Below are 108,796 nucleotides of genomic sequence, written 5' to 3' on the forward strand. Positions count from 1 at the left end.
TGTTCTCCTTGTTGCTTCGAACATTAAGAGAACAAACTCTCCTTTTGAATGGCCCAGTTTCTTGGGGGCAGGTCACCCAAGACTGCCCGCGTCCTGCGGGACGGGAGTGCAGTGGAAGTGCCGCTCGAGGAGGTGACCGTCGGAGATCTGGTTTTGGTCCGGCCGGGGGAGAAGGTCGCTGTCGATGGCGAATTGACCGAGGGTTCCTCCTTCGTCGACGAATCCATGATCACCGGCGAACCCATGCCGGTTTCCAAAGCTGCGGGCGATGCGGTTGTCGGCGGCACGATTAACAAGACGGGATCATTCACCTTCCGCACTACAAAGGTCGGTTCGGATACCGTCCTTGCCCAGATCGTTCAGATGGTGGAGCGCGCACAGGCGGCAAAACTGCCGATCCAGGCTCTGGTCGACAAGGTCACGGCTTGGTTCGTACCTGCCGTCATGGGCATCGCCCTCGCCACCTTTCTCGTGTGGCTCGGCTTCGGTCCGGCGCCGGCCCTCACCTTTGCACTTGTCAACGCCGTCGCCGTCTTGATCATCGCTTGCCCGTGCGCCATGGGGCTGGCGACCCCGACTTCGATTATGGTCGGTACGGGGCGTGGAGCGGAGATGGGTGTTCTGTTCCGCAAGGGCGAGGCCTTGCAGACCTTGCGCGATTCGCAAGTGATCGCGCTCGACAAAACCGGCACGTTGACCAAGGGCCGGCCGGAACTGACCGACTTCGTGACCATGGACGGTTTCGAGCGCGATAAGGTCCTCGCCTTGGTGGCCGCAGTCGAGGCTCATTCAGAGCATCCGATCGCCGAGGCCATTGTCGAAGCGGCGCAGCGCGCGGGACCGGAGATTCCAAAGGCCGAGGGATTCGAGGCCATCCCGGGGTTCGGCGTGAGAGCGAAGGTCGGAGGAGAGGCGGTCGAAGTGGGCGCGGACCGACACATGACGAAGCTGGGGATCGACACAGCACCTGTTGCTGAAACCGCCGTTCGCCTTGGTGATGAAGGCAAGTCGCCGCTCTATGCCGCCGTCAACGGAAAGCTCGCGGCGATCATCGCGGTCGCCGACCCGATCAAGCAGTCGACGCCCGAAGCTATCGAGGCGCTGCATCGGCTTGGTCTGAAGATCACAATGATCACCGGCGACAATGTGCGGACGGCAGGCGCCATTGCAAAGATGCTCGGGATCGACGAAGTCGTGGCCGAGGTTCTGCCGGACGGCAAAGTGGACGCCTTGCACCAGCTACGGCAGGGGGGCCTCAAGGTCGCGTTTGTGGGCGACGGCATCAACGATGCGCCGGCGCTCGCCGAGGCGGACGTAGGCATCGCCATCGGCACTGGGACGGACGTAGCGATTGAAAGCGCGGATGTGGTGCTGATGTCCGGCGAACTGACCGGCGTCCCCAACGCCATCGCGCTGAGCCGTTCCACGCTGCGCAACATCAAGCAGAACCTGTTCTGGGCCTTCGCTTACAATACGGCACTAATCCCGGTGGCCGCAGGCGTTTTGTTCCCTGCTTTTGGGCTATTGCTGTCCCCCATGCTTGCTGCCGCCGCGATGGCACTTTCGAGCGTCTTCGTGGTCACAAATGCCCTTCGCCTCAAGACCTTCCGTCCTCCGGTGGCGATAGGATCTTACACCGCATCAAGCAATGCGACAGAGCCGTTGCAGGCAATTTCGTAATGGGGATCATGATGAATATCGGACAGGCCGCACAAGCTTCCGGCATCCCGGCAAAGACCATCCGCTATTATGAGGAAACCGGCCTTATTCCCGCCGCCGGACGCACCGAGGCAGGCTATCGCGTCTACACCAATAAGGACGTCAACACACTGCGCTTCATCCATCGTGCCCGACAACTGGGGTTTTCGATTGAGGATATCCGCCGGCTCTTGGGGTTGTGGCAGGACGACAGCCGCACGAGTATGGAAGTCAAGGCGCTCGCCCGGGCCCACATCGGTGTTCTCGATGAGAAGCTGGCAAAACTCAAGGCTATGAAGCGGACACTAAAGCACCTCATCGACCATTGTGAGGGTGATGAACGCCCGGACTGCCCGATCCTGGACGATTTGGCGGGAGAAGACACCGAGCTTCCACGCGGCCGTGTCGGGCCACGGTTCAATTAATGGTCTCCCGCTCTCTGTCCTCTTGGATTCGCCGGCTCGTTGCGCGTAAAGATCAGGATCATTCCAAGCGCACCGGACAGGATAATCGGCGTGGAATACATATGCAGCATGACCAGGCCGCTATGTTCGGAAAGGTAGCACGCGACTGACAGCAGAAGGTACATCCCGAAGAACGAGGCAAGAACAGCAAGGAGGATTTTGGACGCCAGTATCAACATTGAGGGGAAGGTGCATCATTTGAGGTCCAGATCAAGAATGCTGTATCAGAGTGCCGAACGAAAACCGTTCAAGTTTACGTTACATCGGCTTGTTTGAAATTTGAGCTGCCCTTTCGTTCCGCACGTTGGACAAGCCCCCAATTTGGTGGTCGAGACTGGACCAACTTGGAACCCGGTTTTTTCAGAGCAGTCGCGCCTGTTTTGCGACTGAACGGGAAGTCGGTCTACTTGTGGGACTGACCACCAGCGCCGTCGCCGTTGAGTTGAAGGTCTGGCAGTTCTTGGTCCTGCCGAAGAAGGGCGTAATAGAGCGAGACGGCTTCGATGTTTTCTTCGTCCAGGTTGCGCGCCGCCGCCGCCATGATGCGTGAAGACACCGTATCCCCCCGTGCGCCCTGCTTCCACAGCCGCAACTGCTGGGCAATATAGCTGGCATACTGCCCCGCAAGCAGGGGATAGCGAGGATTCCTCGGTGCAGTCGTGGGGCCGTGACAGCTCGCACAAGCAGGGATTCCATGAACGGAGATGCCTTCGGTGGCAATCGTTTCGCCTCTCCGCAACACATCGGGATCAATACGCATCCGCAGGCCCACGGAAGGAGCGTCCTCGATCCCGGCGTAATAGGCTGCGAGCTTCCGAATTTCCTCATCCGTCAGCTCGGCCGCGATCGGCTGCATGATGCCGCTCGGACGTAAGCCAAGTGCATAATCCTGCAGTGCGGAGTAGAGGTACTCCACGCTTTGCCCAGCCAGCCGTGGAAACGCCCCGGTTTCGCGGCCGGTGCCATCCGAGCCATGGCAGCGGATGCACTGTCCGAGAGCATCCGGGCTCCTGGCGTCCAGGGAAAAGGGCTGCAGCTGCCCGGCAGTTGTCCCCCTGGCACCTGCCTGTTCACCTTGTGCTAGCCCTCGGTATTCTTCTGGGCTCATCTCGGGCAAACGCGCCAAGAACGCCACCACCGACCAGACTTCGTCGTCACGCTCCTGTGCAGCCCAGGCAGGCATTCCGGTGTATTTGAGCCCGTGCTTGACGATCCAGAAGAGCTCGTCCGGGCTCCACTCTTCGACCTTTTCGGGCAGATATGGCGGCGCCGGCAGCATTTGCAGGGCGATCAGACTGCGGCTGCTGCCAGGCGCACCGTGGCAGCTCATGCACCCTCCGAAATAGTGGCTTGCGCCACGCTGGACCATAGCCAAGTCGTCGAGCGGTGGCACCTTCACGCCCACCGACTGGGTTTCCACCGAGTTTTCCATGCCGAACGTGAGGAACCATCTGGTGATCGCCCAGTGGCCCGCACTCGCCGCGACGTTATACAGCCCCGACCAGGCAAACAGGAAACCGCCGGTGCCAATAACCAAGCAAAGAACGGCGATGGTCTTCAGTCTCCGATCCATCAGCTAAGCCCAATCAGAGTGAAATGCGTACCTGCTTTTTCTCCGCTGGCACTGGCGTTTGCACGACGGCTTTAACCGGTTGCCTGCCGCGCGCATGCTAACGAAACTCTGCAGGCCGGGATTCGAAAGCCGGTCTGTTACTTGCTTGCTGGGCTATTCGCCCAAGCCAGGCGATTGCCAGGACCGTCGCCGCAATCAGGTATACCGCGCCTGCTGAGGGCATCATCACAAGCCCGGCAAGCTGCTGGTCTTCAACAGCCGATATCCCCCAGGGCTCACTGCGGTCGGCATAGGCCGGATAAAGGGGCTGAGGCGCGAAAATCATGAGGACTCCCAGAAATCCGCACAACTTTGCAGTGACAAGCAAGGCCAGGATCGACCATCCGTAGCCCAGATCTCGGGGGTAGCTCACTGCAATCCAGAAAAGGAAAGCAACAGCAAGAAGGGAGCCGTGCATCAGCACGTGGACGAAATCGTCATGCAAAGCCGCCGCAATCGCGCCGGGCGTATGCCAAATCCACAGGGCCACCTGCTGCAGCATTGTTGCGATGAACACACCAGCCAGGAAGCGCCACGTCGTCCGTACGGGACGCCACGCGACTGCCATCGCGAGCCGACGGCGCCAGCTGCGCGGGAGAGCATAGACGATCGTCGGCCCGGGGTTGCTCACCGCCAACAGGGGTGCAGCAAGGTTCATGAGCACCACGTGCTGCGCCATATGAGCGGCAAGAAGGCTCTCTCCCATCGCGTCGAGCGGCCACACCAGCGCCGCAACCAACGCAAGGACGCCTCCTGCGAAGGCCGCGGCGCGCCGCTTGGGGACGCCGCGGCCCAGCCCTGAGCCGCTCCATCGCCGGACGAGCCCCAGTGAATAGAGAGCCGCCGCCACGATCAGTGGAAGGACCACCAGCGGATCCAAGCTCCACATGGTCCAGAAGTCGTGCGGTCCAGGCGGCGTACCATCCACATGCGCGGCGGCGGGAACGGTCGCGAGAACGGCCGCCAGCGTGGCGTTCCCGAACACGAACACCACCCTACGCACCACCCTTTCCGTTCGTTTCGATCCCGCAATCCGTGTTGCTCCTGAAGGATATGTCCGGCGTGAAGTGCCCGGAGCATGCGTATGAACACGTCGAGCGGGATGCCAACGGAAAGCCGGTCTGGACATGGCGTTCAACCTCCCGCACCCGCGCACACCGGGACGACCAGCACCGGCAGGCCCTGCCAGAGGACAGCGACGGCGGAAAGGCCGGCCAGAGTGGCGGTGATCGGACCCATGAAGCGATATTGTTCCTGTCCGCCGAAGCCCATCGCGCCAAGACCGGCGACGGCGAAGGAAAGGACGAGAAGTTCGGCTCCCAGTGCAATTAAGGTCGCGACTCCGATCGTAAGTGTAGTGAGAGCCATTCCGAACAGTTCAAGTCGTGCGAAATCGAAGGTGCAGGCAAGCGCGTTCAAGCCATAGACAAAGCCTAGATGAGCGGCCCATATAATCAGGCCGGCCGTCATGAGGAGGATTTGGGTCACAAAGCGCTCTCTCATCGGCTTCATCCTATCAGCCTTGGGAAGAAATGGATGATTGCGAGCCCGACGAGTCCTTGAGCTGTCATATAGTGCCAGAAGAGCATGGTGTTATCGAAGGTCACACGGTGCACGCCGTCCAGCATGCCGGCGAGAGAGCGTGCAACGGTGTAGAACGCCATCAGCGTCAGGGTCGCGACATAGACGCCCTGAACGCTCATGACCGTATAGACGACGGCGCCATAGCTGTGTTCCTCTGGCCTTAGTCCTGTCTGCCAGTGGCCGTTAAAATCGACGGCCAAGCCTCCGGCCATGAGCGGAACCGCTGCCATGAGAAGGAGTCGCAGCCCCCACCAGGGCCCCTTCCGCTCACGCCTCTTCAGTAGAGCACTGGCCAGCCATATGACGCCGCTCGAGGAAGCATAAAGCCCGGCCGCTAAAGCGGACCAACCCAGCGAGGGAAGCTCGACGCCGTCCGGTGGCCAGGCTCCAGGATTCACCGTCCACAAGAAGAAATAGGAAAAAATGAGAGTGGTGAAGAGGGTGCCGCCGACCAGGATCAACACCACCATCGCCCACCAGGAGTGTGACATCGGCCCCGTCACATAGGTTGGCAGTCGGATTCCGCCGCCGATATCGATTTCCTCAGCCGTGGGACCAGGATCCGTCTCCCAAAGCCACCAGATCACCATGACGATGGCAATCAGTCCGCTGATGATTGCAGGTACGACAAGCTTGACCGTCAAACCCAGAAAGCAGCCGGCGGTAAAAACGGCGGCGAGCACCGTTGGCCAGCTCGGACCCGGCATCTGCACCACATATTGCGGCCTTGCGTCGACGGGGCTGGTGACAATGGTCTCGCGTCCGCCGGTCGGGGCACCGGGGAGAAAGTAGCGTCCCGCCTCAACGTCCTCCGGCAGGTTTGGCTGATCCCAGAGCGGCTCGCGGCTGGTGACGATCGGGATGCTGCGGGTCTGGTAATTGCCGCTCGGCAGCCATTCCAGCGTGCCGGCGTTCCAGACATTGCCTGGGCTCTTGTTCGTGAAGGGGCGGAAGTTCCTGATCAGATCAACCACGAACAGAAGCACACCGGACGCGATCATGAACGCGCCGGCGGTGGAGATCATGTTGAGCGTGTCCCAGCCAAGTTCGGCAGGATAGGTGTAGACCCGACGCGGCATGCCGACCAGTCCGGTTATGTGCATCGGAAAGAAGGCAGTGTTGAAGCCGATGAAGATGAGGCCGAAAACCCACCGCCCAAGCCGTTCGGAAAGCGGTCGCGCGCTTGCTGTTGGGATCCAATAATAGAAGGCTGCAAACAGCGGAAAAACCATGCCGCCAAACAAGACATAGTGGAAATGCGCAACAACAAAGTAGGTGTCGTGCACCTGCCAGTCGAAGGGCACCATCGCCACCATGACCCCGGTAAGTCCACCGAGAACGAAGGTAAACATAAAGCCCAGGACGAAAAGGGCCGGCGTGTTGAGCTGAATGCGGCCAGCGGCAAGGGTCGCGATCCAGGCGAAGACCTGAATCCCGCTGGGGATCGACACGGCCATGCTGGCAGCGGAAAAAAACGATAGCGACAGCTGCGGGAGCCCGGTCGTGAACATGTGGTGGACCCACAGGCCAAAGCTGAAGAAGCCCGTCGCGAGCAAAGCAACCACGACCAGCCGGTATGCGACCAATGGCGTCTGCGCGACCGTGGGAATGATCATCGAGACAAACCCGGCCGCAGGCAGGAAAATGATATAGACCTCCGGATGGCCAAAAAACCAGAACAGATGCTGCCACAGGAGCGGGCTGCCGCCCTTCTCGGCCACAAAAAACGGCCAGTGGAACGCCCGCTCAAGCTCGAGCAGGGCGGTCGCCAGGATGACGGCGGGAAAGGCAAAGACGATCATGCCGGCAAAGATGAGCATCGTCCAGGCGTAGATCGGCAGCTTGTCGAGGCTCTGGCCGGGTGCCCGGGTTCTCAGGACTCCGACGATGATTTCTATGGCGCCCGCTATGGCAGAGATCTCGATGAAGCCGATGCCCAGCAGCCAGAAATCGGCGTTGATGCCGGGGGAAAACTCATAGCTCGTCAGCGGCGGATACATGAACCAGCCGCCTTTTGGCGATAGCCCGAAGAAAATGCTGGAGAAGAAAACCAGGCCTCCGACGAAATAGGCCCAAAAAGCATATGCGGACAGGCGTGGAAACGGCAGATCGCGGGCGGCCTGCATGTTGGGCAGGAGATAGACGCCCATGGCCTCAACGGCTGGCACAGCAAAGAGAAACATCATGATTGTGCCGTGCATCGTGAAGAGCTGATTGTAGAGGTCCTGGCCAATCAGATCATTCTCTGGGACCGCCAGTTGGGTCCTCATCACCAACGCCAAAATCCCGGCCAAGATGAAGAACAGGAAGGCGGCCCCGACATAGAAAACGCCGATATAGGTATTGTTGACGACGGTGATGTAATTCCAGCCCGAGGGTGGCCGCCAGACGCGCTCGAGCTCTTTCAGCTCGCCCTCGGGTCGTGGGGTGGAATTTGGCAGGTGTTCTTCCAGCCGATTCCCTTTTGTGCGGCTCTCGGTCTGCGTCATTCGAGGCTTTCCAAATAGGCGGCTATGGCTCGCAGTTCTTTGCCTTCGAGATTTCCGAACGAGGGCATGAAGACTTCGGGTTTCAGGTGCTGGGTCGATGCGACCCATCCGGCAAGTGTCCCCTTGTTGGTCGGAAGGGTTCCTGCGCCGATAGACAGCCGCCCGCCGACATGCGTCAGATCAGGGCCAATCTCCCCCCTCGCCGAGGTCCCGCGGACGGTATGGCAGGCACCGCAGCCGTTTGCGATGAACAACTCCTGGCCAGACCGTAACTCATCTGTAACGGGCTGTTCGGACGGCGCAGTTTGATGCGAAGCCCATGTTTCGAACGCCTCCGGTTCCATCGCGACGACATAGAAGGCCATCAGGGCATGCTGTGCGCCGCAGTATTCGGCACACTGGCCCCTATAGACCCCTGGCTTGTCGGCAGAAAACGTGTAGCTGTTTACCTTGCCGGGAATCATATCGAGCTTGCCGGCAAGACTGGGCGCCCAGAAAGAGTGGATTACATCTGCGCTCGTGAGCAGGAACTCGATCGGCTGATCGATTGGTATGCGGATCTCGTTGGCTGTGACGAATCGCACCCCTCCAGAGCCGTCGAGGTAGCGTACGCGCCACCACCACTGCTCACCGACAACCTCGATCCTTAATGCCGGCTCACCAGGATTCAGCTGTCCGCGGGCCACGAAAAGCCCGTATCCGAGGAGCGCCGAAAGGACGAGAACCGGTAGAGCAATTCCTCCCGCCATGACGATACGACCGTCCGCCAGCCACCGACGCCGTTCCTGCGGTACGACGATGGCAACTGCCGTAAGGGCAACAACCAGAACGAAGATCAAGGCGCCGCCCGTGAACATGGTCCAGCCAAGAAGGCCGATCTCGCGAGCCTGCGGGCCACCTGGCGCAAGCGCCGACTGCGATCGGCTGCACGCCGAAAGCATCGGCAAAAAGCCAGCGAGGCAGCAGCGAGCAACGAGACGCTTGCACCTATCGAAGCGTGTAAAGGTAGGCGGCAACGTCACGGGCCTGATCCGCCGTAATCGGCATCTGTGGCATTCCCGTTTCCGGATCGATCGATGGCGCATCTCTCACCCACTGAGAGAGGATGTCTGGTGTGTTGGGAGCAATTCCCGCAATCAGCTGACGGTTCCCAAACCCGGTCAGCGGCGGCCCGACAATTCCATTGGCTCCTCGAACGCCTGGAATAGTGTGACAGGCGCCGCACTCAACCGCCGCAATTACTGAGCGTCCCGCCTTTGGGTCCGCGCCCGCGACCCGCTGAGCTTTGAGAAGCTCTGTCGAATCGCAAGCGGCCAACGCAAGAGACGCAAGGGCAACAACAACCGTTCTGGCTCGCGCGTTCATAGTCCACTTCCACGGTTGACCAGTGCGGACTTCAACGGAGACGAACCCGGCGCATCGCCGACGCTTGGAATTGCAGCAGCATAGGGCTTCCAGTTGGTGGAAGGTCAAGTGTAGAGGACGAATTCGCTCTGCGAAGACCCTCCCTCGATCACTCGATTCTGTCCGAACCGTCGCACCAGCGTGAATCTGTCGACGCTTCTTTCAACCATTCTACTGCTAAGTGTAGCCGGCGGGCATGTGCGAAACGAATCTGGTTTGGGTATCTCGCAATGACCGTACCGGCAGGTTTGCCGTCAACACGGTGACGGCGCGGGCGCGCAGCTTCAGTTGCGATGCACACGAGAATTTGTTCCAGAAATGAATTTGCTGCAGTGAAATCGAGATTACTATGGAAACGCTCGCCACTCAGGGGAGCGTGCGGATCATTTGGGAAGATCAGTCGATGTTCATTCGCAAGTCAGCGGCCGTACGATCTTCGGAAATCACGCCGCAGGAGGTCTTTCTTGAACGGCGCCGCTTGATCATGGCAGCGGCCGCAGTGGGGATTTCGGCGGCCATCCCGAAGGGTGGGGCAGTGGCGGCGGCACTTCAAGCCGTCGAAAGCCGGTACTCGACCGACGAGGCACCGACCGCGCTCAAGCACATTACCAACTACAACAACTATTACGAGTTCGGCGTCGGGAAGGAGGATCCTGCAGCGAACGCCCACACGCTGACCACAAAACCGTGGACGCTCGCGGTCGATGGCCTCGCCGCCCGCCCCACCGATTTCCATGTGGAGGACCTGCTCAGCTCGGTGGCGCTCGAGGAACGGATTTACCGGCTGCGGTGCGTCGAGGGCTGGTCCATGGTTATTCCATGGGTCGGGTTTCCGCTTTCTGAGGTGCTTGGCCGCGTGGAGCCGTTGGGCAGCGCAAGGTATGTCGCCTTCGAGACCGTGTTGAGGCCGGATGAAATGCCGGGCCAACGTGCCTTTCTGCCAGCCTTGGAGTGGCCGTATGTGGAGGGCCTGAGGCTCGACGAAGCCATGCATCCGCTGACCATCCTGGCCGTGGGACTCTATGGCGAGACGCTTCCCAATCAGAACGGTGCGCCGATCCGCCTGGTCGTTCCCTGGAAATACGGCTTCAAGAGCATCAAGTCGATCGTCAAGATCACGTTGACCGAAGAGCAGCCCGTGACCTCGTGGAACCGGCAGAACCCGCGCGAATACGGCTTCTATTCGAACGTGAATCCTGAGGTGGATCACCCACGCTGGAGCCAGGCAACCGAGATGCCGATCGGCAAAGGTCTCTTCGCAAAACGAAAGCCGACCCTGCTCTTCAACGGCTACGCCGATGAAGTCGCCGGGCTTTATGCCGGCATGGACCTGCGCAAGTTCTTTTGATGCTCCGCATGGCCGCCCTTATCAGCGAAAAGCCGCGAATATCCGCAGCGGTGCGGTTTCGTGTGATCCGCGCCACACTTTATTGGATCGGGCTGGGCCCGGCCGTGTGGACCTTTTTCCTCGGCCTCACGGATCAGCTGGGGGCAAACCCGATGAGGACCCTCGAGCAGACCTTGGGTCTTTGGGCACTGCGCTTTCTCATCGCCACCCTTGCCGTGACACCTTTTCGCGACCTCACGGGAATCAGCTTACTGCGCTATCGGCGCGCGCTCGGTCTGCTGGCCTTCTATTACGCCCTGTTGCACTTTACGACCTACATCGTGCTGGATCAGGGCCTCAACCTTTCGGCGATCGCGGCGGATATCGTCAAGCGGCCCTACATCACGATCGGGATGCTAGCGTTCGCAGTTCTGGTGCCACTTGCCGCCACGTCCAACGATACAATGGTACGACGGATGGGGCGTGCCTGGAGTCGCCTCCACCGGTGGGTCTATCTGGCCGCGGCGGCCGCAGCGGTGCACTTCCTGCTTGTAGTGAAGTCCTGGACGATGGAGCCTGTGGTCTATTTCGCCATCGTGGCTATACTCCTCGGCTACCGCCTCTATAAGCGTCTTCGCGGCAGCAGGGGCAACCGGCGTAGGAAACCGGTTCCTACGCGCTGATCGGTTGTCCATATCCGCAGGACAGATTTGGAATGGCATAATCCTAAACGGCCGCTTCCTGCGATCGCTGTCGTGCCGGCTGACCCGTCTTGGTCAGGTTCAGGGCGGTATCGGCCAATGCCACATGACTGAAGACATGAGGAAAATTGCCGAGATGCCGGCGTGCCCGCGGATCATATTCCTCCGCGAGCAGGCCGACATCGTTGCGCAAGTCGAGCAGCCGCTCGAAAAGCGCGCGGGCCTCTTTCTGCCGGCCAAGCAGGACAAGGTTGTCGGCAAGCCAAAAGCTGCAGGCGAGGAACGCTCCTTCCCCTGGCGGCAGTCCGTCCTGTGTGACCGCGGAATCATACCTGAGAACCAATCCGTCGACCATGAGACGCTTCTGGATGGCTTCCACAGTACCCCGTACCCGGTCATCATCCGCCGGAAGAAAGCCGACAATCGGCAGAAGCAGAAGACTGGCATCCAGGGTCTTGCCTCCGTAGCACTGCACGAATGCGCCTAAGTCGGTATTGTATCCACGTCGGCAAACCTCCTCATGGACCCGCGCGCGCAATGCTCTCCAACGCTCAAGCGGTCCCCCGAGCCGGAACTGCTCGGCACTACGGATCGCGCGGTCAAGCGCCACCCAGGCCATCACCTTGGAATGGGTAAAATGGCGTCGCCTGGCGCGAATCTCCCAGATGCCCTCATCGGGCTTGGCCCAGATCGTCTCGAGATGCTCAATAAGCGCCCGCTGCAATTCCCATGCTTCGTGACTTGGCTCAAGGCCGCCGCGCCGTGCCTGGTGCATTGCGTCCATGATTTCGCCGAACACATCTATCTGGAGTTGGCCGTGGGCAGCATTGCCGATCCGGACCGGCCGGGACTCTTCATATCCGGGCAGCCATGGCAGTTCCCATTCGGTAAGGCGACGTTCTCCGGCGACGCCGTGCATCGGCTGCAAGTGCGTGGGCGTACCGGCGGCCGCACGCAGGAGCCAGTCGCGCCATGCCTTCGCCTCATTGTAGTAGCCGGCATTCATCAGCGAGAGCAGCGTGAACGTCGCGTCGCGCAGCCAGCAGAAGCGGTAGTCCCAGTTTCGTTGGCCGCCGATCAGTTCCGGAAGCGACGTCGTCGGAGAAGCCACGATTCCGCCGGTGGGGCCATAAGTCAGCGCCTTCAGGACAACGTGCGAGTGGACGACCGCGTCTTCCCAAGGCCCTTTGTAGCGGCAGCGCCCTCCCCAGTTCCGCCAAAAGGCTTCAGTCTCGTCGAGCAGTTCCTGGGCATCGACTGGAGCCGGCGGTGGCAGATGGGACGGCGAGTAGCTCAAAACGAAGGCTACGATCTCGCCGGCAGTAATCGTGAATCGAGAGGCGGTCCTCTGGTCCTCGTAAAGGGAAGGGCGCCCGCCCTGGACCGTGACCATATCGGGCCCAGCGATCGCACGCAGCCTGCCATCTTCCAGGTGCGTGATCCAAGGCACAACGGCACCGTAGCCAAAGCGGATCACAAGTTCAGACATCATTGCGACGCGCCCGCGGCTGCCCTTCACAATTCGGACCAGCCTGGGATGGTCCCGACCGATCGCCAAGAAGTCGATGAGAGTGGCGGCTCCCTCGTCCGTCTCGAATTGCGTCTCCAGGACAAGCGTCAGGCCTCGGTAGCGGCGCGTGACGCGCGCGGTCTCTGTCGCCGGTCGAACAAGCCATCGTCCGTGCGCGGGGCTGCCCAAAAGCGCGGCAAAGCAAGCGTCGGAATCAAAACGGGGCCAGCAAAGCCAGTCGACCGACCCCTCACAGCTCACCAGCGCGGCGCTCCGGCAGTCGCCGATCAGTGCATAATCTTCTATGCGCGCCGCCACCGCCCCGTCCTCACCCAGCGTCACGGAATTCCGGATAGAGCGCCATGCCACCATCTACAAAGAGTGTGGCGCCGGTGACATAATCCGAAAGGTCTGACGCAAGCCAAAGTGCGGCTTCGGCGACATCCTCGGGCTCGCCGATGCGCCCGTAGGGGATGAGCTTCAGCAGATCTGCTTCCGCCTCAGGTGTCTTCCAGGCCGCGCGGTTGATCGGGGTCCTGATCGCGCCCGGAGCAATTCCATTCACGCGAATGCGCTTTTGCGCTGTTTCCTGCGCCAGCGTCTTCATCATCAACATCAGTCCGCCTTTGGAGGCTGCATAGTTGACGTGCCCTGCCCAGGGAATGAGTTGGTGCACGGAGCTCATGCAGATGATTTTGCCTGCCGCTTTTGAACGGGGGCTGGGTTTCTGCTGGTCGAAGCAGCGAATGGCTTCCCGGGCGCAGAGGAACTGACCCGTGAGATTAACGTCGAGCACACGCCGCCACTGCTCCACCGCCATTTCGGCTGCAGGCGCGTCCATCTGGATTCCGGCGTTGGCCACGAGAATATCGATCCTGCCGAACGCCTCCATGAAGGTGGCAAACAGCGAATGCACCTTTTCTTCGGCGGAGACATCCGCCTGGAGTGCGACCGCCTTGCCGCCATTCCTCTTGATTCCCTCTACGATCTTAGTGGCCGCTTCGGAATGCGAGTGGTAGTTTACGCCGACAGCCGCGCCTGCGGTTGCAAATCGGCGGGCGACGACCTCCCCCATCCCGGAACTTGCGCCGGTGATCAGGGCGGTCTGGCCCTGTAAGGGATGCTCGCGATCGACTTTGCTCATAGCCTCACAGGATGTAACGGTCCCAGTTGCCATAATGCTCCTTGCTGCGGGTGCCGCGCGGTAGGCTAAGGGCGATAAGGATGAGACCCGCTATCACGCCGTGCACGGCCGCCACCGTGCCTCCGCCGGCCAGAAGCCAGGGCGCGGCGATAAGCCAGAGGCCGAAGGCGACGTTGATGAAGCGCAATGGGCGCGCCACTTCGGCCATGGCTATGACGGCGACGGTGATGACAAGCGCGCCGACCAGGTGGTCGCTGTCGGCCATCGGCGGCTCAGTACCGAAAACCAGGCGACTGAACATTAGCCAGGCACCGAGCAGGGAGCTCCCAACCAGCGTCCACGGCACAGTCACGCCGCGCGCCGCCGAAAGGACCAGTTCCCAAAGCGGCATATCAAAGCCGGGCCTTTGCACGTCCTTACCGCTTCCCGGCAGTGCATCGCCCCTGAAGAAGGAGCGCCAGAACGGCCGGCCGCGGCGGGTGTTGAGAACGAGGAACTGGCCCATCGCCACGAGCTCGTCGAGCGCGTAGGGGATCATGATGAGCATGGCGAGCGCCGCCAGCAGGCACAGCGTGCAGTAAGTGCCGATCATGATCGGCTGGATGATGATGAAATAGATCGACACGACGCCGAGCGGCACCACGACGATGCCGAACAGAAGCACCATCCAGGGCATGGTGCGCCAGCGCGCTCGTCCGCCCATGATCCCCATTAGGATCTCGAACATATAGCTGGTCGCGCCCAGCCCGCCGTCGGCGATCGGCCAGGCCCTGGAAACGTCGGAGGTGATGATAAACTCGGTGCCGTTCCGGCCGCCCTCGCCCGCGAAGAACGGCTCCCAAACGCTCTCGATATGGCCGAGCTGGTACGCCGCAAGAACGCGCGCAATAACGAAGCCGATTGCGCCGAGCGCGATGATCGGCAGGCGCTGCAGATATGTGGAGGGGCAATAGCTCCAGCCGGGTGGCATGTCGGAGTCGTCCATCATGCCCTCGTGGCTCATGCCGGGCATCATCGGCACGAGGATGGCGAAGGTGATGACAAGCGCGCCGACAAATGTGTCATTTGCATAGACGGCGGCACTCGGTGCCCAAAAGACGAGCGGCGCGAAAAGAAGCCATATGCCCACCGCCGTGTTCGCCCACTGCGCCCAACTGAAGCGCGGCGAAAGCGAGAGCGCCGAGAACGCCATAATCAGCAACCCGCTGGTGAGATCGCTCCAGGCGGTGAGAGAATTGCGCAATGACGGGTCCCAGAGCCCACGCTCTTCCGTGACGCGCATTACGGCGTCACTGAAGGTGTCTGCGCCGAACGTACCGAAGACGAACGGGCTCGTTGCCAGCCACAGGCCCAGCAGCATGTTGAGGAAGTGCACCCAGAGCATGTCGAAATGCATCATGCGCATGTGCTGCATGTGTTTTCGCATCATGGCACGAAATTGCTCGGGCTCCTGCTCTGCCTCGTTCTGTTCGTTTTCTACCTGCTCCGCCGCTACCGCGGCCGAGTTCAGCTTGTTCGCCTTGTACCATCCGACTGGGTCCGCCTTCAGTGCGGCGATCATTTTGGGCAGTGTCTCGCGCAGGGAATGTTTCGGTTCCCAGCCGAGAAGCTCCTTGGCGCGCGAGATGTTGATTTCGTAGTGGTCGTCCGAGATGTCGACCATCCAGGACCGGATGAAGGGGTCCTGATCCAGCACCTCGCCCTGCACCCAGGCGCCCGTCCGGGCGAGGCCTTTCGGAATGCGCCGCGTCTTCCAGTCCTCGTCATGGATCAAGCGGCCAATCTCGCGCTGCAATTCGTCGAATGTGGGCGTATCCGTTTCGCCCAGGAGCAGCGCCAGATCCGGCGGCAACTCCTTCCGGCGCTCAATTATCGTGATCAGGGCCGCGGTGAGGTCATCGAGATGGAGGAACGGTTGCCCTGTATCGAGATCGCCTGGGTAGAAGTGGCTGACATATTGACGTTCGTAGATGCGTGCGATCTGGTGCGAGAGGAAGGTTGCGCGGCCAATATCATCATAGACGCCGGCCGGGCGCACCGTGACCACCGGAATTTTTCCCCTCTGCTCCCGGATCAGCTTTTCCGTGCGTATCTTGGACTCGCGATACGGCAGCTTCGCATCGAGCGGCCAATCCTCATTGATCGGCTCTCCCTTCCTGCCCGGAGCATGAACCAGCATTGTGCTCGAGAAGACGAACTGCTCGACCTCGAATTCCTGGAGCCCGCGCAGTAGCCGCTCCGTCCCGCGCACGGTAACCTCTTCGTATAGCGGATTGGGTTCGCCGGTCAGATCGAAATAGGCGGCGAGATGAACCACCGAGGCGATGCGCTCGCCATAGCCGAGCCGCACCCGCTCCAACGCGGCTTCGATGCTGCTGTCTGACGTGAGATCGATACAGATGCACTCTGCTTCCGCCGGAGGATGTGGCGGCATGTCGCGGTCAAATCCGACCGGTGTAAAGTGTCCTGCCAGCTTCTTTATCAGTGCCGATCCGATAAAGCCGCTGCTTCCTGTGACGACCACCACGTCCTTCTCGGAATTCACCTTCCCCTCCGAAAGCACAAACAATAAGCCTCAGCTTCTCACATATTTCACGAGCGCAACCATCGCGAGTACGATCAGCGCCAGGAGCAAAATCCAGAACACGCCTACGCCGGCCATGATCCAGCCCGCGCCCTCGATACCCATGCACTCCATCATCATGGTTGCGCTCTCCGTCTGATCTCCAGCCGTTCCAGATCACCAACCCGCATGCCGGCGCTGATCTGTGCCCGGATTCCCGGACTCGACCTCCGAAACTCTCTACTTCGCCGCGACGGTTCCGCGGCTAAATTCTAAATGAAACCGACGCGTTCCGACATGGTTCCAATTCCGGATGGGCACGACCGCCGACTGCTCCCGTCTCTCGGCGGATCCTTGCGAACGCGCTAGCGGTAGAAAACAAGTCCGGGGAACGGCATAGCATCCCGCACGTTGGGTGAGGAACCCGGCGACTGCTACCTCTCAGGAAGCACTATGATCGAGCAGATCGGCACATCACTTTATGTCAGCGCTGGCCTTTTCTGGAAAGCGTTCTGGGCGCTGGCGTTCGGCTATGCCTTTTCGTCGCTCATCCAGGTGCTGGTGCCACGTGAAATGGTCGCCAGACACCTCGGGCGCCCTGGCCTTAAGGAGACCTCCCTCGCGATGGTTTTAGGGCCAGCATCTTCATCCTGTTCTTTCGCGGCGCTCTCGGCCGGACGTGCTCTCCTGGCAAAGGGAGCAGCACTGATCCCGATGATGGCCTTTCTGTTCGGCGCCACCAACCTGTCGCCCCAGGTGGCAGCGCTCGCCTGGATCTTCCTTGGCTGGCAGTTTGCGCTGGCCGTGGTTGTTGGCTCCATCGCGCACGTTTTGGTGATGGCGGCCGCAGTGCGCCTTACCTATCCAAAAGAGATGGTGGAGCGTGCCCGGCAAGACGCTTCCAAGTCGTCGATGGAGGGAATGGGTGACCCCTCGGAGGGACTGCCGCGCCCTTGGCGCGAGAAGCTGGCAAGCGGCAAGGCTTGGCGCCGCATTGGCACGACCTATGTGCGCGAATGGAACATGGTCTGGAAAGACCTTTTGTTCGGGTTCCTCGTTGCCGGCGCAGTTGCCGTGCTCGTCCCCGACGCGGTCTTTCAGGCGATTTTCCCGCAGGGGCTGACGCCCGTCTTGCTTGTTGTCGTCCACGCGTTCCTCGGACCGGTGTTGGCGCTGCTGACGATCATCGGCTCTATGGGAAACGGTCCGCTCGCCGCGGTGCTGTGGGAAAACGGGGTTCTGTTCGCCGGTATCATCGCCTTCTTGTATGCCGACTTTGTCGTGATCCCGTCGCTACGGATCAACACGACCTACTACGGCTGGCGCTTCGCGGCCTATCTGGGCGCGATCTTCACCGCTTCGGCTATCGGCGCAGGTATCATAATGCACACGCTGTTCTGGCTTCTTGGTCTCATTCCCGAGCCACAGGCCGGCGCCGTGCAGCAGCTCGCGCAGTTCCGCATCGACTATGTCTTCTTCCTGAATCTGGCGGCAATCGCAGTGTCAGGCGCGCTGCTATGGGAATGGTGGCGCAATCGTCGGCACCCTGACCTGTGAGCAGGATCACAAAAGTTCATCTGCGCGATCAGCTGCGATTCCGTCGTTCGGTCGTTCCGAGCTTGCGCCACTGTATTCGTGAACGAGGCCTCAGCAGCAGCCTGACCGTGAAGGTTCGGAACTCGGCTTCGAGACATCTCGGACAAGCTGGGCCGTCTCATGCTCCGAACCATGCAGCGCTATATCGGCCTGCGAGACCATGCCGCAGCAGGCACCTTTCTCGTCCACCACCGGTACACGCCTGATCTGATTTTCCTCAAGAGTGCTGCAGCAATCATCGAGATCCATGTCGGGCGTGGCTGTCACGGCCGGAGATGACATCACCTCGCGTACCGGCGTCGAAGGATTCTTGTCTTCGGCGACACCGCGACAAGCCATGTCTCGATCCGTTACCACACCGATGGGTCGACCCTCGTCGTCGACCACGGGAAGTTCGCCGCAATCATGCTCTGCCATGAGCTTGGCTGCCTCTTTCATCGATGTATCCGGGCCACAGCAGGCCGGATTGCTTGTCATTACGTCTTGCACTTGCATCGCGCTTTTCCTGTTGCTCGTCGAAAATGCTCCGCCTGAATGGCAGACGTTGTCATCGAAACCCATCTCCGAACCCAAGGTTCCAATCCGACACCAACACTCTCACTTGTCACCGGACCGGGCAGTGATCGAAGGTCTTCCGCAGAGAGCCCGAAGTCGGATCGACCAGCTAAGCGGACCAGAATGCTTCCGCTACGGGCCGGGCGCGAGTTTGTCGCGACAGGCCGCCTGGAGAAGTGGTCGCGATCACTCCTAAGCCATCATGCATCGGCGGCTATAAAGACGTCATATGTGACCTCGGTATTTGCCAATTTGTAGCTAAGTGTATGAGCAAATTGGAGCATCCGCCCCCGCTCACTGCTGATGCGCTCCGCAAGATCGAGCGGGGCCGCAACTCGTTCGAAAAGCACGCCTGGGCGAGGTCTACAGGTCGCTGGCATCCGCCGATCAAGCGCTTCAACTTGGCGCTGAAAATCTCGAACTGCTGGCGGTATCGGCGTATCTGAGTTGCAGTCCAAAACAGCGGAAGGATGGCGTTGGCTTCCTCGCCGCGGTGAAAGCACAGACTGCTCATTTGTGCACGCCGTCAGGATCGCTCCCGAGAGCAAGCCCGCGGAGGCGCCAGCTGCCTTTCTCGTGACCGGCCATCGACAGATCATGGTGTCGCTTTCCATTCAATTGTGCGAATCGGACTCCAACGATTTCAGTAGTTTGCCCGAGCACTTAATTTGAGAATGGGCATTTAATTTGATAATCTGGCTTGGATGTTGGCACTTGATGTGAGAATCAGGTTCTCGATGTTTTTCTGTTCGTGAGCTTCTATGAGCCATCTTTTCCCCGACGAGATCGATGATGCGCTTTGGGATGAAGCGTGCCGACGGGCGGATGCGATACGCGGCTTCCTGAGACGCCATCCCAGCCGCACAGGTGCCGGAGCCGTTGCGGAACTCGCAACGGAACTCGGCCTAAGCCAGGCAACGGCCTCGCCTCATAAGACTGTTTCGCAGCGGTGGAACCGTGCTGTCCCTGGTGGATCGCAAGCGAGGAAGGCCGGAGGGGTATCGTACGCTGGACGGGAAACGGGAGGGGATCATCCGTGCGACGATCAAGGCACACTATCTGAACCGGAACCGCCCGACTGTTTCGCAGCTGGTTCGCGACGTGCACACGAACTGCATTTCGGCAGGGCTCAAACCCCCTCATCGCCGAACGATCATGACGCGCGTCAGGGACATCGACCTCCAGAAGCGGGCAAAGCGACGCGGCGAACAGAAGACCGTCAAGGCGACAACGCCCGTTCCCGGATCGTTTGACGTCGCGCGTCCCCTGGACGTCGTCCAGATCGACCATACGAAGGCCGACGTCTTCGTCGTCGACGAGGATGGGTGCTCTACCCGCGCGCCAAGCAGGCCCTCGACCGGCTGAGCCGGCTCCTCGACCATCCTCGTGGCACGCGCATGCCGTCGATCGCGATCTATGGCGACAGCGGCATGGGCAAGACCATGATCATGAGCCGGTTCCGAGACGAGCATCCGCCGAGCTTCAATCCTCTGACGGGCACGTTGAAGACACCGGTCCTCGCTATGGAAATGACCAGCCCGCCGGGCGAGCGGCGCTTCTATGCCGAACTGCTCACCCTACTTGGTGCCCCACAGCGGCCACGCGCTGACATCGCCCAAATGGAGCAGGCCGCATTGCGGATCATGGAAGCGATCGGCGTGCAGGTGCTGGTCATCGACGAAGTGCACAACATCCTCGCCGGGACCTATCGCGAGCAGCGCATCGTTCTGAACACTCTGCGCTTCCTCAGCAATCGTCTGCAGATCTCGCTCGTCTGCTTCGGCGTCAACGAGGCACGGGAGGCGATAGCGGCGATGTCCAACTCGCCCGACGGTTCGAACAGTTGACCTTGAGCCGGTGGGCCGCCAACGATCAGTTCGAGACGTTGGTGGCCTCGATCCTGCGCAATACGCCGCTGCGTCGGCCCTCGGTGCTCACCCCGAAATCGCTGCGCCGGATCCTGCAGATCACCGAGGGGATCACCGCCAACATCTTCCACATGATCAACAGCCTTGCGGTCGACGCTGTCGAGAGCGGCCGCGAGCACATCACTGACGAGATGGTTGAGAATTGCGAGCCGGAATTCGATGCCGAGGCTGCGTCCGCATGATGAAGGAGACCGTTCCACGGCGGTTGCCGGTAGTCTTGCCGCACCACTCAGACGAACTTCTGTCATCCTGGATCGGTCGACATGCCGCCTTCTATGGCGTCCCGCCACTCGTCATGCTGCAGCATTGCTTGTCGGAAGTCAGCTCGCTGCGCGCCGCCGACCTCCACATGAGCTATGATCAGGAGTTCCGCCTGGCCAACATGTTCGCTACCGAACGGGACGTGGTGCGGCGCATGACCTTCACCAATGTCGCGCAATCAGCGCACCGGTTCATCTCCGCCCGGCCGACGCAGGTCTGTGCGAGTTGCAGTCCGGGACATAGGAAGCCGGAGCCGATCCTGCGCAGCCAGCTTCTGGGGTGGCGCATTACGTGCCCCTTGTGCGGAGGCCAGTTCCGGCAGGCCGTCGGGCAAAAACTCCCCTCCCCTTTCCGGCAAAATCGCGTTGCTGCTCTTCATGGCGAAAAGCTGCTGGATGACGAAGCCGAACGTGGTGTCGCAACCTGGACATCCCCGGCCGAGATTGCCCGGCTCCTCCTGATGCGGCGCGTGCCGAGACCCTTTCCGCGCGAGCACGATCTTTGGCGCTTCAGGGTGCTCGGCGCGATCATTCCGGATTTCGACCATGTCGTCGCCCAGCAACAGGAGAATCTGCCCTCCCCCGCAAAGCCAATCTTGCCGCTTCACCTACGGCCGGCACTGCTCGCCGGCGTTGCCATCGTCGAGCGTGCCGGACCGGAGATGCTCCGAATGCTGCGCGGTCACATGATGGGACAGAACAGGGTCCGTTTCATTGACGCCGCCGAGAACATGATAGCCCGCGCATCCGGACCGCCGGTATCTCCGCAGATGCACTTAATTTGAGAATGGGCTCGTCGAAATTCTCAAATTAAGTGCTCAGCTCGACCCGAGCCGGCGCATTCTTGCGTTTAAGTGGCAAGCGACAGCTCTTGCGCGGCGGGGTTCCGCATTAGCATGAGGAGCGCGCACTATCGCTCATTGGTCGCCCAAGCAGTGACACATCGAGGAGCGCCATTCTCAATGCCCCGCGCGCCCCTACCGCTTCTGAACGGAACTCATCGACCTCACCGGCCAAAAGGAGCCTGCGATCAGCAAGACGACGCCGATCGTTATCATCGTGTCCGCCATGTTGAAGGCCGGCCAGTGCCAGCTGCCGACGTGGAAATCGAGGAAATCAGTCACGGCACCTTGGCGCATCCGGTCCAACACATTGCCGCTAGCGCCGCCGGCAATCAGGCTAAGACTAATGGTCTCCGTTTGCTTTGGCGTTCTCATCGCCCAGACCAGAAGTCCGGCCACGATCACCACCTTGATTCCGGCGAGCACCATTGGGCGATCGAGGAAGAGCTCACGGAACATCCCGAAGCTGACACCTGTATTGAAGCCGAGTGTCAGGTTGAAAAATGGCGCGATCGCGATCGTGCGCGGCGGCACCATCACAACATTGAGGATCAGCCATTTCGTGAGAAAATCGACAGCAAGCGCGGCAGCTAGAACACCAGCTGCCAATATAGCTCGTCGAATCAGGCTCGGGTACACCACGCTTAATCGGTCCTTCTCTTGTCGGCGATTTTTCTGCGGGCAGTCCATTTATGCTCGCTCGCACCGATGCGGTCTTGAGCTACGCCGGGACCGTCGCGGTGATGCTCGGGCCCTGCTGCTGGTGCGCCGAAACGCCGATGCCGCTGGATGGGCCACCCTTTTGAGTGCTGGTTTGATCACGGTTGAGCAGGCGCAGGCCGTTGAGAACAACCAGCAGAGACGCACCGACGTCCGCCGCGATAGCACCCCAAAGCGATGCGAGACCAACCACCGTCAGCGCTGTGAACAGGAGCTTCACGGCGATCGAGAAGGCAACATTCTGCCGGATAACGGCGAGTGTTGCGCGCGAATGGCGCACTAACCAAGAAAGTTTCGACAAGTCATCCGACATGAGGGCCACATCGGCCGTTTCAATGGCGGCGTCGCTGCCCATGGCGCCCATGGCGATGCCAAGATTGGCACGCCCCATAGCGGGAGCATCGTTGACTCCGTCGCCGACCATAGCTACCGATCCATAGCGCCGCACCAAATCTTCGACCGCCGCCACCTTGTCGCCCGGCAGAAGTTCCGCCCGAACCTCATCAATGCCCGTCTGCTTCGCAATCGCCTCCGCGGTCGCGCGATTGTCTCCCGTGAGCATCACAACGTGTTCAATGCCGGCGCGGTGAAGCGCCGTGACAATGTCCTTCGCTTCCGGCCTGACAGCATCGGCAACGGCGACGAGCCCGCAGACTTCTTGACCATCGCCGACCGCAACGATGGTGCGACCGGCGCTCGAAAGCTCATCTGCCAGTTGCAGAACTTCAGTAGAGTTTATGCCACGCTCCTCAATGTAGCGGCGCGAGCCGAGCCACATCTCGCGGCCGGCCACTCGCCCGATGACGCCTCGGCCAGTGATGGCTTGAACAGCCTCGGCAGGCTCGGAGGCGATCTTCAGTTCGGCGGCTTTCGCGAGGATGGCGCGAGCGATCGGATGCCCGCTGCGCGCCTCCAGGGCCGCAGCCAAGCCGAGGAGCTCCATTTCGCTGCGGTCTCCAAGCGGCACTATCTCGACGACCTGCGGCCGCCCTTCGGTGAGCGTGCCCGTTTTGTCCATAGCAATCGCCTTGAGGTGCGCAGGCGTTTCGAGATGGGTGCCGCCCTTGACCAGAACGCCCTGCTTGGCCGCGCCGGCGAGGGCCGCGACGATCGTCACCGGCGTGGAAATAACGAGCGCACAGGGGCAAGCGATGACGAGGAGCACGAGAGCCCGATAGAACCAGACGTCCCAGGCGCCGCCCAAAAGCAAGGGCGGAGCGAGAAAAATCGCAACGGCGAGTACCATTACGATGGGCGTGTAAACACGCGCGAATTTCTCCACCCATTGCTCACTTGGCGCGCGCCGGCTCTGCGCCGAACCGACCATGCGGATGATTTGGGCGAGCGTCGTGTCATTCGCCGCTTTGGTGGTCACGACCTCAATTGCGCCCTCGCCGTTGATGGTCCCGGCAAAGACTTCGTCGCCCTCTGCCTTGAATACGGGGACGCTTTCACCGGTGATCGGTGCTTGGTTGACCTCACTCTCGCCAGCGGCAACCCGGCCGTCGAGCGGCACCTTGTCTCCTGGCCGGACTATGATATGCGCGCCGACCCGAACCTCTGCCGGAGGGACGTCGCGCTCGGAGCCATCCTCGAGCTTAACGCGTGCTGTCGGCGGCGCGAGTTCCATGAGGGCGGCAACCGCCCGGCGCGCGCGACCAAGACTCCAAGCCTCGAGCGCCAGCGCTAGTGCAAAAAAGAACGAAACAGTAGCAGCCTCGAACCAGGCGCCGATGCCGATCGCGCCCGCGACCGCAACCATCATCAGCAGGTTCATGTCGGGGCGAAGCCGCTTGGCCGCGAGCCAGGCCTTGGGAGCCACATAGCGCGCCGCACAGAGCACCGCAACCGCATAAAGAACCATGCTCGGCAATGGGGTCGAGCCCAAACCGTGTTCGCCAGCCTCGAACGCCGCGATGACACCGCCCCCAAGCCAGGCGTGGACCCCAAACGCCAGCGCCGTGAGCACGCCGCTTGCGGTTGTCAGCCACGACTGCACCTGCTTGCGGCGCTCTTCGGCCTGAGCGGCATCGCTAGAAGCGCCTTCAGTCCAGGGCTCGGCGCGGAGACCGGCACGAGCCACGGCCTTTTCGACACGAGCTTCGAGTACGGGATCCGGCGTCACATCAATCGACATGCGGCCGTTGAGAAGATCGAAGGCGAGCTTGTCTTCCCCAACCAGCGGACCGACCTCGCGCTTCAGGGCCGCGATCTCGTCGGCGCAATCCATGCCGTGAATGCGAAACACGACCTGGCCGGGCAAGTGGGTCGGGATCGGCGGACTTAACGCCTCCTGCACCTCGGCACCGCAGCCGCATGCCGAGTCTGGCACTGTAGCGGATTCGAGTGAAGCGGACGATACTGTTGGCGGCGTCCACGGTTCTGCGCGCATGCCCGTCCGAGCCACGGCTTGCTCAATCGAGTCAGCTCGCGCCCGGCCCTGGGGGGCAACCGTCATCATGCCTTGCATGGTGTCGAAGGCGAGCTTGTCCTCGCCAACGAGCGGGCCCAGTTCCCGCGTGAGGGCCGCCACCTCGTTCTTGCAATCAAGCCCGTGGACGCGGAACAGCAGCGCGTCGGCCGTATCGTGCTCTACGAGAGAAGCACGCATGCCAGTCGCGGCAACGCGGCCGGCGATTTCCTCAACTGTCGTTTGCCGTTGGGGCGCGACCGTCATCAGCCCCTTCGCCGTGTCGAACGACAGCCAGGCGTCGCTCCCGACCAGCGGACCAACCTCACGCTTGAGCACGGCCACTTCGTTCTTGCAATCGAGCCCCTCGACCCGGAACAGCAGCGTCGGCAGTGGCTGCTGCGCCCGCTGCCGTAGGAGATGTGCCTGCATGCCGGTCGTCGCGACCGCCTGCTGGATGACGTCGATCGACGAAGCATTTTCGGATGTCACCACCATGACACCCGCTTGAGTATTGAATGACAGCTTGTCGTCACCGCCGACAAGTGGGCCCACCGCCGCACGAAGCGCACGCACCTCATTCTGGCAATCGAGGCCATCGACTTTGAAGCGCAGCGAGCTGGGACTGCTCATCGTTGCGGCATCAACATTCATCAGTATCTCCTGCTGTCCAAATCGAGCTCGGCTCCCGAGCGTTCACGTCACTCTTGTGAACCATACATCCTGTAGCCACTACAGAATCAAGGCTGCGTCGCGGCGAAGATTGATCCATAGACGTCTTGCGTGGCAGACGGCGCCTTTACGCACGCGCCAGCCAAGTATCGCCCGGCAAGTTGGAGGGATAATTGATGCGCTCGTGGCAGCGCACGATCTCGGCGTCTAATCTCGGGCGCGGGATTCGCCGGACCAGCCCTCGCGTATTGGCTCCAGTGCTACGGCTTCGTTCCCACCGTAGATTCAGCTCAAGGATTATATGACTCTTTGTGAGCAAGCCGCGTCAAGGAAGGGTGCGGAGGAAGGCGCACACACCGAGAAAACTACAAGGCTCGGCTAATCTAAACCTTTTTTGCTGCTCTTAGCTTTCCCTGACATTCCTGATCACAAAACTGCTACGCGGCAGTGCGGGCAGCCGCGACCAGTCAATCCGCAGGTCTTGCTGCGGCACCTCGTAGCTCATGCGTCGCGTGAGGAAATCCGCCGCCAGCTTCATCAGTTCAATCGCGATCCATTCGCCGGGACAGCGATGATTGATGTGGTGGTCCCCTCCACCCTGCGGAACGAAATTGAATGGGCTCTCATCCCACCGGCGGAAACGCTCGGGCTCGAATTCCTCCGGCCTCTCCCACGTTCGCGCGTCCTGATTGGTCCCGTATAGGTCAAGGATCACGCGTCGACCTTCGGGGATCTGGTATCCGTTCCACTCGAAGGTTTGGCGCGTCTGTGCAGCGACTGCCGGGAAGAAGGGATAGTAGCGGCGAACCTCCTGGACGAAGCGATAGGCGTAGCCGTCATTATCGGCCTGAAGCCCCTTTCGGACTTTGGGATGTGCATGCAGAGCATGGGCAACGAAGACGATATAGACGGAAACAGCGACCGTCGGCCTAATCACATTGATCAGTTCGACCGCTGCAAGGTTCGGGACCAAAAGTTCGCCGTTCAAATCCTGGTGCCACGCAATGACGTGGGCGGCGGATTGCTCCGGTGGGTGGATACGGCCGCTACGGATCTGTTCGACGATACCCGCCGCCCAGCGGTCGGCCCGTTTTCGGGCCCACCGCGACAACAAATGCCGAAGTCCGACCGAACCCGCATGGTCGAACAGGGCGGCAAGGTCTCGGGTTCGCGCCTCGACATCAGAATCTGCCAGCGGCACGCCGGCCCAGGCGCAGGCCGCACAGGTCAGAAGCGCGTGGAGCTCTGGATAGAGCACCACTTCGTCCATTGATCCCCACCGGCGCACTCGGGTCTGCCATTCCGTCGCGGTCAGCTGCACGAGTCGTTCAATGCGCTCGGCTGTCATCAGCGACATGAACATCTGCTTGCGGTGTCGGTGGGCTTCGTCGTCGAGGCCCTGCACGCCACCGACCCCGAGCAACGTCTTCTGGACCGCCTTAGGCATCGCACCGCGGCGTACGAAGCGGCCCGGATCGTAGAACAGCCGGGCCGCTTCCGGGCCAGTCATACAGAGGGTCTTTCGCAGCAGAAGCCGCGCTTCAAACAGGTCCGATCGGTAGCTCCGACACCGATTTGAGATAAATCTATAGGGATCACCCGTCAGGGCGATTGTCGAGTCCAGGCTTCTGTCACGGGGAATCCGGGGCATTGCGGCTCTCCAAATCCCGTTCGGCGAGATCCTCCGGCCTCCTAGAGGCAAACGCGTGGCCACAGGTCCACGGGAGACCTTGGGTCATCCCCTGTCTCCCTGTGCAGAATCGCGGGCTTCGCGCGCCTCCTTGAGAATCTCCCACCCCCCTTTGAGGACGATTCCGACGATCACAACCCCGATCACGAGATCGGGGACGGGAGACTTCAGGAACATCACCAAGAGACCGGAAAGGACGATGCCAGCGTTGGCCAGCATGTCGTTCGTCGTAAAAATCCACGACGCCTTGAAGTGCACACCATGTGCACGATGAGCTCGCAAGAGGCGAAGGCAGACCACGTTGGTCGCCGCGTTCGCAAGCGCCGTGATAATCATGGCGACCCCGATTGGCTCGGCTCCCGCGAAAAAACGACGTAAGACTTCTATAAGCAATCCGAAGGCAAGGAGGATCAGAAGAATGCCGGACAGTTTTGCGGCATGCGCCTTGGCAACGACCGTGCGGCCGACTGCATAGAGACTGACTGCATAGACGGCGGCATCCCCCAGATTGTCGAGGGCGGCGCCTAGCAGGCCCGTGGAATCCGCCAGGATGCCAACGGCCCCAGCTACCAAAACCTGTGTAAAATTAATCCCTAGTACCCAGCGCAGCGTGCGTCGTTCCGCGACATTTTGAGCATCGAGGCGGATCTCAGTCTCTTCGTCACCTGGCATGGTTCATGTCCGGCTCTCTGAGGGGGCGTCGTACTCAGTCGTGCTCGTCATCTTTTGACCCAGGCGTAGTATACGAGCAGCAGAAGAATGATCGCCCAAACGACAACAGCGCTCGTGTTAAGCCGCTGGTCATAGGTGATCCCAAACAGACTGAACTGAATGCCCGCAGTGGCTAAGGCTCCATGAGTGAGCACCTGGTTGGCGGCAAAGCCGGCGAAAAATTTGGTTACTTCCTTTCCCTTCATCGACAGTCTCCCTGAAACCGATTCACGTGCGGGTGCCCGAGAGCGGAATGACTTGCCTAACCTTACCGCCCTTGGACTGTTCCGGCGGCTCCTCGGCACGCTCGATCGACACCTGGTGGAGTTCGTTGCTGTCGAGCAAATGCTTTAATTCGCCGTGTACCCTTTGCCAAACCTGGCTGGGGTCAGCGCCCGACTCAAAGCGCAGGCGTACGCGCAGGTTCGTCGGCGGGTCTGCACGACCTGGGACAGATCGACTCCCGGCACGTGATCGATCTCGAACGCGAGTGGCGGAATCGAGACCTCCTCGCCGGCTTGGGTCGGAAACCGGAGGACCTCTGCGGAGCGTCCCTGGATGCGGATCGCGGGCAAGGGATTGCCGCAGGGGCAAGGATCCGGCCTTTGCAGGACGCGGTCGCCGAGATCGTAACGGAGGATCGGCTGCACCCGGTTTGCGAGATTGGTCACCAGCACGGTATGCGACTGCTCGCCCTGAGAGACGGGACGGAAATCGGCATTCATCGGTTCGAGGATAATCCAGTCTCCAACGACGTGAAGCCATCCCTCGGTGCAGCTGTAGGTCGGGCCACCGATCTCGGTTGAGCCCTATGTGTTGCCGACCTTTGCGCCGAAGGCCTTGGCGATCCGCCCGTACTCTTCTTCCGCAAGGTCCCTCGGCCGTAACCACCAACAACACCGGCTTGATGCGCAGCCGTCCAAGTTCCTGCTCGCGAGTCAGCAGAGAGGCGGTAGAGGCGTAGCCTAGGACAACAGCTGGGCGGAACTCATTGAGGCCGTTGACGAGTTCCCTTATCGGCGCGTCCACCGAGAAATCGCGAGTGAGTTTCGCCAAAACCCGGCTGGAGCGCCGCGCCCGAGTGAAACCCGTAACCGAAACGAAATGACCGCCGGTGGCGTGCAGGGCCGCAAATCGCGCGCCGCGCAGAACAATCCGTACAACGTCCCCGAGCGACAGCCAGGTTCTGAACGCTTCTCGGAGGCCGGATGTCCCGCCTCGCATGTGATTGTCATCCAATATGAAGATGCCCGGTTTGCCCGTCGTGCCGGCGGTCGTGGCGACCAAATATTTCCCGAGGAGCATTTCGCCGACGAGGCTCGGATCTTCGATAAACTTACGCACGCGCTCAATCGTGACCTTGCGATCCGTCACCCAGCTATCGAAGTTTGCCATGAGCGTCTTCTTGTCAGTGACAGGCAACAGGCTGGGGTCCTCGACCCTCGCGGGCACGTTCTTGTACAGATCGCGATAATAGGGAGAGTTGCCTCGCGCAAAGGCTACGATATCGGCAAGCCTCTCCTTCACCTTCTCCGGCTTCCGGGAAGCAGATTCCCACAGGGGACGCTGGCTCATGAGCCTTCTCCTTGTTTTCCGGGCTAGGCCGCACCCATTTCAGGGCTATCTGGTCGGACAACGGATCAATAAATCGAAGCGACCCCACCACATTCTGATTCTGGGCAACCATACTCGAACCCTTCTTCAATCGGTCGTCGAATGACGGAAGCGGTCGCGTTCACTAGTTCGATCATCCTCTTAGCGGAACCACCTCCCGGAATTTCCCGCCGCGACCCTGTTCCGGCGGTTCGTCGCCGCGCTCGAGCGTGACGTGTTTGAGCCCATGCTCGGCAAGCACCTTCCGCAGGCCTTCTTCGGCCTCGCGCCAGACGGTGTCTGCATTCGCCGTCGGCGCAATTTGCAGACGCATCTCAAGTGTCACGGGGGCCGTCTGCGCGAGCTGAAAGAGCGTGATGCCGCGAACGGCCTCGATGCGCTGGGTGAGCGCCAGCGGAGGAAGCCTGACCTCGCCCGTCGAAACGCGAAAAGTGAGGACGTCTGCGGAGCGGCCCTGTACGCGGATCGCGGGCAAGGGATTGCCGCAGGGGCATGGATCGGGCCGCTGCAGAACGCTGTCGCCGAGATCGTATCGCAGGATCGGCTGCACGCGATTGGCGAGATTGCTGATCAGGACCGTGTGCGACTGTTCGCCTGGAGGGACCGGGCGATAGTCGGCGTCGACTGGCTCGAACGCCACCCAGTCGGCGTTGACGTGCAGCCAGCCTTGGTCGCACATGGCGCTCATAAACATACATTCCGAGGCGGCGTAGCTGTTGCCGACCTTGGCATTGAATACGCGCGCAATTCGGCCGTATTCCTCCTGTGGCAGACCTTCGGCCGAGAGGGCCAGCAGCACGGGATTGATGTGGAGCCGGCCGGCTTCCTGCTCGTCCGCGAGCATCGCGGCCATGCTGGCATAAGGGGCAAGCAGCGCAGGCTGAAACCGGTTCAGCCGCGCGACAAGTTCCGCCATTGGCATATGTGCCGATAGCACTTCGACGCGGCTGCCGCGCCGCTTCTTCAGGCGCGTGGCGGCAACCGCTGACGCGAAGTGGCCGCCGGTTGCCATCACCATTGCCATCCGCCCGCGGCGGGCGACGATTTTGGCGAAGTCGCTCGGTCCGAGCCAGTAGCCCACCCAGCGGAGCATCATGGCAGTCACGACCGCCATCGTGCGATCATCGACGAGAAAGATGCCGCGACGACCGGTCGTGCCGGAAGTGGTCATCACGGTGTATTTTCCGAGGAACCACTCTCCAATCCGGCTGCGATCATCGACGAGCGCCTCTACAGCCTCGAGCGTGACGGCGCGGTCGGTGCACCATTCGTCGAAGCGCCCCATGAGCATCTTCTTGTCGGTGACCGGCAATTGGCGCGGATTCTCGATGCGATCCGGCAGATCGCGATAAAGCCCACCGTAGAATGGCGAGCGAGCCCGCGCATAGGCTACCATGTCGACGAGACGCCTCGTCTGCCGAGCCGCGAGCGCCTCGCGCCCCTGGCGCTTAGCGCGCCAGGCGTCCCAGATTAGGCCCACGACATGCTTGGTCATAATCGTTCTCGGTTCACACACCTCCGGTTAATTGCTATATCTACTTCCTGTAGCCACTACAGAATCAACCCCGGATGATCACTATCGGAGCCTTGTCCAAACGCACGGGCGTCAATATCGAGACGATCCGCTATTACGAGCGGATCAGACTCATACCCCCGCCGCCCCGAACCGACAGTGGGCGACGCCTCTACGGAGCGGAGGATGTTCGACGGCTGACGTTCATTCGCCATGCCCGGGATCTCGGCTTCGACATCTCCGCCATCAAGACGATGCTCGCTCTGCAGGGGGTACCCGAAGCTTCCTGCGAGCAGGTAAGCCAGATCGCGACCGATCAGCTTGAGGCCGTCGAGAGCCGAATCCGCCGTCTACTGGGGCTTAGAACCGAGCTCACCAGGATGATTAAGGAGTGCGACAACGGGAGAGTCGCGACTTGCAGGATTATCGAAGTTCTCTCCGACGCTCCCGGCGATCCGGACGCCCAATCAGATCGGCCAGAACGAAAATTGCGACGCCGCGGCATAAGCTAGATTGAAGGCTGGCGAATGGCGGCCCATTCAGTGCTCCTTGTCCTTGTTTGCACACGGCATCTGACAGCTTCGACCCCGTGACAACTTGTTGTGGCAGTCGGTGGCGCCGCGGAGTAAGGCGTTCCTATGAAGGGGCATTTGGCCCCGGGCCAGCAGGACAGCGATGGGGTACACGAGGGGGGGGGCGATTTGGCCGCGCCTTGGCCTCGTAGGAGTAGCAATCACGACGGCGATCGGCTCGCCGCAGCGACGGTTCAGCAGTTGCTCGACCGATGCGTAGAAGGCATCGAGATCAGCATGGAGGATTGTGGCGGGTCATATCCATTCTTCCTACCGGAAATCCCGTGTCTTCACCTTGATACGGTCGATATGCTCGTAGGGATCGACGATATCGCGTGCTTTCGTCATGCCGCGCGGATCGATGCCCGAACCGCCATGTTGGGCCTCGTCACCGCGGCCGTGCGGCAATGGAAACGGCGCTTCGCGGTTTCCGACGCTTGCCAGCTCGGCCGACAAATCGGTCAGCTCATGGGCGACGAGATGCACGACCTCGCCCTCGCGCTGGATGCGTCCGCGCACGCCGAGCATGGCCGACGAAAGCAGAACGCGCCGGAATTTCTCGAACACCTTGACCCAGACGACGACGTTTGCGGCTCCCGTCTCATCCTCCATGGTGAGGAACATCACGCCCTTGGCCGAGCCCGGCCGTTGCCGGACCAGCACCAGGCCTGCAGCCTCGAGCCAGCTTCTGTCTCGCGCCTGCATGGCTTCCTGACAGGTCACGATGCGGCGCCGGCGAAGATCGGCGCGGAGGAAGGAGACGGGGTGGCTACGTAGGGTCAGCCCGACATGGCCATAATCCTCAACCACCTCGCGGCCGGCCGTCACGGGCCTGAGTGCGATGGGAGGCTCATGTATCTCCGGCACGGTTTTCTGCTCACGAGAAGTAGCGGCCGCAAACAGGGGCAACGGTTCATCGCGTAGAGCCTTGATGGCCCAGAGCGCTTCACGGCGGGCAAGGTTGAGATCCGGCAGAAAAGTGTCGGCTTCGGCGAGTTGCACAAGCGACGCCGCCGGCACCCCGGCGCGGCGCCAGATATCGTCGACCGAGGCGAAGGGCTCGTCGGCCGGCGCCGCGACGATCGCGGCCGCGTCATCATTGGCGAGGCCTTTCACCATGCGCAGGCCGAGGCGGACAGCGAAGCGATCTTCGGCATCGGTCTGCTCGAGCGTGCAATCCCAGCAGCTGGCATTGACGCAGACGGGGCGCACCTCGACGCCATGATCGCGTGCGTCACGCACGATCTGGGCCGGCAGATAAAAGCCCATCGGCTGCGAGTTTAAGAGCGCCGCACAGAACACATCCGGATGCCAGCATTTCATCCAGGAGGACGCGTAGGCGATCAAGGCGAAGGAGGCGGCGTGGCTTTCGGGAAAGCCGTAGCTGCCAAAGCCTTCGAGTTGCGAAAAGGTCTTTTCGGCAAACTCAGGGGTGTAGCCGTTGGCGATCATGCCGTTGATCAGCTTGTCACGGAATTTTGAGACACCGCCGGTGTGCTTGAAGGTGGCCATGGCGCGCCGCAACTGGTCGGCCTCGCCGGCGGAAAAGCCGGCGCAGACCATGGAGACTTGCATTGCCTGCTCCTGAAACAGCGGCACGCCGAGCGTCTTGCCGAGAACGCGCTCCAGCTCCGGTGTCGGAAACGTCACCTCTTCCTTCCCGTCGCGCCGGCGAAGATAGGGATGGACCATGTCGCCCTGGATCGGTCCCGGACGGACGATCGCGACCTCGATGACCAGGTCGTAGAAGGTACGCGGCTTCATGCGCGGCAGCATCGACATCTGCGCGCGGGATTCAATCTGGAACACGCCGAGCGTGTCGGCCTTCCTGATCATGGCGTAGGTGCGCGGATCCTCGGCCGGGATCGTAGCCAGGTCGAGTGCGATGCCCTTATGCTTGGACAGGAGAGCGAATGACTTCTTCATGCAGGTAAGCATGCCCAGGGCCAGGACATCCACCTTCATGAATTTGAGGGCGTCGATGTCGTCCTTGTCCCATTCCACCACCTGGCGGTCCTTCATCGCCGCCGGCTCGATCGGCACGAAGTCGTCAAGCCGATCGTGAGTTCTGCGAGGACAGCAGCTTTGTCATGTCCTCGGGCAGGCCGAGCGCCTTGCCGACATCGCGGACGGCACCCTTGGTCCGGTAACGGATGACGGTGGAGCAAAGTGCTGTGTGATTGCGGCCGTAGGTTTCATAAACCCACCGCATGACGATCTCGCGCCGTTCATGCTCGAAATCGACATCGATGTCGGGCGGCTCGCGCCGCTCCTGCGAAACGAACCTCTCGAACAGAAGGTTGTTGCGTTCGGGGATCGACGGAGGTGATGCCGAGCACGTAGCAGACGGCAGAATTGGCGGCCGAACCGCGGCCCTGGCAAAGGATGTCCTGGCTGCGGGCGAAGCGAACGATCGAGTTAACAGTGAGAAAGTACGGTGCGTATTGAAGCGTCTCGATCAGCCGCGGCTCGTGCTTCAGGATGCCGACCACCTTGTCCGGCACGCCCTCGGGATAGCGGCGGGCGGCGCCTTCCCAGGTAAGCTTTTCCAGCGCCTGCTGGGCGGTGAGGCCCGGCATCGTCTTTTCCTCCGGGTATTGGTAGGCGAGTTCGTCGAGCGAGAAACGGCAGCGGTCGGCGATTTCGACCGTGCGCGCCAGGGCCTCAGGATAGCGGCTGAACAGCCGCGCCATTTCATCGCCCGGTTTGAGGTAGCGATCGGCATGACGTTCGCGCCGGAAGCCGGCGTCATCGATGGTGACGTTGTGGCGAATGCAAGTGACCACGTCCTGCATCATGCGGCGGGCCGGCTCGTGGAAGAGCACATCATTGGTGACGACGCCCGGCACGCCCATCGCAGCCGTCAGGTTTGCCAGCTCGTAAAGCCGGAGCTGGTCATTCGGGCGCCTGCGCAAGGTGAGCGCCATATAGGCCCGATCGGAAAAGGCGTCGCCCAGCCGCCGCAGGCGAATGGCGCAAAGGCCATCGGCTTCGTCCGGCACCAGGACCGCGATCAGTCCCTCGCCATAGGCGACGACATCATCCCATTCGAGATGGCATTTTGCTTTGCCGGTCCTGCCTTGCCGAGTGACAGCAGCCGGCAGAGGCGCGAATAGGCCTGCCGGTCCATGGGATAGGCCAGGATCGACATGCCGTCGGCGAGATAGAGACGGCAGCCGACGATCAGCCGGATGCCTGTCGTCTTCGCCGCCTCGTGGGCGCGTACAATCCCGGCAAGCGAATTGCGGTCGACGATGGCGAGCGCTTCGATGCCCAGCAGTGCCGCCTGGCGACCACCGGGCCAGCCGCGCTTCGGCGGCCATATCGAGCGTCTGATCGGCACACAGATGGGGAGGCTGCATCTGCTGCCTGGAACGACATTCAGCAACGAGCAGGATATCGGTGACTACAATTCGAAGCGGCACGCGGCACTGACACTGCGGGAGCTTGCCGGTAGTCTTGCCGCACCACTCAGACGAACTTCTGTCATCCTGGATCGGTCGACATGCCGCCTTCTATGGCGTCCCGCCACTCGTCATGCTGCAGCATTGCTTGTCGGAAGTCAGCTCGCTGCGCGCCGCCGACCTCCACATGAGCTATGATCAGGAGTTCCGCCTGGCCAACATGTTCGCTACCGAACGGGACGTGGTGCGGCGCATGACCTTCACCAATGTCGCGCAATCAGCGCACCGGTTCATCTCCGCCCGGCCGACGCAGGTCTGTGCGAGTTGCAGTCCGGGACATAGGAAGCCGGAGCCGATCCTGCGCAGCCAGCTTCTGGGGTGGCGCATTACGTGCCCCTTGTGCGGAGGCCAGTTCCGGCAGGCCGTCGGGCAAAAACTCCCCTCCCCTTTCCGGCAAAATCGCGTTGCTGCTCTTCATGGCGAAAAGCTGCTGGATGACGAAGCCGAACGTGGTGTCGCAACCTGGACATCCCCGGCCGAGATTGCCCGGCTCCTCCTGATGCGGCGCGTGCCGAGACCCTTTCCGCGCGAGCACGATCTTTGGCGCTTCAGGGTGCTCGGCGCGATCATTCCGGATTTCGACCATGTCGTCGCCCAGCAACAGGAGAATCTGCCCTCCCCCGCAAAGCCAATCTTGCCGCTTCACCTACGGCCGGCACTGCTCGCCGGCGTTGCCATCGTCGAGCGTGCCGGACCGGAGATGCTCCGAATGCTGCGCGGTCACATGATGGGACAGAACAGGGTCCGTTTCATTGACGCCGCCGAGAACATGATAGGCCGCGCGGATGGGCCTAGGTGAGCCGTGATGGACCTCGTCGCCGCGCCCATGCGGCACCGGGAATCCCGCCTCCCGCGAACCGACGCTGGCAAGCTCGGCAGAAAGATCGGTGAGCTCCTGCGCCACGACGTGCACCACGTCCCCTTCGCGCTGGATGCGGCCCTTGACGCCGAGCATGGCGGACCCGAGCACGATGCGCCGGTACTTTTCAAAGACCTTGGTCCAGACCACGAGATTGGCGACCGCGGTCTCGTCCTCGAGCGTGATGAACATGACGCCCTTGCGCGCCATGTGGCGATAGGAGAGGATCGCAGTTCAATCTTTGTCATCTCATGACGTCGCGCGACGATGTGATGGAGTTCACCAATCGGGCGCGGGCTATTCGGCGCTGGGCCTCGTAGCAGGCAATGACCGCGTCGGCTGCGTCTCCTTCCGCGTCAGAGATGGATGCCCGCAAGGGCGAAGACCCGATCCCCGGGACTTCGGCTCTGTCGACAGCCCGGCTCCACCAGAAGGACGCCCCCCTCCTCGCCAGAACGTCGAGGTGAGGCTATCATCGCCTCATGTGCAATGCCTACGAACAGCATGTGAAGTGGGTGGAATACACCCGAATGATGCAGGAGCTCGAGCTGGGCATACCGACCCAGCAGACGGAGCTCGACTTACCGCAGTCTGACATGGTGCGGATCAACGACATGGCGCCGGTGATGCGGCCCGCCGGCAATGGCGTTGAACTGGTGCAGATGAATTTCAGCTTTCCGCCTGGCCGGCCGAAGGGCGGACCGGTGTTCAACTTCCGGTCGGAGGGTCGGGATTTTTCCAAGAGCCTGCGCTGCCTGATACCGGCATCGGGCTTCTTCGAATATGTCGGCACGAAATATCCCAAGACACAGTACCGGTTCAACCTGACCGGCGCGCCGTTTCTGGCGATCGCAGGACTCTGGCGCGAGGCGGAGGGCAATTATCCGGTCAGTTTCACCATGCTGACCACGTCGCCGGGCCCCGACATCGCCCCGTATCATGATCGACAGGTGGTGGTGCTGAGGCCCCAAGACTGGGCTGCCTGGCTCTATCTGACCAAGCCGCAGGCAGAACTGCTGCAGCCGCTGCCGGAGGGTTCGCTCAAGGTCGATATGGTGCGCGAGGGCCGGGCATGAGGTCGAGGCCAAGGGTATCCGCTGAAGGGTGTTTCGGTCTCTTTTCCCAGCGAAGGCTGAGGCATTGTTGTGGGCACGAAAGGAGACCTCTTCCATGAATGCCCAGGAACTTCTCGACAAGATCAAGGAACTCCCGAACAAGCCGGTCGACGTGCCCACGGCGCCGCCGGTCGAACTCGTCGCAATGGTGGTGCGCTGGGGGCGTCATCTCAAGCAGTGGAAGGCGACGACGCTGGCCGACTTCGCACGCGTTTCGCTCTCCACCATCGAGCGCGTCGAACGCGGCGAAAAGGTCAGCGAGAAGGCGCTTGACCGCATCGCACAAGCGCTCGGTTACGAGTCCGGCGCCTTCACGAAGCCGCGCCTGCCGATCGGACCGGAGAGAGCCGCCGAGCAACTGGCGGAAACCTACGGTTATCTCGAACCGGTGACCGTGGCGCCGATGAAGACGCACAAGGCCATTCGCGAGGCCGCAAAATGCGATGCCTATCTCATCCATCGTCCCGATGTGCCGGAGACCTATGACAACGACATCGCCAATCTCGGCGAATGGCTCGACCTGGCCTCGTTCATCCTCTCGGACATTGTAGAAGATCCGTCGCCGACCGAGCGCGGACGCCGCGATCTCTATAACGACATTCTGAAGTGTGTGGCCGAACTCGAGCGCCGGGGGCTGACCGTCTTGTCGGGCGTGATGCAGGCGCCGCAGCCGGGCCTTCCCGATTGGAAAGTCGCGATCGTCTCGGTGACGCCGCGGCTGACCGATCCCGGCGCGGCCAAGCGCCGCCATGTCATGGTCGACCGCCGCTGCGTTGCGTTGCCGGGCAAACGGTCGCCTACGTGACGCGGCGCCCGCGCCGGCCGGCGACGATTGCCAGCATGTTCACCACGGACCATGTTCCTTCGGCGCAAAGGGCTGCCGTTCGAAAGTCAGCGAGACGTTTGTGCTGCAGCGCCAGGGCGAGCCGCACGGCGGCTTTCGCGTGCGCACGGGCCTCCTCGTTGCTCCAACCCCTGAATTCCTCCTCGAAGATCGCCTCGAGCATGCGCTTGGCATCAGTGTCGTTTGCCCCCGCGGTGATCAGCGCAATCGCATGCCGTCGATGTAGATGTTCCTGGTGATCCGAACCCAGCCGGGATTCATGCGCACGCCGCTGCGCGGTCGTGACCGCAGGAAGTCGGCAACATCGTCCAAGCTTGCGAGGCGGGTTGGAGCAACATTCGAACCAAACTCGTGGCAGGCGAAAAGGCCATCTGAACCGCGCTCCACGCGTCCCGTCACGATGCCCCCGTCAATGCGCTCAATTCTTGCTACAGGCACCGTTTATGCCTCCTTTGGCTTTGCCGGATGCGCTTCCGACTCCAGGCCGAGGCGGAGCACGATTTTGTTGATCTGGGTGTGGGTGCGAATTTCCGCAGCGACGAGCTCGTTGGCAACGATGATGGTGGGCCGGGTAAATGGCTTCTCGCGCATCGTCACTTCCCGAAGTGTCGCCTAGCTATAGCTATTGATGGTGGTTCCTTCAGGCGATGCTAACCAGCAAATCGCGCAGAACAGCCGCAAGGCCCGGTGCGCCGATGAGAGGGATCACGCGACGCGGCGTCAGTTTTGCAATTGCCCGATCATAGACAGCCAAGTTCGCGTGTCCGTTGAGTCGTGAGGGATAGACAATGCCATCGGGAGCGGACTTATGCTCATAGAAAGCCAGTGACCAAGCCCGGGCAAGTCCATGGCGCGAAGACTTCGCGACGTCGGAAGGCACGCCCATCCTCACGGCATGATCATCCCGCAGATCGACCAGTCGCAGTTCCTCCATCGCTTCGATCTCGGCGAAACGGCGGGCGGAGATTTCCTTCTCCTCAATGGGGAGATCGCCGATGTGGCCATCGCGCCGATCGCGAAGCAGAGCTTCGAGAAAGCAAACCTTGAGCGTTTCGCCGAGGTAGAGCACGCCGAAGCGGTTCTCCGCAATTCGACGTCTGGGATCGCTGAAGCGGCTGGGACTCTTTCCGAATCCAAGCGGGTCGGGATAGGCATCCATGTAGATGCGTCCGAACCGGCTCCCCGCAGGCACGGTATCTATGTCGAGTTCGGCGTTTTTGAAGCCATGAGGCGGCTTTGTGGCCGGCATTACCGGAAGTCGCCGCGTGCTACACTTTCGGCGGCGGCGATCACGTCGTCCGTTTGCCCACGCCTCAGCGCCTCGAGGCCGGTCTGCCCATTGAGGCCGCCCTGCGGTGTGACGAGAAATCGGTAAACCGCCCAGGCGCTGTTTCCCAATGTTTCCTGAAGCGTGGCCAATGCGGCAAACGGCCGGCCATCCTCGTCGAGCTGCCAGGCGGGAAACCGGTACCCCCGCTTGGCCCCGTCTAGGCCGAGAACCTGGCCTGTTTGCCGCCTGGAATTGACCGTCACCCGGGATACGCCGAGCAATTCTGCGAATGCCTCGGCCGTGAGCATGTCGTCGTCGGCCAGGATCTCAGCTACTCGCTTTTTCCCTCGCTCCCGAGCCTCATTCAGCGCAGCTCGAAGATCTTCGTCGGGCTCTCCAGTCTGTTCGACTGGAAAGGGGGCCTCGCGGGCGCTTGGCTGATCTTCGACCAGTGTTATCGTTTGCGCGTCCGCTTGCGGGTCTACGTCGACACGAAAGCTAACACGATGCCCAGCCTTTTTGCTGAGGCGAACAGCCTTGGCATACTGTCTGATCAGCGCCTTCTCGAAGTCTGCCTGTCGGGGAAGTTTCGTTGAAAACGCAATCCTGGATGAACCGGGTCCGGTTTGCTCAGCGGTCTTAACGGTTGCCATGATCATAGAACTCCATTTCCCGAAGAAAATGGGGTGAACGTGTCAATTCGTCAAGTTTGATAAATTCGTAAAGCACCCTTTTCGATCTCCCACAGTGGTTCAACGCCAGGCAACGTCACCCACAGTCAATACGCGCACGCTGGGCTCCTCGCCTTGCGCGAGTTGGGAATCGCCACAATCCAGGGCAAAACTCCAGCTTGGCAGCCGCTTTGGACAATGTCGGTGTTCCGTCGAGAAGATTCCGCTACTACCTTCCGACCATGGAAAGTGCACCTCTAGACAGGCGAGTCGCGGTTCAATCGAAGGGCGAAACAGTGGTTCAGCCTCTGAGCCATTTGCGCGACAAGCCGTATGGCACCGGTACATTATTGGGACACGGATATACGGTACGGCATGGCGTCATGCTTGATTGTTGCGCAGGGGCAGATAACCGTCGGTGTCGAGCGGCAAGGTTTCCGACCAGATGTAATCGCCGGTGATGTTGATGTGGTCCCAGCCCAACGGGGAGAGGCGGGCCGTGATCGTGTCTTCAATCTTCGTGCCGCGTACCCTCGTTTCCGTCAGTATTCTCCCGAGGTAGCGGCAGTTGAACAGGATTATGGCGGCCGTGACGAGGTTGAGGGCAGCGGCTCTGCTTGACTGGTTTTCGTGTCCACGATCCCGGAAACGCCCCAGACGATGGAAAGCGACCGCCCTGGAGAGGGAGTTCCGCGCCTCCCCCTTGTTGAGTTCCGTCGTGACGAGCCTACGCAGGCCGGGATCTTCGAACCAGCGCAAGGTGAACAGCGTGCGCTCGATCCGGCCGATTTCGCGCAACGCGGCGGCGAGACTGTTCTGTTGCCGGTACGCCGAGAGCTTCCTCATGATCAATGACGGCGTGACGACCTTGTGCCGCAGCGCATGGATCACTCTCTGGATTTCGTCCCAGTGCGCGCGGATCAGCTGCGGGTTCAGCCGATTGCCGAACAATGGCGCGAGAGGGCCGTATTTTGCCTTGGGTTCGAACGCATAGAGCTTGCGGTCCGACAGGCGCGGAATGCGGGGCTCGAACGACAGGCCGAGCAAATGCATGACGGCGAAGACAATATCCGAGACGCCACCGCCATCGACATGGAAGGCGGCAATATCGACGCCGCTCTCATGACCCAGGATTCCGTCCAGGGAATGCACAGCCTCGCTTGCAGTGCCGGCGATCACCTTCTGATGGAGCGGGGCATACCTGTCAGTGATCGTGGTGTAGATCTTGACGATCGGGTCCCGCCCGTAGTGGGCGTTGACGGCGCCACCTGCCTCGCCCGGTCCGCCGAGATAGAATGCTTGTCCATCTGCCGATGCGCGCCAGCCTTCGCCGAACCAGGCGGCGATCGGCTCCGCGTGAATGGCGTCCGTCAGGTTGGCAAGAGCCGCGCGGAAGGTTTCTTCGCGCATGTGCCACATCTGCATACGCAAGAGAGCACGCCGTGATCCCGCGCCGCTGACTTCAGCCATTCGGGAGAGGCCGAGATTCGTCGCTTCCGCGATCAGGGTCGCCATGAACGCTCGCATGTCGGCTGGCGGCAGGCCCGTCGAGACATGCGTAAAATGCTCCGCAAAGCCCGTCCACAGATTGACCTGGTCGAGAAGATCGGTGATGCGGACATGGGGCATCATGCGGTTAAGGGCGCCGATGACGGCCGCGCTATCGTCCTGCACACTGTCTTCCTGCTCCTTTGGAAAGCGCAGGCGCCCGCCAGCGAACAGCGTCGGCTCCCTTGCCGCCAATCCCTCAGCCACGGACAGCAATGCGGTATCCAGTGTCGAAGCCCGCCCGTGCAGGTATGTGTCCGCGTCGACGTCCGGATGTGCCGGCAACGCGTTGCCGTCCGCCTTGTCATTCGCCAGCAGGTCATCCAGAGACCGGTGGATACGGGAGGTTGGAACCCATACGCTCCCGCTCGCCAATGCGTTCGCCAAGCCGAAGTATGTCGCAAGCTCGTAGCAGGTCCGGTCAATCGAACCGTTTGTGAAGACATGGCGCCGCCAGCGTCGCTCGATATGGGCAAGTGGCAGCGTGTCAGGCAGTCGCCGGCGTTTGTCTCCGCCGATTTCCGCGAGAATGGCGGCGGCATCCAGCAACGGTTTGGCGGCGCGGCTGCCTTCGAACATAAAAGACGACAAAAAGCGGGAACCGGTCTGCCTGAAGACGTGGTATTCGCGCGGGAGCTCGCCAATGATGTCCGGACGTCCCGGCCGGAGCGACCGGCGGATTGTAGCCGCATCGTCTTCGATGGTGTCGAGGGTCGCGATTTCGGTCACGGCGGAAGCGACGTCGCCTCCCTCCCTTGCGGAGATGACGAGTGCTTCCAGTACATCGGCGATGCGCGCCAATCGGGTGCGGCCCTGCTCAGCGGTGAGGGCAACTGTCTCTTCGAGCCGCTTTCTGGCGCGCAGATTCGCCCGCGCCACCAATGACTGGAACATCGAAAGAGCGCCGTCGGTCAATGTGGCCTCGAGTTCGCGCAGCGTGGCGATCATGACGGCGTGGCGCCGGTCCGCGCCCATCTGCAGGAAAGCCTGAGAGGTGTAGAGCAGTCCTTCCTTCGCCATCTGTGCCAGGCGAGAGCCAAAGGCAGGCGGCTGGCTGCCTATCCCCACAAGAGTGGAGCGGACGATGACGATCTTGTCGAGGATCTCGATCAACGGGCGCGCTCCGACCCGGGAAGGCGGCTCGCGGAGCCAGGATAGCCTTGTCTGACGGGCATGCGCCTTGGCGACGAGCAGCGTATCCAGTTGGTGACGATGACCTTCGTCGAGCATTGAGCAGACCCTGGTCACCATCATGCCGTCGGCCGCATGCATTGCCGAAGCCGCCAGACGCTCGACAACCGTCACACCGGGAATGACGATCTTCTCCTCCCGCATTTTCTCGATCAATCGTCCGAGAAGGATGCGTCCATCCGTCAGGCCCACAGCTTCTTGCTCGGCCCAATCGCTCAGCATCGAACGAGCCGGTCTCGTGAAGTCGCGATAACCATGATGCTGCTTGATCGCAGCCAGTTGCTCGTACCGTGTCGCGCCACGCCGAGCGAAGCGGGCGATCGCTTCCGTGTCGGCGCCGATCTGCTCGGCAATATAATCCAGCATGACCGGGGGCAGGAACTCCCCGCGTCGCAAATGCCTGCCGGGATAACGCAGGCAGCACAATTGGAGGGCATGGCTCAGGCGGGTTTCCGGTGTGCGGCTACTGGCTATAGCGGTGAGATCTTTAGCGTCCAGCGTATAGTGGCGAACAACCTCGTTTTCAGTCTCCGGCAACGCCAGCAGTACGTCGCGCTGCTTCTTCGTCATGGATATGCGGGCGGGCATGTTGTCTCCTTACAAAAACCCCTTGCCTTTCGATCTCTCATTGAAAGAGGATTGTGAAAGGATTTTCATCCTGATTCGTCAGCAGGACTGCCGCAGTTCCGCAAACGACCGTTATTGAAAGGGCGCCCATGCTGATCGGCTACGCCCGCGTGAGCAAAGGTGACGACCAGTCGAACAGGGCTCAGGCCAGGGCACTGGCCGAGGCCGGGTGCAAGCGCGTGTTCGAAGAGAAAGCATCGGGCGGACGCTGGGAACGTCCCGAGCTTCACCGCATGCTCGATCAGTTGCGTGATGGCGACACCGTCGTCGTCTGGAAGCTCGATCGCCTGTCGCGCTCGCTGAAGGATGTTCTCCACCTGATGGACAGGATCACCAGTGCCGGCGCGGGGTTTCGTTCATTGACCGAGGCGATCGACACGACGACGGCAGCCGGCCGCATGATGATGCAGATGGTGGGATCCTTTGCAGAGTTCGAGCGCGCCATGATCCGGGAGCGGACCACGGCCGGACTTGCCCAGGCCCGCGCCGAAGGCAGGATCGGCGGACGCCGCAGAAAGCTTGATCCGAAGAAACGGCGCGAAATCGCCGAAAGCGTCCTGTCGGGCCGCAAGAGCGGCGCCGAGATGGCGAGGCTGTATGACGTCAGCGAGCCGACAGTCTCGCGCATCATCGCCGAATATCGCGAGAAACTGGAGACAGACAGTGCCAGCCAGCCATGATCTCAAGGGGTTGATGAAGTTCCTGGCCCGCGAAGAATGGCGTGGGTGTTTTGAGCAGGTGTTCGATGATCACTTCGGCCCCGTGCTCGAAGCCGGAGACATGGAGTTCGATGATCTTGCCGAAATTCTCAGCGACGACTGGGCCATGACGCTCTGGGGATGCGTGTTCGAGGATTTCCTGACGCAAGAGTTCGACGTCCAGGGCGGCAATATCGTCGACGAATATCTCAAACGTCGCGGCTGGAAGGAGGGCACACAGACGAAAGCCTATATGAAGGCGCTTAGGATATCGGTCATGAGCCTCTATGAGGTGAGCGACATCGTGCCCGGCAAATCGCTCATGGCGCGCGATCTCATCCGCGGCGGCGAGCCGATCGCCGTGAGCGAGGGGACCGCAACGCTGACCCTGAAGCAGTGGGACAGGATCGCCGCCCGTATCGTGCCGGTCCTGGGCAAGAACATATTCGCCGGCGGGCTGCTGCCTTACACGCCGCAAGCCATCGATGCGCTGTTCGACGGTCTGCGACAGGTGTTCGGAAAGAAGGGCACAAAGAAACTCCCTGCCGTTGCGGACCAGGACCTGCAGTCGGTCGCTTCCATGTTCACGCTCTCATGGCTGTTCGATACGCTCGATCGAGCCATGGGGCTGCCACCGATGCAGAACTCGGACGGCGACGACCTCATGTTCCACGATGTCAGGTTTCCGCTGGCGAATGGCGTGACGCAGAAGGATATCGCCACGCGGGTGAACGCCATTTCGGCGATGGCGCAGGAGAACGCAAAGTTCTGGAACTGGCTCGAGGACAAGCCGAAGGGCGGAAAGAAGGTGAAACAGGCCGACGGGCTTTCCTTCGACGCCACCATGGATAACGGTCAGCGCGTGTTGGGTAATGTGGAGCTGAAGGGGCGGTTTCTACATCTGTCAACCAACTCCGCCGCGCGGGCGCAGAAGGGAACAGTCCTGATCCGTAAGGAACTCGGCGATCTCGTCCGCACGCCCCTGACAGACATCCGAACCATTGAGCAGATGATGGCCGAGCGGCCGCCACGCGAACATGGAGAAGCGGCTTCCGAAGTCCCGCCCGAAATTGCCGAGCAGGTTGTCCACCAGTTCATGGACCGGCAATATCGTGAAACGCTTGATCAGCCGGTCGGCATGCTCGGCAACAAAACGCCACGACAGGCGGCAAAATCAGCCGCCGGCCGACAGAAGGTCGCTGAATGGCTCAAATATCTCGAAAACCAGTCTGCAAACCAGCCGGATCCCGCCGATCCCATGGCAACCTACAGTTTTGAGTGGATGAGGAAGGAACTCGGCGTCCACGATCTGCGTCGATAAAGCCCGCTACCGTATATCCGTGTCCCAATAATGTACCGGGGCCGTTAGAGTTTTGATCGCTCCGGTGAATCCGGTCTTGGTGGTGGTGAAGGTGCCGATGTTTGCCATTGTCGTGTTCCTTTCAAAGTCCGAGCCGCGCCCATCGCGGTCTCGATGGCTGTCGAAAAGATCGGGAACGACCGGCACGCACCTGGAGGGCCGCAATGAAATGGAGGACGGCCGGGAGGAACTTTCTTGGTTCGCGAGGAATGCGAACGTCAGTTCGCAGGGGAAGAAAGTTCCGGACGGGCGTTGCGCAATGCCGGGCGAGGCGGAGCCGGTTCCCGGTCAGACATGCCCCATCGAGACCGCGCCGGGCGAGCTCCAAGACATCGAGGCGAAGGAAACACGACCACGGCGTCCTAGCCCGGAGCCATTGCTATTCCGCGACACCGGTCGGTGGGATCAATCGCGCGCTCGACGCTGGCGACCTTCACGGCAGCCGCCACGCCTGCAAACCGGATCTATTCGCTCGTTCTCGCGCGCACGACGAGCGGTGCCGTGAGCAGTCGGCCGAAGCACATAACCATCGCTCTGACCGTCCTCCGCTGGTCAGCCGGCTTCGGCAGAGTTACGCTTCTGGCATCCGCTGGAAGCCCGATGCCCGATGCCCACGATACCCCGCGACCTGACGGCATTCGAAAAGATCGAAGGCTGGCTAGACACCACACATGCCCTCGCACTCGTTCGGCCACAGGTCGAGTTGCCCATGGTCGGACAGCGTCGACAGATCGGCTTCGTCAAGGGGAACGGCGGACCGATGGAGAAAGACCCTTGCCGTCATGGATCACGATGATGATCTCGCTGGCGCGGCGATACTTCATCGCCTTTCGGCTGCTCTCCTTGAGATCGAGCGCGAACCCCGCGTCCTCCAGCACGGCGCTGCAGGGCACCTTTCCTCTCAGCTCTTCCAGGTCTGTTTTTTCCATCATCTCGCCTGCGCCTTCGCGCGCTCCTCTTATCCGATTCCCGCTCCCGGTCTTTCCGGGACAAGTATCGGCAGGCCGCGAAGAGCAAGCCGGTCAAGGGCGCGGCGGGCAACCCGGCAGATTTGCGGGGACGGACCGGTGTGTCAGCCGCGGCGAAGCCTCCCTTGCCGGGCGCAGCGCGCAAGCGGCACGCGCACCCGCACGTCAACCGCTTCGGCGCTCTTCCTCGGCGACGATCCCGGTTACCTTCTCGATATCCATTTCCGCCTGCGGGGAGATGCGGGCGATTTCGGTGGCGACCTTGGCCCAGTGATAGAGTTTCGCCCGATTGCCTCGGACGCGGGCGCTCATAGCCACCCGTGCCGTTCATAGCCGATGACATCGATCGGTCACTATCCGTGAATTGACGGTTCAGCAAGTTGGAGCGGGCAAGAAGCTAGGTCGTGTGGACGGTATTAGGACGATGCTAACCATGATTCAGTCACCGCTGGGTCTCCAACGAGGAGACGGGGCTGATGCTGACACGGCCGAGCGAAAAGGATTGGGACGTTCTTCTGGCGGTGTTCCGGGCGTGCTTGCCGCGCCGCGGCGACAAGGGGCAGGACGACCGCACGTTTCTGGGTAATCAGTATGAGGCGCCGAGGCGACAATCAGTTGAACAGACTGCCATACGAGGCGGCTGCGGTCATGGTAAACAGGTTGACGGATTCCAGCACCCTGCGACTTTGGGCGTGGAGCTGAAAGAACGGTCGGCCTCGAGTGCGCAGCTGTGACCGCCCCATCAGCGAATTTGCAATACTAACGGCACACTACCCAGGACGCCCGATGAGGCGAGAATGCAACGGGCAGGTTTTCTCGGTTTCCTGTTCGATACGGTTGAATTTGCCATAGTACCGTTGCGAACGAAAAGGCAGCTTACAGAGCATGAAGTCTGGGATGAAAAACAAATCAGAAGTATTATCCGGTCTGGAGGAACTCAGAGATTCCAGTTCTGACTCCGCGCCCTCGTGGGAGATCCGGCTCGCTTGGGTGCTGCGCTTCCTAATATTGGCGACGGCGGCATTTCACCTCTACCAGGGCGCGTTCCTGTACACGCTCCTATGCATGGCAGCGCTAATGATGATGGTCGCGCCGCCTCTTCTCGCTCACACGAGCCGGCTGAACATCCCCGTCGAGATCGAGCTGTTTGTCCTGTGGTGGCTGGTTACAGACATGACGCTCGGCCGCATGCTAGACCTCTACGAGGCCATTTTGTTCTATGACAAGTTCCTCCACTTCGGCAATTCGGGCCTGCTCGCTATCCTGTCGTTTCTCGCCATCTACACCCTCAGGATGACTTGCAGACTCCAGACCGGCTTCTTTCTGAACCTGTCGGGCATCTTTCTGTTGACGCTTGGTGCCGGTGCGCTCTGGGAGATCCTCGAATTCGCATCCGACGCCTTCTTCGCGCAGGGCGCACAGGGCTCGCCGGACATGGATCCCCTCGAGGACACGATGTGGGACCTGATCGTAGACGGGCTTGGCGGCCTTCTCGGTGGCCTGCTCGGCGCATGGTACATGCGGGTGTCAAGACGCAGCGCCGCGCGTTGGAAGAGCTTCATGGCGCTGGTGTCTTGATTGGAAGCCGCATCCGGGTCGCTCGCGACAGCGCGAACTGGTGTTGGTCATAATAGCGACGCAGCGGACCAGGCTATGAGACCGGCGGCCACGCAATAAGCCAGCATCGGCCAAATCGTGAACCGAATGATGGAGCCTTCGCGCCCGACCATTTCGACGACCGCGGCGGCTGCAACAACGTTCAGCACGGATATCATGTTGCCCGCGTTCGAGCCCAGCATCTGCGCGGCGAGAACGATTTCGGCCGGAGTTTCGGTGCGATCGGCAACCGCGAACTGGAAGAGCGCGAACATCAGGTTGCTGAAGGTCGCGCTGCCTGAGAGAAATGCGCCGAAAGCGCCGACGAACGGTGCCAGCAGGGGCCAGGCAGGCCCGGCACTGTCCGCCGCCAGCATGGCAAGTTCGAGCGGCATGCTTTCGCGCCCGCTGGCGTTTACGCTTGAGTGAACGAAGATTCGTACCATGGCGACGGCAGCGATGAGCGGCAACGCGGCACGTGCCGTGGCGAGGAACGCCTCGCCTAGCGCGCCGCCCATGTTTGCAGCCGTGAGCCTATGCAGCGGAATCGTTATCAGTACGACCAAAACGAAGGCCGTCCCTGGAAGGTAGAGAGGGACGAGAGTGGCATCTATTTCGGTGCCGAGGATGCTTTCCCAAGTGAACTGAACGCTCTGGAGCCAAGCTCTTAGCGGCAATACCGGAATCCGGGTCACGACAAGAATGCCAGCGAGCAGGATATAAGGCATCCACGCGAGGCCCAGCCCGACCCCCGCGACAGGCTGTGCCTCCCGCAGTTCCCCGACCGAGGTTCGGTTCATCGGTCGCGGTGCGATGTAGCTGCTGCGAAGTGCTGCCACCGTGATGAGAAAGCCCGCCAGGCCGCCGACGAGCGAGGGGAACTCCGGCCCGAGCAGGTGCGCTACGGTAAGGGCGGTCAAGGTGAAGCTGAAGCCAGCCACGAGAGCAAGCCGCCACATGTGCAGCCCTGATCGCCATGTCCTCGCTTCGCCGAAGAACCGCGTATAGATCGCCACCAGAACGAGCGGCACGAAGCTGCCGATGAAAACGTCCATGGCAATTGCAGTCACCGCGACCTCGGCTACAAACCCGTCGCGGTACGTGCCAGCGAGCCCCTGCCCAAGTGCTACCGATGCGCCCACCTGCAGGCCCTCGGTAAGGCCGACCAGGACGGGCGTGCCAATCGCGCCGAAGCTGACGGCGCTGCTGTCGGCGACGAGCGGCAATACGACCGAAGCGAGTGGCGGAAAGCCCAACGTAACCAGCAGGGGCGCCGCGACGGCGGCGGGTGTACCGAATCCGGCCGCGCCTTCGAGGAACGAGACGAACAGCCATCCGACGAGTATGATCTGGACGCGGGGATCGGGGCTTACGCTCGCAAAACCGGCTCGGATGCGGGCGAGCGCGCCGCTTCTCGTCAGCGTCTTCAGGAGTAGAATCGCCCCGAAGACAATCCAGAGAATGGAGGTCGCGACGACCGCACCCTCGATGCCCGCGGCGGCGACATGCCGGACCGGCACCTGCCAGATTGCGATGCTGACGCCGGCAGTGGCTGCCAGGCTGAGCGGCATGGCCACGCTTGCTGGCCAACGCAGGACGACGAGAAGCAGCAGAACCGCGATCAGCGGCGTCAGCGCCGCCAGCGTTACCATCGGTCCGCACTTTCCGGGCGAGCACCGGCCAATCCACGGAGCTGCACGAGCAGGATCGCAAAGATCACCAGCACCGCACCGGCAACCTGGGGCCAGCCAAGCCGCTCTCCGAAGGCTACTGCGCCGATGAACAGCCCGAAGATCGGCACCAGAAAGGTGAATGCGTTCGCGCGGTTGAGTGCGATCTGACTGAGCGCCGAGAACCAGAGCCAGAACGCCAGCGAGGTGCCGAAAACCGCAAGAGCGACCAGAACGAGAACGAAGGACGGAGAAGACCACGTCACCCGACCCCAGTCCTCGGTGGCGGCGGACAGGAGGGCCAGTGGCACCGCCCCGAGCAGGAGCTGGATACCCATCACCGCAAGGGCATCCATCCGCGCAGGCAACAGCTTCATGCCGATATTGCCGACCGAGACGCCGGCAGCGGCGAGTGTGATGTAGGCAATGCCGACCCAGTAGCTCGTTGCAATTCCGGTACCGAGTCCGGGCGCTGCGATGCTGACGATCCCGGCAAAGCCAAGGACGAGTCCGGCCCATCCCCTTCCGGTCAGTCTCTCTTTCAAAAAGGAATGCGCGAGGACGGCCGCGAGCAAAGGCTGTGCATTCGCGACCACGGTCGCAAGACCCGGCGAGACGAACTCTGCAGCGTGGAACATGCCGAGGAATCCGAAACCTGTCGATCCCAGGCCGACCAGCGAAAGCACGGCCCAGCTCCTTGCATCGCGAGGCAACGGACGGTGCAGGATGACTGCGATGGCGAGAAGTACGATTCCCGCGATCCCGGCGCGCATCGTCGCGAAGGCGAGATGAGGAGCGAGATCGAGGCCGATCGTGATCAGCGGGTAACACAAGGCCCATAGCAACATTACGGTGACGAGACGGAAGGCGAGGACAACGCTCACAACAGCGGCTCCTCAGCGGCGGCGTTCATGCCGGCAGGTCGGATCAGGCTCTTGCAGCGGGGATCAGTGATCATGGCGTCCCCGGTCCCCACTGGTCCACCCCGTGAGGTAGACGCGCTCGAAGCCGAGGACGGCCAGAATGCAGATGATCGAGATCGCCACGATCCACGGATCGGAGCGCAGCTTGACGAGGGTGAACGCGCCAAGCACCAGCGCATCCAGCGCGATGGCCGCTAGCAGCACCCAGCCTCGGGCCCCAATCTCGTTGCGCAGGCGGCGCCAAACGCCCCAGTGTATCAGCATGTCCATGACGAGGTAGAAGAAGGCTCCAAGTGCCGCGATCCGTCCCAGATCGAACAGCACCGTCAGCACGGATGCGGTCACGACAGTGTAGACCAGCGTGTGAGCCTGGATCGGACCGGGCATGCCGAAGTGCCTGTGCGGGACCAACCCCATCTCCGTCAGCATCGCCAGCATCCGCGAGACGGCAAAGATGCTCGCGAGCACGCCGGAGGCGGTCGCGACGATGGCAATCGCCACAGTGAAGTAGACTCCATAGGAGCCGAACGCAGGTTCGGCCGCGCGGGCAAGCGAATAGTCCCGGGCAGCCACGATCTCCTCCATTGAGAGGCTGGCCCCCACGGCTAACGCCACCAGAAGATAGAGAACCGTGCAGACCGCGATCGAGAGCACGATGGCTCGTCCCACATTCCTGTGCGGGTCCACGATCTCAGCGCCGCTGTTTGTGATCGTTGTGAAGCCCTTGAAGGCGAGGATCGAAAGAGCGACGGAAGCCATGAAGCCTGCGACCGGGACTTCTGTAGATCCGGCTCTAGGCTGAAAGTCGAAGCCGCCAGCCCAGAGAGCCGCGAGCCCGAAGAGTGCGATCCCTCCGACCTTGATCATCGCCATCAGGAACGAGAAGAACCCGACCGAGCGGTTCCCTGAGACGTTGACCGCATAGGCGGTCAAGATCAGCGTCACCCCCAATGTCGGCACGAGAAAGCTATCATCTCCAGCCCCGAAGAGTCTTAGCAAATAGCTCGCGAAGGTGCGCGCGACGAGGCTCTCGCTGATCACCATCGAAAATGCCATCAGAAGCGACAGCGCAGCGGCGATCGCACCGGGTCCGTAGGCCTTTTGCAGGATCATCGCAATTCCGCCTGCCGACGGATAAGCGTTGGACATCTTGACGTAGGTGTACGCGCTGAAGCCCGTGACGACGGCCCCGGCGAGGAAAGAAAGCGGGAACCATGGCCCGGCAAGCTGGGCGATCTGACCGGTGAGCGCAAAGATGCCCGCTCCGATCATCACGCCCGTCCCCATGGAAATGCCGCCGATCAGACTGATGCTGTTCGGCTGATACTGTCCTTTCATGCCCGGCGCCTCCCAAAGCTCCGACGGGAAATGAGGTTCCCGAAGCGTGTCATCGTGACGGTCCTCGCTCCTTGGCGGTTGGCCGTAGCACTGCGCGCAGGGCCATTGGCATTAGCATCGTGGTGAGAACCGCGGTGATCACCAGGGCAGAAAAGAGACTGCCGACGAGGATGTCTGGCTGGGCGAACAGCCCGGCCTCGAGTGCAATACTGGCAACAACCAGCTCGACGGCGCCGCGACCGCTCATACCGACTCCGACGGCCGTCGCCTCCCGGGCCGACAGTCCCGCCAGCCGCGCCGGCACGCCGGCTCCGACCAACTTGCCAAGGAAGGCGACCACCAGAAGGAGCGTCAGGAACAGCGGCACCGCCGTTACCGCTCCGAGATCCAGGCGAACGCCGATCGAGGCGAAGAAGAGCGGCGCAAGGAGTCCATTCGTCAGGTCCGCCATGCTCGCCTTGACGGAAGCATACCCCTCATCGCCGACGGCGTCGGGATCGAAGAACAGGCCAGCCATAAACGGACCGAGAATGAAGTCCATGCCGAGAGCCTCCGCCAGCAAGGCATAGGCCAGCGCGATCACTACCAGGGCACTGAAAAGCGGCGCCGGAACAGGCAGGCGCGCGGCCCATCTGTAGAAGGCCGGCTCGAGGAGCATGCCCGCGCCAACGGTCAGGGCGAAGAAAAGGCCCACCTGTCCGATGAGCTTCAGCATCGTGCTGGCATTCGGCACGCTGCCCGTTTCCATAACGCTCAACACCACCGCAAGCAGGACAAGACCGATTACATCGTCGAGCACTGCCGCCGAGACGATCATCTCCCCGACTCGCCGATGCAAAAGCCGCAGTTCCATGAGGATCTTCACCGCGACCGGAACGGCGGAGATGCAAAGCGCCACGCCGACCAGGAGGGCCTGCGCAAGCTTGAGCGGCGTGTCGGGGAGAAACGCCCATGCGAGGGCGAAACCGCCTGCCAAGGGCACGATCACGCCGCCGAACGCTACTCCCAGCGCGGCGCCGGATTGGGCTGCAATTTCCCGTGGCCGCATTTCGATACCAGCGAGCAGCAGCACGGCGAAGATCCCGAACTCGGCCGCGATCTCGAGGAAGGGGCTGTCCGGCAGTGCAACGAGAAGCGGCGGCGCGAAAGGCAGGACCGCGAGCGGCAGCAGGACGATGCCGGCAGCGATCTCGCCCATCGAGGCCGGCTGTCCGACCTTCTCGAACAGCGCACCACCAAGTCTTGTGAGCATGAGAAGCAGAATGAGGTGCAGTGCATGTTCCATTCCGGGGACCAGGTTGCTCGCGTTGTCGTGTCGCCGATGCCTTCACCGAAGGTAGGCCTCGCAGGCATAGCGGCGCATCATGCGCTGACTGTTGAACCGCGGAGCGATCTTGCTGATCGCCTGCTTCATCATCCAGGTCCAGCGAACGGGATCGTCGTACCAGAGCGGCAGGACCGCGCGCTCCAGCTTGTCGTAGAGCTCCTGCGCGTCGTCCTCGTGCCGGAGGTCGTTGCCGCCGACAGCCCACCCGGTGACGCCCTCGATGCAGGCCTCGATCCACCACCCGTCGAGAACGCTCAGGTTGAGCCCTCCGTTCACAGCCGCCTTCATACCGCTCGTCCCTGAGGCCTCCATCGGCGGCAGTGGCGTGTTGAGCCAGACGTCGGCGCCGGCGACCATGACCTTGGCTAGCGTCATGTCGTAGCCTGGCAGGAACGCTAGCGGCACCTCCCCTTGCATGTCGGCAGTCACGCGATGGATGTGTTGGATCAGCGCCTTGCCGCTTTCGTCCCTCGGGTGTGCCTTGCCCGCCATGACGAGTTGGAACGGCCGAGCACCGTGGATCGCCCGCAGCCGCGCGAGGTCGGCGAAGATGAGATCGGGTCGCTTGTAGCCCGTCATCCGGCGGGCGAAGGCAACAACCGGCAGGTCGGCGCGGAGCTCGACCCCGGTGCGGGCACGTACCTCGGCGACGAGATCCGCCTTCGCCGCGTCATGTGCGGCACGGATCTCGGCGTCGTCGAGCGTGTCGGCGATGGCAAGCTGCTCGGGGTCGTGACCCCAAGCCGGTGCGATCCGCTGGAACAGCGCCGCCATCGCCGGGTGCGTCCAGGTCGGAACATGGACGCCGTTCGTCACCGCCCGGATCGTGTAGCCCGGGAACATCTGCCGCGTCGTCTCGGCGTGGCGCAGCGCCACGCCATTGACGAAACCGCTGAGGTTGAGCGCGAGACGCGTCATATTGAGCCGGTCCTCGCCGCCAAGCAGGCGCAGCTGGCTGACCGGGATCAGCCGATCGAGCTGCCGCTCGACGAGGTCGTAGGCGAAGTGGTCGTGCCCTGCCTCGACCGGGGTGTGGGTAGTGAAGACGCAGACCTCGCGCACCCGGTCGTCATCGTAGTCGAGCACATCGCCCGTCGCAACGCGCCGCGTCCGGGGGTGCCGGCGCAGAAGCGCAGCAGTCAGCAGCGCCGCGTGGCCCTCGTTCATGTGATAGGTCTCGATCTCGAAGCCGAGCGCCTGCAGCAACATCTCCCCGCCGATGCCGAGCACGATCTCCTGCCTGAGCCGCCATGCATTGTCGCCGCCGTAGAGCCGGTCGGTGATGCCGCGGTCTTCGGGCGCGTTCTGCTCAAGCCGAGTGTCGAGCAGCAGCACCGGCACCGAATGGCCGACCGGACATGTCAGCACGTAGAGCCACGGCCTGATCCAGACCTGCCGGCCCTCGATCGGCACTGCGACCATCGCTCCGAGCGGCGTCGCCCATTCCGCCGGATCCCATGGATCGGAATGGTCGACCTGCCGACCCTCGGCATCGATCTCCTGGCGCAGGTAACCCTCGCGGCTGACGAGCGTCACGAACACCACCGGCACGTCGAGGTCGGCCGCCGAGCGTGCAGTGTCGCCGGCGAGGACGCCGAGGCCGCCTGAGTAGGTGTGGATATCGGGGCGCAGCGCTATCTCCATCGAAAAATAGGCGATGCGGGACCGCGCCAGGAACGGGTCGATGGCCGCCATGCTCAGCCCCGCCCCAGCGCTTTGGCCACCGTGCCGATTCCTAGGGAGCGGTTTGTCGCGGCGATCGAGCGTGCGGCGTCGCGTTCCCGCCCGGTCAGGGCGCGGATCGCATCGATGGTCTCGGGGATTACAATCGCTTGGTTGTCGACCATGTAAGCGTAAAAGAGCTCGTCACCCTCGACCTTCAGCATGTCGGCCCAAAGCGCCACCTCGTAGAGGTTGTCGTGCGGACGCCCGAGATCAGCCATCATCTCCTTGACCGCGTTGATCGCCGAAAGGCCATCGCCGATCTCGATCAGCGCGATCCGCGACGAGGCGCGGAAGGCCTCGAGCACTTCCTCCTTGCTCGCCTCGCGGGTCAGCTGGACCGTCCAGTAGTGCAGGTGCGCCAGCGTCTCGGGAACCTTGACCGCCATCGTGACGACGTCGAGCTCGGGGTCGACACTCTGCGCGTCGGGGCCTTGGTGGCTCGGAATCTCGGGCTCGGGGACTAGCGTGTTCATGATGCCGCCGAGATGGCTCTCCCACGGGTCTGTCGCCCGCCTGAGCAGTGTGCCGCGGGCGCGGCGCAGGAGGCCCGCCTGCTTCAGCGCCGACAGCGTGCGGACCGTCGATGTCGTGTTGCACGAGACGACGCGGGTGCAGTCCCGCCCGACGGCGCTTTGGTAGTTCGACTCGGCGACGAAGGAGTGGCCGGTCACTTCATGCTTTTCGCCACCCTGCAGGATGAACTTCGTCCCCCTTTGCCGATAGATCTCGACGTTTCTCGCGGCGACCTTCTTCGGCGTGCAGTCGACGATCACGTCAGCGGTCCCGAGCAGGTCGTCGAGGGTGCCGGAGAGATCGAGCCCTGCCTCCCTCATCGAAGCGCCCCGGTCCTCGGCGGAAGCGTAGAGGAGAAAGCCCTTGCGCGCCGCCATCCTGAGGCGCCAGTCGGCTGTGATGTCGGCGACACCGGCGATCTCCATGTCCTCCTGTGCCGCGACCGCATCGGCAACGCGCTTGCCGATGACGCCGTAGCCGTTCACCGCAACTCGGATCCTCGATTGTTCGGCCATGATGTTCACTCCTTGCTGTTCGGGTTGCTCACGACCGGCGCCACCACCAGGTTCTGCGGCCGGCCCTCGGCGAAGGCGCGGATGTTCTCGACCGTGGTCTCGGCGATCCGCTGGACCGCCTCGCGCGTGTTGAATGCGCTGTGCGGCGTGATGACCACGTTCCGCATGCGCAGAAGCACGTGGTTCGCGACGAGATTGCGGAGGTCGTGCTGCTCGCAGTAGATCGAGCAGATCAGCTCCGCCTCCTCGCGGATGAGCGGCTCGTCGGGTAATACGTCGAGACCGGCCGCCGCCACCTTGCCGCTGTTCAGCGCCTGGATCAGAGCCCGCGTGTCGATGAGGTCGCCCCGCGCGGTGTTGATCACGACGACACCGTCCTTCATCTTCGCGAAAGTGCGCGCCGACAGCATGTGCCGGGTCTCGGGCAGCGACGGCACGTTGAGGCTGATGACGTCGGCCTCGGCGTAGAGCGTGGGCAGGTCGGTGTAGTGGAACCCAAGCTCGGCCGCCAGCCGTGGCTCCGCGCGGACGTCGTGGGCGAGCACCCGCATCTGAAAGCCGCGTGCGATGCGGATGACGTGCTGGCCGATCCTTCCCGTGCCGATCACGCCCAGCGTCTTGCCGGCGAGGTCGAAGCCCTGCAGTCCCTCGGGCGAGAAGTGGCCGCGCTGCGCCCGCTCCATCGCCTCGGGCATGCGGTGGCTGATGGCGAGGAGCAAGGCGAACACGTGCTCGGCCACTGTGTTCTCGCCGTAGCTTGGGACGTTCGCCACCGCGATCCCGTGCAATGCACAGTAATCGATGTCGATGTGGTCGAATCCGGTCGAGCGGGTGGCGATCAGCCGCAGCAGCGGCATCTGCTCCAGCACGGTCCGATCGAGGCGAGAGAAGATGAAGGTCGAGACGATCTCGGCGTCCGCATGCGCTTGCGCAGTCTCGTGGTCGAGCGCACGCTCGACGTGAACGATCTGTTGGCCGTCCGTCAGGGGCTCAAAGGTAGCAATTTCGCGCGGCTCCGCCTCAAACAGAACGATCTTCATCGCAAGTCTCCCACGGCGTCGTTCTCCGCGTCGCTGGTGCGGCGCGGCTCTTCTTTCTTCGGGCGCCAGCCGTCTTCTGCCCGCTCGCAGCCGAAGCTCAGAGTCTCGCCAGCCCTGAACTGGTGCAGCTGGTCACGCACCCCGATGCGCTCGAAACCCGCCCAGCCGTACGGTGCCGAGACGGTGATCTCCTCGCAGCCCACATGCAGATGCAGCCAACTTCCGTGATGCAGGATCTTGAGGCGCAGCCCTTGCAGCTCGTTCGGCAGGCAAGGCGTGAGCCAGAGGACGCCGTCCCGCAGCTCAAGTCCGGTCTGTGCGCGCTGCACCAGATCGACCGTCCCCGCCATGGCGCCGAGATGGATGCCCTCGGCGGTGGTGCCGCCCTGGATGTCGGAGACGTCGCTCTCGAGCGCATCGTGCAGGAGTTGCCACGATCGCGCTCGGTTGCGCCGCGCCAGAACCCAAGAATGGACGACCCGGCTCAGCGTCGAGCCGTGCGACGTGCGCGCGAGGTAGTAGTCAACTGTTGCGGGAATCACCTCGGGGCTGAAGTCGTAGCTAAGCGACCCAAGGAGCTCGCGGAGCTCGTCCGAGGAGAATAGGTAGAAAAGCATTAGCACGTCGGCCTGCTTCGAGGCTTTGTAGCGGTTCACGCTGTCGCCCTCGGCCTCGAGGATCCGGTCGAGGCGCTGGATGTCGCCGTACTTCTCGCGGTAGGCATCCCAGTCGAGTTCGGCGAGCTCGTCGTAGCCGTCGAACTGCGCGATGATCCCGTTATCGAGGAACGGGACGTGCAGGCGCCGGCTAATCTCGTCCCAGCGCGCCCGCTCGTCGTCGCCGATCTCTAGCATCCGCTCGAGTTCGCGGCGTCGCTCTGGTTGGACGAGGTCCAGCACCTCTGCGGCGCGGCGCAGGACCCACGCGGCCATGACATTGGTGTAAGCGTTATTGTCGAGGCCCGGCTCGTCGCGCCAGGGATAGGCGTCGTGGAACTCGTCGGGGCCCATCACGCCGGCGATCCCGTAGCGCCCGAGCGGCTCGTCCCAGGTGGCGACGCTGGCCCAGAAGCGAGCGATCTCGATCAGCATCTCGGCGCCGTGCCGGTCCAGGAAGGTTCGGTCGCCAGTCGCCTGCCAATGGCGCCATACATTGAGCGCAATCGCGGCACTGACATGGCGCTGACGGTTCGAGTTGTCGGGCGTCCAGCGCCCCGAGCGGGGATTGAGGTGCAGCACCTGGCTCTCCTCCCGGCCGCTCGACCCGCTCTGCCAAGGGAACATGGCGCCTTCGTGCCCGGCCTCCCGGGCGAGCCGCCGCGCCTCGGGCAGGCGGCGGTAGCGGTAGAGTAGGAGCGCCCGCGAGATGCTGGGAAAATGCGCGTCGAGATAAGGCAGGATGAAGAGCTCGTCCCAGAAGATGTGTCCGCGATAGGCCTCGCCGTGCAGCCCGCGAGCCGGCACCCCGGCGTCGAGATCCACGGTATTCGGCGATACTGTCTGCAGCAGGTGAAAGATGTGCAAGCGCAAGAGCACCTGCGTGCGCGGGTGCCGCTCGACCACGATGTCGCCGCGGTCCCAGAGCGCCTTCCAAGCGAGCGCGTGCGAGGCGAGAAGCCCGGCGAAGTCTTCGGCCATGACGACCGCCTGCACCGCCGCCTCGGTCGGCTCGGAGATCGCCCGGTCGCGGCTGGTGTAGAGTGCGACGATCTTTTCCACCGTCAAACTCTGCCCCCGCCCAATGGGGCAGGCGAGCGTGTGCGTCGCGCGGCCCTTCTCGTGAGCGGACTCCCGCGCCACCTCGACTGGTGATCCGTCGCGGAAGACGCGGGTGCGGCCCGCCTCGGCAATCCGAATGTGCGACTGGTTCGTCTCGGCGACCAGCAGCATTGCGTCCTCGCCCAGGTCGCAGACCTCGAGCGGTGCCAGGTGGTTGCTGCTGAGCTGCCGGTAGCGCTCTACGCCGGCGTTGATAACGCGGCCATTGATCGCCGAGCGGACTTCGACGGCGCCGGACCAGTTCTCAGCCGTGAGCGTCATCTCAATCGCGGCGAGGTTCTGGTGACGCATGTGTACGAGGCGTCGCGAGGTGACCGAGGTCTCGCGTCCCAATTCGTCACGCACCCGCATGCGCCGCTGCAGCAAGCCTAGGCGGATGTCGAGCTCCTGTGTGTAGGACAGGACTTCCATACGCGACAGGTTCAGCCACTCGCCGCCCTGGGCCCGGAAGCTCAACGGCAGCCAGTTCGGTAGGTTGACGAGATCCTCATTTTCGATGCGGCGCCCGGCAAGCTCCGTCACGCGGCGGTTGTAGCCGCAAGTGAGATAGGTGCCTGGGTAGTGGACGCCATCGGCCTCCGTCTCTTCGGCCGCGCCACGCGTCGCGAAGTAGCCGTTTCCGAGCGTACACAGTGCCTCGCGCACCCCCTCCTGCGCCGGATCGAAGCCTTCGTAGACGAGCTTCCAGCCGCTGTCAGACATGGCCGCGCTCCTTCAGGACAGTAGTGAGATCTTCCAAAAAGCGCTGGACGTCGGCGGGGCGGTCGAGCACGTAACGGGCGGCGGTTTCACGTGCCGGGCACCCGACCAGGATGCCGACGCCGCGCTGGGTCAGCACCGCGAAGGCGTCCTCGTCGGTCGTGTCGTCGCCGACATAGAACGGCACGACGTCAGCTTCATCGAGCTCGAGCGCCTCCAGCACCCACAGCACGGCCTTCCCCTTGTCCCAGTCGAAGCGGGGACGGAGCTCGAAGACCTTCTTACCGAAGGTCTTGCGCAAGTCGGCAAATTCGGCGAGGACCCGGTCAACGGCGTCCTCGACCGTCGGCACCTCATCTTCAGCGACCTGCCGATAGTGGACGGCGATGGCGAACCGCTTGGGCTCGACGAGCGCACCCTCGACCCCCGCAAGGACCTTGCCGAGGCGCTCGGCCGCCTCGCGGACCGCCGCCGCAAAGCCCGCGCCTTCCTCGTGTTGCACCTTGAGGCCGCGCGGACCGGAGATGTCGAAGCCGTGGCTGCCGGCATAGACGAGCTCATTGAGCCCGACCAGCCTCTCCACGTCGGCGCGGTCACGGCCCGAGATGATTCCGACCATGCAGCGCCGGGCGAGCGCCTTGACGGCGGCGCGCGTGCCCTCGGACAGGATCGCCTCGTCCGGCCGCGCGACGATCGGCGTGAGGGTGCCGTCGTAGTCGAGAAAAACGGCTGCGCGCTTTCCATCCAGAAGCCGGCCGATCTCGCCGGGCCGATCAAGGATCCGGGGAACGGCATGCACGGACTGGCACGGGGCCGTCGGTCGTGTTCGGATGTGCAGCCCGGCGAGGTCCGACACCACGAGGTCGGCGCCACTCCTCCGGAGCTCCGCCGCCTGGCTGGAGCGGTCGACGCCGACGACCAAGGCGAACCCGCCGGCTCGGCCGGCCTGGACGCCACTGATCGCATCCTCAATGACCATAGCCCTGTCCGGTTCAGCGCCGAGACGCTCGGCGGCGACGAGGAAGAGGTCGGGTCGCGGCTTGCCTTTCAGGCCAAGCCGCGCAGCGTCGTTGCCGTCGATGCAGACGTCGAACAGGTCGGCGAGGCCGCCCGCGTCCAGCACGGCGCGGGCGTTCCGGCTCGAGGACACGAGCGCCGTCTTGACGCCGCGGTCGCGAAGCCGCCGGATCAGCGCCACTGTGCTCTCGAAGACTTCGACGCCGTCCTGTTTCAAGCTGTCGCGGAAGTACCGGTTCTTCCTGTTGCCGAGCCCGCAGACGGTCTCCTGGTCGGGCGGGTCGGACGGATCGCCGCGGGGCAGCGCGATGCCGCGCGACTCCAGGAAGCTCGCCACGCCGTCGTAGCGCGGCTTGCCGTCGACGTATCGCCGATAGTCCTTGTCGATGTCGAAAGGTTGGAACGGCTCTCCGGTTTCATCGGCCCGCCGTCCCAGGTACTCGTCGAAGAGCCGCTTCCACGAAGCGGCGTGCACCCGGGCGGTCCGGGTCACAACGCCGTCGAGATCGAAGACCGCGGCGTCGAAGTCCTGGATGCGCAGCCCGGCATCGTCACAATAGGAACATTCCGTGTCGCTCATCGTGCCGTTCTCCTTTCATCTGCGGGACGCACCGCAAACACCCGCCCTCCGCGCTCACCCCGCCTGCGCCTTGCGTCCTCCGCTTTCCGCCGCCGCGACCTCGCGCTGCGCGATTGAGGGGGACCATCTCGCCGAGCGAGGCGTTCTTACCGCCGACGCGCGCGACGTCGTTCAGCGTAAGCTCATCAAACCAAGCGACCTGCTTTCCGTCGCTTCTCATCGCCGCCTCCTTGTTGGGTTCATCAGTGATGGTCATTTCTCGATGCAGAACCTATGGCCAATGGTGGCCCCACATGCGAAGTCGACACGAGCGGAGCGGTCACCTGCCTTCGTTGGTGAACCGCCGCTCATCGCGGCACCTCACCCGCTTGACCGGTCAAACGGGGCACGAATGCCGGCACGCGACGGGCATACTGCTCGTAGGCGTTAGCAAACTGGGCGAGCGCCTCGCGCTCCTCTTGGCGGGCCAGGTGGACATACATCCATACCAGCACCGGGAACATCGCGAGAGTGAGCAGCGTCGGCCACTGGAAGAGGAAGCCGAGCATAACCAGCACGAAGCCCACATACTGCGGATGGCGGATACGGGCGTAGGGACCCGTGGTGGCGAGCTCATTGCGTTGTTGCGCAACGTAAAGCACACGCCAGGCTGTCGAGATCAGGATGAAGCCGCCGCCAATTAGCAAAAAGCTCAACAGATGAAACGGCCCGAAATGCGGGTTGGCCTTCCAACCGAAGAGCATCTCAAGCAAATGCCCGGCATCATGCGAGAACCAGTCGATGCTCGGAAACCGGCTCTGGAGCCATCCGGAGAGGAAATAGAGCGTCAGCGGAAAGCCGTACATCTCAGTGAAAAGCGCAACGATGAAGGCGCTGAAGGCGCCAAAGGAGCGCCAGTCGTGTGCCGTCTTCGGCTTGAAGAAGCTGAAGGCGAACAGGATGAAGACCGCAGAGTTGACGATCACCAGGACCCAGAGGCCGTAAGCCGAGGCGGTCTCGTTCATTTGCTGCCTCCATTCCCATGGCCGCCATGCCCACCGTGCATGAAGAGGTGCACGAGGACACATGCTGCCAGCAAAAGCCCAATGCCCAGATTGCCTGCGAACAGATGGACGCGGTGCTCGTATGCAAGTAGCAGCGCAGCGACGGCGAGGAACACAAGAAGGGTGATGCCCGTCCGCGATTTCCAGAAGCTGCCGCCCTGCGGCTCATGATTGTGGTGTTCGGTCATTCTGATCCCTCCAACGATCAGCTTTCGGCGAGGCCGAGGGCGGCGATGTCCTTTCGGCGGCGCTCGAGAAGCTTGGCGTTGATCGCGACGACGACAGTGCTCGCCGACATCAGCGCGGCGCCGACGGCCGGGGTCAGAACGATGCCCCAGGCATAGGCGACACCGGCAGCGAGCGGGATCGCCACCACGTTGTAGCCGGCCCCAAGCACGAAGTTCTCGATCATCTTGCGGTAGGTCGCGCGCGACAGCGCCAGGATGGCGGTCACGTCGCGCGGATCATTGCGGACGAGCACGATGTCGGCCGACTGTACCGCCACGTCGGTCCCTGCACCGATGGCGATACCGCAATCCGCCTGCACCAGCGCCGGGGCGTCGTTGACGCCGTCACCGACCATAGCCACGGACTTGCCGCGGCTTTGCACCTCGCGCACCTTCTCCGCCTTCTGGTCGGGCAGGACCTCGGCGAAGTAATCGTCGAGGCCGAGCTCGGCGGCGACGCTCTTTGCCACCGCCCGGGCATCGCCGGTCAGCATCATGCACTCGATGCCCATCTCCTTGAGCTTCCTCACCGCTTCGCGCGACTCCTTGCGGACGATGTCGGCCAGCGCGATAGCGCCGACCAGTGCGTCATCGACGAGGACATAGACCACCGTCTTGCCTTGCTCGTTGGCGCGCTCGACATCGGTGCTCTCAACGCCGATGTCACGGCGGCGCAGGTAGCCAGGGCTGACCACCTTGACGTCCCGTCCGTCGACGACAGCCTCGGTGCCTTCGCCGGTCAGGTTGCGAAAATCCCGAACTGGCTTGGGCCGGATGCCCTTCTCCTCGGCTGAACGAATCACACCACGGGCAATCGGGTGCTCGGACTGGCTCTCAATCGCAGCAGCCCAGGCCAGCACCTCGTCGGCCCCCATGTCGCCGAGAGGAATAACGTCTGCGACGCCGAACCGGCCCTCAGTCAACGTTCCTGTCTTGTCGAATATTACCGCGTCGAGGTTGCGCGCCCGTTCGAAGCTCGCCCGCTCCCGGATCAGCAGGCCACTCGTGGCGCTGAGTCGGGTGCTGACCGCGACGACCAGCGGCACTGCCAGGCCGAGAGCATGCGGGCAGGCGATGACCAGCACTGTAACGGCGCGCGCGATCGCAAACTCGATGGGAGCGCCGAGGGAGAGCCAGACGACAAGCGTGACCGTCCCGATCACGATTGCCGTGTAGGTCAGGATATTTGCCCCGGTGTCGGCCAGGTTCTGGCTGCGCGAGCGGGACTCCTGCGCACGACGCACCATTTCGATGACCTGCGCGAGGTAGGTCTCGCTCCCTGTCTTGCGGATCTCGATGGTGATTGCGCCCTCGCCGTTTACGGCGCCGCCGATCACCTCGTCGCCCTCGTTCCGCTCGACGGGCTTCGATTCCCCCGTCAACATGGATTCGTCGAGGCTGGTGCGGCCCTCGACGATCACGCCGTCGGTGGGCACCTTGGCGCCTGGTCGGACCAGCACCCGGTCGCCGGCCACGAGCTCGGTGACCTGCACCTCCTCGGTGCTACCGTCGGGCCGGAGCCGGTCCGCCGTCGCGGGCATGAGCTTGACTAGCGCCTCGAGCGCGGCCGAAGCGCCCATGACAGAGCGCATCTCGATCCAGTGCCCGAGCAGCATCACGTCGATCAGCGTCGCGAGCTCCCAGAAGAACGGCTCGCCGGCAAGGCCGAAGACGGTGGCGGTCGAGTAGAGGTAGGCGACGCTGATCGCCATCGAGATCAGCGTCATCATGCCGGTCTGCCGCTTCCTGATCTCCCCGACGAAGCCTTTCAGGAAGGGCCAACCGCCATAGAAGAAGACGACCGACGACAGTGCGAACAAGACAAACCGGGATCCGGCGAAGCGAAGAGCCTCGCCGAGCCCCAGGAAGTCCTGGATCATCGGCGACAGCAGCAGGATCGGAACCGTGAGGACCAGCGATACCCAGAAGCGACGCTTGAAGTCGGCGATCATTGCGCCGTGGTCGTGCCCGCCCTCCGCGTGCCCTGTGTGATCCTGCGTCGTGGCGGCGTGATCATGCTTACCGCTGGCGTGATGTTCCTGGCCCTTCATGTCACTCACTCTTTTCTTTCCTCGATGCATCTTGGAGACTGCCCGTTCCCATCACGGTAACGTCAAGCTCGGAGATCGCACGGGCGATCAGACCTGCGGTACCGATGCAATTCGTGGGGTGCGGGACTGTGTCCGTGGTCACGATACGCAGAGCCCCCGCGGCCGAGAGGTCTTCGAAGGCGCTGCCTGCGAAAATACCGTGGATGATCAGGCAAACCGGTCGGCGCATGCCCGCCGCGACAAGCCGCTCGATTGCACGAACCATCGTTCGGCCGGACGATGCGATGTCGTCGAGGATCACAGGCGTGCCTTGAAGGAGCGCCACACTCTCGGGCACACTGATCTCGACTGTCCGGTCGCCGGTGCGGCGCTTTGTCAGCACCTCGTACGGCCGGTCAGCCAGTTGCGCCACCTCGCCCACCCATTGTTGGCTTTCACTGTCGGGGCCGAGCAGCACCGCATCCGGCGCATTCTCCCGAATCCAGTCCGCCAGGAGGGGAGCCGTCGCCACACGCAATGCAGGAACCGGAAACACGTCCTCCAGCCGTGCGATGCGGTGCAGGTGCGGATCCACTGTAACAAGCCAGTCGAAGCTTTCGCCGAGGAAACCCGCGAAGAGCGGCGCGCTGACGGTCTGACCCGCAAGGAATCGCCGGTCCTGCCGCATGTAGCCGAGATAAGGCGCAACCAGCCCGACGCGCTTAGCGCCCAATTCCCGCGCCGTGAGCGCAGCGAATCGCAGGGGAAGCGCCAGCCGGTCGGGATCGCGCAGGGTTGCAACGAAGGCGACATCGGCGCCGGACAGCCCCTCGGGTAGAGTCACAAGGCTCTCGCCATCAGGAAAGTGGTGCCAGTCGACCGGACACGACTCTACGCCTAGGTGCTCCGCGATTTCGTCGGTAAGCGATGCCATTTCGGGGAACGGAATGAGAATCATCGCGACTCCTCCGTGACAACGAGCGCGTCTTCGTGGCGTTCCGCATAGGTACGCGCCCACTCCGCCTCGCCCGACGTGGCGGCGTGGATCTCGTAAAGCGGCTGACCTTTCGACACCCGATCACCAAGCCGCACGCCGAGGCGTACACCGGCTGTCTTCTGCCGGGGCGCTCCGGCGAGCTTCGCGATCCGGGCGATCACCCGGTTGTCGATGGCGGAAACGGTCCCTTCCGACGACGCGCGGATCTCGATCCTCTGCGGGGCCTCGTCCGGCTCGCGAAAGCCGCCTTGTGCCGCGCAGATCGCCAGGAACTTAGTCTCCGCCGCGCCACCATCGAGAAGCGCTTCCGCCCTGGCGCGGCCGCTCCCAGCCACGGCCCCCGGGGCGAGGTCCAGAAGCTGGCCGGCAAGATCGAGCGCCCGCGCCCGCAGGTCCGGCGGCGCATTCGCCTCGCGCCTGAGCACCGCCAGAACGTCAGCCGCTTCCAGGGCCGGGCCGATGCCGCGTCCGACGGGGGCCGTCCCGTCGCTGAGATGAATCGCCAGACGAAGGCCGATCGCCTCGCCGACATGCCGGAGCCGGGCCGATAGCGCGGCCCCGGCCTCGGGCGAGCGTACCTTGGCCGTGGGCCCCACCGGCATGTCAATCAGGACGTGGCTGGCGCCCGCTGCGGCCTTCTTGGACAGGACGCTCGCCACGAGCTGGCCGGTCGAGTCGAAATCGAGCGGTCGCTCGATCCGGATGAAGTGATCGTCGGCCGGGCTGAGGTTCAGCGCCCCGCCCCAGATCACGCAGCCGCCTTCGGCCTCGACGACCCGGCGCAGATCTCGTTCGTCGAGCCTGACCGGCGCCATGACTTCCATGGTATCGGCGGTTCCCGCGGGTGAGGTGATCGCGCGGCTCGACGTTTTGGGAATCGTCTCCCCCGCAGCCGCAACGATCGCCACGACCAGCGGCGTAGTACGGTTGCCGGGCAGTCCGCCGACGCAGTGCTTGTCGAGTATGACCCGGCCGCCCCAGTCGAGCGTCTCGCCTGCCGCCTGCATTGCCTGGGTAAGGGCCACGGTCTCGGTCGCATTCAGCCGGTCGCCCGCGCAGGCGGTGATGAACGCGGCGAGATCGAGGTCGGAGAGCCGGTTGTCGAGCGTGTCGCCAACGATCGCCGCGAAGTCCGGTCGGGTCAGCCTTGCGCCATAGGCCTTGGCCCGGATGCTCGATGTCGATGCGGGCGGCTCGGGATGGGAGAAGCGCGCGACATCGCCGGTCTGCGCGGCAAGCGCCGACCAGGCGGAGGCTGAAAGCGCCGCCTTGTCGATGTCCAGCCACCCGCCGCGTTCCACCACGTTCAGCGTGGCGATGACCCATCGATTGCGCAGGTCAATGCGGACTGGAGTCTGTGCCGCGAAGCCTTCGGCGCGGCAGATATGGCAATCCTCGTGCATGTACACGACCGGCTGGCGATATGTATCGATGCCCGCCGGAAAGAGTTTAAGCGTGTCGGTCATCGCGGGCGATCCAGATGCACGGTTTCCAGATGATCGGGCACGCGAACTGACCGCCCGAGCTCATGAGCCACCCGCCCGCGAAGCGTGTCGGAAGCCGTGGGCTCTCCGTGGGTCAGGTAAGTCATGCGCGGCGCGGGTCCAGCGCCCATCCAGCGCAGGATCTCGTCGGCGTCGGCGTGTCCGGAGAAGGTGTGAAGCTGCACGACCTCGGCTTCGATCGGGAACTCGCGCCCGAACATACGCAGCCTGCGCACGCCATCCATCAACGCTGCGCCACGGGTCCCGCCGGCCTGGAAACCGGAAAGCAGAATCGCGTTGCGCCGATCGCCCCCGAAGCTCGCCAGGTGATGCAGAATGCGCCCGCCAGTCAGCATGCCGCTCGCCGATACGATGATCATCGGACCCCGCCTCGTGTTCAGCTCCTTCGAGTCCTCGACAGAGTTGACGCGTTGGGCGATCTGGAACATCGCGATGCAGTCTTCACGGCTCACATGATGCTCGTCGTGATGTCGATGGTAGATATCGGTGGCATCGATCGACATGGGAGAATTCAGATAGACGGGAACCTGGGGAATCTCTTGCCGCGCCATCAGGCGTGCGATGTGCAGCATGAGCCCCTGAGCCCGGCCGACGGCGAAAGCCGGGATCAGCACCGTGCCCCCGCGGGAAAACACCCGCTTCAGGACTGGCGCCAGTTCCGCCTCGGGGTCGGTCGGGGAATGGCTGCGATTGCCGTAGGTGGACTCGCAGACAAGCACGTCTGCGCCGGAGAAGGGCTCGGGCGCCCGCATCAGCGGATCCGGGTCGTGCCCCAGGTCACCACTGAAATGCACGATGGTCTCTCCGATCTCCAGCCGAATCTGCGCCGCGCCGAGGAGATGGCCGGCAGGAATGAATGTCACGGCGATGCCGTCGCCGAGGTCGATCCGGCGGCCGAAAGCGAACGCGTCGAGCCGCGTCAACGCTGCTTCGGCGTCCCTCAGCGTATAGAGCGGCGTTGGGTTCCGATGCTTGGAGTACCCCTTGCGGGCCGCATAGCGCGCCTCTTCCTCCTGCAGGTGCCCGCTGTCGGGCAGGATCAGACCGCAGAGTTCGCGCGTCGCTTCCGTGCAGAGCACCCGTCCGTTGAATCCTGCCCGGATCAGGGCCGGCAAATAGCCGGAGTGGTCAAGATGGGCATGGGTCAGAAGCACCGTGTCGATCATGCTCGGACGGACTGGAAACGGCTTCCGATTGCGGTCGCGCAGGGTCTTGAACCCTTGGAAGAGGCCGCAGTCGACGAGAATGCGCCGATGGCCCGCTTCGACCAAATAGCGTGAACCGGTGACAGTACCGGCGGCGCCGAGAAAGCGCAGAGTGGGTCGGGCAAGGCGCGTCATGCCTCCCTCCGCCGGTTGGTGAGCGCATTGAACAGACCGCCAAATATCAGGGCGACGTACCAGCCATAGAGAAAGCTCTCAATCGCGCCGATCGCGAAGCTGCCTGGTGTCAGCCAGACAAACCCCGGCAACAGGCCCGACCAGGTCTCGTACATCGCATACTGCGGCAGGACGAGATCGAAGATCACGCAGACCACGAATGTCAGCGCCAGAAACAGGCTGAGCGCCCAACCAAAGGGAATAATGGGAACCCGCACCGCACCTGCAACGCCAGACCGGCCCATGACGCAGGCGCCGCATGCAAACCGCAGTGCGAGGAAGACGAGCACCGCGATCAACGCGAAATAGATGATTGCAATCATTTCATGTCTCCTTTCTGACTCGGCGGCATCGAAGGCGGAACGTCGATCCTCCTGACTTGAAAGCTCCTCGGCGGCCGGAGCCGCACCCGTTCGCATTCTTGGCGGAGTCTAACTTGATTGAGGTGGCCGCATCCGTCGCGAACGCCTGCCCCACGACGGCAAGGCCATGAAGCGCCGCAGGACTTCCGCCTTGTCAGTTGCCGAAGTAATGGATGCGAGCCCTCAAGGGCATCGCGGGCGACGCAGTGTCAGGCGCGCCGCGGAGGGCGGAACAATCGGGACGACGGGCTCGCCCTCGTGATGTGATCCTCGGTGGGCATGACCGCACCGCCCAACGCGAATAGGATCTGCGTACCAGCAGGCTGGGACGACAACGCTGGACACCCCAGTCCGCTGCCGCAATGCATGGCCGCGCATGCAGCACTCTGGTGGTCAATGGGGGCGGGAGTGACGCCACCGGAATCCGTGAGGACGGCCTGTTCCGCATGGCCGTCACATGGCCCTTGGCTCGCCTCGGCGACGTTGCCAACGAGCATAGCCATCACCACGACGATCACCGCTAGGGCGTAACCCCTCGGCTGATCAACGATCATGCTGCTGATTTTACGTAGGCGAATGCTCATCATTTAAATGATACCACAAGGTCACATTGTATTCTTGATTCGGATCAATCTGGGATAAAGCCCCTTTGAAGGGCAAAAGCTTGCGGGAGCGGGTTCCCACCGCACGCGGACGGTGTTGATAGAAGCGGATCCGCGTACGCTGCTGAGATCACGTCTTCTGCCTTTATTCACCGCATTCACCGCCTTGTGTGTCTGCCGCAGGCGAAACTGCGTGCTCGCCGACGGTGTCGAGCAGCGCAAGGACCTCCCGCGCGACCACCAGTTCTTCGTCCGTCGGTAGGACAAGGACATCCACGGGTGAGCCGGACAATCCGATCGCATGATTCCCCACGACGTTGAGGTCATCATCGATCCGCACGCCCAGCCACTCGGCAGCCCTGCCAATCCTCTCCCGGATCTTGGGCGAGTTCTCCCCGACGCCGGCGGTGAACACCAACGTGTCCAGACCGCCTAAGGCGGCCGCGAGAGACCCGATTTCCCGCGCCGCGCGGTAAACGAAGAAATCGACGGCTTGACGGGCAGCGGAGCTGTCCGTCTCCAATAACTGCCGCATGTCGCCGGTGATTCCCGAGATGCCCAGAAGTCCGGACTCTTGGTACAGCAGCCTGCTCACGTCTTCCGGCGGCATGCCGCGTTCCTGCAGCAGATACAGCACGACCCCGGGATCGAGTGCGCCGCAGCGTGTGCTCATCACTAGCCCGTCGAGAGGAGAGAAGCCCATCGTCGTCGCGATGCTTTTGCCATCGCGCATTGCACAAAGGCTGGCTCCGCTGCCGAGATGCGCCACGATGACTCGCCCGCCTGAGGCAGGCCCATAGCGCTCGCGCAGCAACGAGGCCATATAGACATAGGACAGGCCGTGGAAGCCATAGGACTGGATTCCGGAAACGGTGAGGTCTCGCGGCAGACCATAGGTTTTCGCCTCATATGGCCGCGAAGCGTGAAACGCGGTGTCGAAGCACCCGACCTGTACCGCCTCCGGGAAAAGGCGAGCTGCCACTTCGACGATCTCTAAGTTCTGCGGAAGGTGTATGGGCGCCAGCGGGGCCAAGGCGCGAAGTTTCTCCAGCATGGGCTTGTCGAGGATCGTTGGAGCCGTGAACTCACGGCCGCCATGCACGATCCTGTGTCCAACAGCGCAGACGGCATCGGCGCGATCCACTCCGCGTATTTCGGCGGCAAGGATCTCGGCCGCGGTCCGGATGCGGATTGGACCTTTTCCAAGGCTTCGTTCCCGCACCCTTTCTCCAGTACCCGCAATGATCTTGAGGCGAGGGTTCTCATCCAGCGACGAGACTGTGCCTCTAAGGACCAGCGGTAGGTCCTGGCGTCCCTCGTAGAGAGCAAACTTCAGACTGGACGAGCCTGCATTCAACGTCAGGATTGTCGGTGTCGGCGCGGGAACCTTGGGATGCCAGCTCACGCGGTGGTCCACTTCCAGTCGCGGACCTCTGGCATGTCCTCCCCGCGAGCCCTGATGTAATCGTGATGCTGCAGCAGTCTTTCCTGCATCATCTGCTTCAGGTGTGCGCCGCGTGACTTTGCCGCCTGTGTGCGATCGAGGACGCTCAACACCAGATGGTAGCGGTCCAGCCCGTTGAGGACCGTCATGTCAAACGGTGTCGTTGTGGTACCTTCCTCGTTGAAGCCTCGGACGTGGAAGTTCGCATGGTTCGTCCTTCGATAGGTCAGCCTGTGGATCGTCCACGGGTAGCCGTGATAGGCAAAGATGACGGGCTTATCGGTCGTAAACAGCGCATCGAACTCGCGGTCCGGGAGGCCGTGCGGATGGACCTCACGCGGCTGCAGCGTCATCAGGTCGACCACGTTGATTACCCGCACATTGAGCGCTGGCATGTGCTCTCTCAGGATCTGCACCGCGGCAAGCGTCTCGACTGTGGGCACGTCTCCGGCGCATGTCATCACCACGTCCGGTTCCCCCGAGCCGCGGCTCGACGCCCACTCCCAGATACCGACCCCGGCCTCGCAATGCGCTCTGGCCTGGTCCAGAGACAGCCACTGCCACGAGGGCGCTTTTCCGGCGACGATGATGTTGATGCGGTCCCAGGTCCGCAGCACGTGGTCGGTGACGCAAAGCAGCGTGTTGGCGTCCGGCGGGAAATAGACCCGCACGATGTCCGCCTTCTTATTGAGTGCGACGTCGACGAATCCCGGATCCTGGTGGCTGAAGCCGTTGTGGTCCTGCTGCCAGACATGGCTGGTCAGGAGATAGTTGAGCGAGGAGACGGGCCGCCGCCAGGGTATGTCGCGGGATGCGTCCAGCCATTTGGCGTGCTGGTTGAACATCGAATCCACGATGTGGATGAAGGCCTCGTAGCAGGAAAACAGCCCGTGCCGTCCGGTGAGCAGGTATCCCTCGAGCCACCCCTGGCAGGTATGCTCCGATAGGATCTCCAGCACTCGTCCATCCGGGCCCAGATGCGTGTCCTCGGGCAGCACCTCCTCCATCCATGCGCGATCGGTCACATCGAACACATCCTGCAGCCTGTTGGAGGCGGTCTCGTCCGGGCCGACAATGCGGAAGTTGCGTGCAGCCTCGTTGGCCTGCATGACAGCGCACAGGAAGCCACCCATCACCCGCGTGGCTTCCGCCTTCGTCTCGCCAAACTGCCGGATCTCGATGGCATGCGGTGCGAGTTCGGGCATGACCAGCGTTTTGCGCAGAATTCCTCCGTTCGCATGAGGGTTGCCGCTCATACGCCGCGTTCCGACCGGCGTTGTGGCCAGTATTTCGGCGATAGGACTGCCGTCTTCCTGAAAAAGTTCCTCTGGCCGGTAGCTCTGGAGCCATTCCTCGAGCAGCTTCAAGTGGTCGGGGTCTGCCGCGAGACCTGCGAGCGGCACCTGGTGTGATCGCCAGAAGCCTTCCGTCTTCTGACCGTCCACTTCCTTCGGCCCGGTCCAGCCCTTCGGGCTCCTCAGCACGATCATCGGCCAGCGAGGGCGTCCCTTCTGGCCTCTGCCTCCGCCACCGCGAGCTTCAAGCTGGATGGCGCGGATTCTCTGAACGGCTTCGTCCAGAACCGACGCCATCCGCTCGTGCATCACCGCAGGTTCGTCGCCTTCCACGAAGAGCGGAGCATGACCGTAACCGATCAGGAGGGACGCAAGCTCGTTCTCGGGCATGCGGGCCAGCACGGTGGGATTGGCGATCTTGTAGCCGTTGAGATGCAGGATCGGCAGCACTACGCCGTCTTCCTTCGCGTTGAGGAACTTGTTCGAGTGCCATGCCGCGGCGAGCGGCCCGGTTTCTGCCTCGCCGTCGCCGATCACGCAGGCGACGATCAGGTCCGGGTTGTCGAAGGCGGCTCCGTAGGCGTGCGACAGCGCATATCCGAGTTCGCCGCCCTCGTTAATCGATCCGGGAACTTCGGGTGCCGCATGGCTGGGAATGCCTCCGGGAAACGAAAACTGGCGGAAGAGCTTCCGTAAGCCTGCCTCATCGAGAGATATGTCCGGATTCAGCTCGCTGTAAGTGCCTTCGAGGTAGGTGTTCGCCACCATCGCGGGCCCGCCGTGGCCCGGCCCGCAGATGTAGATTATGCTGGCATCCCGCTGCCGGATGACCCTGTTGAGATGGCTATAGATGAAATTGAGGCCGGGCGACGTGCCCCAGTGCCCGAGCAGCCGGGGCTTGACGTGCTCGAGCCTCAGTGGCTCGCGCAGGAGCGGATTGTCGAGCAGGTATATCTGTCCGACGGTGAGATAGTTCGCGGCGCGCCAGTACGCGTCAATTCCCCGGAGTTCTTCAGTCGCGAGGCTCGCGGGAGTCGTCTGCGGCTTGCTTGTCATTCTTGTTCTCCTCGTGGCGTTCCGCCGCGCATTAGCGGCTCTGCGGCGGTGTGGGTGCGAAGATGTCGCACGGCGTCGCCCGCCATGCGGCGAGCGCACCATCTGGCGTAGTGGCCCCCAAACCAGCCAGCCGAGCGTGCGTGGCCCAAATCCTTGCGGCAGGACGTAGCCGATGAACACGGCCAGCAGTGACGACATAGATCGAGACACTGTTTTGAAATCCATCCTGTGGCGCTAGACGATCCGCAGAGTCGGCTCGCCGATTGAAGGGATTCCGAGAAAGCTTCCCGCAAACCCGAACGTCGAGCCGACGGACCGCGTTCCATGCGTATCCGTGTGAACTCCATCCTCGAGCTCAACATGGCCGCGGAAGGCTGTTCCACGTGCGCAGAGAGATTCCGATGGTCGTCCAGGCAACCGAACACGACATCATCCGAAGCGCTGACGGTGAGCGTGGGCTCAGCGGAATAGGCGAAATCCGGCATCGGCCTAGCGCTGGTTGCTAGCCCTGGTTGCCCGATCTGTAGAACACTGAAGGCGAACCGGAGGCGTCGCGCGGAACGGCATAGACTTCGTAGGTGGCCGCGGGATCGTCTCCCATGCCGAGCGATCCCTGCGGCATCCCGGGGACCGCGATGCCGGCTATGGACGGGCGTTCGGCCAGCAACTTGGATACAGCCTCCAAGGGAACATGCCCCTCGAGGAAGTATCCTTCGACGACCGCGACGTGGCAGCCTTCCATCTCTGATGGAACCCCGGTCTGGTTCCGGACTTGCGAGAGGTTTTCAAGATCAACCGTCGTCACCTGGTATCCAGCCCTTTTCACGGCCTCAGCCCACATGTGGCAGCAGCCGCACCACGGGGTTTTATAAACGGTGACGTCCTCTCCCGCCGCGGTCGCTGCGGCCGTCAACGACAGAAGGAATGCCAAGGCGGAGAGGAGGGGTCTTTTGTAGCTTGTCACTGGAGTCTCACTTCTTTGCTTATTGGTTGCGGGAAGCATCCCGGTTGCGGCATCCGTCGCCAGGAGTGGGCGCTACATCATTCCCATCGGCGCGGGGACGAGCAGCATGTCCGCCTTGTCCTTCTGCGCCGCGTCAAGGGCCGCGTAGAAAGGCGCCAGCGCTGCATTCAGGCGGCGCAAGGATTCCAGGCGGGCGGATAATACCGTTACCTGTGCTTCGATCCTTTCCGGTGCCGTCGAGCCTTCTGGCCCCATCGGCATACCACCGCCCTGCATCCCGGACATTGTCTCGCCGGCGACCCCCGCATTTGCACGGATGGCTTCGGCAAGCGCATCCCAAAGCGCCTGCTGCGCGTCCGTCACCTTCAGTTCCGTCCGCAGAAAGGCTATGCGCCCTTCTACATGCTCGGGCGACATCATCCGGTCCATCATGCCGCCGCCGGTCATGCCCGACATCATCCCAGCATGGCGCTCCATCATTTCCTGCATCATCTTCATCATGTCGCCGCCCATCATGCCTCCTGGCATGGCGGCCTGCGCCTCTGGAGCGGGGCTTGCCGCCGGAGCCTCCGTGGTCTCCGGATGGTGTGCCTCTTCGGCGAGGGCTGGCACTGTGGAAAGCAGCAGAGCTGCGGCAAAGGCGTTTTTTGCAATCGTGTACATGGCTGTACTCCATTGAGGTTGGGAGATGAGCCCTGGGCGGCGCGGGTGCCGCCCTGGGCATGGTTCATTGCGCCTGGAAAGTGATTCCATTCGGCCCCGTGCCGACGGCATGGGTGCGGACGACGGACTGGGTGGCGACGGAAATCTCGGAAACAGTGCCGTCGAGGATGTTGGTGACGAAGACGTACAGACCGTCGTCGCTCACGGTTACGCCGTGCGCACCCTTTCCGGTCCGGATCGTCTTCATGACAGCCCGCCTACCACGTCGATAACGGAAACCGTTTCGTCCGGCTCGGCTTCCGTGCCCTGGTTGGCCACGTAGACGAACCGCCCGTCAGGAGTCGCGTGCACCTGGATCGGGGAACTCCCGACAACTATGCGGGCCGTGACCTGCCGCGTCGCCGTATCGATGATGGCCAACTTGTTCTCATCCCTAAGGGAAACATAGACCTGCTTTCCGTCCGGCGTGAATCCGACCTGAACCGGAGTCTCGCCGACCTCGATCCTGTCGATCTCCTCGAGGGAGGCGGCATCGATCACGGAAACGGTTCCGCCTTCGACGTTCGCGACATAGATCGTGCCGCCGTCGGGGCTCATCCGCAGGCCGTGCGGATATTCGCCGGTAGCGATTTCCTTGATGACCTCGCCCCTCGCCAAATCGACAACGGATACGGTATCGTCGCCGGAATTGGTGACGAACGCGCGTTCGCCCACAGGGTCCGCAATCACGTGGGCGGGATGCGAGTTGACTTCGACCGACGCCACAGGACCGGTGGCAATCCTCCCCGCCTCCATCACGATCAGCACGCCGCCCGCTTCTGCGTTTCCATGGCCTCCACCTCCATGGGAGTCGGTCCCGTGGGTGTCGTCAGCTTCGGCGTGCCCACGGTCCGTCTCCGCCCGCATAGGCGTACCGACCGCAAGAACCATGTTCTTTCCAGAAACGAACCGCACGTTGTGCGGCGTTGCGCCAACCGGAAAGGTGTCGACCTTCGCCGAGGCGAGGTCGATGCGGCTGACAGAATTCCCATGCTCGTCGGCCGTGTAGACAACGCCGACTGTCGCAGTTTCTGCACGCGCCTGTACGGCGGCGCCGACCAGCAGCGCGATCGCCGGAATGGTGAACAAGGCCAGAGCCAGAGCCCGCTGCCGGGTGGAACACTGCAAGGCGACTGCTACCGCCGACCTCCGGCGTATCGGATGGATATTCCTCATCTTTTTCTCCTGAACTCAGTCGACATACTCGACGACGGTCATCATGCCGGCCGCCATGTGGTAGAGGTGGTGGCAGTGGAAGGCCCATTCTCCGGGATTGTCCGCGTCGAAGGCGATCCTCACCGCACGGTGAGGCGGCACCCAGACCGTGTCGCGCTTTGCGCCCGCAATCCTCTGGCCGTCGATCTCCACGACCTGGAAGTGGTGCCCGTGAAGGTGCATTGGATGGCCCATCATGCTGTCGTTGCGCATGAGCACCTCGACCCGTTCCCCGTGTCCCACCTCGATGACGTCGTGCGATCCCCAGGCGCGGCCGTTCAACGTCCAGCTATAACCGGCCATCGAGCCGCCGAGGATGACAGCCTTGCTGCGGGCGCTCTCCTGAGGAATGAGAGGAGCCGTCGCGCGCAGCTTCGCCTCGAACGCCAGATCGAGCACTTCAGTCGCAATGTCGGCGGTCTGGGCGAGGCGTCGGACCGCGCCTTTCGCCGTGGCAAGGACGAAGCCGGTTCGCTCGACCGTGCCCTCCCGCAAAGCGAGGATCGGCCACGCCCCTTCCTCGTCCGGGATGCGAAGGCGGATGTCGATGCGCTGGCCCATGCCGATTGGTAAGCGCCGGCCCTTCACCGGATCGACCGGATTGCCGTCCACGGCGATGGCTTCGCCTTCCAGGCTTCCGGTGTCGATCCAGAAGGCAGTGGCCGTCGCGCCGTTGATCAGCCGCAGCCTGACTGTTCCGTTTCGCTCGACGCGGAACACCTCCGGGTCGTCAAGCGTGCGGTCGTTTGCGAGATAGGCGTCGTATTCGATATCGTTCACGTCCGTGGCCATACCCGACATCTGGGGCATGCCATGGCCCATGCCGTGACCGCCCATGCCGGTAGTTCCCGTCAGCCCGGCGAACAGTTCCTCAGGCGTCTTGAAACTGAAATCGTGGAAGAGGACGACGACCGGCTGCTCATCCAGCGCGGCTTCCGCCGGGTCGTTGACGATCAGCGGCGCCGCAAGCAATTGCTGCTCCTGCAGCGTGTGGGCGTGCATCCAGTGCGTGCCCGGCGTCGCGAGCGGGAAGCGGTAGTCGTAGGCCGCGCCAGGCTTAAGCAGCGGCTGGGGCAAGTCGGGCACGCCGTCCTGCCCGTATGGCGGCGTCAGTCCGTGCCAATGGATCAGAGTCGGCTGATCGAGGGCGTTCTCCAAGCGGACAGCGAAGTCCCCACCGGCGTCGACCATGAGGCCACGTGTTCCGTCGGACTGCTGGAGGCCCATGACGGTTGCAGCGCGACCGCCGACCTCGATGACACGGCTCTGCGCGCGAAGTGTGACGGGGGACTGCGCGAACGCGTTGCCCCCGCCCGGAACGAGCGATGGGATGACGCCGGCCGCAAGGACTGCGCCGGTTGATGCCAGGAACTGGCGGCGTGAAATGATCTGCATCTGTGACTCTCTGGTTCGTTGGCCGACATGGCCGTTGGCGACGAAGCACGCGAACCGGAAGAGCCGCGCGCTCAGGCGTGCGCGGAGAGCCTTGGGGGACGGAACTGCATATCCGGGCTGTTCCCCCGGAATGCCGAAGATGGAAGAATGATGTGCTGCGGCGCCCGTTCTGGCGCGTGAAACGCATTTGCGGAAACCAGAACACCTGCTCCGCAACCCGTTGACATGACACAGCAGCCGTCCCGCTCAGCCGAAGGCCCGTGACCTTCGCACGGAGGTTCGTCGGCCTGTGCCGTCACCGCGATGTGAACGTCGCCGGCGGGCTCAAAGGCACTTCCATGTGAGTTCGCAAAGAACGACGCCGAAAGCGCCATGACAAGCGCCACAAGAAAGAGTAGCCGGAGAGGCGCATGCAGCCAGCAACGCACCCGTGAGGCGGCGGCATATCGCCTTGCTGGCTGCGTTCTCACCCTTGCTGCTCCTCTTTTCGAGAATAAAACCGGTTTGCATCATTAGCCGACAAGTCGCGGCGGGAATTTGTCCTGGATCAAACCAAAGTTCGCTCATGCGGCCTTGCAGTAGAAACGCAGCAGCTGTGCGTCGATTGCCACGATAATGGTACTTTTTGACATCAAAACGGCGCCGACCGCCGGCCTCATAAGAAAGCCGGTGCCGAATGTGATGCCGGCGGCCATCGGTATCGCAATCGCGTTGTAGCCGGTTTCCCAGATCAGGTTTTGTGCCATCTTGCGGTACGTCGCGCGGGTCGCTGCGCACCAAGACAACATCGGCCGATCTGACGGCCACGTCGGTACCTGCGCCGATTTCCACGCCAAGGTAGGGCTCCCCCAGCGTCGGCGCATCCTCACGTTATCGCCTTTCCCTGATGGGCGATCTGGCAGGGCTGACGATCATGAGAGGCCGAACCGATATCGGGCATGATCTGCATCAATGAATGCCGAAACTCATCTCGCATAGACTATTAGGTGCAAGCTTTGGTGATCGCATCACCGACGAAGGGAAATCGGCAAAAGGTTGGCTGCGGCGAGGTTCATTCACGAGATGGGAGCGGTGGTATACGAGACAGCCGCAACAACAGGGAGCAAACATCGATGATGGACGGATTTGGAGGCATGTGGTTCGGCGGTGGGATCGGAATGGTTCTGATCCTTTTGCTGGTGATCCTGGCGATTGTCGCACTTGTCAAATACCTGCGCAGCTAAGTGCCGCGGAGGCGTTGTGTCCCGCTCAGGTGAAATCTGGCTGCTCGGCGGCTATGGCGATGTGGGCGTCAGGACGGCACGTAGGCTTAGCGACATGCAGGATCGGCCGATCGTTCTCGCCGGCCGCAGCGGGCGCGAGGCTGAAGCCGCCGCAAGTCAGCTTGGCCGGGACGTGAGTGGAGCGGCTGTCGACGCAACTGATCCCGCGGCACACGGGGCGGTTGCCGATGCGGCCGCTGTGATCAATCTCACAGAAAGCACACCGCACGCGCTTGCCGCGGCTGTCGTCAAGGCAGGCGGGGTCTTTCTCGATACCTCTGCGTCCCCGGGCTATCTGAAAGGGCTGGAGGCGCATCTTTCCGGACGCGGAATGCCGGGGCTCGCAGTGCTGAGCGTGGGATTGTCGCCAGGGCTGACCAACATCATGGCCGCAAGGCTGAAGTCGGAGTGTCCCGACATCGAGGCAATCGATCTTTGCCTCGAAATTGGCCTTGGGCAACATCACGGGCGGGCGGCGACCGTATGGTTTCTCGAAAACGCCGGCGGGCGCTATCCCTATATCTCGGACGGATCGGTCGTCGAGGCGAGGCCTGGTCAGCTGAGAAGGCGTTTCGACGTGGGCGGCAAGGCAGGCGGCGTGTTGGCGCTCGGCTACGGCTTCAGCGATCAAATGACCATTGGCGAAAGTCTGCGCCTGCGAACATCGAGAAGCTTCGTTGCGCTGGACCCACCCTGGATGACGCGAGTGCTGTCATTGCTGTTGAGACTCCAGTTGGGTGAGATCATTTCAGGAAATGCCGACGCGCTGGCGAGGTCGATGCTGAAGGGACCAGCATTGGGCAAGGTGGGGACGCGTGTCGTTGGCGAAGGGTTTGACCGGTCGGGAAATCTGCGGGGCCGGATCGAGCTGGCATCTGGTGACCAGGCGGAAATCACGGCATTGATGGCAGCGGTCACTACCTTGTCAGCGCTCGATTCCACGCTTGGCGGGGTCATTCATTCAGACGCGATTGTGACCTTTGATGAGGTAGCTCGCCTTCTCACGGCTAATCTTCCCGAAACTAGGATGGTGGCGAGCTTCGACACGTGAGGTCTCCTCCCGGCGCGGCAGTTCGCGGGGCACAAAGCGGAGCGGGGGATTTCAGGTCAGCTTCGGCGACTGCATTCCGGTGGCCGGGGTTCCGGACATCTGCTTGGTATTCCTGCCCGACATGTGGTTCGGCCTTTTGACACCGATCAATGCCACAACAGGACGGCCTGTCCATCATATGGGCAAAATAGGTCATGCTCGGATGGAGGCTCACATGCCGAACTGGAAGAAAATGATCGCGGCAGGCGCCCTGGTTTTGGCGATGGCAGGGCCGGTGCTCGCCGACAGCAATGGCTGGTGGGAGCACAGGTCCGGCTTGGGCATGGACCGTATGATGGGTGGCTGGGGAGCAGGCGGCCCGATGATGGGTTACCACGGTGGCGACTACATGCTCGACCGCATCGATGGCCGGCTGGCTTTCCTCGAGACCGAACTCAAAATCTCCGAAGAGCAGGTTCCTGCCTGGAAGGAGCTGTCCGATGTAATCCGTGCGACGGCTGAAACCCACAATGACGCCATGGAAACGATGATCGAAACCGTCCATGATGACGATTTCTGGACCCGGCCGCTGCCGGAGAGGCTGGCCTTCCAGCAGGCGCACATGGAAGCGCGCCTTGAGGAAATCAAGGCCACCAGCCAGGCCGTCGAAAAGTTCTACGCAATCCTTAACGCCGACCAGCAAAAGGTCGCCGACGAGATCGTTCTGCGACCATGGGCATGGGCATGATGATGAGCCCGTGGGGCAGCGGACCGGGAATGATGATGCGGTAGGCTCTCGAGCGCACGGCGCCAAGGCGAATGGACGCTCGGTTGCGATGAACAATCAGCAAACACCCGGAATTGGCCCGATATGGCGATTGATCCGCGGCGTCTTGAGCCATCTCCTGTCGCGGGCGGCTCACCGTGTTCTGACGAACTACACACTCGTCGATGCGCGGGGTGAGAGGTTTCGCTGGCTTGAACCGGAGATCATCCGATTTGTGCAGGCCATGGAAACGGAGGCGGAAGTGCTTCGCCCCGGCGCGCGTCTGGATACGCTCCCGAGCCGCGGCAATCGGCTTATGGTGGAACTGGCGGTCTACACAGCCGCATGCGACCGAACTCTGCGCCATATGGGAATAGACCCGGCCTGCGCCCGTCAGACGGTGGCCGATCTCGGCTGGGATGTCTATCGCCGCTTGCTGGCGGTCACATCGCTTCCGGCTCGCCTGATCACCCGCGATCCGGGTCGCCGCCTGCGGTGGACGATCCGAATGCTGCTACGCTTTCCCTTCAACGCTCCGGGTGCGCCCGGCTATGCCGTGGAAAGTCGCGTGGAGGGCGACGACATTCTCACCCATTTCACCCACTGCCCGCCACAAACCTATGTTCGCCGCCTCAGTGAAGAGACAGGCGATGCCGACGCGCTGGAATCGTTCCGGCAAAGCTGGTGTCTGTACGACTGGCCGGGCGCGGATCTCATCGCGGGCGACAACCTGCGCGGGCATTATCATCGCCCGCATACGTTATCACACGGCGATTCAGTGTGCGATATGTGCTGGGTGGCGCATGCTTCAAGACGCCGTGCGCTACATTGAACCCGGTCGAACCGAAGGTTCCTTGCGCTGATCCGTCGAGCGGGACAGGAAGGCCAGAAATTGCTGGGCTGCCCAGTTCCTTGCCCAGCAGTTGGCTCGGCTGGCTTCTCTCGCTCCGGTCAATAGGATAGCGAGCACCGAGGGCGGCAAAGTGCCGCTTCAGCGCAGCTCCGCAGCAGCGCGACAACGCGTTCTTCTGGCAATGGTCCAACGAAAGGGGCCTGGCGTCCAACGGCCCCGAGAAGATCGGATACGGCGCCTTGGAAAACTCTCATCAGACCCATCATTTTGGGCGCGTTTGCCCGGCGCAAGTGGCAGGGAGCTGACCGCATTCGCCGTCGTGATCGCCGCCGGAGCGTGGCTGTGGGTCGGGTGGCAAGGCATACAATAGCCGGAACTATGCCAACTGCTGCGAGTTGATACGGAAGATCGTTGGCAGGAGCGCGAGCATGGAGCAGCAGACGCAGAAGCATCAAACGACGCACATGAGCTGGGGAAAGCTGGGTGCAATGATCGCCACGTCAACGCTCATCATGTTTTTCCTGATGTACCAGCTGGTCTATTCCTTCGAACATGTGACGTTTAGCGTAAACAGGCTGGTTGCGTCGCTCGTGATGGGGTGCTTGATGGCGATCGTAATGCTCGGCTTCATGTGGTCCATGTACAAAGGTATTGGGACCAAGATCGCAGTCGTCGTATTAGCTGCGCTGGCGGGCAGCGGTCTTTTCTACATCAATAGAAGCCAGTCCCTCATTGGTGACGTGAATTTCATGCGGTCAATGATTCCGCATCATTCAATCGCCATAAATAACGCTCGCAAGGCGAGCATCAGTGATCCGCGTGTGCGGGAGCTTGCCGATGAGATTATCGAGTCACAAGTTCGCGAGATCACAGAAATGCAGCTACTGATCGACGATATAGAACGCAACGGCGAGCGGGGCGGTCGTGAACTGCCCGCCCGTTCAGCCCAGGTCACACCTGAAATGGAAGCGCAAGCCCGGGAAGCGTTAAATTAGGGCAACAGCTAGACCGAGTGCCCGTCATTGGGACTAAGAACCGGTGCACCCTCGACGCTGCATGGACCTTGTCTGGAATTGAGAGCAATTAAGTTGGTGTGTCTTACAAGGTCGATCAGACTGGTTGTGCTCGTGTGCTGTCGGCTCTCGCTGAACAACAGCGAAGGTAGAGAATTCGCGACGGCCGTATCGGTGCTGGCAGCAACGGACCCTCCGACAGAACCCACCAAGCCAGGTTCCGTCGTTTGGGGTCCTAGATTTCAGGAGGCTGCAATGATGACAGGATACGGAACGGTCGGCTTCGGCATGCTTCTCGTTACCGCCTCGTATTCCTCGCGATTGCCGCCCTGGTGAAATATCTACAATAACCGACATCATTGACGGAGACTTCATGTCCTACACGCTTAATCGAAATTTTCCCGGTTCATCCTTCGACGATATTTCCGCACGCACGCGCGAGGCGCTGGCCAGCCAGGGTTTCGGCGTACTCACCGAGATCGATGTCAAAGCCACGCTGAAAAGAAAACTCGGTGCAGAGATTGACGACTATCTGATCCTCGGCGCCTGCAATCCAAGCATGGCGCACAGGGCCATGCAACTGGAACCGCGGATCGGCGCCATGCTGCCCTGCAACGTGATCCTGCGCAAGGCTGATGAAGGTGTGGAGGTAAGCGCGATCGATCCGGTCGCCTCGATGGCCGCCGTCGAAAACGACGAGCTCAAGGCCGTTGCCGGCGAGGTTCGAGCACTGCTCCAGAAAGCTGTCGACGCCATCTAACAGGCCGGGATATGTGCGTTCGCGCAGGGCTTATGTGGCGATCTCCAAGACATTGATCCACAAGAAGGAATCAACACACCGCAGGCCGGCCGCGCGGCAGGCGCGACCCCTTTGAGGGGAACGACCCACTCGAATCGCCCTCCCGATTGGAATGATGTGACAACCTTACATCTGTAGGCAGCGCGCGCCGGACCATTTTCTCAGCGGTTTCAAACATGAACCGTCCGATTTCGGGCACGACTAGTGCCCGCGCATTTCCGAGCGATCAAAATAAGAAGCATCAGCGCGGCCAGGGAACCATGCGCGAGATGACACCATCGCGGCGGACTGCATGATAAGCGGTGGCCGCGAGGTGGATTGTTACAAGCGCAAGCGTGACATTCCACAGAAGGATGTGGATTCGGCCCGCCGGCGCCCAGAGGTAGGCTGCGGCGAATCCCGCCGCAGCCTGGCTGAGGAGCACAATGTAAAGCGCCCAGTGCGTCGATTGCGAGAGTCGTTCCTGCCAGCTCGACATCCGCGACGAAGCTGGACGAGGGATGAACCATCGAAATCCGATCCGCACCAGCATCAGCGCGCCGATCAGTAGGCCCGCATAGTTGTGGAGGGCATGTTGAAGCAAGTCCAAGTCTGAAGGCGGCAGAAGCGGGTTGTGCGTTCTCGGGATTGCCCGGGACGTGTACCATTGCTCGATGATCAAGAGAACCACCGCCCAGTGCACGGCGATCTGCAGTCGCGTGTAACGGCTAGCTACCTTATTCGCTGATGAGGTCGAGGACATGATCGGGCTTTTGTCGCCTGTTGGCCGTTGAGACGCAAGTCTGGCGATGCCGGCTCTGCGAGCCTCGACTGCTTGGTTCGGCACCTCATCCCCCATACGTAGCGAACAAGCGTGTCAGACGACAACCTGTGGTTCAGAAACACGTTCCGCGCGCAATGTCTTTTCGGTGATTAGGGTCAAACGTTACGGGCCAAAGGCTACTTCCTCATTCATCGCTCCCTGCGCGCAGGCACGACCACACCGTCGCTAATGCGATCGCTGGGGTGCAGGAACACCCGTTAGGCGGGTGAGAGTCCGTCAAGAACTTCTGCTGTTCGATCAGTGCGTCGACCGATCTCCACCGTAGTGCTTCGCACGCCTCTGTCTCGAATGGCGTACACTTCCCAATCGTCTCCTTGCCGGAAGAGAGCCGCCACGGGAACAGCAAGTGCATCGTCAGAGCTCCAGACGACACCATTGACGATCACTCGGAAGTCGTGCCCGAGCCGTGGTCAAGCTTCCGGCGGGTGACCTATTCTAGAGCATGATCCCGAAAACTGGAGACCGGTTTTCGGAAAAGATCATGCTATTCCAAGGCAATAGATCGTGATGCCGGTTCAAGGGAACGGCATCATGATCTAGTTAGCGGTTCTTCCTCACGTTCTGTGGTTCATTCGCTGTTGGCGGCACTGTCGCTATCGGCGGGCATGCGAACGAGAACGAAATGGTCGCCCGGCCTTCTAGCTGGAAGTGCCGCAGGATGGTGTCGTCGATGATTGGTATTCCAAGCCGTTCCATCAACTGCTCTCCAGGACCCCCGCCCGTGCTTTGGCCAAGCAGGCCACGGTCGCCCCGACCCGTGTCGGCTTGGGCACACAACGAAGGCAATCTGCGGCACCCGATCGGACATCTGTTGAGGACACTTGATGCGCGCATCCCCAGCGGATTCACCGTCACGGGCTTGCCTTGGACCGGAAGGTTGCCTCTTCCGGTGTGACTATTCGTGATCGATCCGGGTTTGAACTTGACTGACAGTGCGTTCATCGGAAATCCCGCGTTTTCACTCTGATCTCGTTGATGTGGCCATAGGGATCGACCAGGTTTCTCGCTTTGGGAAGTCCGCGCGGATCGGGCGTGGGCGAGCCGTGATGGACCTCGTCGCCGCGCCCGTACGGCACCGGAAATCCCGCCTCCCGCGCACCGACGCTCGCAAGTTCGGCAGAGAGATCGGTGATCTCCTGCGCCACGACGTGCACCACGTCGCCTTCGCGCTGGATGCGGCCCTTGACGCCGAACATGCCGGACCCGAGCACGACGCGCCGGTATTTTTCAAAGACCTTGGTCCAGACCACGAGATTGGCGACCGCGGTTTCGTCCTCGAGCGTGATGAACATGACGCCCTTGGCCGAACCGGGGCGTTGGCGCACGAGCACCAGACCTGCGACGTGAACCCAGCGGCGATCACGAGAGGCGACGGCCTCGGCGCAGGTCATGATGCGCCGGCGGGACAGATCGGCGCGGAGGAAGGACACCGGGTGCTGCCGAAGGGTCAGCCCGGTGTGACTGTAGTCCTCCACCACCTCCCTTCCGGCCGCCATGGGGCGCAGCGATACCGCGGGCTCGATCTGCTCGGGCACGATACAGGCTTCGCGTACCGCGGCGGCGGCAAAGAGCGGCAGCGGTTCGTCGCGCAGCGCCTTTATGGCCCAGAGCGCCTCGCGTCTTGCAAGGCCGAGCGCGGACCGGAAGGCATCCGCCTCGGCCAGCTCGACCAGGGCCGCGGCCGGGATACCGGCCCGGCGCCAGAGGTCGTCCATCGAGGCGAAGGGCCGGTCTTCCCGACAGGAGATCAGGCGCGCAGCTTCGGCATTGCCGAGACCCTTGACCATGCGCAGGCCGAGCCGCACGGCGAAATCGCCATCCTCGCCGATCGCCTCGAGCGTGCAGTCCCAGCGGGATGTATTGATGCAGACGGGACGGATCTCGACGCCATGCTCGCGCGCATCGCGTACGATCTGGGCTGGTGCATAAAAGCCCATGGGCTGGGCGTTGAGCAGCGCACAGCAGAAGACATCCGGGTGCCAGCATTTCATCCAGGATGAGGCGTAGGCTATGAGCGCAAAGCTCGCCGCATGGCTTTCGGGAAAGCCATAGCTCCCGAAGCCTTCGAGCTGCTTGAAGGTGCGTTCGGCGAATTCGCGGTCATAGCCATTGGCGACCATGCCGGAGATCAGCTTCTCACCGAACTTCGCGACGCCGCCGGTATGCTTGAAGGTCGCCATGGCGCGGCGCAGCTGATCGGCCTCGCCGGCGGTAAAGCCCGCGCATTCGATGGCGACGCGCATGGCCTGCTCCTGGAAGAGCGGCACGCCCAGCGTCTTACCGAGCACCGCCTCGAGCTCGGGTTTTGGATAGGTCACCTCCTCCTTGCCCTCGCGGCGGCGCAGATAGGGATGCACCATGTCGCCCTGGATCGGACCGGGGCGCACGATCGCCACCTCGATGACGAGATCATAAAAGGTCCGCGGCTTGATGCGCGGCAGCATGGCCATCTGGGCGCGGGATTCGATCTGGAAGGTGCCGAGCGTGTCGGCCTTGCGGATCATCGCATAGGTGCGCGGATCCTCGGCCGGGATGGTGGCGAGGTCGAGCCTTATATCCTTGTGCTCGGCGAGCAGATCGAAGGCGCGGCGCATGCAGGAGAGCATGCCCAGCGCCAGCACGTCGACCTTCATGAACTTGAGCACATCGATGTCGTCCTTGTCCCACTCGATGACCTGGCGGTCCTCCATGGCGGCCGGCTCGATCGGCACGAGTTCGTCGAGCCGGTCGCGGGTCAGAACGAAGCCGCCCGGGTGCTGCGAGAGATGGCGCGGTGTGCCGACAAGCTGGTGCGCGAGCTCGAGCGCAAGCCGGAGCCGGCGATCGCCCATGTTGAGGTTCAGGCCCTCGGCGTGCTTTTGCTCCACGCCTTCCGACCACCCCCAGACCTGCGAGGACAGGGTCTTGGTCATATCCTCGGGCAGGCCGAGCGCCTTTCCGACATCGCGCAGCGCGCCCTTGGCGCGATAGCGGATGACGGTGGAGCAGAGCGCTGCCCGCTCGCGGCCATAGGTTTCATAGACCCACTGGATGACCTCCTCGCGCCGCTCATGTTCGAAGTCGACATCGATGTCGGGCGGCTCACGACGTTCCTCGGAGACGAAGCGTTCGAAGAGAAGATCGTTTCGGTCGGGATCGACCGAAGTGACGCCGAGCACGAAGCAGACGGCCGAGTTCGCCGCCGATCCCCTGCCCTGGCAAAGAATTCCCCTCGAGCGGGCAAAGCGCACGATGGCGTTCACCGTCAGGAAATACGGCGCATAGTCCAGCTTCTCGATCAGTTGGAGCTCGTGTTGCAGATTGGCGCGCACCTTGTCGGGCAGACCCTCCGGGTAGCGCTCGGCCACGCCCTCCCAGGTGAGTTTCTCAAGGGCCTGCTGTGGCGTCAGCTCCGGATAGAGCTTTTCTTCCGGATACTGATAGGCAAGCTCCTCGAGCGAAAACCTGCACCGGTCCGTGATCTCGATGGTGCGGGCGAGGGCTTCGGGATAGCGGTCGAAAAGCCGATGCATTTCTTCCGGTGGCTTCAGGTAGCGGTCGGCAAACCGCTCGCGGCGATGCCCGAGCTCGTCGATGGTGACATTGTGCCGGATGGCGGTCACCACGTCCTGCATGAGCTGCCGGCCGGGTTCGTGGAAGAGCACGTCATTGGTGACCACGGTGGGAACCCGCGCCTGCGCCGCCAGGTTCGACAGGTCCCAGAGGCGCAGCTGATCGTTGGGCCGCCGGCGCAGCGTCAGGGCCAGATAGGCGCGATCGCCGAAGCATTCCCGCAGGCGCCGCAGTTGCAGCGCGCAGGTCTCGTCCGCGATGTCGGGAACGAGCACGGCGATCAGGCCCTCGCCATAGGCGACGAGATCGGGCCATTCGAGATGGCATTTACCCTTCCCGGCGCGCTTCTTGCCGAGCGAGAGCAGGCGGCAAAGCCGGGCATAGGCGGGCCGATCGGTCGGATAGACCAGCACCGACATCCCGTCGACGAGATCGAGCCGGCAGCCGACGACGAGGCGGACGCCGGTGGTTCGGGCCGCCTCGAATGCCCGGACGATTCCCGCCAGCGAGTTGCGGTCGACAATGCCAAGCGCCTCGATGCCCATCATGGCGGCCTGGGCAAACAGCTCCTCGCAGCTGCTCGCCCCGCGCAGGAACGAGAAATGGCTGGTCACCTGCAGCTCGGCGTAGCGCGGCCCGCTCATCCGAAAATCCCGTGCAGGAACCATTTCTGGGACCCGCTCTCTCCGCGTTCACCGTCACCGGAACGGAACAGCCAATAGCGCTCGCCGGCTTCGTCCTCGACGCGGAAATAGTCGCGAACCGTCGACATCTCGGCGTCGCGTTTCCACCACTCGCCGCGAATGCGCTCGGGCCCGTCGGCACGCCGCACACGCCGGCGCACGCCGCGCCAGGTAAACCAGACGGGCGGATTGTCGGGAAGCAGCGCCATCGTCTCGATCGGCTCGGGCCGTGGCAGGAGCCGCGGCGGGCGTGGCCAGTCGCCTTCCCAGGTTGCTCCGCTCTCCGGTGCAAGCGCCGGCACCCGTGTGACCGAGCGCTCCGGCACATCGCTCTGCACCGGCTTGAACCGGTAGAGCCGGTTCTCGCCAACGCGATTGGCAAGCACGTCGATGAGGTCCGACAGGTCCGGCTCGGGCTCCTCGACGAGCGAAGAAATCGTCTGCTTGTCCTTGAGCGGTTCGGATTGAATTGCGGCCAACACCATGACCTCGATGCCGAAGCCGGGGTCGACGGTTTCGATCCTTTCGCAGAGAAGCCGGGTCAGGCGCCTTGGATCGCGCACCGGCTGGGCCGTACCGATGCGGATGAACTGCTTTGTGTTGTCGACGCGATGGAACAAGAGATCGAGCCGGCGGGCGCCGAGCCCACGCTTTTCCAGTTCGGCGCAGAGGGCATCAGTGAGCCTAGCCGTATAGCGGGCAATGGTTTCGCCCGCGCCGATCGGCTCGCCGAACACGCGGCGCACCTCGACCAGCTCGGGCGAGCGAACCGGATCGACGGGTTCGGCGAGGCGTCCCAGCGCCTGGTCGAGCCGGCGGCCGATCTCCGGGCCAAAGCGCAAGGCAAGCGGCGCCCGCGGTTGCGCCATCAGGTCACCGACCGTCTCGAAGCCAAGGGTACGCAGACCGGCAACCGTGTCGGGCTCGAGCCGGAGCGTTGCCAGCGGCAGCGGCCGGAGCATCGCCTCTGTCTCGCCCGGTGCAATGACAGATGTGTACCGGCGTAGGAAGCGTGCCGCTGCATGGGCCGCACCCCATGTATCGGCAACCGCCGCCCGCGCCTCGACGCCGGAGGCTGCGAAGCGCTGGACGATCGCGGTAAGCATTCTGGCCTCGCCGCCATGGAGATGATCGGCGCCGGTTGTGTCGATCACCAGCCCGTCCGGCGGATCGGGCGCCACGACGGGCGAGATGCGCTGCAACGCCCACAGCGCGAGCCTGTCGAGCCCTTCAGCGTCGGCCGCTGGGTCGGCATTGAGGACGACAAGACCGGGCACCAGCGCCTGGGCCTTGGTGACAGGCATGCCCACGCTGACGCCAAGGGCCTGGGCATTGGCGTCAAGAGCGGTGATCAGCCGACGCCGGCCGGTGCGGCCGACCAGGACGAGCGGCGCCTCAGGCGGAGGCGACGCGCCGCCCGACTTCCTTCTGAGGCGATCTGTCGGCCACCTTGGAAGGAAGAGCGATACGACCCTGGTCATCGCAGGCCTCCACTTCGAAATCAGCACTTTCCCCGGCGCGGCATCGGATCAGCTCGACCAGCCAGCGGGCACGCCCGAGGCCGGGAACCGGCAGGGGAGCAGAGGGAAGAACGGAAACCCGCCAGCGCGTGACGCTTGCCGTGGGTTGCCCGAAATCCCCCGCCTCGGTCTGGCGCCGCCAGCGCCGGACGGCGAGGCCGATCGTGTCCGAGCCTTCCGCCGCAAGCTGCAGCCGGCGGGATGCGGTCATTGAAAGACGGGCGGTCTCGGCAACCACGGCCCCGAGTCCGCCATGGCGCAATCCTTCCTCAAAGCAGGCGAGCAACGCCTTTTCATCACCGGCCTCGACATGGATTACCCTGTCGGGCGGCAGACCTGCCTGGGCGATCGCCGGGGCAAAAAGATCGGGACGTGTCACGATCCAGAGGACTTTGCCTTTTGTCCGCGCGGCGATCCCCGCCGCGAACAGTGCCGCGGCCGCGCCGTCCACGGCGCCATTCCCGCCTCCGGCCACCTCATGCAGGCATCCCAACCCCAGACCTCCTCCCGGAAGCCGCCGGTCGATCTCGGCGACACCGAAGGGCAGGACCTCGCGCGCACGGCCGGCACCGCTGTCCAGGTGCGCAATGCGCTCCTGGAGCTCAGCAATGACAGCGTTTGCCGCGCGATCGGCCATGTAAGTCCAGTTCTCCTGAGGGCTTTGCAACGCCTCAAGGCGCTGTTATGTTCATTATTTGTTCCGTTTCCGGTAATGAGTCAATCAGACTCCGCGATGAGTCTTTCCGGTGCGGATGGGGACGAGACGGCAGCAACGGCGCAGTACTGGCCGATTGTCGTTGATTCGCAGGGCGATAGGAGCGGGACGGAATGAATGCGGCGCATCTGGAAAAATTGAACGACGGTCAACGCGCCGCGGTCATTCATGGCATCGGCCTGCCCGATGGCCAGGTGGGGGGCCCGCTGCTGATCATTGCGGGTGCGGGCTCGGGCAAGACCAACACGCTGGCCCATCGCGTGGCGCAGCTGATCATCTCCGGCGCCGATCCGCGCCGCATCCTGCTCATGACCTTCTCCCGCCGCGCGGCTGGTGAAATGGGAAAGCGTGTCGAGCGCATCTGCGCCAGGGTGCTCGGCGACAAGGCCGGCATTTTAACCGACGCACTCTCCTGGTCAGGCACATTCCATGGGATCGGCGCGCGCATCCTGCGCGAATACGCCATCGAACTGGGGCTCGATCCGCAGTTCACCATCCATGACCGTGAGGACTCGGCCGATCTGATGAACCTCATCCGGCACGAGCTCGGCTTCTCGAAAATGGAAAGCCGATTTCCGGCGAAGGGGACGTGCCTGTCGATCTATTCGCGCACCGTCAATGCCGAGGCGCCGCTCGATGAAGTGCTGCGAGCGAATTACCCTTGGGTAGCAGGCTGGGCGAAGGAACTGCGCGAACTCTTCGCTTCCTATGTCGAGGCCAAGCAGGTCCAGAACGTGCTCGATTACGACGATCTGCTGCTTTACTGGGCCCAGACCATGAGCGACGCGGCGCTGGCCGACGAGATCGGCGGCCGCTGGGATCACGTTCTGGTCGACGAGTATCAGGACACCAACCGCCTGCAAGCGACGATCCTGACCGGACTCAAACCCGGCGGAAGGGGTCTCACCGTCGTCGGCGACGACGCCCAGGCGATCTATTCCTTCCGCGCCGCCACGGTCAGGAACATCCTCGACTTCCCGAAGGAGTTTTCGCCGGCGGCCGAAATCGTCACCCTCGAACGCAATTATCGCTCCACCCAGCCGATCCTCGCCGCCGCCAATGGCGTGATCGGGCTTGCGCGCGAGCGGTTCACCAAGAATCTCTGGACCGACCGGGCTTCGAACGAACGCCCGCGCCTCGTGACGGTGCGCGACGAGGCCGACCAGGCGAAATTCGTGGCCGACACGGTGCTGGAGAACCGAGAGACCGGCATGCGGCTCAAGGACCAGGCCGTGCTGTTCCGGGCGAGCCATCATAGCGGTCCGCTCGAGGTGGAACTCACCCGCCGCAACATTCCCTTCGTCAAATTCGGCGGGCTCAAATTCCTCGACAGCGCCCATGTGAAGGACATGCTGGCCGCGCTGCGCTTTGCCCAGAACATGCGCGACCGCGTGGCCGGCTTCCGATTGATGCAGCTGCTGCCCGGCATCGGGCCGGCGACGGCACAGACCGCTCTCGACGCCGTTGCCGAGAGCACTGAACCGATCGACACACTTGATAACCTCCCCTGCCCTCCCCGTGCCCAGACCGACTGGCCGGGCCTCATCGAGCTGCTCGGCGGGCTACGATCCGGATCGTCAGGCTGGCCGGCCGAGATCGGACAGGTCCGCGCCTGGTACGAGCCCCATCTCGAACGCATCCATGAGGATTTCGAGATGAGGCGGGCCGATCTGCTCCAGCTCGAGGACATTGCCGCCGGCTATCCCTCCCGCGAACGCTTTCTGACCGAGCTCACCCTCGATCCTCCGGACGCCACGTCGGGACAGGCGGGTGTGCCGCTGCTCGATGAGGACTATCTGATCCTTTCGACCATCCATTCCGCCAAGGGCCAGGAATGGCGCTCGGTCTTCGTACTCAACACGGTCGACGGGTGCATTCCCTCCGACCTCGGCACTGGTACGTCCGATGAGATCGAAGAGGAGCGGCGCCTGCTCTATGTCGCGATGACCCGCGCCAAGGACAGCCTCAACCTCGTGGTGCCGCAGCGCTTCTTCACGCATGGCCAATCCGCGACCGGCGACCGGCATGTCTATGCCTCGCGAACGCGGTTCATTCCCGCTAGTCTATTGGAATTGTTTGAATGCCGTGCCTGGCCCGTCGTTGCCCCCGGACAGGGGCCGCATGTCGACCCGCGGCAGGTTCGCCTCGATGTCGGCGCGAGGATGCGCGGCATGTGGCGATAGGAGGATAAGGGTAGTGTGCAATCTTTACAATCTTACAACGACGCGCGACGCCGTAATGGAATTCACCAAGGCTTTCGCCGACAAGGCGGGTTGGAACGAACCGTCACTGGACGTCTATCCGAACACGCTGGCGCCCATCGTTCGTGTCGGCGCCGATGGCAAGCGCGAGATCGCGAGCGCTACCTGGGGCATGCCCACGCCTCCAGCCTATATCAAGGGAAATTACGATCCCGGCGTCACCAATATCAGGAACGTCAATTCGCCTCACTGGCGACGCTGGCTCGGCCCGACCAGCCGATGCGTCGTGCCGTTCACCTCTTTCGCTGAGCCAGATCCGGCCAGCAAGGTTCCGGGTGGCCGGGTGCCCAATGCCTGGTTTGCGCGCAATGCGGACCGGCCGCTCATGTTCTTTGCTGGCTTTTGGACACCCTGGAAGGGCGTCAGGAAGGTCCGCGACGGCGAGCGTGAATTCGAGCTCTTCGGATTCCTCACGACTTCGCCGAACGAGATCGTCAGCCCGATCCATCAGAAGGCCATGCCGGCGATCCTGACCACGCCGGAAGAGGTCGACCTGTGGTTGACCGGCGAATGGGACGCGGTCAAGCACCTGCAGCGGCCTCTGCCCGGCAACATGCTGGTCGTGGTCGAGCCGCCCGTAAAACGCGACGACGAGCTTCTTCTATAGGCGGTGAGACCGAGGCGGACTGGCGAATGCTCACGATCACCGGAGACAGGCATGCCGATGATGGTGTCGGCGAACCGAAGGCCCAAGATCTTCCGGTTCGAAAGATCATCCATGTCGACATGGATGCATTCTATGCTTCGGTGGAGCAGCGCGACAATCCGGAACTGAGAGGCAAGCCCGTCGCAGTCGGCGGATCGGCAGCGCGTGGCGTGGTGGCTGCCGCGAGTTACGAGGCGCGAGCCTTCGGGGTGCGGTCGGCGCTGCCGTCGGTGACGGCAAAGCGCCGCTGCCCCGATCTCATTTTCGTCAAACCCCGCTTCGACGTCTATCGAGCGGTGTCGGCACAAATCCATCGGATTTTTGCCGAGCACACCGACCTGATCGAGCCCCTCTCGCTGGATGAAGCCTATCTTGACGTCACAGCGAACAAGCAGAACATCCCAGTCGCCACCGATATCGCCACCATGATCCGCGCCCGCATCAAGGAGGTGACCGGCTGACCTGAGACCCAGTTCTCCTCCGTCTTGAGGGAGAGTCCTGGGTTTCATTTCTGGCCTCATGCGGCCTGTTTATCCAGCGTGGATTTCGTGGCGAACTCGGCTGGCGGCATATTGCCTAAAGCCGAGTGTGGTCGGTGATGATTGTAGTCCTCCTTCCATGAGGTGATGGCGCTGCGGGCTTCGGACAGGGTGGAGAACAGCGTGTCATTGAGGCATTCGTCCCGGAAGCGCCCGTTGAAGCTCTCGACGAAGGCGTTTTGCATGGGCTTGCCCGGTGCAATGTAATGCCATTCGATGCCGGTCTGCTGACACCATCGCAGGACCGCCATCGAGGTCAGCTCGGTGCCGTTGTCGGAGACGATCGTGTCGGGCGGGCCGCGCCAGCGGATGATGGCGTCGAGCTCGCGCACGACACGCATTCCCGACAGCGAGGTGTCAGCGATCAGCGCCAGGCATTCCCGCGTGTAGTCGTCGACGACGGCCAACACCCGGAAGCGACGGCCGTCGGTGAAGGTGTCGGAGACGAAGTCCAGGCTCCAGCGGGCATTGGCGCGATCGGGAACGAGCATCGGCCTTCGCGTGCCCAGCGCCCGCTTGCGGCCGCCGCGCCGGCGCACCTGCAGCTTCTCCTCCCGGTAGAGGCGCCGCAGCTTCTTCTGGTTCATCACGATGCCCTGCCGGTCCAGCATGACGTGGATCCTTCGATAGCCAAACCGCCGGCGCGCCGCCGCCACGGCCTTCATCGCCTCGCGCAACGGAGCGTCGTCCGGACGGATGCTGGTGTAACGCACCGTCGAACGGTCGATCCGCAGAGCCTGGCACGCCCGACGCTGGCTCACCCCGTGCACCTCGCAGGCATGAACCACCGCCTTCCGCTTCGCGTCGGGCGTCACCATTTTTTTGCGGCGACATCCTTCAGGATCGCGTTGTCCAGCATCTGCTCGGCGAGCAGCTTCTTCAGCCGGGCGTTCTCGTCCTCCAGAGACTTCAGGCGACGGGCGTCGGAAACGTCCATCCCGCCGAACTTCGCCTTGAACTTGTAGAAGGTCGCTGCCGAGATGCCGTGCTTGCGGCAGACATCCGCCGTCTTCGCACCAGCCTCCTGCTCCTTCAGCATCCCGATGATCTGTTCTTCCGTGAAACGCGAGGGTCGCATCGTCCGTCTCCTTGATCGACGAACTCTACCCAAATCTGGAGGAAGTTCAGGGTCTCAGGTCACGGCCTCAACGCCTCGGCCGGGATTTCGTACTGCAAGTTCCTGGCGAAGATGGCGAGCGATCTCAACAAGCCGAACGGCCAGGCGGTCATCACGCCTAGAATGGGGCCCGAGTTCGTGGCCAACCTGCCGGTCAAGAAGTTCCACGGCGTGGGGCCGGCGACGGCCGCAAAGTTGCAGCGGCTCGGCATCGAAACCGGTGCCGATCTGAGAGAAAAGCCCCTGACCTTCCTGCAGGAGAATTTCGGAAAGTCCGGGAGCTGGTACTACCGGATCGCGCGCGGGATCGACGATCGGCCCGTTCAGCCCAACCGCCCGCGAAAATCCATCGGCGCCGAAGATACCTTCGCGGCCGACATCTTCGACCTCGATGGGGCCCGTGCCGAACTGGTGCCCCTCGCCGAAAAGGTATGGCGGCATTGCGAGGCCAAGGAGATTAGCGGACGAACTGTGACGCTGAAGGTGAAGTTCGCCGATTTCCAGCAGATCACCCGCAGCCGAACCCTGCCCAAGCTGATAGGTGGCGCGGATGAGATGATTGAGGTTTCCCAATCGATGCTCGCCGACATATTCCCCCTCGAGAAGGGCATCCGCCTGCTCGGCGTGACGTTGTCGTCGTTGAACGGGAAGGACAGCGTCCCTGCGGTAGACCAGTTGGCGCTCTTCTGATTGGGACCATCGGCCAGTTCTCTACTCACCGCGACCGCCCCAGAATCACGAGTGCTTGCGCGAGGGATCGAAGCCGCATGGCAGAGACCGGCGAAGCGGGCTCGGTTGACGAGAGCCGGATCGACCGAAGCCCTTCGCTGCAGTCGACGCGCAAACATGGCTGAGAATCGATACAGTGCCGAAACGTTGATTGTTGGGATGCGCGAACTCATGAGAACCATACCCGAACTCTTCATTATCGAATCCCTTACGCTGGAAGACGAGAAAGCGGGCCGGCAGGAAGGCGAGCTGATATCCCGGATGTTGCGGCTCGGTGGCAAGACCAGAACTCAATACTATTACATTCGCACCGAGGTAGAGCTGGAGGAGATGATCGACCTGTTTGATGAGTCGAACTATCGCTATCTCCATATTTCCTGTCATGCCAACAGCCATGGCATGGCCCTGACGTTCGGCGACCTAAGCTTCTCGAAACTGGCGGGAATGCTGAACCCCTGCCTGGAGGACAGGCGCGTATTCGTTTCCGCTTGCGAGATGGCCAACGAGTCGCTGGCCGCGGCAATTCTCAGGGAAACAGGCTGCTATTCGTTGATTGGTCCCAAGCGGAGTATTCGTTTCAGCGACGCGGCCGCTTTCTGGGTGGCGTTTTATCATCTCATTTTCAAGGCGAATAAGTTGAGCATGAAACGTGAAACGCTGCGGCGGCGGATCACCGAATTGTCCGCGATATTCGAGGAGCCCATAAACTACTTCGCGTCGAGCAGCACGGCGAAGCAAGGCTACACGCGCGTGCGCAACCGGACGCGCGTGCGGTAGCGATGCCCATGGAAATCGATCGCAACACGATTGAGGGATTCGCGCGCAGGGCGCGCAAGAACCTATATTTCATGCTTAAGGCGCGGGAACGCGGCGAGGACATTCACATCATCACTCACCTCGCGAATTCGCTTCTCGGCCTGATCGTTTTTCCCTACGCCCATTTCGCCGACGCTGGCTGGACCGATTTCAGTCAGATTAAACTCGACGATCTGGAGGCGGAAGGCTGGCCTAGTTGGTCTTTCCATCTCGGCAGGTCGGAAAATCTTCGCGATCTGCTCCGACATCTTCGCAACGCGCTTTCCCATAGGCGGGTTCAATTCTCGTCGGACGGTCGCGAACTCGCCGAGGTCACGGTGACGTTTTGGGACAGACGGAACCCGGCGGGGCCGGACGATTGGAGCGCGGCTATCGGGGGCGAGCAGCTGCTTGAATTCACGCTGAGGCTCGCGAACCTGATCGACGGGGAACAATGAAGGACCCGGATAGGCTATGTGCCGCCGAGTGAACGCCTCTCCTTTGAGGCTGGCCGTCATTTGTGAGACAGCGATCTGTACCAGCGTCGTACCGTTGTAGCGCCGCTTGTGTCGTCGTAGCGAAAACACTCCGCGAGATTGTCGACCGAAGCGAGGACGCCATTCAGCACTGGCGCCGAGAAACTGCTCCCGCCCCCCGTCTGGTAGTGGCTGACCCAGTTTCCGACAATGGCCGGCATGTGAACATTCTGAATGTCCCGAATCTGTTGTTGGTCGAGCTTGATCGTCCCGGCCTTCTCGTGAAGGTCGACGGCCGCCATGATAGCGTCGATGCAGTTTTGAACCATTCGCGACGTGTCCTTGATCGCGAAATCGATCGGCACGGGAATGTCTACTTTCCGGATGATCTGCTGCAGGCTGTATTCCAAATACTGGCGTATCAATGGCTCCGCCTGCGTTGTTTGCCCCGCCGAGAGAAGGTTGGATATGGATTGCCTCAGACGGTCGGCTCCCTGGCCTTGGCTGAGGATGGCGCCCATGGGCGGAGAGCCCTGGAGCTTGCAATGGTGCCAACCGGTCGTGCCGCCCAAGCGATCGAAGTACTTCTCCAGCAAGCTATCGTGGCTGAGAAGGATGAACTGCAGCCCGTCGGGGTTTACGGGCTGCTGCAGCTTCGCTCGGATCAGTTCCATCAGGTAGAACTGGTGCCCGGCATCAAAACTCGACGTGACATCGTCCAGGACGATGAAGCGCGGCTGTCCGTTGTGCTTCATCGCGGCCGCGAGGAACACGGATATCGCCAGCGCGTTGCGATAGCTTTCGGACAGGAGAGCGCGCGCGGACAGCCGGCGTTGCCCGTGAAAGTCGCTCAACTCGACGTGCAGATCCTCTCGGTCGTCGGCGCGCTTGAGATCCGGCACCACATCGCCGACCTGCATGATGTCGCGAAACATCCACTTGTATTCGCCGTCGATCTTGGCGATCCGGTCCCTCGAAAGCGCGGCCTCGGCGTCGGCGAACGTCCCCGCCGCCGCGGTGATGAATGTCTTCCAGCGCTCGCGAATGTCGAGCCGCGCTTGCATGCGCGCCGCCTCCGCTTCTTGCTGGCGGTATGATTTCAGTGCCTCGCTGAATTGCCGGCCATGCTCGACCTGCTCGGTTAGCTGCACAAGTGATTGAGGCAACTCCGCCTCCAGCTTGGCCTTGGCCTCGCTGGCCTTGGAGAGATTGCTCGCCGCTTTTTCGAAAAGCCCCGTGGTCCAGCCAACCGTCGCCTTGAACTCCTCGGCGGTAATGTCGCCGGAGGCGAACCTGTCATCGAGCCGAAACTGGCGCCGCGACTCCTCGTCGATATCCAGAGCGGCACACTTTTCATACGCCCCGAGAGCTTGCTTCCACGCCGAGGCCGCCCAGGCATCGCTGATCTCGCTCGCCTTGGCGGCGGCCGCGCGATACTGGGCGAGTTGTCCGCTTACATGGTCCCTGACAGAGAATCCGGGCTCTGTCTCGCACAGGGGACATAGCGTGTCGTTCGTCCAGGAGTCGTCAGAAAACACATTCATGCCGGCATCGTAGAGCCGCTTGAACAGATCCCCGCGCGTTTCGGCGAGGGCGGCATCCCTTTGCGCGACGAGTGACGCGAGGGCCTCTTGCTCGGACTTGATGGCGGTCAGATTGTGAACGGAGAGCGCCGACAAGGTCGCGATTGCCTCGACAGCGCGTTCAAGCTCGCGCCGCCGTTCGCCGCCCTCGGCGGTCTTGATCGCCTGCTTGACCGCATCGAAGTCCACTTGATCGAGCGTTTTTCCCGCGAGCATCGGCTTGAGCAGCTCGACGCCGGCGAGCGCGGCGACAACGTCGCCAGCGTATGATTCGAGCTTTTCGACATCCTCAAGCGGCCCGCCCGTCACGTTCTCGTAGCTGGAGCGAAGCAGGGCGAGGGCCTGCTGGCCAGCCTTCTCGGCGGCACCGATCCCCGTCGAAAGCACTTTCATATCGAGATCGGAATTGAGGGATCGCGTTTCCGACACCGCTTGAAGCGCCTGCCGGCGTTCCGAGTACTCCGCGAGCCCGAGAAGGGAGGAAAAGGTTCTTCCACGGGCGAGTGGCGAATCGTCGATGAAGCGGGCGAAGTTCCTGTAATCGAGTAGCGCGAAGGTTTCCCTCAGGGAAACAAGGAATGCCGAGGGATCGGGATGGCCGCTCGCGCTGGAATCGGTTCGGTTACCGAACTTGTCGCGGCGCACTTCAATAGACACAGCGGCGCCTCCATCATCGGGCTGGAATTCAAGCTCGATAACGGCCTCGTTGCCGCCATGGAAGCGATTGCCAAAATAGTCCTGTGGCCTCTCCTGCGCCTGCAGGTCCCGCAGCTTCGGGACGATGTCGTGGATTGCATAGGACAGAGCTTCGAAGAGCGAGCTTTTCCCGATGCCATTGAGCGCGAAGACCGAATTCACGGCCTCCGGCTTGAAGCGCAATTCGAGTGGGTCTCCCTCGTTGTTTATCCCCCGGAACCCCTCGACGCGCAGCCTTGTCAGGAAGTAGCGCGGCATCATCCGGCCTCGTTTTCCGGCTTGGCCTCGAGAAGATCGTCAAGGGCGGTCGCGACGCGCTCGTTGAATTCCTGCCGCGCCTTGGTATCGCGGTCACCATCGCGCAAGATGGGCGCGAGCAACCGGGCGTTGGCTCGCAGGACCACTGCCATGTCCTTGTCGACGGATTCCAGCGCCTTCAGGTAGCTCTCGAAGTTCTCATCAAATGATTTCTGGTCGTCGAACCTAAACTCGGCCATTCGAAAATTATCCTTACCGCAATACTCTAGCCGGATTTGCCACAGTATAGCCAGTTAAAATCCGACTTCCAATTGATCGTCGAGCGAGCCGTTATTTAAGCGAATACAGGGCGTTACCGCTTAATTGCCGGTCCGCGACGGGTTCGGGCTGGTTTCCGACCGCACCCCTTCTCGCAGCGTCGTAAGTATGGCCCTCATCGACTGCCCTCCATCCAGATAGATATCGCAGCGGCCGATGCCATCCAGGCTTCCGCGACCACAAGACCACTGCGACAAAGAGAAGTGACGCGGCCAACCATTCGCCTGCTCGGCGTGACGCTGTCGTCATTGGACGCCAGGGATAGCGTCACGGCACCAGACCAATTGGCGCTCTTCTGATTGGGCAGAGCCGGCAGAACCTCCGGCCGACCTGGAGTGTGCCTTAATCCAGGGGCAGGGAATCCGGTTCTGGCTAGTCACGGTCTCTTTATGATCGTGACGTGAAGTTCTTCAACGACGGACGGAAGGCAGGTGAGTTCGGGCAGATCGGCTGCCGGGCTGTCGGCGTCGAGACTGGTCTCGACGGCGCGGTCGTAGACGGCCACGCATTGCTTGTTGGTGATGCGCGACATGTAGACAATTCCGTCGAGGTCGGTTTGGTCGTAGAGCTTTTGGCTGAAGCGCCTGCCCGCTGCCTGTGCCTTCGCACGAACGGCGTCTGTTGAGACACCCAATAGGCTGGCACCTTCGAACCGCAGATCGAGCAAGAAGAGCGGACGGGCATTGCGGACGCTGGTGATGGAATATCGATCGAACTCCTCCTGCAGGAGCAGGCGCTCGGATTTCCCTTCGAAGCGATCGCGGATGATGGTCTCTGCGACCGCCGTTTTCACGTCCTGCGCCAGATAGAGCAGCTTGAATTTGTCCCGCGGGCTTGAAAATCGGGTCTTGCCGAACCCCATGCCAAGCGGAGTCGCCGCATACTCTCGGGCGAGGATACGCACGTAGTCATCGACGCGAACCCGAATGACCAGCCCCTGCAGGATCTGTTGATCGAGCGTCATTGGGCGGCGAAATACGCCGCAGCGGCATCGACGACCTCACCTACACGATCCTGTTTCAGGAGATCGATAGGTTTGCGTCCACCTAATACGGGATTCTTTTGGCTCATCCAGAGCCAGGCCGTGCGCTCGCTTTTGGCAAGCTGGATGATCTCCCGAATACCGCGCGCGGGTCGACCATCTATAAACTGCTCGACAGGATAGACATGTTTCTTGGTCCCCTTGAGCAATCCTATGACGTCGCCCTCGTGTTGCCAGCGGTTGAGGGACGAACGCGCCACTCCGTATTCTCGGTTAAGCTCCGTGGCGCCAGCCACTCTTCCCGCCCAGTCCTCTAGCTTCCTGTGGACGGCAATCGCGGCCAGGCCCTTCTGGCCCTGCGCTGATGTGACCATGGCTCCAAGGCCTTCGCCTTTCGAGGGCTCTATGTCCTCAGGAACATCTAGAGAGATTCTGGCGGGTCGTTTGCGTCCGAAGGTCTCAAACACACGGCGGATGCGCTGCTTGAGCTCAGCGCTGTGCGCGTTGAGTTCCTGACGCCGTTCAGCCGGCAGCTTGGCAACAACCTCAGCAACTTCGCCAGCGATCAGGGCTGACAAAGCCAGCGAGCCGGGGCCGAAGCCCTTCTCTGTCTTCAGCGCGTTCGACACCTTAGTGGCTACACGATCGGCGATGTTTCGATCGAGTCGCTCGGTTCGAGGATTTGAACTGACCATCGGAGGCACTCCTGTACGTTTCAAGCCATAAATAGGACCGTTTGTGCCATTTGTCCAGTACATCTCATTTGTCCCATCGTCCTCGTTCGAACCAGGGCCCGGCTAAGGTGCGAGCCAATGCTAGATCTGAGGCGGTCGGGAGAGGAATCCAGGTCAGTTGTCAAGCTTCTGCAGAATGTACCCGGGAAAGATCACTTCATTGCAATCGATGCCAGCGGTTATTGGCCTTAGAATTTCAATGTCTTCGCTCGTGGAGAAGATGACCTGCTGGCCACGGTGCTTAGCACTAGCGGCACGACTCAAGAGGTTTTCGAAGCTCGGGCGAGAAGACGATTGTTGCCGCGGTTCATCGAACACGAGTAGCCCCGGGTGATTGGTCGACTTCTCACACGCCAATTCGAGAAGACCGATTTGGTAGGCCCACTTCAGTCGGATTGCATCACTTGCCGATGTCTCAAATCCGATCTCGAAGCCTTCTTTCTCGGGCCTGTAACTGTCTTCTGATATTGACAGTTCAGAGGGTGAAAACGTGCTGAAACCAAAATCCCCTGCTCGGCCCTGAACGAGACGTGTGAGGCGACTGAGCTTGTCTTTATCCTGCTGAGACAGTTTCTCTGCGGGTATCTCCGCGCGCTCCTGTAGAAGATTGGAGTAGGCCTCCTGCAGGCCTCGAAGTCGATCCATGGCGTCATCAAAGATGGCTTGGAGTGCTTCCAGATCTCGCAACCTCGCCTCGGCGCGAATGCGCTCCTCGATGACGGCCGCTGACGGATTTGATCCAGGCGCTACCAATTCAGATCGGAGAAGTCGGATTTGTGCGTAATGATCTGTCAGTTGTCGACCGACAGCTGAGAGTTGATTTCTCCTTTCGCTCTCCTCCCTTTCCTCTCTGGCAAGGATGTCCTCGAACATCTTCTTCTGTGACCGGATGTACTCGATATTGTCAGAGACAGGCATGACCGCGGATAGAGCTTCTTGAGCCAACAACGTGTCTGCAAGCGCCTGTTCGCAGGTCGGGCACCTATCTGGAGTCAATGCGGCTGTGACGCCTGAATAGCGCTGTAGTCTTTGAACATCGAGATTCTTCACCAAATCATCATCGAGAGCGGTGATTCGCCGCTGTAGGGCCCGCATGTCAGCCAGCTTTATTTGCTGAATTCCATGGAGCCGAATTCGCTCTGTGTTCAGTTCGTCGACTCGTTGCGTCAACTGCTGCAGCTTTTGCGTAACCTCTTCCGACTGATCTTCGACGTCTGGAACCGCCTTGGAGGCAAGGTCTGCAATGCTTCCTCTGAGTTGCGAAACGACAGAATTCAGAGAATGCCATTCAGTTCCCTGGGCCAACTCCACATGGGCATTCGACAATGCAGCCGGATCAGCGACGGGAGTCTCGCTCAATGCCGCGATCCTGCCCCCATTTCGTGCAACGAACCGATCGAGTTCCTGCCTGACAACAGACCATTCTTTAGCATTAGCGGCAACGCGTTCCGCCAATCGCTCACGCTGCATCTCGAGCTTGTACACGTCCAGGTCCATGATAAACTCGACGGCCCGCTTATGGACCTCTCGAATTCTCATGTATGTAGGAATTGCGGCTGGAATGGCCGTCCAGCCGAACTTTTGCTCGACCCAGAACAAGGGAAACACGGTTTCTAGATAAAGCTTCGTCTCAGGCGCGTCATATCTTCGAACCTGTGGCAGGCGCCATCCCAGAAAGCCTTCCAGGAAATGATGAAAGCCATCCTCCCGTTGGGCAGCTCCAGGATCCAAAACGAAGTAGTTTTGCCGCCTGAGGCCGATTGCGCCGTCCGTTAAGGCGGCCCCAAAATCAACCGTGACCAAGCGGGTGTCAGTGGCCGCTTTTGCCGCGCGATTGACGGTTATGACCTGATCGTCTCCATTGGCAATTTCGAGCGAAACACTCGACTCGATCACCTCGACACGCTTTTCGTCGTCGGTATTCAAATAGCTTGTCATTGCATGCGGCAGAGGAATTTCTCGCCGTGGGCTTAGCATCCGCTCCAGACCTAAAGCATACAACATGCCCTGCATGCAGGTTGACTTGCCCTTGGTGTTGTCGGCCCACAAAACGGTCAACCCAGAAGCGAACGGAACATCGGCACCATACACGCCATCCGTCGTCACGGCCCGAAGTCTCAGGCGCCGAAAGCGCAGCGTCATATCAGGTCCTCCAGACGCCAAACACGCTTCATCAGCGCATCAGTCATTCGCGGTGCTACCTCTCTCAAGAACTCCGTTTCCTCCTTCAAAGAGTCGCCCTGCTCCAAGATCGCTTGGGCCATTTTCTCCCCCTGCTCGGTGAGCGAAATCGACGTCCCTTTGTCGATCTTGACAAGTTTCAGCCCGTGAGCGAGCGCCACAGCCCGATTGAGAGAGGGCTCGACGCGTACCGAAACCTCAGTCGGCCGATACTCCCCCGCCAAAAAACCGCGAACTTCCTCCCGCCCTTCCGGCAGCCGGACAGCGTGGGCAAGGAACTGAAGCTTTTGAAAGTTGGATTTTTTCCCTCGGCTATAGAACAATGTCAGGACAAGAGTCGCCATTCCCCACGACATACGAAGGTCACCAGGAACGGGATCCGGGCGGGCTGTGTAAGTGAATGCTCCACCCAGGATGGCGCTGCGAAAGATGGATTCATTGGACATTGGGGAAATCCAAGGGACAGCGCATGATCCATTCACAGATCGACCCATAGGCAATCTGTTCGGCATTCTCGGTGGAAAGGCTTGGCGCAGCAGCTTGCACGGCCGCGATCAGGGCGTCGAGCTCTAAATGCAGAACCTCTCCCGCTGACCCGCCGGTTTGTGGGCCAGCAAATTGCAGACGTCGAGCACGACTGTTGACCGCGGACATGACCTTTTCATGTAGCTCGGGCGAACTTGACCTCAATGCGTCGAGCAAACCGTTCCCCTGAAGGAAAGACCGCACAGCCTCGGATACGAAATCGTCAAGCTGATCCGGTCCGGCCCGCTTCTTCAGCTTTTGTGTGGCGTTTGATAGCAAGTTGGTGGAGCCGGCAGCCCAACTATCAAGTTCTGTCTGGGACGGAGTGGGCACCGACAGGGTGACCGTCGAGAGAGCCGAAATTCCAGCCGCAACGGAATCGTTCGGAAAGGAACTCACATCCTGAATCACTACCTCGATTGCTGGATCGAGAGCAGCACAGCACGCATTCCGGAGATCTTCCGTTTTCTTGGCACAGTGAAGATTGACCTCTTTGCTGTCGTGCAAAGGTGCCACCAAGACCCAATGCCTGATGGGGATTCCGTGGAACAGCTTTCCGACTGGGATGCAGTTGGTAACCAGCTTTCCAAGGTCGGCTGTGATCTTCTTTTTCTGCCTTTCAGCGCGGGTAGCGATATCAATCGGCTCCTCGACCGCGTAACATTGGTACGCGACAGAGTCCTTTGTGCAGTAATAGTCTATTCCGTAGTCCCCTTTGTGCGCTGCAGGGATTTTTTGCACATGTAGCGGTCCATGGCGCGCCTGAAGGAGGCTGAGGGCAAAAAGCTCCCAGTCGTCCGGATTCCAGACTTGAACTGCACTTGACATCGTCACAAATACCCCCCGAATTCGGCAAGTTTATCCACCATAGGCCATAATTCAACATGAGACCGCAGAAGTAGAGCAACTACAGCGGCTACTTCGGCCTATAATATGCCCCAGGCTCTATAGCGTCCCCTCCCCGTCATCTCGCGGACGCCGAGTTCTGCAATCAGGTTCAAGGCCCCGCGCGGCGTGATCCTCGCCGCCTTCGCGACCATGTGCGCCGACACGATCGGCCGTGACAAAAGCAGAGCGACGGCGATAGGAAGACTACTGGTTGATCGCTTGCCTGCGGCTTTCCTTTCGAGCTGGCGCTTTGCCAGGGTCAACCGGTCGATGTCCTTCACCCCGACCGCCGCCGCCGCCGTCATCGCATCCAGAAAGGCAATCAGCCTCTCCGTTCGATCACGTGCACGTCGCCGCTCACGGGGGATTCCCCGCAGCCCCACCGAATAGGCCAACAAGTGCGATCGGATCTTTCCGCGAGCTCTGAGGAAATCCGAGACGAGAACCTGCCCGAGCCAGTGCTGACGTTGAAGCGGTTCTAGATGCTCCCAAGCGTCCCAAAGAACGGCCGCCGCCAAGGTTGCCGGAACTGCTCCGACCTCTTTCGCCAGTTCGAGCCATTCAGCGATCCGTTCGCTTTCATCCCAATCCGGGTCGTGAATGACCAGTTCACCAACACTGACCTCCGGTTCACGCTTCTTCTGGTTGCCAGGCGCGCCGCCATCGATCAGCCATTTGGTTCGGGCGAGGACTTCATCGATCTCAGCCAGCTCGGGAGACAGTGCATCGTCCTCCTCTAACTCGACCTTGCCCCCCTCCCCTCCCCTGTCGACCTGCTCGACCTCGCCCGCAGACTCTTCCGGAATGCCAGCAAGCGCCATGATGCCCGATCGCGAAACCGCCCAGCCAGGATCGTTTCTCGCAATACGGCGCCTAGCTCGCACGATCCGATGGGCGACAACGAGCTCGTGGCTCGGCGCGCGGACATCCATTTGCGCATCGTGGAGAACGAGATCTTCAAGATGAACGAGTTCGCCCGCGACCCACATACTGGAGACGGAATCGAAGAAGTCGGCCCGCTCGGCGAACCCGGGTCCAACCTCGGACCGAGCAACGCGCTCATCGAGCCGCGCGAGCGCATCCTCCGCGGCCGAAATCGGCTCCAGCAGGGCCTCGTGGTTCAACTTGCAGAATTCATAAGTCATTGATAGCACGGTGCTTCATATGCCATACGGAAGGTATCATACCTTTCACTTCCGTCACACCTGTATTTGCCCGCCGCCTCTTTATAGAAAGGAGCGCTGCGGCCTCCATCATTGAACAGAGGCCCGCCAATTGATGCTCACATCGACGAAAGAGCCTGTCTTTCCGGGTTTCTCGGCGCTTTGCGCGGTCAGAAGGGCACCTAGGAGACGTTTACAAACGATCGGTTATCCGTATCTTCTATGTTTGTAATTTCACCTTCAACCCGGCTCTCAGGCTCTCCAAATGACCAAAACACCGCCCAATCGCTCCTCTCGTCGACCACAGGGCCGGCTTATCGGCTATGCGCGCGTCTCCACGGACGAGCAGGCGACGGAAGCGCAGGAGATGGAACTGCGGTCGGCCGGATGCGACACAATCATCCAGGAGCATGGCTCCGGCGCCTCGCGGACCCGCCCTGCCCTCGCCCGGCTTGTGCGCGAGATCGGCGCCGGCGACACCCTCGTTGTGGTTCGGCTCGACCGCCTAGCGCGCTCGGTGAGCCACCTGCTCAATGTTATCGAGGAGCTGACGACCAAAGGCGCATATTTCCGCTCGCTGTGCGATCCCATCGATACCACGACGCCGCAAGGCATGTTTTCGCTGCAGGTCCTTGGCGCCGTCGCCCAGCTGGAACGGGCACTCAACTCGGAGCGGACGAAGGCAGGCGTCAAAGCTGCCAAGGCAAAAGGCCGGCTACCAGGCAATCCCGGGGTCAGGGAACGTCGGCCGGAGATGCTGGCCAAGATGACGGCTGCTCAGAAGGCGGCTTACGGCGCGCGCATCCAGTCCACTGCCAATCAATGGCTTCCAATCGTTCGGCGCATGCGCCCGGACCACACCTGGGACGATATCTCGCGCATGCTCAAGCAACGCGGCTTCGATTGGACCCCGGAGCGCTTGCGGCGCGCGGTGAAGTGGATGGTTAGCGAAGGCATGGCCGACAAGTCGCTCCTGAGAAAGTCGCCGCCACGACCGCCACAGGACCGCCTGATGACGCTTGTGGCGGGCATCCATTCCTCCAACCCGGAGCTCACCTTGCGCGAAATCGCAAACCAGCTCGAGCGCCTTCATGAGCGCACGCCGCGGGGCGGTACGAGATGGGCGCCCTCCTCCGTCAAGAATCTTCTCGACCGGGCAAAGCGCAGCGGCCTGCTCCAGGCAGCCTGAGCACGGAAGCCGGAATGACGTTGGGGCGCGAACGCGGTACAGATCGCGGGTGCCGACCGTCGCCAGCATACGCCAACAAACCCGGAGAGCGCTGCAATGGAAACGATGACCGTCAACAACCGGGACGACTTCGCGCAATGGGCGATCGCGCGGGCCCAATCGATCCTGGAGGACCAAGGTTCGGATCTCGCTACGGCGGTGCGGAACGAAGACGAACCACGGATCGGTGAAACCGCAAACGCTCTTGGCCAAGCGATCGTCGACGCACTGCTCGAGGCATTCGACGAGCTTGTCGACGGCGACTGAGCGCAAAATTTCCGCAGCAGGATGGCCGGGGGAAACAAGGCAGTTCGGCTCATCGAGGTACCCTCACCTTCTCGGGCGTTCCAGCGACCGCAGCAGCGCGTCCGAGACTTCCAAACGCTCGCCTGCCTTGTTCCCGTCGCTTTGCGGTTCCGTACGCTTTTCAGCTGAAGACCGGCTGGCGTCCAGCTTGGCGCGCAAAAGCGCCATGACCATCGGCCAGGTGGAGAATTTGCCCTCCCTCGCCTTGTCCGTCAGGCTGCGCAGGTAACCACCAGCGCTGTTGATCTGGTCGGAGCGCTGCAGGATCGCCGCGAGCGTAATCGCGGCCTGAACCTCGCCCATGGCCTCGCAGGCTTCTCGCCAGGCGCTCGGGCTGACCCCAAGCAGTGGCCGGGCCACCTCCGCGGCCGCCAGAAAGTCCCGCCAGTGGCGTATCTCGCCCCCTGGCACCAAATCCTTCACGTCCGGGCAAGCATCAAGCACGATCCCCAAGGGCAACTCCCGCTTCGGCAAAATCCGCAGGTTGTCGTTTTCCGCGGCGCTGCCGCCCGCTTCATTCTCTTTTCGAGAGCCTTCTTCAGATTCAGATATGGAGTCTGGGTTTGAATTCTGTATGTGGCGACCAGAATGGGACTCATTGGCGTCCGGATTCTGTGTTTTTGCAAATGATTCCAACACCTCGAGGATCTCCGTGTAGAGACCGTGGAGATCACAGCAGATGTCCTCGATGAGTTGCCTCGGGGCAGATCGCGGCAGGCGGCCGACAATAGCCTGGTAGGACTGCTGTACCCTGCCCCAATTGCCCGGAACGTTCTCCTCGATGCCGGTCTCGATCAGCTTGACGACGTCGCGGCGTAGGAGCGTCAGGCGTTCCTTGGCAAGCCGAAAGGCATTCTTTTCGGCCCGAACTGCGTCCGCCAGTTCCTCAAACTCCTCCGCTCGGGCAACGATCGGGGCCAGATCGAAGCCGTAGGCCTGTTCGACCTGCCCGCCCCTGCCCTTGCGGGCGAAGCGTTTGCCGTTCGGACTATCGCGACGAATGATCAGCCCGCAGTCGACCAAAACGGCCAGGTGCCGCCGCAGCGTTGTCGCCGGCATGCCGTTTGCACGAGCCATGAGTTGCTCGTTTGAAGGCCAGACAATCAGTTCACCGTCGCCCGAGAGCTCCGTTTCTGGATGGAACGAGAGCAGGGCATTGAGAATGGCCAGCGAGCGGTCCGTGGCGCCGATCAGGTCGCGCGCTTCCCGGATCGTGTGGAACAC

90 protein-coding genes and 6 pseudogenes are annotated in these 108,796 nt (G+C 62.1%); 29 read left to right on the forward strand and 67 right to left on the reverse strand.

The features are described from left to right. Window positions 1-60: 60 nt before the first annotated feature. Together NYR58_RS15805 and cueR are read left to right on the forward strand one after the other, a co-directional pair. Window positions 61-1,680, forward strand: a pseudogene (locus tag NYR58_RS15805) (copper-translocating P-type ATPase); the annotation flags it as partial. 11 nt (window positions 1,681-1,691) lie between these two features. Continuing rightward, window positions 1,692-2,123, forward strand: a complete 432-nt coding sequence (cueR, locus tag NYR58_RS15810) for a Cu(I)-responsive transcriptional regulator (protein ID WP_378074649.1) — start codon at window positions 1,692-1,694, stop codon at window positions 2,121-2,123. Window positions 2,124-2,565: 442 nt separating this feature from the next. Here the strand turns inward: cueR and NYR58_RS15815 are convergent, their stop codons facing one another. The 6 genes from NYR58_RS15815 to NYR58_RS20600 all read right to left on the reverse strand — a co-directional run bounded on the left by NYR58_RS15815 (window position 2,566) and on the right by NYR58_RS20600 (window position 9,212). Further along, window positions 2,566-3,735, reverse strand: coding sequence for a c-type cytochrome (locus NYR58_RS15815; RefSeq protein ID WP_261522092.1), 1,170 nt, complete (start codon window positions 3,733-3,735; stop codon window positions 2,566-2,568). Between the two features lie 97 nt (window positions 3,736-3,832). Beyond that, complete coding sequence (locus tag NYR58_RS15820) at window positions 3,833-4,768, reverse strand: cytochrome c oxidase assembly protein (protein ID WP_261522093.1); 936 nt, start codon at window positions 4,766-4,768, stop codon at window positions 3,833-3,835. A 140-nt stretch (window positions 4,769-4,908) separates the two neighbouring features. Beyond that, the gene (locus tag NYR58_RS15825; RefSeq protein WP_261522094.1) at window positions 4,909-5,277 is read right to left on the reverse strand and encodes a hypothetical protein; all 369 of its coding nucleotides are present in this window, start codon (window positions 5,275-5,277) and stop codon (window positions 4,909-4,911) included. Window positions 5,278-5,282: 5 nt separating this feature from the next. After that, window positions 5,283-7,847: a cytochrome c oxidase subunit I gene (ctaD, locus tag NYR58_RS15830; RefSeq protein ID WP_261522095.1), complete on the reverse strand. Its 2,565-nt coding sequence runs from the start codon at window positions 7,845-7,847 to the stop codon at window positions 5,283-5,285. Then, a complete protein-coding gene (coxB, locus tag NYR58_RS15835; protein WP_261522169.1) occupies window positions 7,844-8,788 on the reverse strand; it encodes a cytochrome c oxidase subunit II in 945 nt (314 codons plus the stop codon). The genes ctaD and coxB overlap by 4 nt, the downstream gene beginning before the upstream one ends. A 46-nt stretch (window positions 8,789-8,834) precedes the next feature. Then, window positions 8,835-9,212, reverse strand: a complete 378-nt coding sequence (locus tag NYR58_RS20600) for a c-type cytochrome (protein ID WP_378074644.1) — start codon at window positions 9,210-9,212, stop codon at window positions 8,835-8,837. 442 nt (window positions 9,213-9,654) lie between these two features. On the opposite strand from NYR58_RS20600, the gene msrP reads away from it, so the two are divergent. Together msrP and msrQ are read left to right on the forward strand one after the other, a co-directional pair. Continuing rightward, the gene (gene msrP / locus NYR58_RS15840) at window positions 9,655-10,599 is read left to right on the forward strand and encodes a protein-methionine-sulfoxide reductase catalytic subunit MsrP (RefSeq protein WP_261522170.1); all 945 of its coding nucleotides are present in this window, start codon (window positions 9,655-9,657) and stop codon (window positions 10,597-10,599) included. An 8-nt stretch (window positions 10,600-10,607) separates the two neighbouring features. Next, entirely contained in the window at window positions 10,608-11,261 is a 654-nt protein-coding gene (msrQ, locus tag NYR58_RS15845; protein ID WP_261522096.1) for a protein-methionine-sulfoxide reductase heme-binding subunit MsrQ, read from the forward strand. 43 nt (window positions 11,262-11,304) lie between these two features. On the opposite strand, the gene NYR58_RS15850 is transcribed toward msrQ, so the two are convergent. Genes NYR58_RS15850 through NYR58_RS15865 form a run of 4 tightly spaced genes read right to left on the reverse strand, consistent with a single transcriptional unit; the run spans window position 11,305 to window position 16,637 of the window. Beyond that, the gene (locus tag NYR58_RS15850; protein ID WP_261522171.1) at window positions 11,305-13,107 is read right to left on the reverse strand and encodes a glycoside hydrolase family 15 protein; all 1,803 of its coding nucleotides are present in this window, start codon (window positions 13,105-13,107) and stop codon (window positions 11,305-11,307) included. Between the two features lie 10 nt (window positions 13,108-13,117). Beyond that, window positions 13,118-13,933 (reverse strand): SDR family oxidoreductase, encoded by an 816-nt coding sequence (locus NYR58_RS15855; protein ID WP_261522097.1) that lies wholly within the window; start codon window positions 13,931-13,933, stop codon window positions 13,118-13,120. Window positions 13,934-13,937: 4 nt separating this feature from the next. Further along, a complete protein-coding gene (locus NYR58_RS15860; RefSeq protein ID WP_261522098.1) occupies window positions 13,938-16,478 on the reverse strand; it encodes an SPW repeat domain-containing protein in 2,541 nt (846 codons plus the stop codon). A gap of 30 nt (window positions 16,479-16,508) precedes the next feature. Then, entirely contained in the window at window positions 16,509-16,637 is a 129-nt protein-coding gene (locus NYR58_RS15865; RefSeq protein WP_261522099.1) for a hypothetical protein, read from the reverse strand. A 312-nt stretch (window positions 16,638-16,949) separates the two neighbouring features. Here NYR58_RS15865 and NYR58_RS15870 point away from each other — a divergent pair, with 312 nt between their 5' ends. Next, entirely contained in the window at window positions 16,950-18,053 is a 1,104-nt protein-coding gene (locus NYR58_RS15870) for a permease (RefSeq protein ID WP_261522100.1), read from the forward strand. Between the two features lie 90 nt (window positions 18,054-18,143). On the opposite strand, the gene NYR58_RS15875 is transcribed toward NYR58_RS15870, so the two are convergent. Next, window positions 18,144-18,653 carry a CBS domain-containing protein gene (locus tag NYR58_RS15875; protein WP_390880971.1) on the reverse strand — a complete coding sequence of 170 codons (510 nt, stop codon included), beginning with the start codon at window positions 18,651-18,653 and terminating at the stop codon, window positions 18,144-18,146. Window positions 18,654-19,604: 951 nt separating this feature from the next. On the opposite strand from NYR58_RS15875, the gene NYR58_RS15880 reads away from it, so the two are divergent. From NYR58_RS15880 to NYR58_RS15895, 3 genes and pseudogenes are all read left to right on the forward strand, one after another. Next, window positions 19,605-20,012, forward strand: coding sequence for a hypothetical protein (locus NYR58_RS15880; RefSeq protein ID WP_261522101.1), 408 nt, complete (start codon window positions 19,605-19,607; stop codon window positions 20,010-20,012). Further along, window positions 19,946-20,757 (forward strand): annotated as a pseudogene (locus NYR58_RS20540) (TniB family NTP-binding protein); the annotation flags it as partial. The gene NYR58_RS15880 and the pseudogene NYR58_RS20540, both read left to right, overlap by 67 nt. Further along, window positions 20,754-21,620: a TniQ family protein gene (locus NYR58_RS15895; RefSeq protein ID WP_261522104.1), complete on the forward strand. Its 867-nt coding sequence runs from the start codon at window positions 20,754-20,756 to the stop codon at window positions 21,618-21,620. The pseudogene NYR58_RS20540 and the gene NYR58_RS15895, both read left to right, overlap by 4 nt. Window positions 21,621-21,812: 192 nt before the next feature. Here NYR58_RS15895 and lspA read toward each other — a convergent pair whose 3' ends face one another. From lspA to NYR58_RS15930, 7 genes are all read right to left on the reverse strand, one after another. Beyond that, window positions 21,813-22,367 (reverse strand): signal peptidase II, encoded by a 555-nt coding sequence (gene lspA, locus NYR58_RS15900; protein WP_261522105.1) that lies wholly within the window; start codon window positions 22,365-22,367, stop codon window positions 21,813-21,815. Window positions 22,368-22,398: 31 nt separating this feature from the next. Next, entirely contained in the window at window positions 22,399-25,461 is a 3,063-nt protein-coding gene (locus NYR58_RS15905; protein WP_261522106.1) for a heavy metal translocating P-type ATPase, read from the reverse strand. A gap of 421 nt (window positions 25,462-25,882) precedes the next feature. After that, entirely contained in the window at window positions 25,883-26,989 is a 1,107-nt protein-coding gene (locus tag NYR58_RS15910; RefSeq protein WP_261522107.1) for a cytochrome P450, read from the reverse strand. A gap of 225 nt (window positions 26,990-27,214) precedes the next feature. Then, a complete protein-coding gene (locus tag NYR58_RS15915; protein ID WP_261522108.1) occupies window positions 27,215-27,841 on the reverse strand; it encodes a cation transporter in 627 nt (208 codons plus the stop codon). 47 nt (window positions 27,842-27,888) lie between these two features. After that, the gene (locus tag NYR58_RS15920) at window positions 27,889-28,086 is read right to left on the reverse strand and encodes a hypothetical protein (protein ID WP_261522109.1); all 198 of its coding nucleotides are present in this window, start codon (window positions 28,084-28,086) and stop codon (window positions 27,889-27,891) included. A gap of 22 nt (window positions 28,087-28,108) precedes the next feature. Next, window positions 28,109-29,455 carry a hypothetical protein gene (locus NYR58_RS15925; RefSeq protein ID WP_261522110.1) on the reverse strand — a complete coding sequence of 449 codons (1,347 nt, stop codon included), beginning with the start codon at window positions 29,453-29,455 and terminating at the stop codon, window positions 28,109-28,111. Window positions 29,456-29,627: 172 nt separating this feature from the next. Further along, on the reverse strand, window positions 29,628-30,989 hold the full coding sequence (locus NYR58_RS15930) for a phenylacetate--CoA ligase family protein (protein ID WP_261522111.1): 1,362 nt from the start codon (window positions 30,987-30,989) through the stop codon (window positions 29,628-29,630). 74 nt (window positions 30,990-31,063) lie between these two features. Here NYR58_RS15930 and NYR58_RS15935 point away from each other — a divergent pair, with 74 nt between their 5' ends. Further along, complete coding sequence (locus tag NYR58_RS15935; protein ID WP_261522112.1) at window positions 31,064-31,519, forward strand: MerR family transcriptional regulator; 456 nt, start codon at window positions 31,064-31,066, stop codon at window positions 31,517-31,519. 330 nt (window positions 31,520-31,849) lie between these two features. Here the strand turns inward: NYR58_RS15935 and NYR58_RS15940 are convergent. Continuing rightward, a pseudogene (locus NYR58_RS15940) lies at window positions 31,850-34,865 on the reverse strand (helix-hairpin-helix domain-containing protein); the annotation flags it as partial. Window positions 34,866-35,038: 173 nt separating this feature from the next. On the opposite strand from NYR58_RS15940, the pseudogene NYR58_RS15950 reads away from it, so the two are divergent. Continuing rightward, window positions 35,039-35,311, forward strand: a pseudogene (locus NYR58_RS15950) (TniQ family protein); the annotation flags it as partial. Here the strand turns inward: NYR58_RS15950 and NYR58_RS15955 are convergent. Both NYR58_RS15955 and NYR58_RS15960 read right to left on the reverse strand, forming a co-directional pair. Continuing rightward, on the reverse strand, window positions 35,261-35,644 hold the full coding sequence (locus tag NYR58_RS15955) for a hypothetical protein (protein ID WP_261522176.1): 384 nt from the start codon (window positions 35,642-35,644) through the stop codon (window positions 35,261-35,263). The pseudogene NYR58_RS15950 and the gene NYR58_RS15955 sit on opposite strands and share 51 nt — an antisense overlap. Window positions 35,645-35,689: 45 nt before the next feature. After that, window positions 35,690-36,112, reverse strand: coding sequence for an OB-fold nucleic acid binding domain-containing protein (locus NYR58_RS15960; RefSeq protein WP_261522113.1), 423 nt, complete (start codon window positions 36,110-36,112; stop codon window positions 35,690-35,692). 272 nt (window positions 36,113-36,384) lie between these two features. Between NYR58_RS15960 and NYR58_RS15965 the strand changes: the two genes are divergently transcribed. Together NYR58_RS15965 and NYR58_RS15970 are read left to right on the forward strand one after the other, a co-directional pair. Then, window positions 36,385-36,978, forward strand: a complete 594-nt coding sequence (locus NYR58_RS15965) for an SOS response-associated peptidase (RefSeq protein ID WP_261522114.1) — start codon at window positions 36,385-36,387, stop codon at window positions 36,976-36,978. 94 nt (window positions 36,979-37,072) lie between these two features. Continuing rightward, window positions 37,073-37,822, forward strand: coding sequence for a helix-turn-helix domain-containing protein (locus NYR58_RS15970; protein WP_261522115.1), 750 nt, complete (start codon window positions 37,073-37,075; stop codon window positions 37,820-37,822). Here NYR58_RS15970 and NYR58_RS15975 read toward each other — a convergent pair. The 6 genes from NYR58_RS15975 to NYR58_RS16000 form a co-directional block, all read right to left on the reverse strand. Then, window positions 37,815-38,024: a hypothetical protein gene (locus tag NYR58_RS15975; protein WP_261522116.1), complete on the reverse strand. Its 210-nt coding sequence runs from the start codon at window positions 38,022-38,024 to the stop codon at window positions 37,815-37,817. The two genes, NYR58_RS15970 and NYR58_RS15975, sit on opposite strands and share 8 nt — an antisense overlap. Before the next feature lie 35 nt (window positions 38,025-38,059). Continuing rightward, window positions 38,060-38,299 carry a hypothetical protein gene (locus tag NYR58_RS15980; protein ID WP_261522117.1) on the reverse strand — a complete coding sequence of 80 codons (240 nt, stop codon included), beginning with the start codon at window positions 38,297-38,299 and terminating at the stop codon, window positions 38,060-38,062. A 3-nt stretch (window positions 38,300-38,302) separates the two neighbouring features. After that, window positions 38,303-38,452 (reverse strand): hypothetical protein, encoded by a 150-nt coding sequence (locus NYR58_RS15985; protein WP_261522118.1) that lies wholly within the window; start codon window positions 38,450-38,452, stop codon window positions 38,303-38,305. Window positions 38,453-38,501: 49 nt separating this feature from the next. Beyond that, window positions 38,502-39,110, reverse strand: coding sequence for an RES family NAD+ phosphorylase (locus tag NYR58_RS15990; protein ID WP_261522119.1), 609 nt, complete (start codon window positions 39,108-39,110; stop codon window positions 38,502-38,504). Further along, window positions 39,110-39,784: an XRE family transcriptional regulator gene (locus tag NYR58_RS15995; protein WP_261522173.1), complete on the reverse strand. Its 675-nt coding sequence runs from the start codon at window positions 39,782-39,784 to the stop codon at window positions 39,110-39,112. The genes NYR58_RS15990 and NYR58_RS15995 overlap by 1 nt, the downstream gene beginning before the upstream one ends. Window positions 39,785-40,183: 399 nt before the next feature. Further along, a complete protein-coding gene (locus tag NYR58_RS16000; protein WP_261522120.1) occupies window positions 40,184-43,129 on the reverse strand; it encodes a Tn3 family transposase in 2,946 nt (981 codons plus the stop codon). A 128-nt stretch (window positions 43,130-43,257) separates the two neighbouring features. Between NYR58_RS16000 and NYR58_RS16005 the strand changes: the two genes are divergently transcribed. Beyond that, entirely contained in the window at window positions 43,258-43,848 is a 591-nt protein-coding gene (locus NYR58_RS16005; protein WP_173194399.1) for a recombinase family protein, read from the forward strand. After that, the gene (locus NYR58_RS16010) at window positions 43,832-45,187 is read left to right on the forward strand and encodes a hypothetical protein (protein WP_261522121.1); all 1,356 of its coding nucleotides are present in this window, start codon (window positions 43,832-43,834) and stop codon (window positions 45,185-45,187) included. The genes NYR58_RS16005 and NYR58_RS16010 overlap by 17 nt, the downstream gene beginning before the upstream one ends. A gap of 779 nt (window positions 45,188-45,966) precedes the next feature. Here the strand turns inward: NYR58_RS16010 and NYR58_RS16015 are convergent. Further along, on the reverse strand, window positions 45,967-46,155 hold the full coding sequence (locus NYR58_RS16015) for a hypothetical protein (RefSeq protein ID WP_261522177.1): 189 nt from the start codon (window positions 46,153-46,155) through the stop codon (window positions 45,967-45,969). Between the two features lie 204 nt (window positions 46,156-46,359). Then, window positions 46,360-46,506, reverse strand: coding sequence for a hypothetical protein (locus NYR58_RS16020; protein WP_261522122.1), 147 nt, complete (start codon window positions 46,504-46,506; stop codon window positions 46,360-46,362). Window positions 46,507-46,670: 164 nt separating this feature from the next. On the opposite strand from NYR58_RS16020, the gene NYR58_RS16025 reads away from it, so the two are divergent. Beyond that, window positions 46,671-46,928, forward strand: a complete 258-nt coding sequence (locus NYR58_RS16025; protein WP_261522123.1) for a hypothetical protein — start codon at window positions 46,671-46,673, stop codon at window positions 46,926-46,928. A gap of 163 nt (window positions 46,929-47,091) precedes the next feature. Next, a complete protein-coding gene (locus tag NYR58_RS16030) occupies window positions 47,092-47,772 on the forward strand; it encodes a hypothetical protein (protein WP_261522124.1) in 681 nt (226 codons plus the stop codon). Between the two features lie 47 nt (window positions 47,773-47,819). On the opposite strand, the gene NYR58_RS16035 is transcribed toward NYR58_RS16030, so the two are convergent. The 24 genes from NYR58_RS16035 to NYR58_RS16150 all read right to left on the reverse strand — a co-directional run bounded on the left by NYR58_RS16035 (window position 47,820) and on the right by NYR58_RS16150 (window position 77,967). Further along, window positions 47,820-49,442: an L-lactate permease gene (locus tag NYR58_RS16035; RefSeq protein ID WP_261522125.1), complete on the reverse strand. Its 1,623-nt coding sequence runs from the start codon at window positions 49,440-49,442 to the stop codon at window positions 47,820-47,822. Next, complete coding sequence (locus NYR58_RS16040) at window positions 49,436-50,344, reverse strand: DMT family transporter (protein WP_261522126.1); 909 nt, start codon at window positions 50,342-50,344, stop codon at window positions 49,436-49,438. The genes NYR58_RS16035 and NYR58_RS16040 overlap by 7 nt, the downstream gene beginning before the upstream one ends. 63 nt (window positions 50,345-50,407) lie before the next feature. Continuing rightward, the gene (locus NYR58_RS16045; protein WP_261522127.1) at window positions 50,408-51,721 is read right to left on the reverse strand and encodes an APC family permease; all 1,314 of its coding nucleotides are present in this window, start codon (window positions 51,719-51,721) and stop codon (window positions 50,408-50,410) included. 49 nt (window positions 51,722-51,770) lie between these two features. Continuing rightward, complete coding sequence (locus tag NYR58_RS16050; RefSeq protein WP_261522128.1) at window positions 51,771-53,006, reverse strand: cation:proton antiporter; 1,236 nt, start codon at window positions 53,004-53,006, stop codon at window positions 51,771-51,773. Window positions 53,007-53,048: 42 nt separating this feature from the next. Continuing rightward, window positions 53,049-54,743, reverse strand: coding sequence for an alpha-glucan family phosphorylase (glgP, locus tag NYR58_RS16055; RefSeq protein ID WP_261522129.1), 1,695 nt, complete (start codon window positions 54,741-54,743; stop codon window positions 53,049-53,051). Between the two features lie 2 nt (window positions 54,744-54,745). Further along, window positions 54,746-55,801 carry a type II glyceraldehyde-3-phosphate dehydrogenase gene (locus NYR58_RS16060; RefSeq protein ID WP_261522130.1) on the reverse strand — a complete coding sequence of 352 codons (1,056 nt, stop codon included), beginning with the start codon at window positions 55,799-55,801 and terminating at the stop codon, window positions 54,746-54,748. Window positions 55,802-55,806: 5 nt separating this feature from the next. Then, entirely contained in the window at window positions 55,807-56,841 is a 1,035-nt protein-coding gene (locus tag NYR58_RS16065; protein ID WP_261522131.1) for a hydroxyacid dehydrogenase, read from the reverse strand. Beyond that, window positions 56,838-59,321, reverse strand: coding sequence for a glycoside hydrolase family 65 protein (locus NYR58_RS16070; protein WP_261522132.1), 2,484 nt, complete (start codon window positions 59,319-59,321; stop codon window positions 56,838-56,840). The genes NYR58_RS16065 and NYR58_RS16070 overlap by 4 nt, the downstream gene beginning before the upstream one ends. After that, window positions 59,314-60,915 (reverse strand): trehalose-phosphatase, encoded by a 1,602-nt coding sequence (gene otsB / locus NYR58_RS16075; protein WP_261522133.1) that lies wholly within the window; start codon window positions 60,913-60,915, stop codon window positions 59,314-59,316. Before otsB ends, NYR58_RS16070 begins: the two co-directional genes overlap by 8 nt. A 347-nt stretch (window positions 60,916-61,262) precedes the next feature. Further along, window positions 61,263-61,919 carry a methyltransferase family protein gene (locus tag NYR58_RS16080; protein ID WP_261522134.1) on the reverse strand — a complete coding sequence of 219 codons (657 nt, stop codon included), beginning with the start codon at window positions 61,917-61,919 and terminating at the stop codon, window positions 61,263-61,265. Beyond that, a complete protein-coding gene (locus NYR58_RS16085; protein WP_261522135.1) occupies window positions 61,916-62,146 on the reverse strand; it encodes a DUF2933 domain-containing protein in 231 nt (76 codons plus the stop codon). Before NYR58_RS16085 ends, NYR58_RS16080 begins: the two co-directional genes overlap by 4 nt. Before the next feature lie 17 nt (window positions 62,147-62,163). After that, window positions 62,164-64,236 (reverse strand): copper-translocating P-type ATPase, encoded by a 2,073-nt coding sequence (locus NYR58_RS16090; RefSeq protein ID WP_261522174.1) that lies wholly within the window; start codon window positions 64,234-64,236, stop codon window positions 62,164-62,166. Between the two features lies 1 nt (window position 64,237). Next, a complete protein-coding gene (locus tag NYR58_RS16095) occupies window positions 64,238-65,173 on the reverse strand; it encodes a ribose-phosphate diphosphokinase (RefSeq protein WP_261522136.1) in 936 nt (311 codons plus the stop codon). Continuing rightward, window positions 65,170-66,678, reverse strand: coding sequence for a thymidine phosphorylase family protein (locus NYR58_RS16100; protein ID WP_261522137.1), 1,509 nt, complete (start codon window positions 66,676-66,678; stop codon window positions 65,170-65,172). The genes NYR58_RS16095 and NYR58_RS16100 overlap by 4 nt, the downstream gene beginning before the upstream one ends. After that, window positions 66,675-68,057, reverse strand: coding sequence for an MBL fold metallo-hydrolase (locus tag NYR58_RS16105; protein ID WP_261522138.1), 1,383 nt, complete (start codon window positions 68,055-68,057; stop codon window positions 66,675-66,677). The genes NYR58_RS16100 and NYR58_RS16105 overlap by 4 nt, the downstream gene beginning before the upstream one ends. Further along, entirely contained in the window at window positions 68,054-68,419 is a 366-nt protein-coding gene (locus NYR58_RS16110) for a DUF5676 family membrane protein (protein WP_261522139.1), read from the reverse strand. Before NYR58_RS16110 ends, NYR58_RS16105 begins: the two co-directional genes overlap by 4 nt. Before the next feature lie 786 nt (window positions 68,420-69,205). Further along, complete coding sequence (locus NYR58_RS16115; protein WP_261522140.1) at window positions 69,206-70,465, reverse strand: acetate/propionate family kinase; 1,260 nt, start codon at window positions 70,463-70,465, stop codon at window positions 69,206-69,208. After that, window positions 70,462-72,855, reverse strand: coding sequence for a phosphoketolase family protein (locus NYR58_RS16120; protein WP_261522141.1), 2,394 nt, complete (start codon window positions 72,853-72,855; stop codon window positions 70,462-70,464). The genes NYR58_RS16115 and NYR58_RS16120 overlap by 4 nt, the downstream gene beginning before the upstream one ends. A 502-nt stretch (window positions 72,856-73,357) precedes the next feature. Further along, window positions 73,358-73,819 carry a DUF411 domain-containing protein gene (locus NYR58_RS16125; RefSeq protein ID WP_378074642.1) on the reverse strand — a complete coding sequence of 154 codons (462 nt, stop codon included), beginning with the start codon at window positions 73,817-73,819 and terminating at the stop codon, window positions 73,358-73,360. Between the two features lie 72 nt (window positions 73,820-73,891). Further along, a complete protein-coding gene (locus NYR58_RS16130; RefSeq protein ID WP_261522142.1) occupies window positions 73,892-74,332 on the reverse strand; it encodes a Spy/CpxP family protein refolding chaperone in 441 nt (146 codons plus the stop codon). A 214-nt stretch (window positions 74,333-74,546) separates the two neighbouring features. After that, on the reverse strand, window positions 74,547-74,729 hold the full coding sequence (locus NYR58_RS16135) for a YncE family protein (RefSeq protein ID WP_261522143.1): 183 nt from the start codon (window positions 74,727-74,729) through the stop codon (window positions 74,547-74,549). Next, window positions 74,726-75,697 (reverse strand): YncE family protein, encoded by a 972-nt coding sequence (locus tag NYR58_RS16140; protein ID WP_261522144.1) that lies wholly within the window; start codon window positions 75,695-75,697, stop codon window positions 74,726-74,728. Before NYR58_RS16140 ends, NYR58_RS16135 begins: the two co-directional genes overlap by 4 nt. A 15-nt stretch (window positions 75,698-75,712) precedes the next feature. Next, window positions 75,713-77,122 (reverse strand): multicopper oxidase family protein, encoded by a 1,410-nt coding sequence (locus tag NYR58_RS16145; RefSeq protein ID WP_378074645.1) that lies wholly within the window; start codon window positions 77,120-77,122, stop codon window positions 75,713-75,715. Between the two features lie 572 nt (window positions 77,123-77,694). Next, a complete protein-coding gene (locus tag NYR58_RS16150) occupies window positions 77,695-77,967 on the reverse strand; it encodes a hypothetical protein (protein ID WP_378074641.1) in 273 nt (90 codons plus the stop codon). A gap of 403 nt (window positions 77,968-78,370) precedes the next feature. Here NYR58_RS16150 and NYR58_RS16155 point away from each other — a divergent pair, with 403 nt between their 5' ends. The 5 genes from NYR58_RS16155 (at window position 78,371) to NYR58_RS16175 (ending at window position 82,815) form a co-directional block, all read left to right on the forward strand. Continuing rightward, complete coding sequence (locus tag NYR58_RS16155) at window positions 78,371-79,444, forward strand: saccharopine dehydrogenase NADP-binding domain-containing protein (protein ID WP_261522146.1); 1,074 nt, start codon at window positions 78,371-78,373, stop codon at window positions 79,442-79,444. A gap of 214 nt (window positions 79,445-79,658) precedes the next feature. Continuing rightward, window positions 79,659-80,171 (forward strand): Spy/CpxP family protein refolding chaperone, encoded by a 513-nt coding sequence (locus NYR58_RS16160; RefSeq protein WP_261522147.1) that lies wholly within the window; start codon window positions 79,659-79,661, stop codon window positions 80,169-80,171. Window positions 80,172-80,259: 88 nt separating this feature from the next. Further along, window positions 80,260-81,021, forward strand: coding sequence for a hypothetical protein (locus NYR58_RS16165; protein WP_261522148.1), 762 nt, complete (start codon window positions 80,260-80,262; stop codon window positions 81,019-81,021). Window positions 81,022-81,470: 449 nt separating this feature from the next. Next, window positions 81,471-82,037 (forward strand): DUF305 domain-containing protein, encoded by a 567-nt coding sequence (locus tag NYR58_RS16170; protein WP_261522149.1) that lies wholly within the window; start codon window positions 81,471-81,473, stop codon window positions 82,035-82,037. A 391-nt stretch (window positions 82,038-82,428) separates the two neighbouring features. Then, the gene (locus tag NYR58_RS16175) at window positions 82,429-82,815 is read left to right on the forward strand and encodes a DUF302 domain-containing protein (protein WP_261522150.1); all 387 of its coding nucleotides are present in this window, start codon (window positions 82,429-82,431) and stop codon (window positions 82,813-82,815) included. A gap of 280 nt (window positions 82,816-83,095) precedes the next feature. On the opposite strand, the gene NYR58_RS16180 is transcribed toward NYR58_RS16175, so the two are convergent. The 4 genes from NYR58_RS16180 to NYR58_RS16195 form a co-directional block, all read right to left on the reverse strand. Further along, the gene (locus NYR58_RS16180) at window positions 83,096-83,596 is read right to left on the reverse strand and encodes a cytochrome b (RefSeq protein WP_223479829.1); all 501 of its coding nucleotides are present in this window, start codon (window positions 83,594-83,596) and stop codon (window positions 83,096-83,098) included. Between the two features lie 1,019 nt (window positions 83,597-84,615). Further along, complete coding sequence (locus NYR58_RS16185; protein WP_261522151.1) at window positions 84,616-87,873, reverse strand: error-prone DNA polymerase; 3,258 nt, start codon at window positions 87,871-87,873, stop codon at window positions 84,616-84,618. Next, a complete protein-coding gene (locus NYR58_RS16190; RefSeq protein WP_261522152.1) occupies window positions 87,870-89,393 on the reverse strand; it encodes a Y-family DNA polymerase in 1,524 nt (507 codons plus the stop codon). Before NYR58_RS16190 ends, NYR58_RS16185 begins: the two co-directional genes overlap by 4 nt. Further along, entirely contained in the window at window positions 89,308-90,069 is a 762-nt protein-coding gene (locus tag NYR58_RS16195) for an ImuA family protein (RefSeq protein WP_261522153.1), read from the reverse strand. Before NYR58_RS16195 ends, NYR58_RS16190 begins: the two co-directional genes overlap by 86 nt. Window positions 90,070-90,260: 191 nt before the next feature. Between NYR58_RS16195 and NYR58_RS16200 the strand changes: the two genes are divergently transcribed. The 3 genes and pseudogenes from NYR58_RS16200 to NYR58_RS16210 form a co-directional block, all read left to right on the forward strand. Further along, a complete protein-coding gene (locus tag NYR58_RS16200; RefSeq protein WP_261522154.1) occupies window positions 90,261-92,330 on the forward strand; it encodes an ATP-dependent helicase in 2,070 nt (689 codons plus the stop codon). A gap of 13 nt (window positions 92,331-92,343) precedes the next feature. Then, a complete protein-coding gene (locus tag NYR58_RS16205) occupies window positions 92,344-93,015 on the forward strand; it encodes an SOS response-associated peptidase (RefSeq protein ID WP_261522155.1) in 672 nt (223 codons plus the stop codon). Between the two features lie 119 nt (window positions 93,016-93,134). Beyond that, window positions 93,135-93,512 (forward strand): annotated as a pseudogene (locus NYR58_RS16210) (Y-family DNA polymerase); the annotation flags it as partial. 59 nt (window positions 93,513-93,571) lie between these two features. Here the strand turns inward: NYR58_RS16210 and NYR58_RS16215 are convergent. Continuing rightward, window positions 93,572-94,671 (reverse strand): IS3 family transposase gene (locus tag NYR58_RS16215; protein WP_378074639.1). Its coding sequence is split into 2 segments (ribosomal slippage): window positions 93,572-94,410 and window positions 94,410-94,671, totalling 1,101 coding nucleotides; the frame shifts between segments, so codons are not numbered across the junction. Between the two features lie 63 nt (window positions 94,672-94,734). On the opposite strand from NYR58_RS16215, the pseudogene NYR58_RS16220 reads away from it, so the two are divergent. The 3 genes and pseudogenes from NYR58_RS16220 to NYR58_RS16230 all read left to right on the forward strand — a co-directional run. After that, window positions 94,735-95,400, forward strand: a pseudogene (locus NYR58_RS16220) (DinB/UmuC family translesion DNA polymerase); the annotation flags it as partial. A gap of 51 nt (window positions 95,401-95,451) precedes the next feature. Further along, on the forward strand, window positions 95,452-96,216 hold the full coding sequence (locus NYR58_RS16225) for a CHAT domain-containing protein (protein ID WP_378074638.1): 765 nt from the start codon (window positions 95,452-95,454) through the stop codon (window positions 96,214-96,216). A gap of 8 nt (window positions 96,217-96,224) precedes the next feature. After that, entirely contained in the window at window positions 96,225-96,692 is a 468-nt protein-coding gene (locus NYR58_RS16230) for a HEPN family nuclease (RefSeq protein WP_261522157.1), read from the forward strand. Window positions 96,693-96,748: 56 nt separating this feature from the next. Here NYR58_RS16230 and NYR58_RS16235 read toward each other — a convergent pair whose 3' ends face one another. The 8 genes from NYR58_RS16235 to NYR58_RS16270 form a co-directional block, all read right to left on the reverse strand. Then, on the reverse strand, window positions 96,749-99,250 hold the full coding sequence (locus NYR58_RS16235) for an AAA family ATPase (protein ID WP_261522158.1): 2,502 nt from the start codon (window positions 99,248-99,250) through the stop codon (window positions 96,749-96,751). Then, window positions 99,247-99,486 carry a hypothetical protein gene (locus NYR58_RS16240; RefSeq protein ID WP_261522159.1) on the reverse strand — a complete coding sequence of 80 codons (240 nt, stop codon included), beginning with the start codon at window positions 99,484-99,486 and terminating at the stop codon, window positions 99,247-99,249. The genes NYR58_RS16235 and NYR58_RS16240 overlap by 4 nt, the downstream gene beginning before the upstream one ends. A 455-nt stretch (window positions 99,487-99,941) precedes the next feature. Beyond that, window positions 99,942-100,529: an RES family NAD+ phosphorylase gene (locus NYR58_RS16245; RefSeq protein ID WP_261522160.1), complete on the reverse strand. Its 588-nt coding sequence runs from the start codon at window positions 100,527-100,529 to the stop codon at window positions 99,942-99,944. Next, window positions 100,526-101,242 (reverse strand): antitoxin Xre/MbcA/ParS-like domain-containing protein, encoded by a 717-nt coding sequence (locus NYR58_RS16250; RefSeq protein WP_261522161.1) that lies wholly within the window; start codon window positions 101,240-101,242, stop codon window positions 100,526-100,528. Before NYR58_RS16250 ends, NYR58_RS16245 begins: the two co-directional genes overlap by 4 nt. Before the next feature lie 153 nt (window positions 101,243-101,395). Further along, window positions 101,396-103,423 carry a hypothetical protein gene (locus tag NYR58_RS16255; RefSeq protein WP_261522162.1) on the reverse strand — a complete coding sequence of 676 codons (2,028 nt, stop codon included), beginning with the start codon at window positions 103,421-103,423 and terminating at the stop codon, window positions 101,396-101,398. After that, window positions 103,420-103,908: a hypothetical protein gene (locus NYR58_RS16260; RefSeq protein WP_261522163.1), complete on the reverse strand. Its 489-nt coding sequence runs from the start codon at window positions 103,906-103,908 to the stop codon at window positions 103,420-103,422. Before NYR58_RS16260 ends, NYR58_RS16255 begins: the two co-directional genes overlap by 4 nt. Then, window positions 103,898-104,815, reverse strand: a complete 918-nt coding sequence (locus NYR58_RS16265) for a hypothetical protein (protein ID WP_261522164.1) — start codon at window positions 104,813-104,815, stop codon at window positions 103,898-103,900. The genes NYR58_RS16260 and NYR58_RS16265 overlap by 11 nt, the downstream gene beginning before the upstream one ends. Window positions 104,816-104,913: 98 nt before the next feature. After that, complete coding sequence (locus NYR58_RS16270) at window positions 104,914-106,020, reverse strand: RHE_PE00001 family protein (protein ID WP_261522165.1); 1,107 nt, start codon at window positions 106,018-106,020, stop codon at window positions 104,914-104,916. A gap of 283 nt (window positions 106,021-106,303) precedes the next feature. Here NYR58_RS16270 and NYR58_RS16275 point away from each other — a divergent pair, with 283 nt between their 5' ends. Then, window positions 106,304-107,227 carry a recombinase family protein gene (locus NYR58_RS16275; protein WP_261522166.1) on the forward strand — a complete coding sequence of 308 codons (924 nt, stop codon included), beginning with the start codon at window positions 106,304-106,306 and terminating at the stop codon, window positions 107,225-107,227. 96 nt (window positions 107,228-107,323) lie between these two features. Beyond that, complete coding sequence (locus NYR58_RS16280) at window positions 107,324-107,533, forward strand: hypothetical protein (RefSeq protein ID WP_261522167.1); 210 nt, start codon at window positions 107,324-107,326, stop codon at window positions 107,531-107,533. 63 nt (window positions 107,534-107,596) lie between these two features. On the opposite strand, the gene repC is transcribed toward NYR58_RS16280, so the two are convergent. After that, window positions 107,597-108,796, reverse strand: a 1,200-nt coding sequence (repC, locus tag NYR58_RS16285; RefSeq protein WP_261522168.1) for a plasmid replication protein RepC, incomplete at its 5' end; no start/stop codon positions are given.

Origin of the sequence: Chelativorans intermedius (assembly GCF_025398255.1) — a bacterium.
In the GTDB taxonomy this organism is placed as follows: Bacteria; Pseudomonadota; Alphaproteobacteria; order Rhizobiales; family Rhizobiaceae; genus Chelativorans; species Chelativorans intermedius.

Excerpts from the sequence above, each read along its gene's own strand:
- NYR58_RS15965 (WP_261522114.1), top strand. The coding sequence starts at position 36,385 with ATGTGCAATGCCTACGAACAGCATGTGAAGTGGGTGGAATACACCCGA.
- NYR58_RS16170 (WP_261522149.1), top strand. The coding sequence starts at position 81,471 with ATGGAGCAGCAGACGCAGAAGCATCAAACGACGCACATGAGCTGGGGA.
- NYR58_RS15855 (WP_261522097.1), bottom strand. The coding sequence starts at position 13,933 with ATGAGCAAAGTCGATCGCGAGCATCCCTTACAGGGCCAGACCGCCCTG.
- NYR58_RS16030 (WP_261522124.1), top strand. The coding sequence starts at position 47,092 with ATGAAAAACAAATCAGAAGTATTATCCGGTCTGGAGGAACTCAGAGAT.
- cueR (WP_378074649.1), top strand. The coding sequence starts at position 1,692 with ATGAATATCGGACAGGCCGCACAAGCTTCCGGCATCCCGGCAAAGACC.
- NYR58_RS15915 (WP_261522108.1), bottom strand. The coding sequence starts at position 27,841 with ATGCCAGGTGACGAAGAGACTGAGATCCGCCTCGATGCTCAAAATGTC.
- NYR58_RS16135 (WP_261522143.1), bottom strand. The coding sequence starts at position 74,729 with ATGAAGACGATCCGGACCGGAAAGGGTGCGCACGGCGTAACCGTGAGC.
- NYR58_RS15910 (WP_261522107.1), bottom strand. The coding sequence starts at position 26,989 with ATGACTGGCCCGGAAGCGGCCCGGCTGTTCTACGATCCGGGCCGCTTC.
- NYR58_RS16275 (WP_261522166.1), top strand. The coding sequence starts at position 106,304 with ATGACCAAAACACCGCCCAATCGCTCCTCTCGTCGACCACAGGGCCGG.
- msrQ (WP_261522096.1), top strand. The coding sequence starts at position 10,608 with ATGGCCGCCCTTATCAGCGAAAAGCCGCGAATATCCGCAGCGGTGCGG.
- NYR58_RS16280 (WP_261522167.1), top strand. The coding sequence starts at position 107,324 with ATGGAAACGATGACCGTCAACAACCGGGACGACTTCGCGCAATGGGCG.
- NYR58_RS16045 (WP_261522127.1), bottom strand. The coding sequence starts at position 51,721 with ATGAAAGGACAGTATCAGCCGAACAGCATCAGTCTGATCGGCGGCATT.
- NYR58_RS16260 (WP_261522163.1), bottom strand. The coding sequence starts at position 103,908 with ATGTCCAATGAATCCATCTTTCGCAGCGCCATCCTGGGTGGAGCATTC.
- NYR58_RS16105 (WP_261522138.1), bottom strand. The coding sequence starts at position 68,057 with ATGACGCGCCTTGCCCGACCCACTCTGCGCTTTCTCGGCGCCGCCGGT.
- NYR58_RS15895 (WP_261522104.1), top strand. The coding sequence starts at position 20,754 with ATGATGAAGGAGACCGTTCCACGGCGGTTGCCGGTAGTCTTGCCGCAC.
- NYR58_RS15975 (WP_261522116.1), bottom strand. The coding sequence starts at position 38,024 with ATGCTCGAGGCGATCTTCGAGGAGGAATTCAGGGGTTGGAGCAACGAG.
- NYR58_RS16095 (WP_261522136.1), bottom strand. The coding sequence starts at position 65,173 with ATGATTCTCATTCCGTTCCCCGAAATGGCATCGCTTACCGACGAAATC.
- lspA (WP_261522105.1), bottom strand. The coding sequence starts at position 22,367 with ATGGACTGCCCGCAGAAAAATCGCCGACAAGAGAAGGACCGATTAAGC.
- NYR58_RS16140 (WP_261522144.1), bottom strand. The coding sequence starts at position 75,697 with ATGAGGAATATCCATCCGATACGCCGGAGGTCGGCGGTAGCAGTCGCC.
- NYR58_RS15875 (WP_390880971.1), bottom strand. The coding sequence starts at position 18,653 with ATGGGTTTCGATGACAACGTCTGCCATTCAGGCGGAGCATTTTCGACG.
- NYR58_RS15935 (WP_261522112.1), top strand. The coding sequence starts at position 31,064 with ATGATCACTATCGGAGCCTTGTCCAAACGCACGGGCGTCAATATCGAG.
- NYR58_RS16015 (WP_261522177.1), bottom strand. The coding sequence starts at position 46,155 with ATGGAAAAAACAGACCTGGAAGAGCTGAGAGGAAAGGTGCCCTGCAGC.
- NYR58_RS16190 (WP_261522152.1), bottom strand. The coding sequence starts at position 89,393 with ATGACCAGGGTCGTATCGCTCTTCCTTCCAAGGTGGCCGACAGATCGC.
- NYR58_RS16020 (WP_261522122.1), bottom strand. The coding sequence starts at position 46,506 with ATGAGCGCCCGCGTCCGAGGCAATCGGGCGAAACTCTATCACTGGGCC.
- NYR58_RS15865 (WP_261522099.1), bottom strand. The coding sequence starts at position 16,637 with ATGATGATGGAGTGCATGGGTATCGAGGGCGCGGGCTGGATCATGGCC.
- NYR58_RS16085 (WP_261522135.1), bottom strand. The coding sequence starts at position 62,146 with ATGACCGAACACCACAATCATGAGCCGCAGGGCGGCAGCTTCTGGAAA.
- NYR58_RS16160 (WP_261522147.1), top strand. The coding sequence starts at position 79,659 with ATGCCGAACTGGAAGAAAATGATCGCGGCAGGCGCCCTGGTTTTGGCG.
- NYR58_RS16265 (WP_261522164.1), bottom strand. The coding sequence starts at position 104,815 with ATGTCAAGTGCAGTTCAAGTCTGGAATCCGGACGACTGGGAGCTTTTT.
- NYR58_RS16025 (WP_261522123.1), top strand. The coding sequence starts at position 46,671 with ATGCTGACACGGCCGAGCGAAAAGGATTGGGACGTTCTTCTGGCGGTG.
- NYR58_RS16200 (WP_261522154.1), top strand. The coding sequence starts at position 90,261 with ATGAATGCGGCGCATCTGGAAAAATTGAACGACGGTCAACGCGCCGCG.
- NYR58_RS16250 (WP_261522161.1), bottom strand. The coding sequence starts at position 101,242 with ATGGTCAGTTCAAATCCTCGAACCGAGCGACTCGATCGAAACATCGCC.
- NYR58_RS16050 (WP_261522128.1), bottom strand. The coding sequence starts at position 53,006 with ATGGAACATGCACTGCACCTCATTCTGCTTCTCATGCTCACAAGACTT.
- NYR58_RS16230 (WP_261522157.1), top strand. The coding sequence starts at position 96,225 with ATGGAAATCGATCGCAACACGATTGAGGGATTCGCGCGCAGGGCGCGC.
- otsB (WP_261522133.1), bottom strand. The coding sequence starts at position 60,915 with ATGAGCGACACGGAATGTTCCTATTGTGACGATGCCGGGCTGCGCATC.
- NYR58_RS16060 (WP_261522130.1), bottom strand. The coding sequence starts at position 55,801 with ATGGCCGAACAATCGAGGATCCGAGTTGCGGTGAACGGCTACGGCGTC.
- NYR58_RS15920 (WP_261522109.1), bottom strand. The coding sequence starts at position 28,086 with ATGAAGGGAAAGGAAGTAACCAAATTTTTCGCCGGCTTTGCCGCCAAC.
- NYR58_RS16180 (WP_223479829.1), bottom strand. The coding sequence starts at position 83,596 with ATGTCCTCGACCTCATCAGCGAATAAGGTAGCTAGCCGTTACACGCGA.
- NYR58_RS16000 (WP_261522120.1), bottom strand. The coding sequence starts at position 43,129 with ATGCCCGCCCGCATATCCATGACGAAGAAGCAGCGCGACGTACTGCTG.
- NYR58_RS16080 (WP_261522134.1), bottom strand. The coding sequence starts at position 61,919 with ATGAACGAGACCGCCTCGGCTTACGGCCTCTGGGTCCTGGTGATCGTC.
- msrP (WP_261522170.1), top strand. The coding sequence starts at position 9,655 with ATGTTCATTCGCAAGTCAGCGGCCGTACGATCTTCGGAAATCACGCCG.
- NYR58_RS16245 (WP_261522160.1), bottom strand. The coding sequence starts at position 100,529 with ATGACGCTCGATCAACAGATCCTGCAGGGGCTGGTCATTCGGGTTCGC.
- NYR58_RS16195 (WP_261522153.1), bottom strand. The coding sequence starts at position 90,069 with ATGGCCGATCGCGCGGCAAACGCTGTCATTGCTGAGCTCCAGGAGCGC.
- NYR58_RS15815 (WP_261522092.1), bottom strand. The coding sequence starts at position 3,735 with ATGGATCGGAGACTGAAGACCATCGCCGTTCTTTGCTTGGTTATTGGC.
- NYR58_RS16130 (WP_261522142.1), bottom strand. The coding sequence starts at position 74,332 with ATGGGCGGCGACATGATGAAGATGATGCAGGAAATGATGGAGCGCCAT.
- NYR58_RS15870 (WP_261522100.1), top strand. The coding sequence starts at position 16,950 with ATGATCGAGCAGATCGGCACATCACTTTATGTCAGCGCTGGCCTTTTC.
- ctaD (WP_261522095.1), bottom strand. The coding sequence starts at position 7,847 with ATGACGCAGACCGAGAGCCGCACAAAAGGGAATCGGCTGGAAGAACAC.
- NYR58_RS15970 (WP_261522115.1), top strand. The coding sequence starts at position 37,073 with ATGAATGCCCAGGAACTTCTCGACAAGATCAAGGAACTCCCGAACAAG.
- coxB (WP_261522169.1), bottom strand. The coding sequence starts at position 8,788 with ATGCTTTCGGCGTGCAGCCGATCGCAGTCGGCGCTTGCGCCAGGTGGC.
- NYR58_RS16255 (WP_261522162.1), bottom strand. The coding sequence starts at position 103,423 with ATGACGCTGCGCTTTCGGCGCCTGAGACTTCGGGCCGTGACGACGGAT.
- NYR58_RS16120 (WP_261522141.1), bottom strand. The coding sequence starts at position 72,855 with ATGACAAGCAAGCCGCAGACGACTCCCGCGAGCCTCGCGACTGAAGAA.
- NYR58_RS15925 (WP_261522110.1), bottom strand. The coding sequence starts at position 29,455 with ATGAGCCAGCGTCCCCTGTGGGAATCTGCTTCCCGGAAGCCGGAGAAG.
- NYR58_RS16070 (WP_261522132.1), bottom strand. The coding sequence starts at position 59,321 with ATGTCTGACAGCGGCTGGAAGCTCGTCTACGAAGGCTTCGATCCGGCG.
- NYR58_RS16035 (WP_261522125.1), bottom strand. The coding sequence starts at position 49,442 with ATGGTAACGCTGGCGGCGCTGACGCCGCTGATCGCGGTTCTGCTGCTT.
- NYR58_RS15985 (WP_261522118.1), bottom strand. The coding sequence starts at position 38,452 with ATGCGCGAGAAGCCATTTACCCGGCCCACCATCATCGTTGCCAACGAG.
- NYR58_RS16005 (WP_173194399.1), top strand. The coding sequence starts at position 43,258 with ATGCTGATCGGCTACGCCCGCGTGAGCAAAGGTGACGACCAGTCGAAC.
- NYR58_RS16235 (WP_261522158.1), bottom strand. The coding sequence starts at position 99,250 with ATGATGCCGCGCTACTTCCTGACAAGGCTGCGCGTCGAGGGGTTCCGG.
- NYR58_RS15995 (WP_261522173.1), bottom strand. The coding sequence starts at position 39,784 with ATGGCAACCGTTAAGACCGCTGAGCAAACCGGACCCGGTTCATCCAGG.
- NYR58_RS16175 (WP_261522150.1), top strand. The coding sequence starts at position 82,429 with ATGTCCTACACGCTTAATCGAAATTTTCCCGGTTCATCCTTCGACGAT.
- glgP (WP_261522129.1), bottom strand. The coding sequence starts at position 54,743 with ATGGCGGCCATCGACCCGTTCCTGGCGCGGTCCCGCATCGCCTATTTT.
- NYR58_RS16185 (WP_261522151.1), bottom strand. The coding sequence starts at position 87,873 with ATGAGCGGGCCGCGCTACGCCGAGCTGCAGGTGACCAGCCATTTCTCG.
- NYR58_RS15825 (WP_261522094.1), bottom strand. The coding sequence starts at position 5,277 with ATGAGAGAGCGCTTTGTGACCCAAATCCTCCTCATGACGGCCGGCCTG.
- NYR58_RS15930 (WP_261522111.1), bottom strand. The coding sequence starts at position 30,989 with ATGACCAAGCATGTCGTGGGCCTAATCTGGGACGCCTGGCGCGCTAAG.
- NYR58_RS15905 (WP_261522106.1), bottom strand. The coding sequence starts at position 25,461 with ATGAATGTTGATGCCGCAACGATGAGCAGTCCCAGCTCGCTGCGCTTC.
- NYR58_RS20600 (WP_378074644.1), bottom strand. The coding sequence starts at position 9,212 with ATGAACGCGCGAGCCAGAACGGTTGTTGTTGCCCTTGCGTCTCTTGCG.
- NYR58_RS16100 (WP_261522137.1), bottom strand. The coding sequence starts at position 66,678 with ATGACCGACACGCTTAAACTCTTTCCGGCGGGCATCGATACATATCGC.
- NYR58_RS16165 (WP_261522148.1), top strand. The coding sequence starts at position 80,260 with ATGAACAATCAGCAAACACCCGGAATTGGCCCGATATGGCGATTGATC.
- NYR58_RS16065 (WP_261522131.1), bottom strand. The coding sequence starts at position 56,841 with ATGAAGATCGTTCTGTTTGAGGCGGAGCCGCGCGAAATTGCTACCTTT.
- NYR58_RS15990 (WP_261522119.1), bottom strand. The coding sequence starts at position 39,110 with ATGCCGGCCACAAAGCCGCCTCATGGCTTCAAAAACGCCGAACTCGAC.
- NYR58_RS16110 (WP_261522139.1), bottom strand. The coding sequence starts at position 68,419 with ATGATTGCAATCATCTATTTCGCGTTGATCGCGGTGCTCGTCTTCCTC.
- NYR58_RS16240 (WP_261522159.1), bottom strand. The coding sequence starts at position 99,486 with ATGGCCGAGTTTAGGTTCGACGACCAGAAATCATTTGATGAGAACTTC.
- NYR58_RS15960 (WP_261522113.1), bottom strand. The coding sequence starts at position 36,112 with ATGGCGCGCAAGGGCGTCATGTTCATCACGCTCGAGGACGAGACCGCG.
- NYR58_RS16270 (WP_261522165.1), bottom strand. The coding sequence starts at position 106,020 with ATGACTTATGAATTCTGCAAGTTGAACCACGAGGCCCTGCTGGAGCCG.
- NYR58_RS16090 (WP_261522174.1), bottom strand. The coding sequence starts at position 64,236 with ATGAAGGGCCAGGAACATCACGCCAGCGGTAAGCATGATCACGCCGCC.